We start from the raw sequence: 115343 nt of genomic DNA on the forward strand, positions 1-115343 counted from the left end.
CTCCGCCGGTGACCCTAACGACCGGTTGGTTTTAATCAGAAGGTGTTTTTGAGTGCCCTGACCAACAAATCGCAACTGGATCCGGGAATTCTGGCGTTGTGCTAACGCGACTGCCTGCAACACTAGGGCAAGATTCTGCGATTCTCCATGATTTCCCAAATACAGGACGTGTAGCTCCCCTGGTTCGCGTGACCTCGACGGTAGCAGAGCCTCAGCTGAAACACTCACGCCATTTCGAATAGTGGCAACGTTTGTCATTCCGCGCTCTCGCAATGTCTGAGCAAATCCTTGAGTAACGGTGATGAGCAGGTCTGCCGATCGCTGAAGCCAGGTCACGACCTGTGACGCAGATTCGGAAACCACTTTTCCGCCAACATTCGCTTCGGTGAGAAGATCGGGCCATGCATCGCGCATCTCGACGACGAACGGTTTTTTCAGCAGTTTGGAGATAACGCGACCAGATACTAAATTCGGCAAGGCAGGTACGGTGGCAATCACGATGTCGACGTCGGAAAATCTTCGGGCCAAAGGAATAAACTCCGCGGCGTGTATCGTGCTCTCCAGCAGACGAGCCCACCGAGAGTGCTTCGTGCGGTGGGTCACCCCAGTTCGAATAATGCGTTCTCCTGCTGGTCCCAGTTCTTCACTCGGGTGATCAGCAACTCCCTGAGTCAGAACAGCTACCTCGCACCCAAAACCTCGTAAGAACTTGATGAAGTTCTGCCACCGTCGCTGTGGTGGAGTTTGCTCAGGCCAATACGAATGCGTGACGAGGAGAATTTTCACCGGCTCGGGATTGCTAGCAGTCATCAAACACATTCCATAGAGCATCGAATAGTTGCGGCGTGCGCGGGAACCAGGCGTCGAGTCACACTATCCCTGTACCCCGGATTCCACAGCAGACGGTTCTGGCGGGTTCGCTGGGGAAGTCGATTCTGGTTGGTTGCTACCGTCGGGATTTTGTTCTGCGTCGTATTCTTCTAAGAACTCATCCATGGTGCCAGAGCGTAACGCCTCTCGCATGCGATCAGTGGCGGCCTCGTCTTGTCGCACAATCGCTGCCCCGCCTGAGGTGATATCGGCGCCAGCATTCGGAATTGTGAACATCTTAATATCGGAGGAGCGAATGTTAGACATCGACAGCCCGTAGTTCAGCATAGTTTCGGCATCAAGGCCGTCGTCTACCGACAGATACGGGCTCAGGGTCGTAATGACATCGCTGAGTGTTCCTGGATTTGTCAAAACATCGCGTGCCAAGAGTTGATCCACCAGACCTTCGAGGAACAGCTGTTGGTTTTTTACACGCTGGTAATCACCATCGTTGAACGCGTGGCGTTCCCGTACAAACCGCAACGCATCGGTGCCGGAAACTTTGATTTTGCCCTCGGGGAAGAACGAGGGGTTTCGGATACCCGATGAAAATGCCTGTTCGTTGTCGACTTCCACACCGCCAAGCGCTTCGGTGACATCACGGAATCCTTCAAAGTCGATAATGGCAATGTGATCGATGTCCGAGCCGACGAGTCCTTCCACAGTGTCAACGACCAGAGGGAACCCCCCTTCTTCATATGCACCGTTGATCTTGCCCATGCCATACCCTGGGATCTCGACCCATAAGTCGCGCATGATGGACATCACATACACTTCTTCGTGACCATCCGGTATGTGCACAAACATGATCGTGTCTGTGCGCGCGCCATCTTCGCCGGCTTCTTTATCTTCCGGTCGTTGGTCACTACCCAGCAAGAGCAAATTCAGTTCGCCATCATCCATTACCGGTCGAGTGGTATCAATACCACTATCGATGGTCTGAGTTCGCTCATTGACGTTCGAAATAAGTGTACGCGCGTACACCGAAGTACTGGCGACGACGGACACCACAATCAAAACCACAGCGACGATGACGGAGAAGATAATGCCATGAGGGCGGGTGGCGACTCGACTAACGCGCCGGGGCGCATAGATCCGAGAGGACTCAGCCATACGGCGTCCTTCCTTTCATCTCTGCTGTGGTAGTGCAACAGGTAAGCGTTAACAACAAGCCAGCAACGAGCCCGTGAAGTCTACGTGGAGTCTTCGCGATACCGTACGCTGATAACGTCATAGTGGGTAACAATCTACTCCGAGTATCGTATATCAGAAATCCGAATCTACCCATTTCCAAGTTACCGTTGCGTTGTGCGTGGCTTTCGTTGACACCTCGGACAGTAATACGAGGACCGATTCATGAACTTATCACGGCGAATAAGAGTGTCGTACCCTTCGGCTAGGCAACGACGACAATACGTGCCCTCCTGATGGTAGGCGTTTAACGAGCGATCAAAATACCCAGATTCGCCGTTGACGTTGACATAAAGAGCGTCGAAACTCGTTCCGCCTTCTTTCAGGGCCTGTTCCATAACCTTCTGTACACACTGATAAAGCGTTCGCACTTGTTTGCGGCTCAACCGGTTACATGGCCGGTTATAGTGTATTTTTGCCCGCCACAGCGCTTCATCCGCATAGATATTTCCGATACCGGAAACCAGGTTCTGATCCAGAAGCGCCCGTTTAATTGCGGTCTGCTTCTTGCTCAGCACCTGATAGATGTGGTCTACGTCAAAATGGTTATCCAAAGGGTCTCGTCCGATATGAGTCACCGTCGTCGGGATCAGCTCATCGGGCTCATCCGCGGTGGGAACAAGTCGATCAAGATAGAGACCTCCGAAGATCCGTTGATCCACGAACCGTAACTCAGTCGGTGCCTGTCCGTGACCGGATGCACTGTCCAAGCGCAATCTGATGCGCAGATGGTGAGGAGCCGGTGCGCTGTGATGACTCAACAAGATCTGCCCGCTCATCCCCAGATGGACGACTAGCGCTGTCGGAGATTTCTGCTCGGTTGGGGAATGGTGTAACGGAATCCACAGATACTTGCCTCGCCGTTGAGGTTGCTCGAGCTCCGCCTGACGCAACGAGGTCACGAAGTCAATCGGACCTTGCCGGTGCCGTCGAACTGACCTTGGATCAAGCACCTCAACGTCAAGGACCTGTTGGTTCGTGATCCAGCGCGATAGCCCCCGCCGCACCACTTCAACTTCCGGAAGTTCAGGCATTCTGGGCAATGTCTTTCTGCAGGGCGTCGTATCCGTCCCACGCAGCCAGCCGTTCGGCCTCCTTTTTGCTACCGGCTTGGCCTACACCGTATTTTTTCTCGGCAACATAGAGTTCTGCGGTGAACTCTCGTGCGTGGTCGGGACCTCGCGAGCTGAGTCGATACTCGACGGGCGCCAAACTTGCCGAGTCGGCCTCCATCTGGACCAGAGTCTTCCAGTCGCGACCGATGCCCATCACGTAGTCGTCATCAAGAAGAGGAATGACATAACGGTGAACCAAACCTCGGGCAGCCTGGTGTCCTTCTTCCAGGTAAGTTGCTCCAATCAAGGCTTCCATGGTGTCCGCAAGGATGGAGTCCTTATCTGCGCCCCCGGTGCGAGTTTCACCTTCACCGAGCAAAATGTGTTGCCCAACCCCAATGCTTCGCCCAACTCGTGCTAAGGCCACCGTGGAGACAATCGATGATCTCTTTTTGGCAAGTTGTGACTCATCCTCATCAGGGAATGCACGGTAAAGATGATCGGTCACAATAATCTGCAGGACTGCGTCGCCGAGAAATTCTAGACGTTCGTTCGTCGGCAACCCACCCTTCTCAAAGGCATAAGAACGGTGGGTTAATGCAAGACGAAGCATCTCGGAGCCTAGGTGGACTCCGAGATGCTTCGTAAGATCTTCAGTCATCAAAGACTAAATATCGGCGACTTTGCGGCCCTTGTACTCGTAGAAGAGCGGGGTACCAGCAGAGTCGGTCACAACGTTAGCCTGGTGTGGCATACGGTAGGTTACTTTGCCGTTTTCAACGGTCTTAACAAGCTCAGGCGCCTGGGCCTTCCACTGCGAACGACGCATGCGGGTGTTGGCGCGAGACTTTTTTCCCTTAGGAACAGCCATGGTTATCTCTCTTCTGGTTCTTGGGTCTGGGTCTGGTTATCTATTGTAGCGTCAGCATCAGTTTGTTCCGCTGATGATAACGCCGCGAGTGCAGCCCACCGTGGGTCAAGCTGCTCATGGTGGTGATCCTCATCGACTTCGTCAAGACGTACGCCACATTGATCGCACAGGCCCTGACAGTCAGGTTTGCATACCGGTTTGAAAGGAAAAGCAGACAACACTGCGTCAATGACTGGTAGCCCAATATCAATCGCATCATTGACGATCAGACGTTGCTCTTCCGGATCAAGTTCCGGATCTGGCACGTACTGGTACAGCTCGCTAATGCTCACGTTCAGGTCCTGCGACAAAGGGTCCAGGCAACGTGAGCACTCACCACGAAGTTCCGCGTTGACGTCCCCGGAAACCAAAATTCCTTCGTGCAAGGAATCCATCCTGAGATCCAACTCGATCACAGAGCCCGGCTCTACTCGGGCTATAGGCGTTTCCATTCCCTCGGGTGCCACGACCTGTCGTTGAACCGGTTCAGAAGATCCAGCAACACCGTTGAGGTTCTTAACGTTCAAAACCCACGCAGAGTCAGAGGGCACGAAAGCACCAGCCACAGAATTCTTTTCTAGGTTCGCCATGCTTATCGGACCTCCTATCACCGTCTCATGGGTAAATCAGGACCCTCGTTACTGAGGACATCTCTTATTGGTAGCCATCTCAGAGCGATTCTTCCCCTGAAGAACAACCACCGAGCCAAACCTACAGAATACACCGTGAAATCTCGATACCAAAATTAGGCCATAAGCTTTAGAGCGGAGGAAAGCATCTGGTACGGCTTGGGTTCACGCAATAGACGGTGTCCTATGGCTTTTGCCGCTATTATGCCTTTCTTCTCTATTTTCCGTATGGCTTCCCGTCACATTGAAGGTACAATCGCTCATGCTCACCGAGTGAAACACACACCTTGAAGAAATACCGAATGAAACGGACCGCAAAATGAACTCCACGACCCAGCGCAACGCAATCTTATCTCGGGGGATGCCAGAACGCCGGTACCTCCCGGAACTACACGGCATCAGAGGTCTCGCTCTCGCTGGTGTGGTCCTCTTTCATCTCTTTGGGGCCGGCAGGATTTCCGGGGGCATTGATATCTTCCTTGCTGTTTCGGGGTTCCTCTCCACCGGAATGCTTTTGCGAGAAGCCACCGCCAAGGTGGGCGCATCAATCTCTGGAACTACTTCGGACGCTTATTCCGACGCATTTTCGTCCCTGCCGCATTGGTCGCCTTGATCACCCTTGGTGTGGGATTGTTGGTGATGCCGGCAACCGGTCATCGCCAATTGTGGGCTGAAGCTCGAGCCTCGCTACTTTATTTCGAAAATTTCGAGCTGATCAACTCCCAGCTGGCGTACGGAGCCGCCGGGCCCGAGACCTCCCCGTTTCAGCATTTCTGGTCGTTAGCCGTCCAAGGTCAGTTCTATCTCATCTGGCCTCTCATCACGGTCATCGCAGTCTTGGTAGCGCGAGCAATCAGGAGCTCGGCCCCACTCGTTCTCGCCATTATCTCGACGCTTATCTTCCTCGCATCGTTTACCTACGCCATCTACGTTGGGAGTTACAACCAAGCCGAGGCCTACCTGATGACTGAGACCAGAGCCTGGCAACTAGCCTTCGGGGCTCTCCTGGCCTTGTTCATCAGCACGTTGCGTTTGCCCCGCATGCTTCGGCCCGTTGGGAGTTGGGTGGGTGTCGCCCTGATCGTCTCCTGTGGGTTCGTCCTTGACGGTGCGCAACTGTTTCCTGGTCCGTGGGCTCTTTGGCCACTACTCGGGCTCGTTCTCGTTCTGATCTCCGCCGGACCTGACGGAGGCAACCACGACCCTTCGTACACGGCAACTCGACTATTGTCGTCCCGTCCCTTTGGCTGGGTCGCCGACCACGCCTATGCCCTCTACCTCTGGCACTGGCCACTACTGTTCTACTACCTGCAGATACGAGATCGCGAAGCTGTTGGGATACGAGGTGCCACCCTCATTCTCCTCGCGTCCTTATTCCTGGCAATGCTCACGCACCGGTTCGTGGAACGGCCCCTACAGCATCACGGCGGAAAACCACAGTCCCACGGCCTGTTGCGTAATAAGCCCACAGTGCTTACCGGTGCTGCCAGTCTCGTCACGCTGGCCGTATTGACCACCCAACTTGCACCATCCCGCGCCGACCTAGACCAAGCCTTCGGTGACCTCGACCCAGCTGTCTACCCCGGTGCCGCGGTCGAGCTTCAAGATGAGGAACCTCCCGACGCAGACGTGTTTCCACAGCCCGAAGACGCCGCGGACTACCGAGCCGCATACCATTTCAGGAATTGCACGCAAAAAATGGGAAACAACCCAGGAACAGACGAGGTCCTTGTCTGCGACGACGAGGAAGCACCTGAGTCGCCGACTGCGACCGTGGTGCTGGCCGGAGGATCACACGCCGGACACTTGGAAGACGCCTTTAAAACCTTGGCCCGCAAGTATGACTGGGAAGTTCTCATCGTCCTAAAACCAGGCTGCGTATTCAGCGGATCTGCGAATCAACCGGGAGATATGTGCACCGCATGGAACAACAACTTCATCGGCTGGCTCAACAACAACGACGTTGACCTTGTCGTCGCCCCCGGAACCCGCCACGAGGCCGAGGAAGATCGGGAAAACATCCCTGACCGAGCTGAGGAGTGGTGGGAGCGAATCACCGCAACGGATACGGAGCTTCTTTTGATTCGGGGGACACCACGTTCTGAACACGATCTTCCATCTTGTTTGGCCGAAGGCGGAAGCCCTCATGAGTGTGGGCCCTCAGCCCTAGCACTGCACCAACCGAACCCCCTGAACAGCATCGAACTACCTGACGGCGTTCAGCACATCGACCTCACCGATGCGGTGTGCCCGGCCATTCACGATGAATCGGCATCACGGTGCGACGCTGTTGTCGGGAATATTCTTGTGACTTTCGATAGCAACCACCTCACTCGCCCGTTCTCCCAATCGCTCGCACCCGTCATCGAAGAACAAATGCAAGACACCTTCCCTCACCTGCTCCGATAAAACGCTGAGCAACGACGCTGGTGAGGTTAGAATACTCGGTGGCTTTAATAAACCACCTTGCAGTACCAGTTCCGGAGCCGTATCGGCGATCTATACGAGGGCCTGCGGATCTACGAGACCCCAGCACGGCCATGTCCGATATCAATCAGCATCTCAATGGAGGGATGAGTTGAGCGAGAGCTACCAGAGTGTCAAGAACTTTATCCGAGCTCAGATTCTCGAACCGGGACTTTCTGTGAACTCGCTGGAGAAAATCAATCCGGCACCGGACCAGATTGAAAATGAATTCATCTCATTGGGCTGGCGCTTCGAAGACATTCCGGGGGAAACCTCAAAGTTTCCCAAACGTCGCATTATGTCACCCAACGACCGCCTCAGGCTTCTGATGCGCAAATCGCTGGTGTACCGTCACCCCGAGAGTGTTAACGCCATCTGTCGCAGTAAAGATCTCACCCGACAGTATCTGGAGAATAACGGCGTTCAGGTCCCTCGCGGTCAAGCCTTCGATCATGACGAAATGCCTCGGGCCTGTGAGTTAATCCAGAGCGCACCTGGTCCCTTTGTGGTCAAACCCTCGGATGCCGCCGGCTCACATGGTGTGAGCCTTGGAGTTGAGACACTGGAGCAACTCGAAAAAGCCTGGAATGAGGCTCTAACCCACGCACGTGAAGGCTCAAAGATCCTCGTCGAAGAATTCGTTGCAGGTATGGATGTGCGCGCCTACGTGACCGGAGATACTGTGGTGGCCGCCGCGGCACGGCTTCAGCCGTTCGTGGTCGGCGACGGGAAGTCCAACCTCGTCGAGCTCATAAAGGCGTCTCGACAGCGCTTGAAGAACCACGCCTATTGGAAGAGAAACCCTGCCACGGCACGGTGGAAATTCCTCGAGGCTCGTGGCTATCGCAAGACTTCCGTCCCGGCCCGAGACGAGATTGTCATCATCAATCCGTATATCGTGCTTCGGTACGGGTCGAGCATCGTTGACATTACCGACATCATCCATCCAGGGATCAAGCAGATAGCTGTCAAAGCAGCACACAGCATTCCTGAGTTAGAGGTCGCCGGCATTGATCTCCTCGTGACAGACATCAACGACCCCACCACTGCCCGAGTACTCGAGGTCAACACCGCCCCGGGGCCCAGCATGCACAAGTTTGCGACTTACGGGAAGACTCGCGATGTCGAACTAGATGTCGTGGCCTACTTTCATTCCCAATTTCTGGACACCTTGGATCCCAAGGAACGGCGTCAATTCGAGTCAAAATTGGCACGCGACAAGCGCTATGCCTTGTTGAAGAAAAAGGTTAGGGGCGTGGTCTCGCGTCTGCGTCGCGGACGTGACTCGCATTCGAAGCGCGGTCGCTAGGCAGTGGACTTATCAACTGCTTCGGTCGCGTCTTAGCGACCGAATTGTTCGGAGAGCCCCTGGGCGACAGCATGGGGAACAAATTCGGAGATGTCTCCACCCAAACTGGCGATTTCCTTCACCAGCGTGGACGAGACATGCTGGTACCGGGCATCGGCAGGCAGGAACACAGTTTCTACCCCGGAAAGGTGGCGGTTAAAGGTCGCCATCGGAGTTTCGTATTCCACGTCCGTGGGATTACGAATGCCCTTGACCAGCGCATTCGCCCCTTGCTGGCGGCAGACCTCGGCGATCAGCCCGGTCTCCATCGGCACCACCGAGACACCGCTGAGTGATGAGACGGTTTGCTCAATCATGTCCAGACGTTGCTCGAGACTGAACAGGTACTTCTTCTGCGGGTTGGTGGATACCGCAATGACAACCTCGTCGAAGATGAAGGTTGCGCGCGCAATGATCTCGATATGGCCTTTATGGACTGGGTCAAAGGAGCCGGGGCATACTGCACGTTGCATATCTCGAACTTACTATGGATCTATGGACAACGCACAAGACCCAACAGTCATCCCGCAATCCAGCGTCACCGAATTTCCTCCCGGCCCATGGCAAGCCGTAGCTACCGGTGCCGGCTTACTCACCGACGGTGTACCGGCTCCCACGATCTTTGAGGAGATGACCACGGCCGCACGTGAGTATGAGGCGGTCAATCTGGGGCAAGGGTTCCCTGATCAAGACGGACCAGAGTTTATCCGCGCCCGTGCCGGGGAGATCATCGCCGCAGGTAGCGCCACCTACCCCGGGGCTAACCAGTACGCTGCCGGTACCGGGTTTGAGTCATTACGGCAAGCGCTAGCTAACTATTACCGTCGTAGCACCGAGGTGGAGTGGGATCCTGCCTCAAATATTCTGGTGACCACCGGGGCGACGGAAGCTCTGGCCGCTAGCATTCTGGCCTTCGTGAACCCCGGAGACGAAGTCATCACCTTTGAGCCCTCATATGACTCCTACGGCGCCATCATCGGTCTGGCGGGAGCCCGCGATGTTCCGGTTCCCCTGCACGCCCCCGATTTTCAGCCCAGCCCAGAGGCATTAGAACAGGCCATCACCGATGCGACACGGATGGTCATCCTCAATACGCCGCATAACCCGTCAGGTCGCTCAGTCGATGCCGCCACGCTGGCGCAGATCGTGGAGATCTGTGCCCGGCACAATGTGTGGTTGCTCTCCGATGAGGTCTACGAAACGCTGATGTACACCGGTGAACACCGCTCGGCTGCTATCTACGCCCACGGTGCCCAGGGATACTCCAAAATCATCACCGTGTCGTCTGCAGGAAAAATGCTCTCGTTGACCGGCTGGAAGGTCGGGTGGCTGTTGGCCGATGCACCGGTGGTCTCCGCTATTCGCGCGGTCAAACAGTTTCTGACGTATTCTTCGGGTCCGGCATACCAAATGGCCGTTGCGGAGGCCCTGGATGCTCCGGACCGACTGGATCCCTTCCTCGCATCCCAACGCGCCGAATTTGGTGCCCAACGCGACCGGTTGGTGACCGCGCTCCGCTCGGCTGGACTGGATCCGGTCGTACCGGATGCCGGCTATTTTGTGGTGGTCGATCTGGCTCCGCTGGGTGTCACCGATGCAGCCACCGCGGCTCGCGAGCTGGTCAAGGATCCGGGTATTGCTGGCATCCCGGTGTCGTCATTCTGTTCCACCGACAACGCGCTCAAGCGGTTCGGGTCTTGGATGCGGCTGGCCTTCTGCAAGTCTCCAACGGTGATGGACCAGGCGCTACAGCGGCTCGAACGCCTGCCTGATGGCCGGTGACGCGGCGATAGTCTGGTGGTCGATCGCTAGTCCCGGGGTACTTTTCGCACGTAGAACACCGCCGATTCTCCGTAGGTTCTGGTGTCGATGATCTCGGTGGCGGCCGGAAAGCGCGGGGGCTGCGAGCGCGCCGACCGTTCCAAGACCAGCAGTCCGTCGACCACCAGGGCCGGAAAGATCAGAGCCAGCACCTGATCGAGCTTCTCGCCTTCGATCGGGTACGGCGGGTCGGCTAGGGCCAGGTCAAAATCTCCGTGCGCGTTCTTCTCCCCCGCCAGCCGGGTGGCTAGCAAGGGCAAGAATTTTTCCACGGTGGCCTGACGCACCGTGATGACCTTCCGGGACCCACCCAAGGCCCGGTTGACGGCTTGGGCATTGTCTCGTGCCACGGCGACAGCCTGGCGGTGGTTGTCAACCGAGATGACCTGTTGGGCTCCCCGGGAGGCAGCTTCGGCACCCAAAGCACCTGAGCCAGCAAACAGGTCCAAGACCCGGGTGTTGTCCAACCAACCTTTGGTCTCCAACCAGGAGAACACCGCTTCTTTGGTCCGGGCGGCGCTGGGGCGGGTGTGGTCACCGGCCAGGGTTTTCAGACGCAACCCGCCGGCGGCCCCGGCGATAATTCGGTTCACAGGTGGCTCCTCCCCGGTGACGGTGGCTAGTTCTTGACCAGGTACGCCGATCCCTCGGCGTGCTCATCATCCCAGACGTCTACCGCGTGTGCCAAGGCCGGGTGGTGTTCCAGAGTGGGGTCACGCTCCAGGGTGGGGGCAATCCAGTTGTTAGCGGCCACGATCAAGTCCTCGTCACGGATCACCCGCAACACGCGCAGGCGAGAGGAGTAGCCGTGTTGGCTTGCTCCAAGGACATCGCCTTCGCCACGTTGTTCGACATCGGCCCGGGCGATCTCGAAACCGTCTTGGGTTTCGGCCAGCACCGCGAGCCGATCCAGGGAGGGATGGTGATCCGGCAATCGGGTTGCCAAAAAACACCGGGCGGCAGCGCGACCACGTCCCACCCGTCCGCGGAGTTGGTGCAGGGTGGAGAGTCCGAAGGACTCGGCATCAAGGATGGCCATGACCGTGGCGTTGGGAATGTCAACCCCGACTTCAATCACGGTAGTCGAGACCAGCACGTCAATCTCCCCGGCGACCAGCTGTTGCATCACCGCTCGCTGGGTGTCGGCGTCCTGTCGGCCGTGCACCATACCGAAGCGCACCTGCTGGCGGTCAAAGACCGAGACCTGCGGAAGCTTGTGCACCATCTCGGTCACACTGGCCGCATGTGCGGGGTCGGCCAGTTCCGTACTGGCTGGTTGCTCGGCGGGGTCCGGCGGATCGATTTTGGGGCAGACGATAAAGGCTTGATGTCCGGCAGCGACCTCTTCGGCGATAATTTCCCAGACTCTGCCAATAATCTGAGGGCCGTGGGCCATCCGTGCCACATGAGTTTCAACCGGTTGCCGGCCCGAGGGTAATCCGTGGAGCAACGTGATGTTCAGATCACCGAAGACGGTCATCGCCACCGAGCGTGGGATGGGCGTGGCGGTCATGACCAGCATGTGGGCCCCGGGGTGGTCTTCACGCAACGTCTCGCGCTGGTCTACTCCGAAGCGGTGTTGCTCATCGATGACAATCAGTCCCAGCTCAGCAAAGGAGACCTGGTCAGAAAACAGTGCGTGGGTGCCAATCACGATGCCGGCTTGGCCGGAGGCGATCTTGAGCAACGCCTGTTTTGTCTGCGCGGTCGTCATCGACCCGGTCAACAGGACAACTTCGGTAGCTGGGCCGGTGTAGGAGCTCAATTGCCCGGCGGTGGCCAGCGGGCCCAGCGTCGTCGTGATGGATTGATAGTGCTGGGTGGCCAACACCTCGGTTGGGGCCACTAGCACGGCTTGGGCTCCCGAGTCCACCACCTGGGCCATGGCCCGCAGAGCCACCAGGGTTTTCCCCGAGCCGACTTCGCCTTGGAGCAGACGCGACATGGCGGTGGTGGAGTTCAGCTCGGCGGCTAGCTGGTCGCCGGCTTCGCGCTGTCCGGCAGTGAGGCTAAACGGCAGGTGCTCATCCAATGCGGTCCGGATTCCGTGCTTACGCACCGGGTAGGCGGTTGCCGTCCGGTCGGTGCCGTATGCGGTCCGACGTTGGGCCAGCAGGGTTTGGAGGATGACCGCTTCTTGGAGCGCAAACCGGCGACGGGCGCGGTGAGCCTCGTCGATGGTCTCGGGCCGATGAATCATGGTGTACGCCTCCCCCAGGTGGGGCAGGTTGCCTTGGGTCACCAGCAACTCGGCGGGAACAGGATCTTCGATGACATCCCAATTGATGGCGTCCAACACCATCTCGATGCAGGTGCGAATCGTCCAGGTCGGTAGCTTGGCCGTGGCGGGATAGACCGGCACCGGGGCTAAATCGGCGGCGGTGAGGGTCGCGTTGGCGGTGTCCACATCCTCGTAGCCGGTCGACAGGATTGAGAATTCCGGGTTATTCAGGGTCAGCTGGTGGCGGTACAGGCTGGTTTTGCCGTGGAAGATAGCGTGCGCTCCAGCGCTGAGGCGTTTCAGCGCGTCCCAGCCATTGAAAAATGCCATCGACATCATCGAATCATCGGCTTGGTCGGTGACCACCACCTCGACAATGAAGCCTTTGCGCGAGCGCATCTGGCGTTTGGTCACCGACAGGACTTTGGCCACGACGGTGACGTGTTCCCCGACCGGCAACGAGGAAATGGGGGTCAGTTCACCACGTTCGATCCAGCGGCGCGGAAAGTAATCCAGCAGGGCCCCGGTGGTGGTAATGTTCAGTTCGGTCGCGATCCGGCCGGCGGTCTGGGGGCCCAGCAGTCGATCCAGTCCCAGGTGGAGCGGGTGGTTAATGCTGGTGGTCGTCATGGGTGTGACAGTGTTCGTCGTCGATCTCGTGCAGTGCGGTGATGGTGAGGTTTTCGGGCTCTCCCACTCTCCGGATGAGGTCCAGGGCCTGTTCCGATTCTGGGACGTGGACGTGTAGCCGCCAGCGCACGGTGCCGGCTTGGTCTTCGGACATGGTCATCGGCGACATGATCACCGAGTCGCCGATCTCATCCAGACCAAAGCGCAAGGTCGCTGCATCCAGGGGGGTTAGCTCCAGCGAGCACATCACTTCGAAGCCTTCCTCGACGTCCATGTCTTGGTGCACGTGTGGGTATTGCGGGTGGAAACCATTGAGCGAGTCTAAGATATCGGGGTCGAGGCGCTGGCCTCGCACGGAGGCGCGTAACGCGTCCAGGACCAGTAGCAGTCCCATTCCTCCGGCATCTACCACGTGAGCTTTGGTGAGTTCATGGAGCTGGTGCTCGGTCTCCACGGCCGATCGCCAGGCTGCCTCAACCACGCTGTTGACCACGACTTCCAGGGTTTTGCGAGAATGCCGGCGGTCCTCTTCGGCATAGTTCAGTTCCTGCAGACCGGTCTGTGCGGCCTGGGTGGCGGCCTCGAGGACCGAGAGCATGGTGCCTTCTTGAGGGTCTGATAACGCGGCCCACGCAGCGGTGCGGGCTCGTTGGAGGCCGGCAAGGAATAACGGTGCGCTCAGTCGGCTGGCACCGTCCAGAGGTGGGGCCATCGCATTGATAATCACCGCAATCAGCGTGCCAGAATTGCCGTGGGCATGATCCAAGGCGGCCCGTCCGGCCACGCCCAGGCAGTCACCGACGGTCATGGTGGCTTGCTGGTCGTCGCTGAGGCTTTCCACATGGGCCATCAACGCTACCCGGGAGGCGGAGATGGTGGCATACATATTGGAGCCGGTATCCCCATCGGCGACGGGAAAAATATTAATGGCGTTCAGCCGATCACTGGCGTTACCCAGGGCTGATTCAGAGAGTTTGAGCCAGCGCAATACGTCACGGATGGCATGAGACGTCGTCTGCACCTGCGTGGTGAAACTCTCTGTGCTCATGCCCTGATTCCGTTCGTGGTGACAACATCGCTCAGCGCTGGTCATCGGCCCGGTCTTTCTCCGGCGATTCCATGCGTCTTTACCCTATCGATTCATGGGCCTAATTGCTATGCGAACACTCAATATTGGCTGGAATGGTCCACTCGTGGCATACGCTGGAGATTATGTTTGGTCATGATCATCACCTGCGACATCGCGTTGCGATGTGGGGCTTGCTCGCCGGTGCGCTGAGCGTTGTTGCTACCGGGTGCAGTGCCACGGTGGCCGGTATTGAGGTGGCCGAGGATGCCACCAACCCGGAATGCGCTGAAGCCATGGTGGCGCTGCCCGATGAAGTTGCCGGCCAGGAACGTCGTCGGACTGACTCCCAATCAACTGCCGCCTGGGGAGACCCCGCCACTGTGATCTTTCGGTGTGGTGTGCCGGTCCCCGGCCCCACCACCGAACATTGTGTGGAAGCCAACGGCGTCGATTGGATTACCCAAGAAGAAGACCAAGCCTGGCGTCTGACCACCTACGGGCGGGACCCGGCCATGGAGGTAGTCTTCACCGCCGATGCGGTGGCCTCCTCCTCGGTCATGGTGGACCTGGCCGATGCGGTCTCACGCGTTGAGTCCTTCGGGCAATGCACCACCTCGGATGTGGAGACCGTGGAACCAATACCCGAGACCAGCCCGCTGGAACAGCAGTAACCAGTAGCGGCCACCAGTGCCGACGGTGTTCGTCCCCTTCCTGCCTAGCCCTGCGCCGTCAGTGACCGCGGCGTCCAAGGTTCAGGCCGTGGGTGATCAGGTGCTCGATCAGGCTGGAGTAGTTCACTCCCGAGTGTTCCCACATTTGCGGATACATCGAGATGGGAGTGAAACCGGGCATGGTGTTGATCTCGTTGATCACAAAGTGCCCGTCGTGGGTGTAGAAGAAATCCACCCGGGAGAGCCCGCGGGCATCGACGGCATCAAAACCGCGCACCGCAAGCTGACGGATCTCGCGGATAGCCTCATCGCTGAGGTCGGCCGGACACTGCAGTTGCGCGGCGGATTGGTCTTGGTATTTGGCGGAGAAATCATAAAACGGCAGGTGTTCGTCATCGCCCACCACTGAGATTTCGCCGGGATAGGAGGCAATTGATCCTTTGTCTGGCCCCAGATCCAGCACCGCGCATTCGATTTCGCGACCGTCGATGCCAACCTCGACCAGTACCTTGGTGTCAAAGGTGCGAGCCTGTTGGATTGCTGGTTCCAGCTGCTCGGGTGCGTCCACGCGGGAAATCCCCAGCGAGGAACCACCGCGGGCGGGTTTGACGAATACCGGTAGCGGGAGCCGACCCACTCGTTGTAGCACCGCCTCACGCTCGGTCTGCCATTGGCGTTCGGTGATAGTGACCCAGTCACCGACGTCCAACCCGGCATGAACGAAGGCAATCTTCATGAAGTGCTTATCCATACCCACCGCCGAAGACAACACGCCGGTACCGACATAGGGCACCCCGACAGTCTCACAGTAGCCCTGCAGGCTACCGTCCTCTCCCCCGGGTCCGTGCAACAGCGGGAAGACAATATCGACGTGTTCCAGCACCTCGCCGTCGTCGTTGCGCAAGGTAACCGGATCCCCGGCCACCAGGTGCACCGGCTGATCGGGTTCGGGCACCCGAGGCAACCGGGAGCCCAGGGCCGATTGGCCGGCAGAGGTCTCATCGCTGTCGTCGTTGACTAATGTCCCCACACTCCAGGGGGCACCGTGCTGGTGGGCGGTCCCTAGTCGATTCCAGTAGCCCTGGGAGGTGATCCCGACCGGGATGGGGCGGAACTTCTGCGGATCCATAGCATTGAGCACCCCGACTGCAGAAACGATGGAGACCGGATGTTCTGGTGAAATACCACCAAAGAGCACCAGCACGTTGAGGGGTTGTTCCCCGGTGGAATACTGTGCGGTGTCGACAGGCAGTGGTGTGCTCATAACCGCGCCTCCGGTTTCAAATCTCGTCCCAGCAGTAATGTTGAAATATCGGAAATGCTGATCTGGCCGTTGACCACAGCGTTCATCGCCTCAGAAATCGGCATTTCCACCCCGGCTGAGTGGGCCAGGGCCACCACCGCAGACACGGATTTCACCGATTCGGCGGTTTGCTCCATCCGGTCGATGACTTCTTGGGTCGACAGCCCTTGCCCGTAGAGTCGTCCGGCGGTGCGGTTGCGGGACAACGGTGAGGCACAGGTGGCCACCAGGTCACCGAGCCCGGCCAGTCCGGCCAGGGTATCGGGGTTGCCCCCTACGGCAGTGGCCAGGCGGGTGGTTTCGGTCAGTCCGCGCGTAATAATGGATGCTTTGGAGTTATCTCCCAGCCCCTGGCCATCGCAGAGCCCCACCGCCAGGGCGATAATATTTTTGACCACGCCACCAATTTCGACACCGGTGACGTCAGTATTGCGATAGGGCCGGAAGTATTTGGAATTACACAACGCCACCACCCAGTCGGCGACCGATTCTTCACGACAGGCCACCACGGTGGCGGTGGGTTCTTCATGGGCGATTTCCATAGCCAGGTTCGGGCCGGAGACCACGACAAAGCGTTCGGGTCCAAGCTGTAGTTCGGACTGACACAGTTCCCACATCGACGATTGGCTATCCCGTTCCAGGCCCTTGACCAAAGAGACGATCACGGTCTCGGACCCGATGTTCTCGGTGAGGTCAGAAAGCACACCGCGCACCTGCTGCGCCGGAACAGCTAGGACCACCAGGTCGGCGGTCCTGACTGCCTCGACGGCGTCGGTGGTGGCGGTAATGGATGCAGGAAGCACAATATCGGAGAGGTATTGGCTATTGCGGTGGGAGAGGTTGATATCGTCGGCGACTTCCTGACGACGCGCCCAGAGCCGGACGGTAACCTCTTCACCCCGCTCTTCGGCAGCATCGGCGAGAACTTTCGCAAAGGTTGTCCCCCACGAGCCTGAGCCCAAAATGGCAACCGTGACTGCCTGGGTGGACCGAAGGGGGTGCAAACGTGCGGTATCAGCCGTCATCGGTTCGCCTTTCTGAGTGCTGCGGTGCCGGTCCGTTCCTGGGGCGCGGTGCTCGCGCGTGCTTGAGCGCCTGATCCGGACCTTCATAGCGTTGCCTGGAGGGGTTCCACAGCTGGTTTGTCGGCGGGTTCTTCCCGCGAAGTGGCGCGACCAGGTCGGTCACGGCCGTCATCATCCGCCAGGTGGTGTCATGCAACACAGTGCTATTCAGTGTCGTATCGCGCAGGTCGGAGAGGTCCAGGGGTTTTCCGACGTTGATCTGGTGGATGGTGCGCGGCCACATTTTCGGCTTGGTGGCCCGTTTCGGCAACATCCTGTGCAGTCCCCATTGACCCACCGGCACCACCGGAGCACCGGTCTTCAACGCCAAACGTGCCACCCCGGTTTTGCCCTGCATCGGCCAATAATCCGGGTCCGTGGTAATCGTCCCCTCGGGATAGATGATCACCACGCCCCCTTCGCCAATGACTTCGGACGCCACCCGCAGAGATTCTTGCCCGCGACCACCGCGGTCGACCGGAATCTGTTTCAACCCATTCAGCGCAGTTTTCAGCCCAGGGATCCCAAACAGTTCTTTCTTGGCCATGAAGTGCGGTAGCTTGCCGTGGTTATACAGCATGTGCCCCAGGGCCACCGGGTCAATCTGCGAGATATGGTTGGCGACGACAATACAGCCACCATCCGGAAGGTTATCGGTCCCGGTCCATTTCTTGCCGTAGGCCATATTCACCAGCGGGCGCACGATATTGGCGGCCACGGCGAACTGTAGCCGCTCTGCAAACGGTTCACTCACGCTGAGACTCGGTCTTCCGTGCTCGACAACTCAACATCGGCGCCGAGACCATCCAACTTGGTCATGAATTTCTCATAACCGCGGTTGATGATTTCTAGCCCGGTGGCCTGCGAGGTGCCCTGGGCTGCGAGGGCGGCGAGCAGGTGAGAGAATCCGCCACGGAGATCTGGAATATCGAACTTCGCACCGTGCAACTGGGTGGGGCCCGAGATCACCGCAGAGTGTAAGAAGTTGCGTTGCCCGAAACGGCAGGGCACTGAACCCAAGCACTCTCGGTGCAACTGAATCGAGGCGCCCATCCGCACCAGCGCGTCAGTGAATCCGAAACGGTTTTCGTAGACGGTCTCGTGCACAATGGACACGCCGGAGGCTTGGGTCAGGGCCACGACCAAAGGTTGTTGCCAGTCGGTCATAAACCCTGGGTGCACATCGGTTTCCAGCACCAACGGCTTGAGATCTCCGCCGTTGCGCCAAAACCGAATGCCGGTGTCGCTGACCTCAAATTCACCTCCGATTTTGCGGTAGACGTTCAAGAACGCGGTCAAATCGCGTTGCATGGCGCCTTCGACGAAAATGTCGCCGGTGGTCACCAGGGCAGCCGAGGCCCAGGAAGCGGCCTCATTGCGGTCATAGATGGCAAAGTGGTTATAACCGCCCAGTTCCGAAACCCCTTCAATCCGGATGGTGCGGTCGGTTTGGACGGTAATAATCGCGCCCATCTTCTGTAGGACGTGAATCAGATCGTGAATCTCTGGTTCCACGGCAGCGCCCTTGAGCTCGGTGATCCCTTCAGCTTTCACCGCGGTGAGCAATACCTGCTCGGTGGCTCCGACTGAGGGGTACGGCAGTTCCAGCTTGGCGCCTTTGAGGCCTTTGGGGGCCCGGATATGAATACCCGAGGGTAATTTATCCACCACGGCGCCGAAACTCCGTAGCACGGTGAGATGAAAGTCAATGGGACGATCACCGATCTGGCACCCGCCCAGATCCGGGATAAAGGCTTCACCGACCGAGTGCATCAAGGGGCCGCAGAATAGGATCGGAATCCGGGAATCACCGGCGAACGCATCGATCTCCGAATTGGCTGCGGTGGTGGTATCAGAGGGGTTGAGGTAGACTTCGCCGGACTCTTTATTCCACTCCACGACAACACCATGGAGCTTCAACAGCCCGATCACGATCTCGACGTCCTTAATTTCCGGGACGTTGCGGATAATGGATGGTTTAGACCCCAACAGTGCAGCGACCATGGCTTTGGGCACCAGGTTCTTTGCACCGCGTACCGAAACTGTTCCTGTCAGGGGCTTGCCCCCATTGATTGTTAGTAGCTTCGACATCTACGTCTAAATCCTCCAAGATCCCACCGCTGCGGCCACCTGTCATCGTGACGGCGGGACGTCACCATGGCTTGTATGGGAAAAACTGTTATGTGGTCCGAAAACTAGTCTAAGTGATCATGACCGAAACGATGAGCGCTTCGCCGGGAGCGTGGTGGGTTTAAACCCGGGGCGACGTTTTTCAAAATCGGCGATAGCCTTTTCGTGGCGCAGAGTAATGCCAATGTCGTCCAGCCCCTCCATGAGCCTCCACCGCGTGTAGTCGTCTATGTCGAAGTGTGTCGTTAGCCCCCCGCAAGAGACCACCCGGTGTGCCAAATCCACGCTGACGGCAGTGCCCGGATGATTCTCCAGCTCTTTCCAGATCAACTCAACATCACTGTGGTTCACAACACCAGCCACCAGACCTTGTTTGCCGGCGTTGGAGCGGAAAATATCGCCGAAACGCGCCGAGAGGATCACTTTAAATCCGTAGTCCCGCAGTGCCCAGACGGCGTGCTCGCGGGAGGAACCGGTCCCGAAATCCGGTCCGGCCACCAGCACACTGCCGTGGCTGTAGGCAGGCTGGTTGAGTACGAAGTCCTCGTCCTGGCGCCACCGTTCAAACAGCGCGTCGTCGAAACCGGTCTTACTGATTCGTTTCAGATACATGGCCGGCAGGATTTGATCGGTATCGACGTTGGAGGCCTTCAGCGGCACGCCGACCCCGGTGTGGGTCACAAACTTTTCCATGAGCTGTCCTCTCTGTTCCCGCTATTCAGCCGCGGTCTCGCCGGCCGGTGTGGTAGCCATCACGGGCGGGGCCAGTCCTAAATCTGCCGGTGATGACAAGGTGCCACGCACTGCGGTGGCAGCGGCCACCACCGGAGACACCAGGTGCGTGCGTCCGCCCCGACCTTGTCTCCCCTCAAAGTTGCGATTCGAGGTTGAAGCGCAACGTTCTCCGGGGGCAAGCTGGTCAGGGTTCATCCCCAAACACATCGAGCATCCAGCAAATCGCCATTCGGCTCCGAAATCTCGGAAGATCTGGTCCAATCCTTCGGCTTCGGCTTGCAGGCGGACCTGCATCGAGCCGGGTACCACCAGCATCGTGACGTTCTCGGCTTTGCGCTGTCCCTGGATGATCTGGGCCGCTGCACGCAAATCTTCAATTCGGGCATTGGTGCAGGACCCGAGGAACACGGTGTCAACGGCGATGTCCTTCATCTTCGTGCCCGGGGTGAGGTCCATGTATTCCAAGGCCCGAACCGCCGAGTCATGCTCGACCGGGTCATCAAAGGAGTCGGGATCGGGCACCTCAGCGTTCAATGGCACGCCCTGTCCCGGATTGGTCCCCCACGTCACGAAGGGCTCGAGTTCATGGGCGTCAATGAAGACCTCCCGATCGAAGACGGCCCCCTCATCGGTGTGCAATGTCTGCCAATAGGCCATCGCCTCATCCCACTGGTGCCCCTGCGGAGCGTGTGGACGACCCTTGAGATACCTGAAAGTGGTCTCATCGGGGGCGATCATCCCGGCTCGGGCTCCGGCCTCGATGGACATGTTGCAGATGGTCATCCGGGCTTCCATGGATAGCGACCGAATGGCCGATCCGCGGTATTCCAGCACATACCCGGCTCCCCCTCCGGTGCCGATCTTGGCGATGACCGCCAGAATAATGTCTTTGGAGGACACCCCGGGCCGCAAGGTGCCTTCAACATTGATGGCCATGGTTTTAAATGGTTGCATTGACAGGGTCTGGGTGGCCATGACGTGTTCGACCTCCGAGGTGCCGATACCAAAAGCCAGCGCCCCCATCGCACCGTGGGTCGAGGTGTGGGAGTCACCACACACCACCGTCATACCCGGCTGGGTCAAGCCCAGCTGGGGTCCCACCACGTGAACAATGCCTTGGTCGTCATCCCCCAGCGAGTGCAAACGGATGCCGAAATCCTGCACATTATCACGCAGGGTACTGACCTGAAGCCGGGAGGTGGGCTCCTGGATCATGGCGTTGATATCCCGGGTGGGCACATTGTGATCTTCGGTGCCAATAGTCAGATCGGGCCGGCGCACCGCGCGGTTGGCCATGCGCAACCCTTCGAAGGCCTGTGGGGAGGTGACCTCATGAATCATGTGGAGGTCGATATAAAGCAGGTCCGGGGTCTGCACATCGCCCTGCGTTTCGCCGGGCACGACCACATGGTCCTGCCAGACCTTCTCCGCTAACGTCCGAGGCGCGTTCTCGGTCATGGTTCCCTGCTCCTTGATGCTCGAGGTGAATCGCGACTGGCGATGACCACCGATAACTTGCCCTCAGACTGGCACCACCGGCGAGAAATTCCAACCTCTCCACGTTCCCATCTCATTTATTGAGATACACACCGAGGTGCCCGTAGAATCTGTCGTGATGAGCGATAAATCTGAGATCCCCCCGTCGGGAGTTGGCGTCATCGACAAAGCGATGACGATCATGGCAGCTTTGGAATCTGGCCCGGCTGACCTGACCACGCTGGTCGCTGCCACCGGTATTCCCCGCCCGACATTGCACCGCATTGCTGCCGCGCTGATCCATCATCGCCTGCTCACCAAGGACGAGCGTTCTCGCTATGTGCTGGGCCACCGGATTGGCGAGTTAGCAGCAGCAATGGGTGGCGATGATCCTCTGGCTGTGGTTGCGCCCGACACACTGCGCTGGTTGGCCGAGATGACCGGAGAATCCACGCAGGTGTACCGGCGTCAAGGAGACTTACGGTTGTGCGTGGCCACGGCCGAGCGCCCTGTCGGGTTCCGGGACACCATTCCGATCGGTTCCCGTTTCTCCATGAAGGCCGGCTCGGCAGCTCAGGTGTTTTTAGCCTGGGAAGACCACGATGAAATGGTTTCCGGTCTGGATGGCGCTGTTTTTTCAGCGAGCACCTTGGCTCAAGTGCGCCGCCAGGGGTGGGCCCAAACCGTGGCAGAACGCGAAGACGGCCTCGGTTCGGTGTCGGCTCCGATTCGGGCGGCCAATGGCAAGGTGGTGGCTGCTGTGTCAATGTCTGGACCGGTCGATCGCATCACTCGCCATCCGGGGAAATTACACGCCACCTCGGTAGTGGCCGCCGCTCACCGAATCTCTGACCTCTACCAGAATTATTCTGCCTAGCTGGTCCGGAAATGATCCCAGCCGGGACCCTGGTCCTGTTCCGCTGCCGCCCAGCTCTCGCCGTCGACGGTGGTGGCCGGGCTCAGGGTGCCGATGACTTCGAAGCCGTCGGGAATCGGGTCGTACTCACCGATCACGGCCAGCAACCCGTAGTCTTCTCCCCCACCGTGGACCCACTGCTCGGCCGTCGCGGTCTCACCGGTCAGGGCTTGTGCCAACGGCGCCAGCTCGGTGGCTCGGTGACGCACCCATGTCGGGTCAACGCGTACCCTCGCCCGGTTGGCTTTCGCCAAACGGTGCGCATCGCGACCGATCCCGTCGGAGACATCCATCATCGCTACCACCTGCCGGGCCACGGCCGGTCCCACGGCCAGCTCCGGACGGGGCCGGAGTTGGGCCCGCACTGCCCGGGCGGCATCACGAGACAGTGCCCGTGGGAGCTCGGTGGTGGACTCCAAGACCTCCAGCCCAGCAGCTGCCCAGCCGGGGTGGCCACGATGAATCAGCCGGTAGGAACTGGCTACTGTGGGGTTAGCGCGAATGGACCGTTGTGTCACGGCCTCGGTGGCCAGCACCCCAAGGGCGGTGAGCGAGGCTGAAATTTCGGCGCCTGCGGTCAAATCTCCCCCGGCGACTTTGACTCCCGGCACCCCCAAATAATGCAGGCTGGCCATCACTCCGGTGGCAAACTGCTCCACCCATTGGACCCGAAGCCATCCGGGCAGTGCCAGGGAAATAACCAGGTGGGTGGGGATTGCTCCCATGGCGTTGAGATCAGAAAGATTCTGGGCGACCAGTTTCCAACCGGTGGAGTATCCGTTGTCCTCGACCCCACGGGGCCACGATAGTCGGAAACTGCGGTCCTGGTTCATGGTGTCAGCGCAGACCACCATCCGGGCTGGGCCCGCGCCTGGTGCCGTGTGGTGACCAAGGTGAATCACGGCCGCGTCATCGCCGGGGCCGACCTCGTCCTCGGCCCAGCTGGTAAAGAATCGAGCGTGAAGAATGTCGAGAATGCCATCTTCACCGATATCTGCTATGGTCATCGTGGCCTTTCGCGCGTCAGCCGGTCATCGGTCGAGCTGCACATGGCGAGAACGAAAAAACCTCCGGTGGTGCCACCGGAGGTTCCTCGACTGTGACCCCAGCGGGATTCGAACCCGCGTTACCGCCGTGAGAGGGCGGCGTACTAGGCCGCTATACGATGGGGCCAAAACCCGTCGAGACGGGTTCAGCTGGGGTACCAGGACTCGAACCTAGAATGACGGTACCAGAAACCGTTGTGTTGCCAATTACACCATACCCCACTATTGAGTTGTGTTGCCGGCATCTCTGCCGAACACGAGTAGTCACTCTACCCGATGATTTTCCCAGATATCAAATCCAGGGTGAGCATCTGCGTCGTGATGCTCACCACCTGAATTTAGGTGACCGGGAAGGTGGCATCCTGTTCCTCAGCGAAACGCCGGATGCGAGCCAGGGTGGCGTCTTGACCGAGAATCTCCAGCGACTCAAATAGCGGCGGTGATACCTTGCGCCCTGACACCGCACTGCGCACCGGGCCGAATGCTTGACGCGGTTTCAGCCCCAGCCCATCGATCAACGCCACGCGCAGAGCTGGTTCGATGGCCTCGGTGGTGAACTGCTCGGGGTCGATGGCCTCCAGGGCACGATAGGCGGCTTCCAGAGCGGAAGCCAGGTCTTCGGGCATGCCTTTCAGCGCCTGTTGTTCGGTTTCGATCTGGTCATCGTCCAGATAGAGGAAGGCCATCATCTCGGCAGCATCGGCCAGCAACTGGGTACGTTCTTGCACCAACGGTGCTGCCTGAGTGAGAATTTCCAGCTCGCGTTCGGTGGGGTTGTCTGCGATGAGTTGCTGGGCCTGCAGGTACGGGATCATCCGATCGCGGAAGTCCTCGGGCTCCAGCATGCGGATGTGGGTGCCGTTGATGGCAATGGCTTTCTTCTCATCGAAGCGTGCCGGATTAGCCAACACGTCGTGGATATCGAAGTGTTCGACGAACTGTTCGGGTGTGAAGATATCCTCATCGGCCGATAGCGACCAGCCCAGCAGGCCCAGGTAGTTCAGCAGACCTTCGCGGATAAAACCGCGGTCCCGGTGCAGGAACACATTGGATTCTGGGTCGCGTTTGGACAGCTTTTTATTGCCGGTTCCCATCACATAGGGTAGGTGGCCGAAAACCGGCATGTGCGTGGCGACACCGATCTCGTACAGCGCCTGATACAGCGCAATCTGGCGTGGGGTGGAAGACAACAGGTCTTCCCCGCGCAATACGTGGGTGATGCCCATCAGCGCATCATCGACCGGGTTGACCAGCGTGTATAGCGGGGAGCCGTCGGCACGTACCACGACGAAGTCCGGTACCGAACCGGCTTTGAAGCTGATCTCCCCACGGACCGCATCAGTGAAGCTGATGTCTTCATCCGGCATCTTCAACCGCAACACCGGCTCACGGCCTTCATCCCGGAAAGCCTGCTTTTGTGCTGCGGTAAGGTTCCGGTCGTAGTTGTCATAGCCCAATTGCGGGTCGCGACCGGCGGCTTGGTGACGGGCTTTGATTTCCTCAGCGTTCGAGAAGGACTCATAGACGTGCCCGGATTCCACCAGCTTGTTGATCACATCCTGGTAGATCTCGCCTCGCTGGGATTGACGGTAGGGCTCGTGCGGGCCGCCAACTTCCACGCCTTCGTCCCAGTCGATCCCCAGCCAGCGCATCGCGTCCAGCAGTTGTTGGTAGGACTCTTCGGAGTCACGCTTGGCGTCGGTGTCTTCGATGCGAAAGACCAGCGTGCCACCGGTGTGGCGGGCCCACCCCCAGTTGAACAGGGCGGTGCGGATCAAACCGACGTGTGGCGTTCCGGTCGGTGAAGGACAGAACCGCACGCGCACCGGGGTCGAAGCATCAACTGCAGGAATATCGTCAAAACTGGTCATAATCTCCACCCTACGCCACTGATGGTGTGGTTGGTGCCGAGCACGTGCGGTTCTGAACGCTTTAGCGCCGGATGAGCGTGGTCAAGGTGCCGATGCCCTCAACCTCGCACTCCACGCGGTCTCCGTCCTCGATGGTGCCGACCCCGGCCGGGGTACCGGTCAGGATCACGTCCCCGGGCAATAACGTAAACGCCCGGGAGATCTCGGCAACCAGATCAGCAACACCGAAGACCATCTGGGAGGTATTGCCTTCCTGGCGCACCTCACCGTTGACCGACGAGCGAACTTCAGCGTCTTCTACATCCAGCTCGGTTTCAATCCACGGGCCCAGTGGGCAGGAGCCGTCGAAGCCTTTAGCCCGGGCCCACTGGTTTTCAGCGCGCTGGATATCCCGTGCGGTGAGGTCATTGGCGACCGTGTAGCCGAAGACCACCTCGGGGACCTTCTCCACCGGCACCTCTTTGCAGATCCGACCAATCACTACGGCCAGTTCGGCTTCGTAGGAGACCTCTTCACTCCACGACGGCAAGGTCACCGGGTCGCCGGGACCCACCACGGTGGTGTTGGGCTTGAAAAACAGCATCGGGACGGTGGGTACCTCGTTGCCCAGTTCGTGGGCGTGGTCGAGATAGTTTCGGCCCACCCCGATGATTTTCGAGCGCGGGATGATCGGGGCCACCAGCCGGATATCGGCCACCTGGTGGGTGGTCGAGGTCGGCTGGATGCCCTGATAGAAGGGGTCGCCGTGGATTTCGGTGAACGTCGCGTCGTCAACCAGCCCGAAGGTGGGCTGGTCGTCGATGACAGCTCGAGCTATCCGCATGGATGACAAGTGTCCTCTCGATCTGATTAGGCCAGGCGGTAGAGCCAGCCATAGGGGTCGTCACTGGCACCGGTTTGCAGATCCAGCAGGGTCTGACGCAACCGGTTGGTGACCGCAAAGTCCGAGTGGGAGGAATCAATCACCCGGTCGCCGTCGCGAAGTGTACCGATCGGGGTGATCACCGCGGCGGTACCGCAGGCAAAGACCTCCGTAATGGTCCCATCAGCCACGCCACGGTCCCACTCATCCAGGGTGATACGACGTTCTTCGACGGTCATACCCTGATCTTCGGCCAGCTGCAGGATGGACTTGCGGGTCACACCTTCCAGGATGGTACCGGTCAGCTGCGGGGTGATCAGGCGGTTGTCGTCGGTCACGAACATCACGTTCATGCCGCCGAGCTCTTCAACAGCGTTGTCGTGGGTGGGGTCCAAGAACAATACCTGGTTATATCCCTGAGCATCGGCCTCGAGTTGCGGGGCCAGGGAGGCAGCGTAGTTTCCACCGCACTTGGCTTCACCGGTACCGCCGGGGCCCGAGCGGGCGTACTGGCGGGAGACCATAATCGAGACTGGCTTGAGCTCGCCACCGAAATAGTTACCGGCCGGGGAAGCGATCACGTGGAAGGAGACCGCGCGGGCTGGGCGCACCCCCAGGAAGGCTTCGGTGCCGATCATGAAGGGGCGGATATAGAGTGATTGACCGTCGCCGTCCGGGACCCAGTCCTGGTCTTGTTCGACCAGCAACTGGATGGCTTTCACGAACGCTTCTTCGTCTAATTGCGGCAACGCCAAACGGCGTGCGGACCGGTTCAACCGACGCGCATTTTCGAAGGGCCGGAACGTCCAGATGGAGCCGTCTTGGTGGCGGTAGGCCTTGATGCCTTCGAAAACTTCCTGGGCGTAGTGCAACACACCGGCCGCCGGTGAAAGCGTGATGGGGCCGAAGGGCTCGATCCGGGCCGAGGACCAGGTGCCTTTCATGTCCAAGAAGTTTCCGGCAGCCGCGGCTTCCCGTTGGGCACTCACGTCGGCTTTCCACTCAATGGTGGCCATGTGGTCGGTGAAGTAGCTACCGAAGCCGGGATCTTTCAGAATCTGGGCACGTTCGTCAGCGCTGACGGGTGCCGGATGGGGGTGAAGTTCAAATTCCATGGGGAAAATCAACGACCTTTCACTTCGTTTCTGGCAGGGCGGCGATGATGTCATCGCCGATCTGCTCGGTCGTCCGGGGACGGCGATTGGCCACATCGCGGCTGACTGCCGTGCGGATTGCCCGTGCGGCCTCGGGCTGACCGTGGTGTTCGAGCAGGATGGCTGCCGAAAGGATCGCTGCGGTCGGGTCGGCACGACCCTGGCCCGCAATATCCGGGGCGGATCCATGAACCGGTTCGAACATCGACGGTGCGGTATCGGAGAGATTCCCCGATGCCGCCAAACCGATCCCGCCGGTGATTGCGGCGGCCTGATCAGTGATGATGTCACCAAACATGTTATCAGTCACAATCACATCAAACCGGGACGGATCGGTGGTCAGAAAGATGGTCGCCGCATCGACGTGCAGATAATCGTGGGTGACCTGCGGAAATTCTTCGGCCACTTGATTCACCGTGTCCTGGTAGAGCCGACCAGCGTGAACCAACACGTTGTGTTTGTGCACGAGGGTGAGGTGTTTGCGCTCACGGTGTTCGGCGGCATAGGTAAAGGCTGCGCGCACCACTCGCTCTACCGAGAACCGGGTATTGACCGAAACCTCGGTGGCCACCTCGTGGTCGGTGCCCGCCCGCAACCGACCACCCTGTCCCAGGTAGAGCCCTTCGGTGCCTTCGCGGAAGACCACGAAGTCGATATCGCCGGGGTCAGCCAACGGGGAGCGGACTCCCGGGTAGAGCTGAGCGGGGCGGAAGTTCACCCCGTGGTCCAGGCTGAACCGCAGTCTCAGGATGATCTCGCGTTCCAGGATGCCCGAAGGAATCCGGGTGTCGCCCGGGTGGGAGCCGATGGCACCGAACAAGATGGCCTGGTGGCCACGGATAGCCTCCAGTGTCTCATCGGTTAGGGTCTCACCGGTGGCCAGATAGTGCTCGGCACCCAGCAGATACTCGGTGGTGGTCACCGGGGTCTGAGAGACCGCCTTGAGCACCTTGACCGCTTCAGCGGTAACTTCCGGGCCGATCCCGTCGCCGGGTATCACCGCAAGATCCAATGCGGGGATGGTTGTCATCACCGGCCCCCTACTGCTGATCGTCGGTGTCGTCGTGCCGCGGGAACACCCCGACCGGCTTGGGAATCTCAGTTCCGGGCGTAAGCTTTTCATCCCAGGCCGCGAAGGACCGCGGGCCGTGCCCGGAGACCAGGGTTGCTCCGGCATCGCCCTCGGCAGGCACACCCAACAGGCTCAACAGCTGAGTAGCAGAGTCCGACATGACCGGTTGGATCAGCAACGCGACCTGACGCACGACTTCCAACGTCACCCACAGGACGGTCTTCATCCGCTCGGGGTCTGCTTTGCGCAACACCCAGGGTGCCTGGTCGGCGAAATAGGTGTTGGCTTCATCGAGCACACGCCAGGTTTCGGCCAGGGCACGGTTGAACTCTTGCCGGTAGTAGTGGTCCTGGTTGATCTTTAACAGCGGCTGTGCGTGGTCCAGTAGCGCCCGGTCGGCGTCCGTGAGGTCACCGCCGGGTGCTGGAATCTGGGCGTCGCAGTTTTTGAACACCATTGACAGCGATCGTTGGGCCAGGTTACCCAGGTTATTGGCCAAGTCGGCGTTCTTGCGGGCGACCACAGCCTGGTGGGTGTAGGACCCATCAGCACCGAAGCTGAATTCGCGTAGTAGGAAGTAGCGCACCGTATCCAGCCCGTAGTGCTCGACCCAGTCGGCCGGGGCAACCACGTTGCCCAAGGACTTGGACATCTTTTCGCCGTCATTGGTCAAAAATCCGTGGATGATGACTCGCTGCGGGAGCTCAATGCCTGCCGACATCAAAAACGCCGGCCAGAACACGCAGTGGAACCGGGAGATGTCTTTACCGATCACGTGTAGATCAGCCGGCCAGTAGCCAAACATCTCATCATCGTGGGGGAAACCTGCACCGGTGAGGTAGTTGGCGAGGGCATCGACCCACACATACATCACGTGTTTCTGGTCGGTGACCAGTCCAGGGTCGGCGGCCAGGGCTTTTTCGCTGGGCTCTGGGACGTCAATGCCCCAGTCGAAGCTGGTACGCGAGATGGAGAGATCTTGCAGACCAGATTCGACAAAGCGGCGGATTTCGTTGGCACGAGAGGCCGGTGCGATGAACTCAGGGTGTGCATCGTAGTGTGCCAACAAACGGTCCTGGTAGGCCGAGAGCCGGAAGAAATAGGATTCTTCTTCAGTCCAGGTCACCTCAGTACCGGTTTCGGTGGCGATGCGGGTGCCGTCGTCGGCCAGCTCGGTTTCGTCTTCGGTAAAGAACCGTTCATCACGCACCGAGTACCACCCGGAGTACTTATCCAGGTAAATATCACCGTTGTCGCTCATCCGCTGCCAGAGCTCTCGAGCAGCCACCCGGTGATCGGTGTCGGTGGTTTGGATGAACCGGTCGTAGGACACCTTCAGCACCGTGTCGTCCATGTCCTTGAACCGGGCTGAATTGCGGGAGGCGAGTTCAGCGGCGGTGATGCCCAGCTTCTGGGCGGTTTGTTGCATTTTCTGACCGTGTTCATCGGTGCCGGTCAAAAAGCGCACATCGCGCCCATCAAGGCGGGCGAACCGTGCCATGGCATCAGCGCCAATGTACTCATAGGCGTGACCGATGTGTGGGTCGCCGTTCGGGTAGGCAATCGCGGTGGTCAAGTAGTATTTCATATCAGCGTTCTTCCAAGTTGAGTTCGCAGGAACGTTCCGCACCGATGGTGTCGCTGATGGTGATCAACGTGCCCTCCGCCAGAGCGGCATCCAGGGTGACCACGGCCAAGGCGGTGTCATTGTCACCATCGGGGCTGACGTCCATGGCAGCAATGTTGACGTGCTGATCGCCCAGGGTCTGACCAATGACACCAATCACCCCGGGTCGATCCTGATACTGCAACACCAGCAGGTGGTCAGCCAAGACCACCTCAAATTCAAAGTCATCGATGCCGACCAGTTTTTGGACCTGCTTGGGGCCGGTCAGGGTACCGGTAACCGAATACTGCTCACCGTTAGCGGCCGCTCCGCGCACCGTGACGGTATTACGGTAGGACGGGGATTCCGGGGAGGTGGTCAAACGCACCTCGACACCGCGGTTTTCGGCCATCACCGGGGCATTGACGTAGGAGACCTGAGTGGAGACCACATCGGTAAACACGCCCTTCAGGGCAGCCAATTTCAGCGAGTCCACGTTCATCTCGGCCAGTTCCCCGGCAACATGGACCTCCACGGCGGTCAGCGACTGGTTGCGCATCAGCGCGGTCAGGATCCGTCCCAGCTTTTCGGTTAGCGGAATGCCCGGGCGCACGTAGGGATCAATCGCTCCCCCGGCGACGTTAACGGCATCGGGCACCAGCTCTCCGGCCATGGCCAACCGCACCGACTTCGCCACAGCGACTCCGGCCTTTTCCTGGGCCTCAATAGTCGAAGCACCCAGGTGCGGGGTGACGGTGGCCTTCGGTGATGAGAAGAAGCCCAGGTCCTTGGCGGGTTCGTTGACGTAGACGTCGATGCCGGCTCCAGCGATAGCCCCGGATTCCAAGGCGCGGGTCAGAGCGTCCTCATCCACCAGACCGCCACGTGCCACGTTGATGACGTAGGCGGTGTCCTTCATGAGCGCGAACTGCTCGTCGGAGATCATGCCCATGGTTTCGGGAGTGCGTGGCATGTGGATGGTGACAAAGTCGGAGGCTTGGAGAACTTCCTCGAGGCTGAGGAGTTTCGCGCCGATGGACTGAGCGCGTGCGGCGGTGACGTAGGGGTCGTAGGCGACGATGTTCATGCCGAAAGCCTGCATTCGCTCGGCCACCAGCGATCCGATACGTCCTAAACCGACGATGCCCAGGGTCTTTTCATACAGTTCAGTGCCCTTGAGTTTCGAGCGCTTCCACTCCCCCGCTTTCAGGGTGGCGTTACCTTCAGCCAGGTTCCGAGCCGAAGCCAGGATATGTGCACAGGTCAGCTCGGCCGCAGAGATGATGTTCGAGGTCGGGGCATTGACCACCATCACCCCGGCGTCGGTGGCCGCTTGGGTGTCAACGTTGTCCAGCCCCACACCAGCGCGGGCAATAATTTTCAGTTTGGGGGCCGCGGCGATGGCTTCGGCATCCATGGTGGTCGCGGAGCGAATCAGGACGGCGTTGGCCTCGGGCAGGGCTTGGAGGAGTTGTTCGCGGTCCGACCCGTCGGTGTGGCGAACATCGAAGTCACCTCCCAAGACGTCCATGGTGGCCGGGGAGAGCTCTTCGGCAATCAACACGACAGGTTTTGTCACGGTTCTGGACACGCTTTCATCATCTCAAGGGGTGGTTCACTTATTGGTGCATCAGTCACCGGTGTTGATGAGCGGACCATGTGGCCCGCCAACACTGACACCTCACCTAGTCTACGACGCGAGCGAGGGCTGGGAGACTGTGCGAAGCGGGAAAGATCGGAACCCCACCGCAGGCGGTGATCATCGATCACGCACCTTGCGGTGGGGTTCAGTCTCGGGTGAGCTGTGCGAGCGCTTAGCGAGCTGCAGTGCCCTCGGTGTAGTCGGCATCAGAGTCCTTGAGCCAGGAGAACATCTTGCGCAGTTCACGACCGGTGGTTTCGATCGGGTGCTGTTCTTCCTCAGCACGCAGTTTCTGGAACTCTTCGGCGCCCTGAGCCTGATCGTCCATGAAGCGCTTGGCGAAGGAGCCGTCCTGAATATCGGCCAGCACAGCCTTCATGTTCTCCTTCACCCGGGCATCGATCACGCGCGGACCGGAAATGTAGTCACCGAATTCAGCGGTGTCAGAGATGGACCAACGCTGCTTAGAGATACCACCTTCGACCATCAAATCCACGATCAGCTTCAGCTCGTGCAGTACCTCAAAATAGGCGATCTCCGGCTGGTAACCAGCTTCAGTGAGCACCTCGAAACCGGCCTGGACCAGGTGGGATGCCCCACCGCACAGCACGGCCTGCTCACCAAAGAGGTCGGTTTCGGTTTCTTCGGTGAAGGTGGTTTCAATCACGCCAGCGCGGGTGGCACCGATACCCTTGGCGTAGGACAGGGCCAGGTCCTTGGCCGAACCGGTCTCGTCCTTCTCTACAGCCACCAGGGCAGGCACACCGCGTCCGGCCTCGAACTCGCGACGAACCACGTGGCCGGGACCCTTGGGGGCCACCATGGCCACATCAACACCGGCCGGAGGCTGAATGTAATCGAAACGGATGTTGAACCCGTGGGCGAAGAACAGTGCGTTACCCTCCGACAGGTTGGGCTCCACCGATTCAGCGTAAACGGTGGCGGCCACCTGATCGGGAACCAGCATCATGATCACGTCAGCCTCAGCGGCGGCATCGGCGACGGAGGCGACTTTCAGCCCAGCAGCTTCGGCCTTCGCACGAGACTTCGAGCCCTCGGCGAGACCAATGGTGACATCCACACCGGAGTCGCGCAGGGATTCGGCATGGGCGTGGCCCTGGGAGCCGAAACCAATCACGGCCACTTTGCGGTTTTGGATGATGCTCAAATCGGCATCGTCGTCATAAAACTTGTGAACGGACATCATTCTCCTTTTTTAGACAGGGCTCTATCGGTCATGGATTTCCCGCCACGGCCAACCGCAATGGTGCCGGAACGGACTAGTTCTCGAATCCCGAAGGGCTCCAGAACTTCCAATAAGGCGTGAAGTTTTTGTAGTGAACCGGTGGCCTCCACGGTCACCGCATCAGTGGAAACATCCACCACGGTGGCGCGGAACAGTTCTACGGCTTGGACCACCGAGGCACGGGTGGAGGCATCGGAGCGGACCTTGACCAGAATGTGGTCCCGGTGCACTGCTGCATCATCGAGCTCGACGATTTTGATGACGTTGATCAGCTTATTGAGCTGTTTGGTGACCTGCTCCAGGTGATCACCATCGGCATCGACCACCACCGTGATGCGCGAGAGCCCGTCGATTTCACAGTTGCCCACCGCCAGGGACTCAATGTTGAAGGCGCGGCGAGAGAACAGCCCGGAGACCCGCGTCAGCACGCCGGGGACGTCTTGAACGAGTACGGACAATGTGTGTCGTGCCATGGTCTAGTCCTCCTCTGACCATTCCGGTGTCAGATCACGGGCAACCTGAATATCGTCATTGGACACCCCGGCGGGCACCATCGGCCAGACCATCGAGTCCCGGGAGACGACGAAGTCCACCACGACCGGGCGGTCATTGATCTGCATCGCCTGGTTAATGATGTCTTCCAAATCCTCGGCGCGTTCACACCGCAACCCGGTAGCACCGTAGGCCTCGGCGAGCTTCACGAAGTCGGGCACCCGGACGGTGTCGGCTCCGGTATTGAGATCGGTATTGGAATACCGGCCGTCGTAGAACAAGGTCTGCCACTGGCGGACCATGCCCAGCGATGAGTTATTGACTACCGCGATCTTGATCGGGATCTGGTTGATCACGCAGGTGGCAAGTTCCTGGTTGGTCATCTGGAAGCATCCGTCACCGTCAATAGCCCACACCACCCGTTCGGGTTGGGCCACCTTGGCACCCATGGCGGCTGGGACGGCAAAGCCCATGGTGCCCAGTCCGGCGGAGTTCAACCACTGGTGGGGACGTTCGTAGGCCACGAATTGGGAGGCCCACATTTGGTGCTGGCCCACCCCGGCAACGTAGACGGCTTCCGGACCGGCAATCTGGGAGAGTTTCTCGATAACGGTCTGCGGGGCCATCAGCCCATCGTCGGTGGGTGGGTAACCCAGCGGGTAGGTGCTGCGTACCTTATTGAGCACCGTCCACCATTCGCTGAGGTCCGGTGTGCCCTCGGACTCACGCAATGCGGTGACGTCCTGGTACAGATCGGGCAGGATCTCTTTGAGATCCCCCACGATCGGAACATCGGCCGCACGGTTCTTGGAGATTTCGGCCGGGTCGATATCGGCGTGAATGACCTTGGCTTTGGGGGCGAAGCTGGAGAGTTTGCCGGTCACCCGGTCATCGAATCGGGCGCCTAGCGTAATCAGCAGGTCCGACATTTGCAGGGCGGTGACCGCGGCCACGGTGCCGTGCATGCCGGGCATGCCCAGGTTTTGCTCATGCGAGTCGGGAACCATGCCCCGGGCGTTCAAGGTGGTCACCACCGGTGCGCCGGTGAGTTCCACCAACTCCAGGAGTTCTTTTTGAGCCTCGCCGCGGGCGGCACCACCGCCGACGTAGAGCACCGGACGGGACGCGGAGTTAATGAGCTTGGCGGCCTCGCGCACCTGACGGGAGTGGCCACGGGTCACCGGACGGTAGCCCGGAATATTGGGCTTCGGTGGCCAGGCGAAGTCCAGGGTGCCTTCCTGCGCATTCTTGGTGATATCGACCAACACGGGCCCGGGACGACCGGAGGTGGCGATATAGAACGCTTCCGCCAGCACCTGCGGGATGTCTTCGCTGCGGGTCACCAGCCGGGAGTGCTTAGTGATCGGCATGGTAACCCCGACAATGTCGGCTTCCTGGAAAGCGTCGGAGCCTATCAACTGGGCTCCGACCTGTCCGGTAATGAAGACCACGGCTTCCGAGTCCATGTGGGCATCGGCGATGGCGGTGACCAGGTTGGTCGCACCGGGCCCGGAGGTGGCGATAGCAACCCCGGGTTTACCGGTCGCCAAGTAGTAGCCCTGGGCGGCGTGGCCGGCGCCTTGTTCGTGGCGGACGAGAATGTGGCGAATCTTCTCAGCGTCCAAAAGCGGGTCATAGAGGGGTAGAACTGCCCCACCGGGTAGACCAAAGACATCGGTGACGCCGAGTTCTTCCAGTGACCGGACAATGGCCTCGGCGCCGGTCATCGTGGTGGGTTCGATCCGCCGGTTCTCTCCGGGGACTCGGTCATCGTATCCACCGGCGGTGGTTCTCGTGCCGCGTGTTGGTGGATGAGGGGGCATCACCGACGGGGTGATATTCGCTCCAGAACTCATGAGCTATGCCTCATTCATTTCTTCTGTCTTCGACTCGTGATTCCGCCATTTGTGGTTTGCACAAAAGGCCATAAAAAAACCCCGATACCGGCTCTGGTGTGGGCCTTACGGGGTCAGCGCATGGTGGCGGTGCTTCGCCAGCTGAGTTTCTCGACTCAGGCCATGCGCTACATAACGACTACTAGGGTCTTCGACATGTTCTTATATTTGCAGTCGAGGAACTGAAAAGTCAAATATGTCGTGAGGTGGCCCACGGTGTGCTATCTCACACCGATTTGACCATCTCACGACCCCGTGTCGTCAGCCCGCTCTGTGCTGTTGTGTGGCGCGCTGTACTGTTGCGTTACCGGGTGCTCACCGGGCGTGAGGTGACCGCACCTGCGGAGGCGGAGGAGACCATGTCGGCAAATTTTCCGAGCACGCCTTGCTGGAATTTCGGTGGCAGGGGCTCGAAGTTCTCCCGGCGACGCTCCAGTTCGGCCTCATCGACCAGCAGATCAATACGACGATCTTTAATGCTGACCTGGATCGCGTCACCGTCTTCGATCAGCCCGATGGGTCCGCCGACAGCTGCCTCGGGAGCAATGTGTCCAATACACAATCCGGTGGTCCCGCCGGAGAAGCGACCATCGGTAATCAGCAACACGTCTTGACCCAGACCGGCGCCCTTGATGGCACCGGTAATGGCTAGCATTTCGCGCATACCGGGTCCTCCCTTGGGGCCTTCGTAACGGATGACCACCACGTCTCCGGCCTGTAACTCGCCGGCTGCCAGTGCGTCCATGGCGGCCTGTTCGCGTTCAAAGACCCGCGCGGTACCGTCAAAGACCTCCGCGTCGAATCCCGCGGATTTCACCACCGCGCCTTCCGGGGCCAACGACCCGTGCAACACGGTCAGTCCTCCGGTGGGGTGCACCGGGTTGTCCAGGGTGCGCAATACCTCGCCATCAAGTCCCTGCGGGTTGAGTTCTTCGAGGTTTTCGGCGACAGTCTTGCCGGTCACCGTCAGGGCATCGCCGTGGAGCACTCCGAGATCCAGCAACGCCTTCATGACCACCGGGACGCCACCAATGCGGTCCAGGTCGGTCATCACGTACTGACCGAAGGGCTTCATATCTGACAGGTGCGGGACCTTGTCTCCGATCCGGTTGAAGTCGTGCAGGCTCAGGTTCACCTGGGCTTCATTGGCGATGGCCAGTAGGTGTAGCACCGAGTTCGAGGAGCCTCCGAAGGCCATCATCACGGCAATAGCATTCTCGAACGCTTCCTTGGTGAGGATGTCACGAGTGCGGATCCCTTGTTTCAGGAGGTTGATCACAGCCTCACCGGCCCGGCGAGCATCAGCATCGCGACGACGATCGGCCGAAGGCGGGGCGGCCGAGCCCGGAATCGACAGACCAAGGGCCTCCCCGACCGAGGCCATAGAGTTGGCAGTATACATCCCGCCACAGGCACCTTCGCCAGGACAAATCGCGCGTTCGATGGTGTCCACGTCCTCGCGCGAGATCAACCCGCGAGCGCATGCCCCTACGGCTTCGAACGCATCGATAAGGGTCACCTGCCGAGTCTTGCCATCCGACAAGGTTGCATAGCCGGGCATGATCGACCCGGCATAGACGAATACCGAGGCCAGATCCAGACGGGCGGCGGCCATCATCATCCCGGGTAGCGACTTATCACACCCGGCTAGCAACACCGAACCGTCCAAGCGCTCAGCCATCATCACCGTCTCGACCGAGTCGGCGATCACGTCGCGAGACACCAGTGAGTAATGCATACCGTCATGGCCCATAGAAATACCATCGGAGACCGAAATGGTGCCGAATTGCAGCGGGTACCCGCCGGCTGCATGGACACCCGACTTCGCGGCATCAGCCAGACGGTCCAGGGAGAGGTTGCAGGGGGTGACTTCATTCCACGACGACGCAATACCGATCAGCGGTTTGGAGAAGTCCTCATCCCCCATGCCCACGGCACGGAGCATGCCACGGGCTGGGGCCCTTTCCATCCCATCGGTCACGTCCCGTGAGCGGGGCTTGAGATCTGGCTCAGATGAATTGTCCGTAGTGCGAGGTGTCATGACGACAGTCTACGACTGCTCGCCCCTGTTATCTGCAACACGACGAACACATTGCACTGACTGAATCGTCGAGTAAATCAATCGCTGGTGATTTCATCATGACGCAGCGTCATCCCAGAGACTAGACTGGTCCATTATGATGGCACACCTCAAGCAGGGCTCTTCCTCGTCTGCGGCGCTGAAGCAGCGCCTGCGTTTGCTCTTTGAAGCCACAATTTTTAACTACGGCGATTACAACCTGATTTATGCCCACCCGGTCGCGACCGGACCGGCCTTCGTGATCGGCTATCGTCGCCAGCCTTTAGAGATGGTATTGCTGCCGATCGTCACCGAAGAGGTCGAAGCCTTTGGGGTGCACACCGAGGCCGACCGAGAAGACATCCTGACCATTGACCTGTCGAATGTAGCCATGGTGTCTGATTCGGGTGCTGGGTACGGAGTCACCACTGTGACCGGCCATCGCGCACATTTTGATGTGGTGGGAGACCCCGAGGTTCCTCTCGGTGCCGGGCACAGCGTGGCTCTCGAGCAGTTCGATGATTCGGAGGACTTTCACGAGTTCATGACCGAACTGATGGACCAGCTCGATGAGCTCTACAAGCGCAAGCAAGATCAGTAGGCTGAACAAGAGGTCGTGATCGTCACACCGCTCAGATTTAACAATCGATAAACTCCTCTGCTAGAGTAGTTCCTCGTGCGAAACGCGCATCTAGTTCTGCGCCTCTAGCTCAACTGGTAGAGCACTTGACTCTTAATCAATAGGTTGTGGGTTCGAGTCCCACGGGGCGCACTCTAAGTCGGCACCTCGTTTGGCCACACGTCAAACAGGTGCCGTTGTCATATCCGGCGGACACGGCAAATCCACCGTCTACCCACAGCTTTAAAGCCACCAGGCCCGCCTCCACGCTGGGTTGTTTGTGCCTATTGACTGCCAGCTTCCGTGTGGCTCTGAGTCTCCGTCATGGTCTGGGCGCTGGTGCCCACCGACTTACTCCTCCTGCATCACGCCCGCGACAGGACCACGATCTGATCCATCCGGTGCAATCGTTACCTCCCACCCTCTCGCTCTCTCGTCCCAGAGCAGGGTACCTCATGAGGCATCGACCACCATGTCCCGACGTGGCGCAACACCCTGGGTGGGAGCCACCTGTCGTACCGGCCCTCTCGCGACGGGCCGCCTGTTGAGCGTGGCCTGGTACGTGTAACACTGCGTCAAGGACACGAAATATATGACAGGGGAAACCGTCGCGCCAGAGATGAACGGACGAATGTGTCAGTGCTTTGACCTCGACTAGGTCCCAGCCTTCCCTATCTGAAGAATGGTTAATCGTTCCTCTATCAACCAACGTCAATGGGAAAACGGGAAGTGATCTGATGACAGTCCGGCTTAGCGCTTTCGATTTGGTACCGCTCTCTGAAGGGTATACCCCTGCCGAAGGTATTGATCATGCTCGAGCCTTTGCTCGTGGCATTGAAGAAGCCGGCTATCACCGCTTGTGGTACGGGGAGCACCACCTGAACCCAGGGATGTTGGGCTACTCCCCTGCCCTGACCATCGCCTTGTTGGCCAGTGAAACCGGAACCTTGCGGTTTGGTTCCGGAACGGTTCTGACCGGTCACCGCACTCCTTTCTCGGTGGCAGAAGAATTCAGCCTGCTTGAAGCGGCCTTTCCGGGACGAATTGACCTCGGCTTGGGACGTGCCGGGTTGAAGGGCCCTAAAAAGAAGCGCACCGAGGCCGAAGCTGCCAAACAAGAGAAGAAAGATGAGGCTAAGCAGCAGTCAGACGACTACGAGACCGACAACGGCGTGTTTATCCCCGCTTCCCCCGATTTGTCTCACCTCTTTGGCTCACCGCGTGCTACCGCTCAGCAGGCCCTATTGCATCAGCCCGGCGCGGAGCCTCGCTTCTATGATGAGTACCTCGATCAATTACTGGATTTGTTCCATGACCGCGCCGTAGTACATGGCGAACCGATCTCGAATGCCACCGCGGATGTGGGTTCTCCGGAGATTTGGATTTTGGGTACCAACGCCGGTGACTCCTCGCAACTGGCCGCAGAAAAGGGACTACGGTTTGGTGCGAATTATCACGTAGCCCCCACCCATACTCTGGAAGCTCTGGCGGACTACCGCGAGCGCTTCCAACCCAGCGAAGACCTCGATGCCCCATACACCATCGTCTCCGCTGAAGTTTTGGTGGCCGATACCACCTCCGAGGCTGACACCTTGGCAGCTGGTTACGACCAGTGGGTCTACAGCATCCGTAGCGGTCAAGGCGCTATCACATATCCTTCACCCGATACCGCTGCACAAAACCAGCTCACCGCCGAACAGCAACCCCTGGTCCGCGACCGGACGACGACCCGCTACGTGGGGGACCCGCACCAGGTGGTCGAGAAACTCAAGGCGCTACAGGCCGCTACACAAGCCGACGAATTGCTGATCTCGACCATTACCCACGACCCGGAAGCCCGCCTGCGTAGCTTCCAGCTGTTGGCTGAGGCCTGGCAATAGCTTCCCCGTTGCCCTCCGGCTACCCCTGACCACCCATCCCAGCCCATCAACTACCCAACCACCACCGAGAATTTATTGTCACGAGATCCGATTTCAAGCCCTGGCTGATCGGACAGCAACCCTCTCTCTGGAGATCGACCACAATCTCTTACACAGTGGGGTGCTCCAGGTGAAGACAAGGCCCATTCGGCAAGTGTGTTTAAGGAGAATCATGTCACGTGCCACACCCGAAACCTCCCACTTCGTCATCGGAGTTGCGCTGGATCGAGGGGGTTTCCACCCCGCAGCCATCCGGAGCCAGCAGGCTCTTGCCGATAACTTCTCCATCACAGCGTGGGAAGACCTCGTGCGTCAGGCTGAGAACCTGGGGGCCGGATTCGTGACCCTCGAGGATGCGTTCAATGACGCCACCCGCCCGGGATTCGATACGTCGTTGCTGGCCTCGTGGTTGGCGCCCCGCACCGAGAAGATCGGCCTGATCCCGACGCTGACCACCACCCATACCGAGCCCTTCCACGTCTCGAAAAATCTTGCCACGCTTGACTATGTCAGTCACGGTCGCGCTGGCTGGCAGGTTGCAGTCTCAGCCACCGAAGCCGAAACGCTGCTAGTGGGACGAGGACGCGCCTACGACGATGAGGCCTCGCTTTATGCTGAAGCCCGCGACGTCATCGAGGTCGTGCGCGGTCTGTGGGATTCGTGGGAAGACGACGCCGAGATTCGCGATGTAGCCACCGGACGATTCATCGACCGCGACAAGCTCCACTACGTGGACTTCGAAGGAGACTTCTTCTCCATCAAAGGCCCCTCTATCGTTCCCCGGCCACCGCAAGGCCAGCCACTGGTCACCATTGCAGGTACCAGCGAAGAGGTGCTGAACACTGCAGTGCGCGCTGCCGACGTGATCTTCACCGGCACCTCGGCCCCGGAGAAGTTGACCTCACTCCACGAAAGGATTACAACGCTGTCCGACCAGCACGGTCGTGACAAGAACGCGCCGCCGAAGGTCGTGGCCGATGTGTACTTTGCGGTTGATCCAGACGAGTCAGAGGCGCTCGCACGCTGGCAACGCCTCAACGAGGTCCAGACCCTTAATCCTTCTCAGGCCGATGAGGTCGTCATCGGTACTCCAGAGCACCTCAGTGAACGCCTCGACCAGGTCAAGGCCGCCGGGGTTGATGGCGTCCGGCTTTGGCCTGCCCAGAACCAGCACGACCTTGCTGTGATCGAGCAGCACCTGAAATCTGTCGTGGAGACACTCCAAGATCACCCAGCCGATAACAATGCCGCTCCATTGCGGGCCCGGTTCGGACTTGGTCGTCCCGCAAACCGGTACGCCTCAGCTTCCTCGTCCGCTTCCGCTCACTAACCTCCCCCAGGAGACACTCATGACGAATCAGCAGAATCACTCTTCCCCTCGCCAGATCATCCTTGGGGCACACTTCCCCGGGGTGAATCATCACACCGTGTGGTCCGATCCGGAGTCTGGAAGCCACATTGAGTTCGAGTCTTTTGAGAAGTTCGCCGCCGAAGCCGAGCGTGGTCGCCTGGACTTCATTTTCTTGGCCGAAGGGCTCCGACTGCGCGAAAACCGGGGTCTGATCCACGACCTGGATGTCGTTGGTCGCCCCGACACGTTGCCGATCTTGGCAGCCTTGGCCTCGGTGACCGACCACATTGGACTGGTCGGGACTATTAACGCCACCTTCAATGAGCCCTATGAGGTGGCTCGGCAATTTTCAACCTTGGACTATGTCTCCAACGGGCGAGCTGGTTGGAATATTGTCACCACCTCCGATTCCTTCCACGGCGCCAACTTCCGTCGTGGCGGTTACCTCGACCGGGCGGACCGCTATGTGCGGGCTTCTCAGGCTCTGGATGTTGCCAATCGTTTCTGGGCAAGCTGGAAAGATGTCGAGTCCGAGCGGGAACGTGTGAACGTCACCAACGATCAGTTCGATATTCACGGCGAGTTCCCGCTCCCCCGTTCCCCTCAGGGGCGTCCGTTGATCTTCCAGGCCGGAAAATCCGCTCAGGGTCAAGACTTCGCGGCCGGTAACGCCGATGCTATTTTCACTTTGCACACTGATAACGAAGACAGCCGACAGTTCTACCATGAACTCTCCGAGCGGGTGCGACAGGCCGGCCGTGATCCCGAATCTGTCAAGATCCTGCCGGGTACTTCCGTTGTTGTGGCAGATACCGATGAAGAAGCAGAAGAACTGGCTGCGACGATTCGGGCTCAGCAGGTCAGCGGTCAGACCGCCATCCTGTTGCTGGAACAGATTTGGAACCGAGAGCTTTCAGAGTTCGATCCCGAGGGCCCACTTCCTGATGTGGACCCGGTGGTCGGTGAAACCACCATCAGTAAGGGTCGCAGTGAGGTCAGGCATGACGACCGGTTCGCGGCCGTGCAGAAGCTGCGGGACATCGCTGAGGCGCGCAATCTGAACCTGCGCGAAACAGTGATTGCCACCCAGTCGCGGCAGACCTTCGTCGGAAGCCCTGAAACCGTGGCGTCCGAAATGATTGAGACTGTGGAAACCCATGTCAGCGACGGATTCATTCTGGCACCACATCTGAGCCCGACCGGACTCGTGCCTTTCATCGACCGCGTTGTTCCGTTACTCCAAGAGCGGGGTGCTCTACGCACCGAATACCCCGAGGGCGCAACGTTACGTGAATTGCTCGGTCTGCCCACAACGTGGGATCCGGCCACGACCGGCCGGGCAACTTTCCGGCAGGGGGTGAACGTCTCATGAAGCATCGTCACGCACGGTCCTCACGCCATGGCGTCCGCTCGCTAGCCCTTGTTGCAACGGCCCTATTTGCCTTCACTGGTTGCAGCAGTGGAACTGGCCTGGAATTTTCCCCCGCCGCGGAGGTGGACGAGGAGAACGTTTTACACTTTGCACTCGGAACAGATGCGGGTTGCGTTGATCCCCAACAAGTGACGCTGAACGACGCCGTCTTTTCGCTCCGTCATTTGGTGGATTCGCTCACCGACCAAGATCCTGAAACCGGTGAAATCGTCCCCTGGCTAGCTACTGACTGGGATGTTAACGACGATACGACCGAGTTCAGATTCACGCTACGGTCCGACGCGACCTTCTCTAATGGGGAACCAGTCAATGCTGAAGCCGTCAAGGCAAATTTTGAACGAATCCTCGAGTTGGGCGCACGTGGTGGACTGACAAGGAGTTACCTGGACTACTACGAGGACACCGAGATCATCAGCGACCACGAATTTGTGGTGAAGTTCTCCGAACCGAACGCCCAATTTATGCAAGCCACATCCACCCACAACCTGGGTCTAATAGCTCCAGAATCACTAGAGAAATCGGATGACGAGCGGTGCGAAGGCGTCATCGGATCTGGACCCTTTCTCTTGGATTCGTACGTACCAAACGAGGGCATAAACCTCGTGGCCCGCCAAGACTATGACTGGGGGTCCTCAATCTATGACAACCGCTCGGCTCCAAAAGTGTCCGCTGCTAGTTTCTCCATCGTTCCGGAGTCCGGGGTGAGGGCCGGTCTGCTCCAATCAGGACAGGTCGACGCTATCAGCAGTGTAGCTCCACAGGATATTCCGGCACTGGAACAGACCACTGCCACTCTCCACACGGTTGTCAATCCTGGGGTGCCGATGACCATTCGCATGAACCACGACAACCCCTTGATACAGGAACATGCTGTGCGTAAAGCGATTTCTCTGGCAATCAACCGCAAACAGTTAGCCGAAGTGGTCTATCCTGATGACGCTCCTGTTGCCACCAGTATCCTCGCTTCAACTACCCCGGGGCACGCAGACTTCTCTGAAGAATTGCGATACGACCCAGATGAAGCCATTGAGTTGCTTACTGACGCTGGATTCAGCCCTGATGAAGACGGTGTTATGGCCCGGGATGGCGAGCGTCTCGAGTTCGATTTCACCTGGGCCATGGTGTTCGCACCTAACTCAGCGGCAGTCGAATTGCTACAACAGCAACTTGCGGAAGTCGGTATTGCCACCGAGCTACATGAAGACGCAATTGCTCAGTGGAATGCGAGAGTGATCGAAGGAAATTACGATATCGACTGGTTCAATACAACCCGCGCTGATGGTGACCACCTACGGACCATATTCGACTCTAGGCTAGGCAATATTTCTAACCTGCCTGAAAACTATCACACTGATGAAGCCTTGGCGCTTCAGTCCACCACGCTAGATCCCGACGTACGCGAAGAAGCGCTTTATCAAGCGCAAAAAGCACTCGTCGAAGATTACACCGCCGTTCCAATTATTGATGTGACCAATGTGGTTGGTACCTCCGACGAAGTATCAGGAACGCGGTTCGATGCCGCAGCAAGAGTCCGTCTCAACGACATCACTCTAAATCGAGGTGAGGAATGATGGCCCGATATATCGGTATTCGAGTCCTCATGGCCCTGGCTGTGTTATGGGCCGCATATACCGTTAGTTTTATCATTCTCTATATCGTTCCCGGCGATCCTGTACTGGCCATGGCCGCCGGGGGAATGGATAGTGGTGGCGTAGATGAAGAACTTCTCCAAGAGATGCGCGAAGCTTATGGGTTCAATGACCCGTTGATCGTCCAGTACTTCAATAATCTTGGTGCAGCCATAACGGGTGATTTTGGGAACTCCATTCAGACCGGGCGTCCCGTTAGCACAGCGATCGCTGAAGTTATACCGGCCACTGCACAGTTGGCAGGCGTCGCTTTGTTGCTTGCTGTGGTATTGGGGGCAGCTATTGCCTTGCTGGCCACCTACACCAGAATCACATGGTTGAAGAACCTCTTGCTGTCGTTGCCTCCTCTGGCCATCTCACTGCCCACCTTCTTCATTGGTTTGCTACTCATCCAGGTTTTCAGCTTCCAGTTGGGTTGGCTACCTGCGTTGGGTGGCTCCGACTTCGCAGGGATTGTCCTTCCTGCGGTGACCTTGTCGCTTCCCATCGGAGCGCTGATCTGCCAGGTCTTTGCATCCAGCCTGGAAAGAAGCTCGGCAGAGTCCTACGTCAATACAGCGCGGGCAAAGGGGCTCAACCGGTTTACCGTGCACCTGCGCCATGTGGCCCGAACCTCGCTGGTCCCGGCCCTATCGATGGTGGGACTGGTCGCCGGCGGTTTACTAGCCGGGTCAGTCATCGTTGAAACGGTGTTCTCACGTCCCGGTGTCGGACAGCTGACGGTTCAAGCTGTTTCCACTCAGGATCTTCCGGTGGTTCAAGGCATTGTCGTCTTAGCAGCTGTCGTCTTTGTCACCGTGAATCTGCTGGTGGACCTGGTGTTGCCAGCGATCGATCCTCGAGTACGACTTGGCCGTCGTTTCGCCTAAGAGAACGGGAAACTCATCATGACTCAAACACTCTCTGCTCGACTGCCCCGATCGTCCGCAGAACCTACCATCGCACAACGATCTCAACACAACCGACCACCACAATTCTCGCCAAAATCCATCACGTCTCGAATCGGGCTGATCCTGGCCGGTGTGTTCTTGGCCCTCGTGGTGATCGCTGCCTTTTTCCCCGGGGTCCTGGCTCCCGGTGATCCTTACCAAGGTGATACCAATAACGTGCTACAGTCGCCCAGCCTGGCCCATTGGTTCGGTACCGATCAACTCGGCCGAGATTTGTTTACCCGCGTAGTCCACGGTACTTCACTGTCACTGCAGACCGCCCTGATGGCCGTTGTCATCGCCTTCGTGAGCGGAAGCTTCTTCGGAGTGCTCTCTGGATTCCTGGCAGGTAAAGTCGACCAGGTCATCATGCGCGTTGTGGATGTCCTTTTGGCGATTCCTTCGTTGCTCCTCTCACTCGCGTTGATTTCCGCACTCGGTTTCGGCTCGTTGAATGTTGCCATTGCTGTCGCTGTGGGGTCCGTGGCAACCTTTGCTCGCATCGCACGGTCCGAGAGCCTCAAAGTCTCGGGTGCAGACTATGTTGATGCGGCCCGTTCCGTGGGCTCCAGTCGATTCAGCATCCTGGTGCGGCACGTGTTGCCCAATGCTTCCGGACCTATCATCGCGCTGGCCGTATTGGAATTTGGCAACGCCATCCTGGCGGTCTCCGCCTTGAGCTTCCTGGGCTTCGGTGCTCCCAAGCCGGCACCTGAATGGGGAGCCCTGGTCTCTGAGGGCCGCAACTATCTCTACAGTGCTAGCTGGTTGACGCTACTACCGGGCCTGGTGGTAGCTGCTACTGTGCTCTCCGTCCACGTCATTGCCCGCCGGATTTCCGCGCGAAAGGGGGTTTGATTCCCATGACCGTTCTGCTTGAAAATGCCTCGTCGAGCGCCCCGAAGCCAACGACACCGTTGCTTCAGTTGGAAGGACTGAAAGTCGATTATCGATCCGGGTCCTCCACCACACCGGCCCTACACGGCATCGATTTTGCTGTCTACCCCGGACAGAGAATCTCCGTGGTAGGCGAGTCCGGGTCCGGCAAGTCCACCTTGGCTCTGTCCCTGCTCGGGTTGCTCCCGCCGGAAGCCTCCATTCGTGACGGCAAACTCTCCTGGGGCGATACCCCCGTCGCGCTGAGCTCTGATCGAGCCTGGCAACGACTCCGTGGTCAAAAGATCGGATTGATCCCTCAGGATCCCGGTGTCAGCCTCAACCCGGTCTACACCATTGGCCATCAACTCATTGAGGCCATTCGCGCCCACCAGAAGGTGCCGAAGGCTCTTGCCCGTCAACGCGCTCTGGAGTTGCTCGACCAGGTAGGGCTCGATGCGGTAGAGACCCGTTTTGACCAGTACCCACATCAACTCTCGGGTGGTATGCGTCAACGCGTCCTCATTGCTATTGCCTTGGCTCCCGAGCCGGATCTGCTCATCGCGGATGAGCCCACCTCCGCTCTGGATGCCACGGTGCAGCGCAAGATCTTGGACCTGCTGGATTCCATCATCAGTGAGCGAGACATCGCCTTGGTGCTCATCACCCACGATTTGGCAGTCGCTGCGCAACGCACCGAGACCACCGTGGTGATGCACCACGGAAACGTGGTGGAAATCGGAGACACCGGAACCATCCTCAATACCCCCACGCACAGCTACACCCAGCGTCTGGTGGCTGCGGCTGATTCATTACACCGCTCGACACATATCCGTCCGCCACTGGACGTCGAAACCGAAGTCCTGGTCCAGGTCCGCGGACTGAAACGCCATTTCGCCCAGCCAAAGGCCACGTCACGGCGCCGTGACGCCTCAACATTGCGCACCAACGCCGTTGACGGCATTGATTTCGTGATCCGGCGCGGTGAGACACTGGCACTCGTGGGTGAATCGGGGTCCGGTAAATCTACCACCGCACGATTGGTACTCGGTTTGGATACTCCGACCGAGGGAACCGTGACCTTCGACGGTGAGCCCGTCCATAACCTGTCGGGACGTCGTTGGCGACAGTTGCGTCGCCGGGCGCAGTTGATCTACCAGAATCCGTTTGCGTCATTGAACCCTCGCTGGAGCCTGGAGCAGATCATCACCGAGCCCCTGCGCGCTTTCAAAGTCGGCAACCGCGCCGAGCGTCGTGCCACGGCCGAGACACTGCTCGACCAAGTCGGGTTACCCGCCACGTTTGGGTCCAGATTGCCCAGGGAGCTGTCTGGCGGTCAGCGTCAACGCGTCGCGATTGCACGGGCCTTGGCCTTATCCCCCGACTTTGTGGTCTGCGATGAGCCGGTCTCAGCCCTGGATGTTTCGGTCCAGGAACAGGTGTTGGACCTGATGTTGGATCTGCAAGCCGAACACGAATTGACCTATTTGTTCATCACCCATGACCTGGCTGTCGTACGCCGACTAGCACACCGCGTCGCGGTGATGAACCAGGGCAAAATTGTCGAGACCGGCACCACCCAAGAGGTGTTTGCTAACCCGCAAGAAGAATACACCGCCTCGTTGCTCAAGGCTGTTGAACCTCTTGGGGCAGGACACTAGCAACGCCAGCGACACCCAATACCGCAATAGCTGAAAGACCTCCGGCCACCACGATGCGGATCTCAGATTCCGTTAGTCACCGGAGGTCTTCTGCTGTCGGTTCCTCGCCCTGTGTCCCGTACCCGTCAGCCCACCGCACACGAGTGCCGTCATCATCAGCGCCGTCGTTAGCACGTACCAGCGACCTGCAGGGCTCTCGGAGGCTCCTGTCTTGAGATTCTCGCCGTACACCGTGCGGGGCTGAGGAGTGCACGGACGAGTCCGCTGGTAGCCGCCGTCCGCTCCAGGTGGCCGGACTGCTTGGCCCCAAAGTCACGAAGGCCCGACTCACGACCGCTGAATCGCGTTATCGTAGGGGAACGGGAAAATCGGGAAACGGGAATCAGCAGACCGAGTCGGTCGGTTTCGGATTATCCATCCCGAACAGCGCGCGGGCTTTCAACCCGGCCCAGGTACCCGCCAACGCGGCCACGGCCCACAGCCAACCCGACACGGATCCCGAGGCAATGCCACCTAAGTAGGCGCCGATATTGCACCCTTCGGCAAGACGGGCGCCGATCCCCATCAGGATGCCGCCAAGAACAGCGATGCCTGCTTGCCTCCAGTTGATATTGCGGGCAAACGCCCAGGTCCCGGCCGCCGTAGCAGCAAGGGCTGCCCCGATCATGATGCCAAAGTTTGTCAGTGAGTTCTTGTGGGAAAGCACTGAACCCTCCAGCATGGCGGCCCAGTTTTCTTGTTGCCAGAATTCCCACGTTTCGGGCTGGAAACCAATGAACTGTAGAACCTTGGCGCCCCACAGAGCGAAGGCATTGGTAATGCCCCAAATTCCGCCAGAGACCCACATCACGGCCCCGCCGAGCACCGCGAGCACCAGTGCTCCAACCCACATCGGCCATGAGCCTCGTAGTATTCGAGCAGCACCACGTGCTGTCGGAGGGTTTCCGGTTGGAGGTGGGTTGCGACGGCCCTGGACAACGCGCGTGATCGCCACAATAACAAGTAGCACCGCAATGGTGATCGCCCAGCCTCCCACATAGCCGACATGGTCTGAGAGCAATACCGGTTCCATACCGGGAAGGTCAGAGACCAACGGGTAGAAAAATGGGGCGGTATAGATGATGGAACCAGCGATAAAGCCAATCAGCGTGGGGATCACCATCGATTGTCCGGAGCCCACGGCAAAAAGTGTTCCCGAGGCGCAACCACCGCCCAATTGCATCCCCATGCCGAAAATAAAGGCACCTAGGAGAAGCCCTACCCCGATCGTCCCGGCATAGGGCGTCGGTTCGTTGCCGAAGGCTCCCCACCCGGTGGTAAAGAGCAACATAAAGATTGTTGCAGTTGTCCCGAGTAAGAGAGCGTGATTTCGAAGTCCTTTACCATTGCCGACAGCTACCAGCTGTCGCCAGGCGGAGGTAAAACCGAACCGGGAGTGAAATAGCGCTACGCCGAGTCCGAGGCCAATGAGAAAGAGCACGCCGAAGTAGAGCCCCTGCTCTATGCCGGCGTTGAGGGAGTTGACATTGTAGATCAGGGCCAACAACCCGATGGCCAATAGAATGAAGATGCTGATCTTGTTACGTTGTACCGGACCAACCGGATCAGGCTTCGGAGGTTCTACTCGAGTCGGCGCCGGTTCGAAGACTGAGAATTCTGTTTTTGTCTTGCTAGTTGTCATTGCTCAACAGACCCTTCGGAACAGACGTCACCAGCAAACGCTGGGCAGAGACATTAGTTGGACCAGGCTAACGCCGATCACGTTGTTAACATCAGCTGTCTGTCATAAAGGGTCATCACCCGGTCACGAACATTAACACGGAACTTTCTCCCCAGAACCGCTGGCGCGCCCGTGTTTCGCGAAGTGTGCCCAGCAACGGCTCGGGCCCGTCGCAAGCTTGCGAGGGGCCCGAGCTGTTACTGGTGAGCTTGGTCTGTGCTCTGTGGGATCCAACTAGCTGCGCAGAGCGCGCTCAAGATCGATCAGCAGGTCCTCGATGTTTTCGATGCCCACGGACAGCCGCACCACATCAGCGGGCGGAGCTTGTTCGCTGCCCTTGGTGGAACCGTGTGTCATGGTGGCAGGATGAGAGATGAGCGACTCGACGCCACCGAGGCTGACCGATAACAGGAACGTTTCGGTGGATTCGGCCACCTGACGCGCTTTGGCCTCTCCCCCGTTTAATCGGAAGCTCACAATCCCCCCGGAATCACTCATTTGTCGACGAGCGATGTCGTAAGTGGGGTGGGAAGACAATCCGGGGTAGAAAACCTGGTCGACCTCGGACCGATCCTGGAGCCATTCCGCGATGATTCGTGCATTTTCACAGTGTTGTTGCATCCGCACGCCCAGAGTTTTCAACCCACGAGAGGTGAGGAAACAGTCCTGGGGGCCTGCCACAGCACCGGCAGCGAATTGCTGGAAGCCGATGACCTCGGCTAGTGGTTTGTCTTCCCAGCTCGTCTGGCCAACCACAATGGCGCCACCCAAAACGTCTGAATGGCCGCCAATGTATTTGGTGGTTGAGTGAATCACCAGATCCGCACCGAGAGTGATCGGCTGTTGTAGTGCCGGTGATGCGAAAGTGTTATCCACTACGAGCAGTCCGCCATATTGATGCGTTGCTTCTGCCCAGGCAGAGATATCAACCACGGTCAGCAACGGGTTGGAGGGCGTTTCCAACCAGACCACGTCAGGACGGTATGTTTCCACCGCCTGAGCGAGCTTGTCTTGCTCGCTGGGACTCACGAAGACGGTATTAACTCCCCACCGAGCGTAGAGCTGGGTGAGCAGTCGGTGTGTACCACCGTAGGTTTCGGCCGTGCTGACAACGGTTGCACCAGGTTTCAGCACCGCCCGCAACAGAGCATCTTCAGCAGCCATGCCCGAGGCAAAACTAAACGCTGCAGCACCGGCCTCGAGCTTGGCCAGCTGTTCTTCGAGACCGGTCCGTGTGGGATTACCGCCGCGGGAATATTCAAAGCCAGCGCGTAGTGTTTCCACACCGGGTTGCACAAACGTCGAGGTTTGATAGATCGGTGGAATCACCGCTCCGGTCAGTGGATCCGGGTCTTGACCAGCATGGATGGCTCGGGTTCGGAACCCCGGGGTGGGATTTTCGTTTTTCTTGCTCGGGATGTTGTGGTGAAGATCAAGAGTTGTCATGACAGTGCCGCCTTTGCTGATTCTTCTGCCTTAGTGGTGTTTGCATCTGCCCAGACCTGTTCGGACGCGGGCTGATTTGCTTGAACAAGCTGGTCCAGCCCTTGTTTGACGTCGTGCCACAAATCGTCGACATCTTCGCGTCCAACTGCCAGTCGCACGGTGGTCTCGTTGATCTGTCCAGCGATGCGAAGCTCCTCCGAAAGGCGACAGTGGGTCGTGGTCAGCGGGTGGGTGATCAAGGAGCGAGAGTCGCCAAGATTGACCGCCAGGGTAAACAGCTGCAGTGAATTGAAAAACCGCTCAACACCGGCAGAATCGGTATTCAATTCGAAAGAGAATACCGCTCCCGTCCCCCGCGTGAAGTCTCGTTCCGCAATGTCTTTATTCGGGTGAGATTCCAGCGAGGGGTGGCTCACCGAACGCACACCGGGGTGCTGTTCCAGTCGACGAGCGAGTTCCGTAGCGGTCTGGCTGTGGCGGGGCAACCGCAGGTCGAGCGTTTCAATACCCTCCAAAGCCTGCTGGGCGTTCAACGCCGATAGCACCGGTCCCACGTCGTTGAGCAACTGTGCTCGAAGCAGATGCAGCACAGAGCCTGCCTCCCCGTATTTCTCCACCAAGGACTGAGGACCAAAACGAGGGCGTGGTGTGGTCAGCTGTGGCCATAGCTCTGGACGTTGTGAGGGATGGAAATTGTCCGTGACAATGACCGCTCCTCCGAGAGAGGAACCGTTTCCGACCAAGTATTTGGTCACCGAGTGCACCACGAGGTCAGCACCCAGACGAGCAGGTTGGAGCAAATACGGTGTCGCCAGGGTATTGTCGACAATCAGTGCCACCCCGTGCCGGTGAGCAACTTCTGCCAAGGCCGGGATATCCGGCAGGTCTGCGTGTGGGTTGGCAATGGATTCGACCACAAAGACCCGCGTGCGTTCGGTGATCGCTTCCTCCCACTGCTGGGGATCGTGCGGATTGACCCAGGTGGTGGTGATCCCGGCTTCCGCCAGGCTGTCGTTGAGCAAGTCAGCGGTGCCACCATAGATACGGTTTGAAGCCACCACGTGGCCGGCCGGAGCCTCCGGATGGGGTTGACCGTCTGGGCTTTGCGAGGACCGTCCTGCCAGGGCCAGCACACTCAGCGTGATGGCGGCCTGGCCCGACGCGGTGGCGACCGCCCCGACTCCGTCTTCCAGGCTGGCAAGTCGCCGTTCCAGCAATCCAACCGTGGGATTTCCAGTTCTGGAATAGGTCAGTCCAGGTTGACGTTGGGCGAAGACTTCACGGGCTTGGGCGAAAGAATCGAATCCGAAGGCAGCTGAAACATAGACTGGTTCGCGTACAGGACGAATGGATTCATCCGGGATACGGCCCGCGTGAATTTGTTGGGTACTAAACCCGGATTGACATGGGCCCTCAGAGTCTTCGGCAGAAAAGTGACTGGTAGTAGACATAACGTCCCCCTTGATACTAGGGCGTGTCTGCCAGTGCTGGGCACGCCGTGCTTGCCTCCAGCGGTGTGCTGAAGACCGGATCATCATCTGAGGCACCCCGTCACAGCGGAAAGGGTTGCCGACCGGCCAGTCAGAGCTTGTTGAACCGGTTCTCGTGATCCTTTGTCAAAGTATTCTACTTGTTTTCGAGGAGTGGTTGGTCTAACGAATTTGGTCTCAACCTCCGCTACCGCCACCCACTCTGAAAGACACTTTAAAAATCGCCCTGATAGTGGTCAAAGCACCGGGTGGAGGACCCGTCATATTCTGTCGTCAAACCTTCATTACCGTGAATATCTCACATTATGACGACGCTGGCCGCGCCGGGTTCTTTCCCCACGCGGCCAGCGTCGCGGTGTGTCTTCCGTGCCGTCGTTATTCGACGATCAGGTGACGCTTAGTGCACCCGGCGGTTGCGCACCGGGACGAAAATGGTTCCTCACACAATCGAGCCCACAGCCAGGCCGGCAATGGCCAAGATGTTTCCGGTACCGGTAGTCGCCACGTCTGAGGACGAACCAGAGCCAGTTGCACCAGACTGCTCATCCAAGCGGCGCTTGTTCGGTGCAGCACCCTCCGTTGCGGTTCCGGATCCACCGCTTTTGTCCTCGTCCACGGCGTTCTCAGGCGCACGGTACGTGATGGTTCCCGTGGTCTCATCAAGCGAGATCTCCCAGTCGTCTGGGACGGTAAATGACTCGTCGATTGCAAATCGAGTCCCCTCTGGCAGTTGCGGCTCGACGGTTTGTGGGGCCGCAACCGTTCCACCCGGTGCAGCGGTGACCGCCTCATATCCCGGACCATACTGCTCGCTCGCAGACGTGACGGTAATCGTCACCGGCACGGTATACTCCCGCGGTTCGGCGTTCTGTGGGGTGGGTGCGACGGCAATGGAACCATCCTGTTGCAGTGCGGCCCACTGTGGCCACTCTCCGTCGACATCGACGGTGGTGCCGTCGGGCAACGGGTTGCCATCGTTTCCGCGTGGCACCGCAACGGTCGCTTCCTCGTTCATCGCTACGGTGATGGGCTCGTAGACAGGGACTTGAGCCACGATAACCTTAACCTGAAGTTCATCAGGGTGACCATCACCAAAGGTGCGCTGAATCGGAACGGTATAGGAGCCCGGCTCGACCGTGCTGTCTGCCGTTGCGGTCACCTCACCATTCTCCGGATTAACCGTCACAGGAAGTCCTTCGGGGCATCCGGCGTGTACTTCACGGCGCTATTCGGGGCCGGTTTATCACCGATATCATTGGTCTTTGCATCATCTCCGCCGGCTTTGACCGTCACCGGCTCCCAGTTATGCATCGGTGCTTCGCACTGATAGGGAACTTCTCCGAGGGATCCTGGGAGTAGTCGGGGGCTCACCACCCGTTCCAATCCGCAGGCGGGAATTCTGCCTCAACGTCTCCGACGAGGTCGCATCACGTTCATCAACCCAGTCATCTAAGATCGCGGTCAGAGTCTCGCCCGCGCGTGGCGCGCGGGTCATCATGTAGCCGGTATCGAGGTAGGGATTCTGGAAACGTTCCCGAACCGTGGCTGGGCTCGTGGTGTCCGTGTGTGACGTGCTGGGAACGCCAGGGGCTGAGATCCTGTGAATTCTTCGACGGGGATTCCCCGGCCAGGGTGATGCACCACGAGTCCGGATTGTGTCGCACCATCGGGTCGTGTCTGGGGCCAGTGCAACTCCTGGCTCGGTGTGGGCGCACTCGAGAATTGGTGAGCCACGTCGGCGGTGCCCACCCCATTGTGGTGTGCATCCTGCACGGGGGTGTTAGCCAGGGGCGGGATCGGGATTGCGGTCACCACGGGCACACCGGCACCCAGAAGCCCACAGGTCAACACGCTGGTACCGAGAATGATCGATGGACGCGTTTTCCGGTGCGCTGAGCAAACCCGGTGGCGCCTTTCCTGCAGGGTAGCAGGCATGTTGGTCTCGTTTCTGCGGTCACACTGATCTCAACCGCTGGAAAGATCGTCACGTGTCCGGACACCAGGTGTGATGGCAAGCAACGTCTCCACTCCAGCAATCAGGCTCTTACCATCGAGTAGAAATCTTCCGAAAAGCCCCTAGTCCAGTGAGCGTTCGGCGTGCTGCGCGGCACGCCAGCGGAAGAATACTGCTAGCAATCCGCCAGAAATATTGTGCCAAACACTGAATACGGCGGCCGGTAGCGCCGCGGTGGGGTTGAAGTGGGACGCGGCGAGCGTTGCGGCCAGTCCAGAGTTCTGCATCCCGACCTCGACCGAGGTCGTGCGGGCCACACGCGAGGGGTAGCCAAATAACCGCGCGGCGCCATAGCCCAGCAGGTAACCAATCCCGTTGTGCACGATGACCGCCAGTAGCACCAAACAGCCAGCGGTGACGATGGCATCAGCAGAACCGGACACCACAGCAATCACCACGTAGGCAATGCCGAGCACACTCACCCACGGTAAAAGTGGCAGAATCTTGTCGATCCACTGACGCAACAGCCACCGCACGAGCAGACCGGCCACAATCGGGATCAGCACCATCTGCACGATAGACCACGCCATGCTCCCGGCATCCACGGGCAAGAGTGCTCCGGCCAGCCACTGGGTCAACAGCGGGGTAATAATCGGGGCCAGCAGGGTCGAAACCGAGGTGATCGTCACCGACAGCGCCACATCCCCCTTGGCCAAATAGGTAATCACGTTCGAGGAGGTCCCGCCGGGGGCACAACCGACCAGAATCACCCCGACCGCCAACTCCGCAGGGAGCTGGAAAATCCACACCAGTCCCACCGCAAGCACCGGCATGATCACGTATTGAGCCATAGTGCCCAACAGCACCGGCAGGGGACGTTTAACCACCAGCGCAAAGTCCGGCAGGGTTAACGTCAGTCCCATGGCGAACATGATGATCCCCAAGGCAATATTGGTGAACTCTCCCAGCCCGGCGGTCTGGTCGGGGAAGAAGAACCCCACGAGAAAAGCCACAATAATAATGGCTGGGAAAACCGTCACGGCCAGCCGGGCTGACCGGTCTTCTTTGACCTGTGCGGTGTGGGTGAGTTCTTGAGTGCTGGGGTCTTGTTCAGCCACAGTACCTGCCTTCGAGTCACGAGGTGTCTCCGGTCCGACACCACGCAGCGGGCGGTGCAGATCGGTCTATCTGTCGGTTCAGTAGAATCCCTGGTCTGGTGTCGTGTCAAAACCGATGACCACCGGTGACCACATAGTGAGCACCGGTAGTGCGAGCTCAGGTTCAGATGGGGTGAGTTGTAGGCTGGAGTCACGGTGGCCAATCGTGTAGAGGAGATGAACACAGATGACGCTCAACAGCAGAAAAGCCCTGATCATCGGCGCTCTCATCGGGCTCGTGGCGTCCTCGGTCGTCGAGGGCATCCGGTGGCTGACCGGCCAACGGATCATCGAGGATCTGCTGGGTACGCTGGTGACCATCGCACTGTTTACCCTGGCCGGAGCGGTCCTGGGTTTGTGGCTGTATCAGGTCCGTCGCCGTTCCGCCGAAACTGACTCCTCAGGCACGGGCTCGTCGAGCTCCTCGAGCTCGCACCGTTCTCAGCGGTGATCTAACCGTCAGCAGAGCCACGGTGTGCCAGTCGGCGCACCAGCTTCTCGCCCTCAACAATCAACAGCACCGTCGATCCGATCGCCGTGCACATCAGCCATTCGGTGACCGACAAGGCGGTCAGACCAATCAGATCCGCGATCGGCTCCCAACTGGATGCCAACCACTGCAACCCCAGAGCAGCCAGCGCTGAAATGAGCAGGAGCGGGTTCGAGAAGGGGTTGAGCCGGAACACCGATTGACGTTCTGCCCGGGCGGAGAACACCTGGAAGAAGTTAAACATCACCATGGTGATCAATGCCAGGGTACGACAGTGGTCGAGCTCGAGACCAGCTTCGTGGGCCATCCGGTAAACCAGCAAGGTGCCCACACCCATCCAGGTACCGGTGATCACCGTGCGCAACCACATGGTGCGGTTCAGTACGCCCTCAGAACGTGGTCGGGGAGACTGGTCCAGTTCGTCTCCTTCACCTTTTTCGAAGGCCAGGGCAATGTCCTGAATACCGTTGGTCACCACGTTCATGAACAGCAACATCACCGGCAAGAAGATCAGTGGTAACTCGGTGAAGGTGTTGACGGCGACCGCGATCAACGCGGCAAGACCGTTGGAGAGCAGGAAGAAGGTGGCTTTACGAATCGAGGAGAACGTAATGCGCCCCTGGCGCACCGCCTCGACGATGGTCACGAAGTTGTCGTCGGTGAGTACGACATCGGAGGCTTCCCGGGCCACGTCGGTGCCGGACTCGCCCATCGCCACACCGATCGAGGCGGCTTTCAGCGCCGGCGCGTCATTGACGCCGTCACCGGTAATGGCCACGATTTTGTCCTGTTCTTGCAGAACTTTGACGACGCGCAGTTTGTCCTGCGGTGACATGCGGGCAGCGACGGTGATCTGTGGCAGTCGCTCCACCAGTTCAGGATCAGACAGTTCCGCCAGCTCGGTGCCGGTGATGACCGACTCCGCTTCGGAGTGGCGGGAGCTGGTGGTCTGTGTCGGGGCCAAACCCAACCGGTCGGCGATCGCCGCGGCGGTGGTGGGGTGATCACCGGTAATCATCATCACGTGCACGCCAGCCTCACGGCACTGGGCAATAGCGTCTTCCACGCCCCCACGCGGTGGGTCCATCATCGCTTGCAGACCACTGAGTTCCATTCCGGTGGGTCTCGGAGCCTGAGAGTTTTCGAACTCTTCCACCAGCTCGTCGAGTTCGTCGTCGGCAATCTGGCGGTGAGCGGTGGCAATCACGCGCAGCCCGCGGTGAGCCATCTCCGAGACGGCTTTCCGGGCTTTATGGGCGGTCTCCTCGTCCACGGTGCAGAAATCCAAAATCGTTTCAGGAGCACCCTTGGCATGCAAGACCGCGGTACCATCCGGATCAGTGCGGATGGTTTGCGAGTAGGCCAGCTCGGGCTCATAGGGCATGGAGGCCATCGGCGTTTGACCCCGCTCCTGGCTCGTGACCTGTTCCGATTCGAGCCCAGACACCGCCATGGCCACATCCACCGCGTCACCGATCAGATCAAGCAGAGAACCTTCGCTGTCGGTTCCTTCACTATCGGCATCCGCACCGTCGCGGTCGCCCTCGGCTGCCGGAACGGCGTCGTTGGTGAGCGCCCCGGTGCGCAAGCACTGCGTCTGCGCTGCGGTGTAATCTTCCAGCTCTTCACGGTTCTCCCCGCTGATGGTCACGGTTCCCGCATCTGGAGTCCACAGTTGTTCGACGGTCATACGGTTGACCGTCAGCGTCCCGGTTTTATCGGATCCGATCACGGTGGTGGATCCCAAGGTTTCGACACTGTGGAGTTGGCGAACGACCGCACGGTGTTTGGCCATACGAGACACACCGACGCCCATGGCTACTGAGAGCACAATGGGTAGCGCTTCGGGCATCGCGGAGACCACCAAGGCGACAGTGATCAGGAAGGTATCGCCGATCGTGGTGCCCATGATCAGGCTAGAAATGAAGGTCAGGATCGCCACGCCCAGAATCACGTAGGCGATGTTGCGTTCCAGCTGGTCGGTGAGAATCTGCAACGGTGTTTTGGCCGATTCTGTGCTGACCAGTTCGGCAATGTGTCCCAGCTCGGTATCGGTACCGGTGGCGACCACCACACCGCGGGCCCGGCCTGAAATGACCAGGGTGCCCGAGTAGCCCATATTGATGCGGTCGCCCAGGGAGATATCGGCCTCAAGGACCTCGTCGTGTTTGCTCACCGCCATCGCTTCTCCAGTGAGCATGGATTCATCAACTTGGAGGCCGTTAGACTCCAGAATTCTCACATCGGCGGCAATCTGGTCCCCCGATTCCAGATACAGCACATCACCGGGAACGACATCACTGGCCGGAATCTGCGACTGTTCGCCTGCTCGAATCACCGTCGCGGTCGGGGCCGATAGTTCTTGCAGGGCTTTGACATCACGTTCTGCTTTGCGGGCCTGCCAGAAACCGATACTGGCGTTGAGCAACAACACCAAAACGATCACCAGGACATCGAACCATTCCTGCAGTACAGCGGTCACCACCGCGGCGACGGCCAAAAAGAGCACCATCGGTGAGCGGAACTGTTTGGCCAAGGTGACATACCACGCGTCGCTGTCGGAGGTGGGCAACCCGTTGGGGCCACATTTCTCTAAGCGTCGTTGGTGCTCCTGGGAGCTGAGTCCCTCAGCGGTGGTTTCCACCGCCTGAAAGGTCTGGTCAACACTGAGCTCATGCCATTGCTGGGCGTTGGGAGGTGAGAATAATGACGATGTCTTCTGGACGGTCGTGGTGGCCAACGCAGTCTCCTCATCCTGGCCTGTACTGCTCAGTCTCTCCGTGTCTTATTCTAGGCAATCAACCTGCTCAGAGGGGTTGAGACGTTGCTAACGCCTCCGAACACAACGCCAGCTATTTCACGCCGGCGTCTTTGAGAATTTTGCGTACGCGGAACGCTAGCACCAAGGAAATAATCCCCGAGATGATGGCAAACAGGCCGAGTACCCACACCAGACTGATGATGGTGGCCCCAGGCTGGACGAGCAAAAGTACGCCGAGCACCAGACCAGCAATCATCATCAGCACGCCCAACAGGGTGCTCCAGCCACCGGTGTACCGAGAGGCGATGACGAAGATTCCGCGCAACAACACGGCGGCGACGATAATCCAGGACGCCACCAACAACAGCACGCTTCCGGAAATCAGCGGGAAAACGATGAACAGCAACCCCAGCAGCAACGAGATGATGCCGGTGGCCACGATCCAGCCCCAGCCAGGCTCATCGGCCTTACGCTCACGATGGGCATCAACGAATTCCGCCACACTGTAGACCACCAGTCCAACCCCGATAAAGACCGCTGCCAGTGTGCCGAGCGCGGGGGCGAGAATTGCTGGCGCCAGCACCATCAGCACACCGATGATCAACGCAAAAATCCCGCGGAAAAGTATGGTCCCGAAACTCAGTTTCCGCACGAAGCTGCGCACCTGGTCCTGTGCGACGAATTCGGGAGGGGTCTCGGAGGGTTGAGAGGCGTCGTGAGGGGTGGACATAACCGGCTCCTTAAAGTGGTTGTGATCAGCGGCGATTATGAGCAATTGCTGAAATCGGTCCTGAGGTGTGTTTAGTTCTATCCTCGCCGTCACCCTCCAGTTTTTGCTAGTCGATGTCTTCGTGTTTCACTGTTACTGAAGTTGTGCCACAGTAGGGGTATGACTGATGCACAAACCGCTCGACTCGTCCAGGGCGATGTTGCCCCCGATTTCACCTTGCCAGATGCCCGCGGCCAGCAGGTCAGCCTCAGCGATTATTCCGGTGACAAAGTAATCGTCTATTTCTATCCTCGGGCGATGACTCCTGGGTGCACCACCGAGGCGTGCGATTTCCGAGATAACCTCAACCGCTTCGCACAGGATGGCTACCAGGTGGTGGGTATTTCGCCGGACCCGGTCGACAAGCTCGAAAAATTCACGGAGAAAGAAGATTTGAATTTCCCGGTGCTCTCCGATGCCGATCACGCCGTCGCCGAAACCTACGGAGCCTGGGGCGAGAAAAAGAATTACGGAAAAGTCACCGAAGGCTTGATTCGTTCGACCATTGTTGTTGGTCCCGATGGCACCGTCGAACTGGCTCAATATAATGTTCGCGCCACAGGGCACGTGTCGAAATTGCGTCGCGACCTCGGATTGGACTAACCAAACGAGACCCACCAGACGGTCCAGACTAGCCAGGGGCCGACAAATGCGGTAAACGGAAGTCGTTTCAGCTACACTGGTCTACGGTCTTCGCCGACCGTTGCGGGCGTGGCGGAATTGGTAGACGCGCTGGATTTAGGTTCCAGTGTCTTTGACGTGGGGGTTCAAGTCCCCCCGCCCGCACTGTTGAGATTGAGTGAGCAGTTATCTACCGAGTCATCGCGTGATGGGGGCTAGCTATGGAACTCTCACGCCGCTCGTTGCTGAGTGCGGTTGCTGCCGGTGGGCTCGGTCTGGTCGGCGCCCGGCACCTTTCCCCGGCCGTGGCTTCCACCCCGAAACCACCCCGTTTGGCCCAGCCATCCTCCGGCACGCTCCGGTTAGGCATTCCCAGTCGGCCGATGTCCACCGATCCTTCGGTGGTCAGTGACCACGATTCGTTGCGGCTCACCCGACAGGTCTACGACACACTGGTGGCTATCACCCCGGACACCGGTGAACCCACCGCCCGACTGGCACTGGAATGGGACCGTTCTGCCGACCATTTGCGTTACGATTTCACGTTGCGTGACGACGTAGAGTTCCACGACGGAACACCGCTGACTGCCGAGATCGTGGCCCAAAATTTTCAGCGCTGGGCCACCCTTCCCGAGCGGTTAGACGAGGCGGGAATATCTACGCGCCCCCGACTGGCCTTCGCCATAGTCTTTGGCGGCTATACCGGTGAGACCGAGTGTCTGTATGACTCCAGTGAGGCCGTCGATGATACCCATTTCCGACTTCAGCTTCACCAACCGATCTCAGGTTTGGTCTCGGCGCTGACGGACCCGTCTTTTGCCATCACCTGCCCTGAGGACTGGCCGGCGTTCGATCAGGAACTATCCCGCCTGAATGCTGACCCCGAGGCGACCGAGATCATCTGGCCGATGGTTCCCCTATCGGGCACCGGTAGCTTTACCTGGCCCGAGAACATCGACTCGGACGCAACCAGCGTGACGTTGACCCGCACCGAGACGGCCGTTTCCAATCCAGATATTCCCACCGAAGAACAGGTCACCGAAGTCCACGCGGTGGTGGTCACCAGTGTGCACCAGCGACTCTACGGCCTCGAGTCCGACCAGCTCGATGCATTCGATGGGGTAGCCCCGGCGGTCTTACGCCCGTTGGTGCAAAACGGTTTCCAAGTCATTCAGCGCGACCCGATGTCCACCGTGTATGTGGGCTTCAACCAGCAGCACCCGGTGGTGTCCTCGTTGCAAGTGCGCCAGGCGGTCGCCCACGCGATTGACAGCCAAGACCTGGTCAACGAAACCATGCTGTCCGGGTCGATGGTGGCCGATCATTTCCTCCCGCCAGCGATCATGCAGGCCCCAGAAGACATCCAGTCCTATCCTTTCGACGTAGCCAGAGCCCAAGAGTTGCTGGACTCATCGGCCTATCAAGGCCAGGAACTGGAGTTCTGGTATCCGATCGAGGTCGGTCGTCCATATCTACCCAATCCCGAGGCGGTCTACGCCAAAATCTCGGAGGATCTGGCAACCATTGGCCTGGTGCTCAAACCGGTGCCCGTCCCCTGGGAGGACTACTACCTGCAACAGGTCCTGTCCGCCAATTCCAACCGGGCCTTCCACCTACTCGGTGCCCACGCGGTCACCCGCGACCCGTTACGCATGCTGGCTCGACTGTTCGGACCCCCGAACCCCGAATTCGGGTGGGAAAACCCGATGGTAGCCCAGACACTGCGCACCGCCCGCAGCGAATTGGATTCTTCCGCCCGTGACCGACAGCTCGCCCGTATTTCTCGCGCCGCCGCTCTGGATCTGCCGGCTTTTCCGCTGGCCTTTCCGATTTCCTCGCTGGCTTCGGGGTCTCGGGTGCAGTACTACCCGATTTCGCCGGTGCTCGATGAACATTTTGACCACCTGCGGCTCAGCCAGTAACCCATCTCTGTGACGCGGTGAGACTGAGCTGATCCGGCTGATCGGTAGTAGAGTGAACCTGTTAGATGATCCGCGGCCGCGCGCCGGTCAGATAGTCGATCCGAAAATCAGGAGATAGACGTGCCGCACGAAAGCGACTCCCCCGTTTATGATGTTGTTCTGATCGGGGGCGGGATTATGTCCGCCACGCTCGGAACTTTCCTCAAGGTTCTCGAGCCGAACTGGTCAGTTGCCCTGTACGAAAACCTCAATCAGGCCGGTCAGGAGTCTTCTGACCCCTGGAACAACGCCGGTACCGGTCATGCCGCACTGTGCGAACTGAACTACTCGCCACAGCAAGCTGACGGATCCGTAGACATCACCAAGGCCGTCAACATCAACGAGCAGTACCACGTCTCCGAACAGTTCTGGTCCTACCTGGTGCGTAACGGCACCCTGACCGACCCGCAGAGCTTTATTCACCGTCTGCCACACATGAGCTTCGTGTGGGGTGATGATCATGCGAACTATCTGAAGACCCGCTACGAGGCGATGAAGGCTCACCCACTGTTTTCCAACATCGAATACAGCGAGGATCCCGAGACCATCGGCTCCTGGGCTCCGTTGCTCACCGAGGGACGCATTGGTTCCCAACGACTGGCTGCCTCCCGCGTGGAGACCGGTACCGATGTGGACTTCGGGGCGCTCTCTCGCCAGCTGGTTTCTCAGCTCGACGATTACGTTGATATCCGCTTCGGCCACCAGGTCAAGTCTCTAACACGTGGCTCGGATGGTCGCTGGGAGGTATCGGTCAAGGACAAGATCGGCGACCGGGAATTCACTGCCCGGTCACGCTTCGTCTTCATTGGTGCCGGCGGTGGCGCCCTGCCGTTGCTACAGTCCTCCGGTATCCCTGAGGCCAAAGGCTTCGGCGGTTTCCCGATTTCCGGGAAGTTCCTGCGGTGCCATAACCAGCAGGTCATCTCCCAGCACAACGCCAAAGTCTACGGTCAGGCCCAGGTCGGTGCTCCTCCGATGTCGGTCCCGCACCTCGATACCCGTTTTGTCGACGGGCGCCGTTCGCTGATGTTTGGCCCCTACGCTGGGTTCTCCACCAACTTCCTGAAGACCGGCTCCTTATTGGATCTTCCGCTGTCGGTGCGTGGACACAATATTCTGCCGATGCTCAACGTGGCCAAGGACAACCTGGATCTGGTCAAGTATTTGGTCTCGGAGTTGACCACCTCCACGTCCAAGAAATTCGCATCCCTGGAGGACTTCTATCCGGCCGGTGACCAGCAGGACTGGGAGATGATCACCGCCGGTCAGCGTGTCCAGGTGATGAAAAAGGACGCCAAGAAAGGCGGCGTGCTGCAGTTCGGTACCGAACTGGTCACCTCCGAGGATGGCACCATTTCGGCCCTGCTGGGTGCTTCCCCGGGTGCTTCCACCGCGGCACCGATCATGCTCAACCTGCTGAATAAGTGCTTCCCGGCCCGGGCTGAGCAATGGCGTCCGACCTTGGAAGAAATCATCCCGTCCTTCGGCCAGAAGCTGGCCGATAATCCGGACCTGTACGAAGAAATTGTCGCCGAGAATGCTAAGACACTGAAACTGGCCTAAGCCAGGCCCCCAGTCATGGGGTTTACACCCCGGTGGTGTTTTGAACCAACTCGAGGTTGGAAACGCCCTGGGGTGTTTTTGTGACCCGGATACGGGTCGGAATTTGGTGTTTCATCGATTCCACGTGAGATACCAACCCGATGGTGCGACCATCATCGCCCAATCCGTTGAGGACCTCCATGACTTGCTCTAAGGTTTCGGAGTCCAGAGATCCAAACCCTTCATCAATGAACAACGTGTCCATCGTGATCCCGCCGGCCTCGGCTTGAACTGTGTCGGCCAACCCCAGCGCGAGAGCCAAGGAGGCCATGAAGCTTTCGCCACCGGACAGTGTCGCTGGGGCGCGGTAGGTGTCATTGAGGTGGTCGCGGACCTGAAGATCGAGCCCGGATTTCCCGCGGGATTGGCCAGCATCATCGTGTTCCAGGCTGTAGCGGCCCTGTGTCATCCGCTCCAAGCGTTCTGAAGCTGCCGCAGCGACTTTCTCCAAGCGCCCGGTCAGCACATAACTACCCAGTGACATCTTGTAGGAGTTCTCCCCCTGACCCCGCACCACCTTGAGCAGATCGTCAAGTTGCTGGTGCTTCTCTGCGACCTCGGCGGTTTGACTGGAGCGTTGGTGTAGCTCGGTGGTTTCAGCGGTGACCTGTTGGTGGGCGTGTTCGACGGTCCCGCGACGCGAATCGGCGGCCTGCCGGTTGCGAATGGTCTCCTCCAGTTGCTGCCGGTGGGCGCTCAACACTTGTTGACTCGGTAGCGGGTGTTCCTCCGGGTCGTTGTGGTGCTGGGCGAGTAAGTCCAGGCCATGGACGACGTGCTCATGCTCTGCCAACTCGGCTAATCGTGCCGACTCAGCGTCCCAGTCGGTCACTTGTTGTTCGGCTTCGGTCACCGAGCGATCCTCCATCACCGCTGCCGTGATGGCCTCCACGGAGCTGGCATCGATGGTCAGTCGGTGAGTCTTCACGTGTTCTTGAGCTTGTTTCAGCGCAAGGTCTCGGCTGGTGATGGCCTGATCTCGTCGTGCCACCGCGACACCAAGTTGGTCGAGGCGCTGGCTGATGGCGGCGACGAGTCGATGCGCTTGCTCGGTGTGGTCCTGTAGCTCACTCACCGAGGCATAGGAACCCAGCGCCTTGTGCAGTTGCTCCTGGAGCTTCTCCTGTCGTTCTCGTTGCGCTTCGAGGGTTGTCGCGGTTGCGGTTCGTTGTGCTTCCAGATCGGGAAGCATGGTGGTGATCTTCTCGATGGCCTGTTCGGCACGCTGTTGGTCCTGAACCAGCTGACGATAGCGTTGTACGTCCTTTCGGAGCTGCACCACGTGTTCCTTCGCCTCATCTCTGGTTTGGCTGGCTTCCTCGGGGGTCACACCTGAACTTGCTGCCAGCAACCTTTCGTGCTCGTCGCGAGCCGCCTGAAGCACCTTGTCCTGTTGCACGCGGGCTGTGTGCAGCTCGTCAGCACGCTGACGGGCTTGTTCCACGCGGTGTTGCGAAATCTCTTCGAGCCCCTGCCCCTGGGCGGGGGCCGGGTGCTCGATGGAACCGCAGACCGCACAGGGCTGTCCCTGAACCAGTTCTTCGGCCAACAGCTCGGCTGCAGCATCCAGGCGTGCCTGCACCAGCCGCTGATAGGTATCCACCGCCCGCTGTGCTTGATCTACCGCATCGTGATGCTTATGTTGCTCTTCGCTAAGTGTTTTCTTCGCGGTCTGCCTCGCTCGAGCGGCTGTTAGTGCTGTTTCGGTCTGCTGGTGGCGTTGTTCTGCGGCTTCCAATCGTTCCTCAGTGCCGTGTAATTCCTCCAGGTTTCCGGCCAGTTCCCTCAGTTGACCCGCCATCTCTTCGCGCTTGTTTTTGCGAACCTGAAGGGTCTCGTCGAGCTCCTCGAGCTCGCGCTCACCTCCGGTAATGCTGTCTGCCAGTTCCCTGATCTCACGTGCTTGCTGGTGTCGGTCCGAGAGCCGGTCTACCGCCCGGTCGGCTTGTCGCTGCACGTCATTCCATCCCTGCCTCAATGCCTGCAGGCCGGCATCCGACTCGCCGAGGTCATCCAGATGGTCTGCAAACTGTGCCACACCGAGCTCTGCCGCGCGCGCCCAGGTCTGGATCAGCGGATGATCTTGCCCAGCGGTGAAGGTCTCAGCGAGCGCCTTCGCTTGATCCTGAACCACCTGAGCGGTTCTGCAGACCGCTTGGACGGCACGCCACACCGGTTCGGCCACGCGATGAGCAGCCAGTTGCTGTGTGACAAGACTGATCTGCTCCCGCTGGTGCTCGTGTTGGTTGCGTCGCTGGTGATACGAGGTGGCTTGGTCCAAGCAGGTGAGATCACGGGTGATCGTCTCGACTCGCTGTCGAAGGGTGTTTTCTGTTGTAGAGAGTTCTTGTTGCCGGTGGTGGGCTGAGGCCACTAAACCCGCCATCGTCTCGGTCGCCCGTGTCGCCAGCGTCTCATCGTCCAATTCTTCAGCGCTTTCCGGAGCCTGGTTCTCAGCCCACCAAGCCTCCTGCGTCAAAGCCGAGATGGTAGTGATCACATCGTGACGCAACGATGTGATCCGATCGGTTTCAGACCCGAGGTGGTGCTCGAGTGCGTCGCGTTCGTCTTTGAGAGCGTCTTCCACTTGCTCGAACCGGGCAGTGTCGAACAGTTTGCGTAAGAGCGCCTGGCGTTCGCTCGAACTGGCGTGCAAAAACGCCGCAAATTCTCCCTGTGGGAGCAGGATCACGCGCATGAACTGCTCGGCGGTGAGCCCCAGCACCGCATTCATCAGCTGACCGGCTTCATCGGCTCGGGTGGTCACCTCACGCCAGGCGCCGTGCAACAGTTCTGACACACTGACAGTGGAGTTTTCTTTCACCACACCGTTCTTGGCCCGTTTCGAAGGGCGCTGATAACTCGGCGAGCGCGTGATAAGAAACCGCCGCTCAGCCACCGAGACGTCTAAGACCACTTCCGGCCGGGTGGAGGATCCGGCCAGGGTCGAGTGCAGTGAGTCGGTTTTCCGTTCGCCGGGTACGGTACCGTACAGCGCGAAGGTTAAGGTGGCTAGGATGGTGGATTTTCCCGACCCGGTGGGGCCATCCAGCAAAAACAATCCGGCCTGGTTGAGCCGGTCGAATTCGATCACCTCGCGCTGGGCAAAGGGACCGATGGCTTGAATTTCGAGGCGGTGGATTCTCATCGGAGATTAGCGTCCCTTCCCTCACGGCCTACCTGTTCCAAGGCTTGGCTGATCCAGTGTTTTTCTGCCTGGGAGGCTGGGCGACCCCGGACATGGTCGATAAAGTCGGTCACCACGTCCAGGTCGGTGGTGGCCGATGCCAACCGTTTGGCGTAGGTCAATTGCCGGGTCGGCGGGTTCCCGGAGGGGGCTAGTATGAAGTTCAACAGGTCCGGGAACCGTTGTTTCAGTCGCTGATAGGCCCGTGGCGGTCGTTGCTCATCGGTAACGGTGATTTGGCACCAGGCGTCTTCGGCCCAGGTGTGCTCGGGGTTGTCCAGCAGGTCGTCAATTTCACCGGTGAGCCGGGCCAGCTTCTTCCCGGCGCTGAGGTCAACGGGTTGAATATCGGTGACGCGGTTCTGCCCAGTGGTGATCACCCACGCTCCTTTGGTGTGATCCGCCTCGGAAAAGGAGTAGGCCACCGGGGAACCGCTATAGCGCACCGCGGGGGAGATCGTCTGTCGCCCGTGGAGGTGCCCGAGCGCAGCGTAGTCGAAGCCGTCGAAGATACTGGCCGGAACCTGGCCGAGGGTGCCCACAGTGGTTTCGTCATGATGGGCACCGATGTCGCGCTCAGAATCAGATCCGGTACCACCGGCGGCAAACAGGTGCGCCATCACCACGTGGGCGGCCTGATCGCGCCCGAGGTGCTGTTGGCTTTCTTGGGCCTGGCGGATGTCGTTGACGGCGGCCTGGATGACGGCGGTGTGCTGGGGTTCGACGCCCCAGTGCCCGGCGGAGGTCCCGGGGTCCAGATAGGGAATCCCCCAGATCGCCACGGTGCCACCGTCGGGATCCTCGAGCACCACCGGGTGGGTGATATCAGCAATTTGGGTGCGAAAGTGAACCCCGGAGGCCCGCATGAGCTCGCGGCCAAAGCCTAACCGAATGGAGGAATCGTGGTTGCCGGAGGTCAACACCAGTTCCGCTCCGGTCTCCCGTAGTGTGGCGAGGCCGGCATCCAGCGTGCGGACCGCATCGGCGGCCGGCAGGGCACGGTCATAGATATCACCTGAGACGACCACCGCCGCAATTCCGTGCTGAACCACAATCTCGGCCAGTTGCTCCAGAGCACGCTGTTGGACCGGTAACATGCCGGTGCCGTGAAAACTCCGACCAATGTGCCAGTCCGAGGTATGAAGAATTCGCATGAGCCCAGCCTATGGTGCATGTCTGGACAAGATAAACTTTCCGATGTGTGTGCTTTATCCTCCACTGACCCCGGCCCCGATCCACACATGCCTGATCACGGTGCGGTGACCGCAGCGGACAGGATCCGGGCGACGTTGCATTCCGGAGCTGTCGGGGATGCATTGGGGTACCGATGTAGCTGGGAACAGGGCACCAAGAGCTCATCGTCTCCGCTGGCGATCTCCGATGACACACAGATGAGCCTGTACGTCATGGACGGGCTATTGGAGGTCATGGAGTGGGCCGCTGAGGGATCGGCCGCCGACCCGCCCGCCACCGTCTGGCTGGCCATGTTGCGCTGGTACCGAAGCCAGCGCGGAGATTTTCCCGAAGACACTCCCCGACCACTGTTGCGCTGGATTGATGCAGACGATCAGCCATTGGGCCACGAACGGCACCCAGACCCGGTATGTTTATCCGGACTGGAACATACCCAGATGCGGTTGATCAACCGTGTGGCGAATCCGGACGCGGTGACCGCCACCGCGGTGTCCCGGGCCAGCGGGTATGCGATGTTGCCAGATATTGATCACCGTCTGCGGATCTCCTTGGTTCGCCAAAGCGTAGTACTCACCCACGGGTCCACGACAGCCTGGGTATCGGCTGCGGTCTTCGCCCTGATACTGACCGAGCTACTGGCGGGATCCGATCTTGACCGTGCGGTGCACCAAGCACTGAAGTACCTGCGACAAGAGAACTCCGTGGAGGAACAACTGAGCGCGGTGTTAGCACAGATCGGTCGCTACACCGAACAGCCCACGTTGAACCCAGGTCGCGATGCTGACCATCCCCAGCGTGTTCCCGCCGATCGTGTGCTCGCCTGCGCACTCGGGATGGTGGCAACCAATCCGTCGGGTTCGCTCGGCGTGCTGGCTGATCAGCTCTTCGACTGTCTCGGACAGGCGCCGCACGAGGATCTGTCCACCCTGGGGAGCATCGCCGGGCAACTACTCGGCGCCCGTGACGGGCACTTACCCCACCACCGCCGCAGCGATCTGGAATCGGCGCTCGCGGCCGATCAGGTTGCAGTCCTCGACGAGATGGCGACCCGCTGGTTGAAATTCACCGAACCACTCCCGGAAACGACAGGTTAGTGTCAAGCCCCTCTCGGGCCGGTCATCGCTCGAGGCGGGCACGACCGCTAGCTGGTGTGGGCCGGCCAGACGTAGTCCAGCATCTGGAGAAATTCGGGCTCGGTGACAATAGTGATCGACTGACCGGTCTCATTGCGGTGTAGCACCTCACGCATTTTCTTATGGGTACGAGCCGGGTGCCGGGAACGCGCCTGCAGGTCATGGGAGCGGAAGCCGTCGCCGACCACCAGCATGGTGGTCGACCCGTTGACGCGGCTAGCAGTGTGGGCCCCGTAGGTGGCCGCTCGGTTCTTGGCCTCCTGACGCGAGATCCCCAGATTCCCGGTGAAGACCACGTGTTGGTCGAAAAGCGGGTGATGCGGATCGGCGGCTGTATTGGGTTCGGGATTATCGCCCTCATCGGGCCAGTGCAACAGGTCCGGCATCTCATCAGCAGCGGTGATGACCCGGGAATCAAAGACCGACCCCATCCGCTGGGCGTGCCGGGTGGCCCGAGACAGCGGCTCGCCGGGCTGTTTAGCCGTCAGCTGGCGCAGTCCGACCCCGGCGCGTTCCATCAGGTCCGCGACGCTGTCGGCCTGTAGCCGACGGGCACAATCGATCACGATCGCAGCGCAGGCTTCGGCATCATCCAAGGCGTGGTGGTGGACGGTGAGATCGAAACCGGCTTCGGCCGAGGCCGAGGGTAAGGCATGGGAGGCCAGCTGGTAAACCTTCCGCGACAGCATCAGCGTGCATCCGTAGGTGATGGCCGGCACCGGTCTCAAGGAGACTTCCATGCCGGACTCGATGACTCCCAGATCAAATCCGGCGTTGTGGGCGAACACCGTATCGGTGCCGATGAACTCCATCAGCCCCTCCATGGCATCACCGAACCGCGGGGCATGGGCCACATCCTGGGTGGTGAGCTGGTGAATGCGGGTGTTGCGCGGATCGAACCGGTCATAGCCTTCCGGTGGCCGCAATAGTTGGTAGTTGCGGGCCACCACCTTCCCGTGGCGAACCCGCACCATCCCGATGGAGCAGGCTGAGCCCCGAAAACCGTTGGCCGTTTCGAAGTCGATGGCGGTGAAGTCGATCATGATTGGCTCAGCACCCGCAGGATATGGGGTAGCAAGGCCTCGAAAGCCCGGCCTCGGTGAGAGATCGCGTTTTTCTCCTCAGGGGAGAGTTCCGCGGCGGTGCACTGATAACCGTCCGGGATAAAAATTGGGTCGTAGCCGAATCCGCCGCGCCCCGTAGCATTGGTGGCCAGCTGGCCCTGCATGACGCCGTGTGCAACGTGGGTTTGTCCGGCCGGGGTGGCCAGTGAGGCCACGCACCGAAAGTGCGCGCCACGGTGCTCGGCCGGAATATCGCAGAGCTGAGCCAGCAAGAGATTCAGGTTGGCGGTGTCATCCCCGTGGGTTCCTGACCAACGGGCCGAAAAAATGCCGGGAGCACCGTTGAGCACGTCCACGCATAACCCGGAGTCATCAGCGATAGCAACCAGTCCGGTGGCCTGGGCGATCTCACGAGCCTTTTTCAGCGAGTTCTCGGCGAAGGTGACCCCATCTTCCACCACGTCTGGGGCGCCGGCGGTGGTAGCATCAATAATCTGGGTTTCGACATCGAGGTCCAGCTCTGGGTGCGTGCTCAGCCCAGTGGCGATCAGCTGACGCAGTTCAGTGAGCTTCCCGAGATTATGAGAGGCCAACACGAGCACCGGATCACGGTTCGATCGCGCAGCTGTGGATGCGGAGGTGGCGCTCACTGGACTCCGGCCTCCTGCAGTGCCTGGCGCTGGATTTCTGCCAGCTCGGTGGTTCCGGCTACCGCCAGGTCCAGTAGCGTGTTCAGCTCGTCCCGGTTGAACGGCTGGTTTTCGGCGGTCCCTTGGATTTCCACGAAGTCACCGGATCCGGTGACCACCACGTTCATGTCGGTATCGGCCCGGGAGTCTTCCGGGTAGGGCAAATCCAACATGGCGACCCCGTCGACCACGCCAACCGAGATGGCGGAGATGGAATCTGTCAGCGGATTGTGTGCTGCGGGGATTAGTCCCTGGGATTTGCCCCAGGACACCGCTTGGGCCAGGGCCACATAGGCGCCGGTAATCGAGGCGGTACGGGTGCCACCATCGGCCTGCAACACATCACAGTCCAGTACGATGGTGTTCTCGCCCAGCACCTTCCGGTCGATGATGGCCCGCAGGCTCCGACCAATAAGTCGCGAGATTTCGTGGGTTCGGCCCCCTATCTTGCCTTTGACCGATTCGCGAGTGGAGCGCTGACTGGTGGCGCGCGGTAACATCGCGTACTCGGCGGTGACCCAGCCGGTGCCCTGGCCTTTCAGCCACGTCGGGACACCTTCGGTCAGCGAGGCGTTACACAACACGACGGTTTCACCGCACCGAATCAGCGCCGAGCCTTCGGCTTGGGTGGACCATCCGGTCTCAATGGTGATCGGGCGCAGTTGATCAACGCGACGACCATCGGCTCGCTGCTGAGTGCTCACAGCAACATCACGTCCTTTTCTTGCCTTATTTGGCCTTATTCGGGCCCCGCGCAGGGGGCTGTCTGTGTTCACGTCGGTCTCAGACGGTGTAGGTCACTCCCGAGACCGCCACCGCTAAGGGCCCGGCAAAGCTACGACGGGCTTCTTCGGCGACAGTCAGCGGATCGTTCCACACCGGCAGGTGGGTGAGCAATAGCCGGGACACGTCAGCGCGATGGGCCATCTCGCCCGCGCGCTGACCGGTCAGGTGCACCCCCTCAATCCCGTCATCACGACCTTCTTGAAAGGCTGCCTCGCACAGGAAAATATCGGCGTGATCGGCTGCTTCCACCAGCTCATCACAGGTGTCGGTATCGCCGGAATAGGTCAGCGCCGACCGCACGGTGTCGCCGCCAATGTGCTCTTCGGCCTCAATGCGAATGGCGTAGGCCTCATCAATCGGGTGACGCACCGGATAGGGGGTGATCGTCATCGGTCCCAGCTTCACCGGGACCCGACTCTGCCAGTGCTGAAAATCAAATTCTTCGTGCATCCCCGGGTCCAGGTCGAGCCCGTAGGCGATAGCCATCCGATCAGCAGTGGCAGCCGGCCCCCAGACGGGAACCCGTCCGGCCCGCCAGCCGGAGGGATCCCACCGGATCGCCACATGCATGCCACATAAGTCCATGCAGTGGTCCGGATGCAGATGCGAGAGACAAATCGCGTCCACCTCGTCCAACGAGATGTAGCGTTGCAAGGCACCTAAGGCGCCGTTGCCCAGATCCAGCAGGATGCGATATTTCTTCGGGTTGCCCTGTTCGTCGACACCTTGGGCCGAGACCAGGTAGCACGATGCTGGAGACCCGGGTCCCGGAAACGAACCGGACGACCCGATAATGGTCAACTTCATGAATAGTGCTCCTGCGCGGTCGTGGTGCTCGCCGAGGCAACCTGCTGGCGATTGTCTTCCTGACTACCATAACCCCGGACCCCGGTCGACACAGAGTCGGTGCCATCACGACCGAGAGATCTACCCCACGTTCACTACCGGGTCTGGCCAGTTCCGAACCCGAACAGTCGGGCGCCTGCTAGGCCCGTTCAGGCCCGCAGGTGCTCCGCCACCGCCTGGTCGATCACCCGCAACGTTCCGGTGGGATACTCTTCGGCCACGGTTCTGATTTCCTGCACCGAGGAGACCTCAGGACCTAAGAATCTCCTGGCCAGACGCTGAAACTGCTCCGGGTTGCCGGTGGCCATAAATCGGTATTTCTCTCGCTGACTACCAGGAACCCCGTCGGGACGAAGGGTCGGCGCTGAGTCAGTGGCACCGGCTGGATTTTCCAGCTGATATTCCACCAGCGCACGGTAGACGCTTTGGGCCGTGGCCTCCGAGGACGTAACCAAACTCACATCAGCTCCCATCACGTAGGAGATCACACCGGTGAGCAACGGGTAGTGGGTGCACCCCAGCACCAGCGTGTCAACACCTGCGGTCTTCAGCGGCGCTAAGTATCGCTCGGCCACCGAAATGAGCCGTTCCCCGGTGGTGATACCGGCCTCCACAAAGTGAACAAATTCCGGGGCGGCCACGGAGGTGATCTCCAATTGCGGAGCAGCGGCGAACATATCGTGATAGGCCCCGGAACTGATCGTGGCCTCAGTACCGATGACCCCAACGCGCCCGTTACGGGTGGTAGCCACCGCCCGGCGCACGGCCGGTTGAATCACTTCCACCACCGGGATGCCGTACCCGGCGGTGTATCGCTCGCGGGCATCACGTAGCACCGCCGAGGAGGCCGAATTGCAGGCGATCACCAGCAGTTTCACCCCGGCATCTACCAGCTCGTCCATGATCGCCAAGGCCAGCTGACGCACCTGGGCAATCGGGCGTGGACCATAGGGTGAGTGAGCGGTATCGCCGACGTAGACAATGTTCTCATCGGGCAACTGATCGATGACGGAGCGGGCCACGGTCAGCCCGCCGACCCCGGAGTCGAAGATTCCAATCGGAGCCTGGGGTTGGGGTTCAGGGTGGGTACTCATCCGCGTTCTCCGTGCATTAGGGCCACCATCAGCGTGTCAAGCAGCCACGAACTAAAGTTGTACAGCAAAGCCATGTAGGACTCCACCGATTCGGCCCGATCCAATGAATTCACCCCAGCAATCTTACGAGCATCGTCTTCGGTGGTGATTTCTAAGCGCTTCGCTAGCACTAAGCGGACCTGATTCAACGCACGAGCAAAGGCCTGCGCGGTGGGCGTATCCAGCACGAGGTGCCGGGGCTGTAGCGCGGCCCAGGCGAGCTGTAAGTCCTGAATCTTGTCGGCCCGAATGGCGTCCTCGGCCAAATCGCGGAACTCTTGAGAACCCGATTGCGCATCGTCGCCACTACGTCCCGGCGGGAGCAGGGCCGCCACGGCCGGGTCGGATCGATCCGGAAGCGGCTCCAGCCCGGAGGATTGCCCGACCAAATCCCAAAACGTGGCGTCAATGTCCTGGCTTAACTCGCCGGTAGATGCAGTGTCGGCGGGGCCCTGCTGTGTGGATTCGTCGGGTTGCTCGGATTGTTCGGGTTGCTCGGAGTCTTCCGGCCGGTTCAGCACCGAGTCCCGGGTTTCCGCACCCTCGGGCAGGGCTCCACCCAAGAGTTGAATGACATCGGCAAACAGCGAGCGCAATAAGCGGCGTTCTTCAGCTTCTAGGTGCGCGGTATATCCGCGAATCCCCGATTTAAAGGCACGTGCCATACGTGGCAGACATCTCCTGTGGTCTCGTGATGTGGCCCAGCTGTGTGGCCTACTGATGTGGCTCGTAGGTCGCCCACAGCCCAAAACCGTGCATGGCCTGAACGTGCCGTTCTGCTTCTTCTTTTGTCCCGTTGGCTACCACGGCTTTGCCTTCTTGGTGGACCTGGAGCATCAGTGAGTGTGCTTGAGCCTGGGAGTACCCGAAATAGGTCCGAAACACGTAGGCGACATAGCTCATCAAATTCACCGGGTCATTCCAGACAATCACTTTCCAGGGGCTGGCAGGTTGCTGAGAGCTCTCGGTGAGTATATCGCTGCGGGTGTCCTCATCGGGTACCGCCGTGGCATGCACCACTGGAGAAGAGAACGACAACTGTAGTCTGGCCATGAGTTCAGTCTAAAACACAACGAGAGTTGGTTCAGATCGTGCCACCGTGGAGGCTTGTCTGAGCTACCCCGATGCCGTGCGTGCAGTGGCGCGCTGCAGCGACGCTGATGTTCTCACCGCTGGGGTCTTGGCATCCCGGTCAGACAGAGTAGTGTTGTTTAAGTGAGTATTCTCGATCACTCAGAGACCAATCGCGGGTTTTGGCCGTCCTCGTTATTCACCGACCACTACGAGCTGACCATGCTCGATACGGCGATGGCCTCCGGTGCCGCACATCGACCCAGCATTTTCGAGCTCTTTGCACGACGTTTGCCCGAGGGACGACGTTACGGTGTGGTGGCCGGAACCGGCCGATTCTTAGAAGGCCTGAAGCACTTTCGTTTCACGGACGCCGAGCTTGGTTTTCTCTCCGACCACCGGGTCGTTACCGATCAAACCCTAGCGTGGCTGGCCGATTTCACGTTTTCGGGCACCATTTACGGTTATCCCGAAGGCGAAGTGTATTTCCCGCACTCCCCCATCTTGCAGGTTGAGGCCACCTTCGCCGAGGCTTGCCTGCTGGAAACCTACGCCCTGTCTATTTTGAACTACGATTCCGCCGTGGCCTCGGCGGCCTCGCGAATGGTGCGGGCTGCCGGGGGGCGCCCCTGTATTGAAATGGGGTCCCGGCGTACCCACGAGGAATCTGCTGTGGCCGCCGCTCGGGCTGCCTATGTGGCTGGATTCGGTTCCACCTCGAACCTGGAAGCCGGTGCCCGCTACGGTATTCCGACCGGAGGCACCGCGGCACACTCGTTGACCTTGCTACACGACACCGAGCGCGAGGCCTTCCAGGCTCAGGTCGACACGCTCGGTCCGGACACCACCTTGTTGGTGGATACCTACGATATTGCGCAAGGAGTCCGCACCGCCGTGGAGGTGGCCGGTCCCGGATTAGGCAAGGTCCGGATTGACTCCGGTGATCTGATTGAGCAGGCCCACTCGGTGCGCGAATTGCTCGATGAGCTGGGCAATACCGACACCGGAATCATGGTCACCTCGGATCTGGACGAATACGCCATTGCCGGATTGCGCTCGGCTCCGGTGAGTGCTTATGGGGTGGGCACCAAACTGGTCACCGGCTCCGGGGCACCCACCGCCTCCATGGTTTATAAGCTCACTGCCCGGGCTGCCGACGATGGATCGTGGCATAATGTGGCTAAAGCCTCCCAGGGGAAGAAATCGGTGGGTGGCCGGAAATATGCGGCCCGCCAGCTAACTCCTAGCGGAGTGGCCACCGCTGAGTTGCTCAGCGTGGATGAACCTATCACATCCGATCAGACCCATCGAGATCTGGTCGTCAAGCTCGTTGATCACGGCGAGATTGACGAACGCTATATCGGTCAAGCCGGTGTGCAGCGGGCTGTCGCCCGGCACCGTAAGTCCCTGGCTGAACTCCCCCGGACGGCCTTCCGTTTACAAGCCGGAGACCCAGTCATTCCGTCACTATTCCAGGAGATTGACTTCCCCCGGGACAGATAGGATATGCTAGCTCAGCATCGTCACAACGCACCTCTCGATCCAAAGGAACATAAGACCATGCGTGCATTGGTGATCGTGGACGTCCAGAAAGACTTCTGCGAGGGCGGTACATTAGCCGTCGAAGGTGGTAATGCCACCGCAACCAAGATTTCAGAATTCCTGGAGAAAGCTCATTCACAATACGATGCCGTCGTCGCCACCCGCGACTGGCACGTGGAACCGGGCCCACATTTCGCCCAGAACAACGACGAGGAACCCAACTTCAGTGACACCTGGCCGGTTCACTGTGTGGCCGGAACCGAAGGTGCTGAACTCAGCGACTACCTCGACACCGACCATATCCAGGCCGAGTTCCTCAAGGGCCGTTACGACGACGGCTACTCCGCGTTTGAGGGGCTGTTGGGCCAGCCCGATGAAGTTCGGTCGGACGCTCCCACCGGTAACGCCGGCCCCTATGGCGCCACCGCCGCAGCAGCCAGCGCCGTGGAAGATGGTGCACCGGATCTCAATGCGTGGCTGGCCGAACGCGATATTGAAACCGTGCACATCGTCGGCATTGCCACCGACCACTGCGTGCTAGCCACGGCCCTGGACGCCGTCGATGCCGGCTACGATGTCAAGGTTTTGGCAGATTTGTGCGCCGGTGTTGATCCGGCGGAGTCCGAAGACGCTCTCTCGGAAATGGAAGATGCCGGATGCCACGTCGGTCGGTGCCGGGCCATTCTGGCTCACTAAAGCCGGTACCGAGGCCAGCCTGAATGCTGGCACCAGCTTGCGATAAACCTCTCGTCAGCCACCGAGCCCACTGATCCCGGGACGGTGGATGCCGGGAGGTTTATTTCTTGCCCACAAACCATTTTTGCAAGGTATTAATGCGGGTTTGTAATTGTTCTCGGGAGGCCTGGGCCACCGCAGGGCCTCCGGAGATCTCTCGCAACCGGTTATGGATCACCCCGTGTGGAGTACCACTGCGGGCAGCCCAGGCAGACACCATCGAGGAGAGCTTTTTCCGGAGTTCTTTCATCTGTCGGTGGTCAACCACCGCTGGATCCTGGGAGGATGTCGTGGACTTGGCGGGCCGGTTTTTCAGGTGATTGGCCTGGTGCTGTTTGAGCAGGATTGAGACTTGTTCGGCATCGAGCAGACCTGGGATGCCGAGGAAATCGAGTTCTTCGGCAGATCCCACGGCTGCTCCCGCACCAAATTCGCCTCCATCGAACAGGACCTTGTCAAAAGCAGCGTCGGATTCCAAGGCACGGAAGGTGCCTTCGGTCAGACGTGACGAGGCCGACTCCTGTCGGTTCGCTTCCTTCAGTTCTCGTTCTTCGGCGGCCTCCTCAAGATTCTCCACTTCCACGGCGCCGGTGACTTGAAGGGCGTGGTCACGTTCTGTTTCCAGCTCATTGGCCAATGCCATCAGCTTCGGCACCGAAGGCAAAAACACCGAGGCGGTCTCACCGCGCTTACGTGAGCGCACGAAACGTCCCACCGCCTGAGCGAAAAACATCGGCGTGGACGTGGAGGTGGCATACACCCCCACACACAGTCGCGGCACATCCACCCCCTCGGACACCATGCGCACAGCCACCATCCAGCGCTGATCGGAGGTCGCGAAGCTCTCGATCTTCTCCGAGGCCGTCGGGTCATCGGAGAGAACCGTGGTCACCGGTTCGCCACACACCGCCTGAAGTTGGGCTGCATAGGCCCGGGCGTCCTCATGGTCGGTGGCAATAACCAGTCCTCCGGCGTCGGGCACGTTGCGACGAACTTCGCTGAGACGACGATCGGCGGCTTTGAGCACCGAGGGGATCCACTGTCCCTCGGGGTTCAGTGCGGTGCGCCATGCCGATTGAGTCATGTCCTTCGTGGCAGCTTCACCCAGCTGGGCTTCCATCACTTCGCCGGTTGATGTTTGCCAGCGCATCTGCCCGGAATAGGCCATGAAAATCACGGGACGCACCACATGGTCTTTCAGCGCTGGCCCGTACCCGTAGGTGTAATCAGCCTGCGACCGCAGCACTCCATCCCCCTGATCGGCGTAGCGCACGAAGGGAATCTGGGCGTCATCGGAACGGAAAGGAGTACCGGTCAGTGACAGTCTGCGCGTGGCGGGTTCGAACGCCTCTTTGATGCTGTCGCCCCAACTGAGTGCGTCACCGCCGTGGTGGACCTCATCGAGAATGACCAGCGTGCGGGCTGCTTCGGTGCGGTTACGGTGCAAAACCGGTTTTTGGGCCACCTGAGCGTAGGTCAGGGCCACACCCATATATTCTCTTCCGTGATGCCCATCGGAATTCTTGAAGTTCGGGTCAATGGCCAACCCGATACGAGCCGCAGAATCGGCCCACTGCTTCTTCAAGTGTTCGGTCGGTGCCACCACCGTCATCCGGGAGATCACCCCGGATTCTTTCAACATTTTGGCCACGCGCAACGCGAAAGTGGTTTTGCCCGCACCCGGAGTAGCCACGGTGAGAAAGTCTTTGTGCGGGGCCGAGAAATACTGTTCTAGCGCCTCTTGCTGCCACTGGCGCAGTTTCGAGGCGGTGCCCCATGCAGCGCGTTTCGGCAGAGCAGGGGGGAGATCTTCTCCAATCTGGAATAACGCATCAGGTTGCTCACTCACTGATTGGCTCCTCCCCGGCCTGTATGTCCCCTACGGTTGTGTCTGCTGTGTTCGTGCTGTGTCATCTCACCGGTGGCTAGACCAGCAACCCGGCCGGCACCACGACAAAAGCTACCCGAAGACACAGCGTGCTCGGGTAGCTTTGACGGTCCGGTTCTGTCGGAGTTTATTTCTTGCCGCGCCCGAATCCGAAGAATCCGCGGCCACCGCGGCCCTGACCGGACTCAGCATCCCCGGACTCCATACCTTCCCAGATTTCCAGGCAAGACGGGCACATCGGGAACCGCTCTGGATCCCGTGAGGGGACCCAGACCTTGCCGCACAATGCGACCACCGGGGTGCCGTTGATCATGGCATCGGCAAGCTTATCTTTCGGCACGAAGTGTTTAAAACGTTCGTGGTCCCCGGGTTCGGTCGCTTGGCGCTGTTCTTCGCGTTCCAACACACCCGTTGACCCACCGCTAAGATCCTGCTCGGGATCCACGGAAGAGTTCAGCACGGATATCGTCTCAAAAGTCATGCCTCTATTCTAACCCTCATCACGCCCACGGGTCGCGTTCCGAGGATCCGCTCATGGCCTCGACCGGTATCTAGCCAGCTCGGTCTAGAACAAGGCCATTGCCAATTTCTTCCGAGATTCTCCCACGCGCGGGTCGTGATCGCCGACGATCTGATACAACTCGACCAGGTGTGCCCGGGCCGTCTCCCGGTCGTCACCAAAGTGGGAGGCAATAAATTTCACCAGACGGGTGAAGGCGTCCTCGACGTGACCTCCCAGCAGATCCAGATCGGCCACATCGATCTGGGCCTGGACGGCATCGGGATTCTCGGCTGCTGCGGTGCGGACCTGTTGGGCATCCATTGACTCGGTGCGTTGCAACAATTCGACGCGGGCCACCCCGGCTTTGGCGTGCTCGTCCCGGGGGTTTTGTTCCAAGACCCGCTGATAGGCCGCGATTGCACCGTGATAATCGCCGGCGGCAACAGCATCTTCGGCCTCTTGCAAATGCGGTGGCAGGTGTCCTTCAGCGTCGGCTTCGGCTGCCACCAGTGGAGGAACTGAGCCCGACAGACCGTTTTGGACTGCTACCGCGTTCAATTCATCCAACAGAGCCTTCATCTGCTCAGCAGGGGCCGGAGCATTGAGTAGCGGCATCGCTTGCCCACCCAGAATGGCCAATACCATCGGAGCTTGGGCACCACCGAAGGCCTGCAAAATTTCGGGGTGCGTGTCGACGTTGACACGACCGGCGGCAATGCGTCCGGCGCGCGCATCGATTTCTGGAACCAGAGCCTGGTCAATCTGTGCCGAAACCTCATCGGTGGCCGAACGAGCCAGGTGAATGATGACCGGAACCTGATTGGTATGCTCCAACAATTGTTGCAGACCCTGCTGATCCATATCGGTCAGCACCCAGCTGGCCTCCGATCCACCATCCGCTCCCCCAGCGGGCGAACCGGGGCTCTGTTGCTGTAGTTGCGTCAGATCAACGGCTCCGCGCGATTGGGCGGGGGTGGCACCGGTGGATTCGGTCATCTGCAGGAACTCCTGTCGTCGGGGATTATTGCCCGTGGACACCCTGGGGCCACGAGACTCGATCACGTTCTGGGCTCAGTCTACTCACTGCTGGTTTCTGACAGCGATGAGGAATACCCCACGAGCTGAATTTCACCCTCAGCCGGAATCAGCAGTGCCAGCTGTTCGCGGTACTTGAGTCGTACCTCGGTACTGTAGGTCCCCGCAGCGTCTTCCTCCGCTGTGGCTTCCTCGCCCTCGTCGGTGGCTGCTTCCTCGTCAGCGTTGTCAGAGTCGTCCAGCCCGGCAGCTACCTTGCCCACATTCACGGTGCCACCCTCTTCGGGAGTAAATGTCGTGGTCGACGAGCCCGCCCCCATCACCAACACCGAACCATCACTGAGTTTCAGTGCGGTCATCGACTCGTTATACAGGCTCCGCGTGTGAGAGACCTCAGTATTATTCTCCGACTGGGCGTCAACCTCTTGGCTTTGCAACTCATGAATTGCTTCGGTGTAGGCGTTATCGGCGACCCTGTCGGCTGCATCAGCCTCAGGGTCATCGAGATAGGCCACCACATCGGTCAAGGCATCCTTGGGTGAGGCCACCGCACCGGCGTCCTCATCCTCGGCTAATTCGGTCACGTCGGTATCGGTCAGGTCACCGGCCGGAATCTCCACACCGTCCAAGACCGGGGTATTCGCCACCAGCTGGTATTGTTCTCGGGCCGAGGGTTGAGTCAACGTCAATAATTGCGGGTATTGCGAGTCCTCATCGCTTTGCCCAGGCTCTGCGCCGGTGAGCACCATCATGGTGCGCGGGAACTGCTCCTCGGGTTCCATCCAGGCCCGTTGTATTGAGTCCTCCGAAATCGGAACAGGCGAGGAAACCTCTTCATCAATACCTCGGTTGCGATAAATTTCAGAGCGCATGGTGCGAGCTTGGGCCTGCACTCGGTGACCGAGATCCTCGACGTTTTCGGAGGCGTCACCTTTTTCGACCGCAGAATTGATCCGTCCCAGGATGGTCTCGAGCTGATCCGGGAAGACCACCGGAACCACGGCGTCCTCGGGCACCGCGGAGGCATCCTCATCAATCTGTGACTCCACCGGAGCATTATCGGGTTCCTCGGTGTTTTCTGCCTGTGCGGTGAGCACCGAGGTGGTTGCCAGGATCATGCTGGTGATCACCAGCACAGCACTCACTCGGCCCAGGGTCGAGATCGATCCGGACCCTGATTCACCCGCAGCTGGCACCTGCGCCTGCTCACGAGCCGGGGCACGGCCAGCAGCACGGCGTCCCGAAGGCTTTTTCTTCGCCTTGGACCGGAAACTCACCAGCGCCCAAATCAACAAGATCAGCCCGATCAGCACCAGTACTACGCCGATCACCATCAGCGGAGTGACCCACGGCGATTCGGTCTCATCCGTCGCCCAGGTGACCGATAGCTCGGTGGGAGCAGGGGTGGTGCCATCGGTAGCAACTAACAGGGCCCAATCGCCTTCTTCCGGGGCGGCCCAGCGCTGAGTGACTTCACCCTCCACGGTCTGGGTAGCCATCCACAGATCAGAATTGACCGGATTGGGAACCTCAGATTCCCCCTCCACGGTTTCAACAGTCACCACCGGGTCGTCGCCGGAGTCGTCGATACCGGTGATCTCGGTGTGAGCAGCATCGCCAACCCAGGCGTCAATATCCCGGCGCTGCCCCAGCATTAAGGTGAACTCGCCCTCACCGGTGAGCGTATATTCCGCCGTCTGATCGTCCTCCACCTCAATACCGGGGGTAATGATTGTCAGCGGCGCTTCCGAGTCGGAGGCCTCGACGCTGGCGGTTCTTTCCTCTGGGGGGGACCAGACGGTCTGCAACCCAACGGATACCACCATCGAGGCGATTCCGAGCACCAGAGACAAAATACCGAAAAAAACTTTCACCTTGATCTCTTCCAGATCTCTGAACGGTCACGACAGTTCCACTTAGTTTAGCGTGGATCCATCCCTAGCGAACGCACCTGCTTACCCAACACGTCGGCATCGGACACCGGTAAGGTACTGTGCACAGCCGTTGCCGTAGCGTACCGTATGAACCGTGAATCCCGAAGAGTCCGCCTCATCCTCCCAGCGCCCCGGGCTGCTCGGCCGCCTGAAATCCGGCGTTCGATCCGTGCGCGATCGATTGCCGTCACGGCCACCCCGACCACGATTTACGGTGGATGATCCTCCCGCTACATCGCAACCGGAGTCAGGCTCTACTCCCACCGAGACCGAGACCGAGACCGAGGCCTTACCCACCTATAGCGCCCGTCCCATCCAGACCGGTTTCATGGTGACCATCGGGGTCGGCATCGCCTTAGCGCTGTACTGGGTCCTGTCCAATAACTGGCAACTGGTGGTGTGGATTCTGGCCGCATTGTTCATCACCCTGGGCCTGGACCCGGTGGTGCGCAAGATCGTCCACTGGGGCGCACCCCGCTCGGTGGGTGTGTTGATCGCGGTGGTGTTACTTTTGGCGGTCTTTGCCCTGCTGATGTGGATTCTGATCCCCACCGTGGTCACCCAAACTGCTGATTTCATCCAGCAGATCCCTCAGCTGGTCACCGACTTCTTAGAATCGGACATCTTCCAACGATTGGATGACCAATTTGATCTGAGGAGTACCGCGTTCACCGAACTGAATCGTTTTGTCAGTAACACCGATAATGTCACTCGACTCGCCGGTGGCCTCTTCGGGGTCGGTACCGCGATCATCAACACGGGTTTCTCGGTGCTGATTGTGATCGTTCTCACGCTGTATTTTTTGGTTTCCCTGCCCTCGATTAAGTTCTGGGCCCACCGCTTGGTCCCCTACAGCCGGCGTCGTCGTACCGAGGAACTATCGGAAAAAATCACCCGGTCCGTCGGCAATTACGTGATCGGTCAAACGGTTGTGGCCACCTTGAACGGTATTGTCGCCTTCACCGCGGTGAGCATTGCCGGGCTTCCCTTTTCGGCCTTGTTGGCCACCTTCGCCGGGTTCATGGCGTTCATCCCTCTGGTCGGGGCGGTGATCGGTGGCACCGTGATTACTCTGCTGGCGTTGCTGACCGGCTGGCAATCAGCTTTGATCTTCGCCATCATCTACTTCATCTATCTACAGGTCGAGGCCTACCTGGTCTCACCGAGAGTGATGCGACGGGCGGTTTCCATCCCGTCCTCGGTTGCGGTGATTGCCGTGATCGCCGGAGGCTCATTGCTGGGCGTGCTGGGCGCGCTGATGGCCATTCCGATTGCCGCAGCGATCATGACGCTGATCAAAGAGGTGCTCATCCCTCGGCAAGATGCGCACTAAAGTCCGAGATCCTGGCGACGATTTGTCCAACACGCTCGGTGCCAGTGCCGACGGTATTCCCCGGCCTGTTCATCGCCCATAATCCAATCCGCCCGCCAGGCCACCACGTGGGCTTGACCGGTCGGAATCCGGCGGAGACATCCCGGGCAGGTATAAGTCTTCACGGCCCGCCACGACGGAATCTCGCGCACATGCCAGTCCCCGCTGGCACTGTGTTCCAGCCGATAATTGGGGTCCAGCCCTTTCATTCCCCACTCTGGGCGATGCCCGTGTTGCTTGGTACGCTTGACACCCCGGCCAGACTTGTGGCGCTGAGACTGGCGCGGGCGGTTTCTGCGGGGCACGATGCCCATTGTGTCATATTCACCCGTGCGCGCCCAGCGCCGCCCGCTCTGCCGACTCGTGCAGGTGGTGGCCCCGCGGTACACTGGCCTGCGTGCGCTTAGTAATTGCCGAATGCTCCGTGATCTACCAGGGTCGGCTCCGTGCCTATCTGCCCCGGGCTAAACGTGTGCTGATGCTCAAAGCCGACGGTTCCGTCCTCGTCCATTCTGACGGGGGAAGCTATAAACCGCTCAATTGGATGTCTCCCCCAGCAACACTCCGCCCGACCCCGGTCAACAACACGCAACGAGAAGAAGGCATCCAACAGATCTGGACGGTGCAGTCAACTAAGTCCGACGACCGGCTCCTGATCCACCTCTACGAGGTCCTCGATGAGCACACCTACGAATTAGGCCACGACCCGGGCTTGGAAAAAGACGGGGTCGAGGCCGATTTGCAACGCCTGCTGGCCGAACAGATCGACACCTTAGGCCCGGGACACACACTGGTCCGGCGCGAGTATATGACAGCCATTGGACCGATCGATATTGTCGCGAAATCCCCCCACGGAACCACCGTGGCCGTGGAGCTGAAACGCCGGGGAGATATAGACGGTGTGGAACAACTTACCCGGTATGTGGAGCTACTCAACCGTGACCCACTCTTGGCCCCGGTCGAAGGCGTCTTTGCTGCCCAACTGATCAAACCGCAGGCTCGGGTGCTGGCCGAAGACCGTGGCTTCCGCTGTGTCACTCTCGACTACGACGCAATGCGAGGCGTCGACGATGCCGAATCCCGCCTTTTCTAACGCCACCTCTCAGCACGAATCAGCTCGGCACGGAGTGGCTGACGGCCATATTCACGGCTTTGCGGGCGTGGATTTTGCGACCTCTCCGCTCGAGCGCGTTCTGGACTGCATCCAACACCTGAACGACCGCGGAACCCGGCATATCATCGCAACATTACCCACCATGGCCCCGCAGGCACTGCTCCGCCGGGTAGTCCAGCTCTCCCCCCTGGTTGACCGTCAACAGCTAGCCGGTCTTCATCTCGAAGGACCTTTTCTCAGCCCTGCAGCAGCCGGAGCGCATCCGTCGGCGTTGCTATTGACCGGTGACCAGCCCGAGGCCCGCGAACTGCTGAATCAGCTCGAGGTGATTCAGCAGCGTGCTCACCGGCCGGTGACCGTCATGACAATTGCTCCCGAGCTTCCCGGCGCCCAAGAAGTGATCGACCGTCTGCTGGCCATGGGAATTTCGCCGAGTCTTGGGCACACGGCCTGTTCGGAGCGGGAGTTTGTGACCGCTTGTGAGCGGATCACAGACAAGCTGCACGCACCGGTGCGTATCACGCACCTGTTCAACGCGATGCCGAGGTTCCACCATCGCGACCCCGGTCTTCTGCCGGCTATCTATCGGCTCGCGACCGGCGGGGAGGCCATCGTGGAACTCATCGCCGATACCCATCACGTTCATCCGCGCGCCGTGCAATGGTGCTTTGAACTGTTTGCTGATGCCATCACATTGGTTTCAGATGCCTCAGCGGCAACCTTTCCCGCTGGTGGTCACACCCTCGCGGAAACAACGGGCTATCATATGGGGCCGATTATGCTTTCCCGCGATCCCCACCGCAATCTTGCGACCGTCGCCGGGCGCAACACGTTGGCCTCGGGAGCCTGCGATGTTCCCGAACAGCTTCAACGCCTCAGACGGGCCGGAGGGATTCCGGACGCAGAGCTGACCGCTGCCGCGTGTCGGCTCTAAAGCGTGCCCAACGCCGGCCACAGGCTCGGGACGGACAAGGTATGTTTAGAAATACCTGCGACGCTGGACGCGCTCGGGGGCCTCACGCCAGTGACCGATTCCAACAGCTGGCCCGGATTCGTGCCAGGTCGTCAGCTCAGCGCAGTGATCAGCCGAGAGCGCCAGCGTTATCCGGGCTCCAGAGTCTAGGTCCAGTAGTTCCAGGCGAACATCTGAACCGGTGCGGTGGTCACTGGTGTCACGGTGTAGTTCCAAGACGTGGCGAGCCACCGAAAAATAAAATACGGTAGGGGCGAGATGGACCACACCGCCAGTACTTCCACGCTGGACTCATGGTACGAGACCACCACGCCTCGGGCCGTCGCCAGCTTCTCGCCCCCAACGGCAGTGAGCGCCTTGGCCGGGAAGGTACCGGGTGTTTTCAGCAGGGTTCGTCGCCGCCAGGCGATGATCCCTAATAACACCAGGCTGATTGCTATCACCAGGGCGAAAACCCAGGCCAGCACCAGCCCGATCGTCCCTACGCTATCGGCCAAGGCACCTCACTGAGCTGAATGTTCTTCTGCGTTGTGGAGTTAGGCACTCGGTTGTGACTCGTGCAGGCGCGCCTGCGTGGCAGCCAAGGTGACGCGATTTTCGTGAACAGAGAAGAACCCCCCGGATGCCTCTGCCACCACTGCAGACCCGTCGGCGGTCTCCACAACGACTTCACCATCACCCAGCACCGCCAGCATCGGGGTGTGGCCGGGAAGGATCCCGACCTCACCGTCAATGGTGCGAGCCGAGACAGACCGTGCCTGCCCCGACCACACCTGGTGGTCCTCAGCGACGATTTCGACGTTGAGAATATTCTCGTCAGCCATGGATTAGTTTTCCTTCTGAATCTTGGCCCACTCACGTTCCACATCGTCCAAGCCACCGACGTTATAGAAGGCCTGTTCAGCGATGTGGTCCAGGTCGCCATCGCAGATCGCCTTGAAGCCTTCGATGGTGTCCTTGATGGCCACGGTGGAACCGTCAACACCGGTGAACTGCTTCGCCGTGTAGGTGTTCTGCGACAGGAACTGCTCGATCTTCCGCGCACGCATCACGGTGACGCGATCTTCTTCAGACAACTCGTCGATACCTAGAATCGCGATGATGTCCTGCAGTTCCTTGTTCTTCTGCAGAATCTGCTTCACGCGGTTGGCAACCTCGTAGTGATCCTGACCGACATACTGCGGGTCCAGAATACGTGAGGTCGAGGCCAGCGGGTCCACCGCCGGGTACAGACCACGGGAGGCCAGATCACGAGTCAAGTTGGTGGTCGCATCCAGGTGGGCGAACACGTTAGCGGGAGCCGGGTCGGTGTAGTCGTCTGCGGGAACGTAGACCGCCTGCATCGAGGTAATGGAGTGACCGCGGGTGGAGGTAATCCGCTCCTGCAGCACACCCATTTCATCTGCCAGGTTCGGCTGGTAACCCACCGCAGAGGGCATACGACCCAGCAACGTGGAGACCTCGGAACCAGCCTGGGAGAAACGGAAGATGTTGTCGATGAACAACAGCACGTCCTGCTTCTGCACATCGCGGAAGTACTCTGCCATCGTCAGACCGGTCAAGGCCACGCGCAGACGGGTTCCCGGTGGCTCATCCATCTGGCCGAAGACCAGAGCGGTATCTTTGAGCACGTCGGCCTCGTCCATTTCAACCCAGAGATCGTTACCCTCACGTGTACGCTCACCCACACCGGCGAACACCGAGGTACCACCGAAGTTGCGCGCCACACGGGTAATCATTTCCTGGATCAGCACGGTCTTACCCACACCGGCACCGCCGAACAGGCCAATCTTTCCACCCTTGATATAGGGGGTCAGCAGGTCAATGACCTTAATGCCGGTTTCCAGCATTTCGGTCGAACCCTCAAGGTCTGCAATCGGCGGAGCTTGGCGGTGGATCGGCCAGCGCTCGGTTACCTGAAGTTCGGAGGCCGGCACATCCAGCGACTCGCCGAGCACGTTGAAGATATGTCCTTTGACGACGTCGCCAACCGGAACCGAGATCGCAGCTCCGGTGTCCTTCACCTCGGCGCCACGAACCAGACCGTCCGTGGACTGCATCGAAATAGCGCGCACCAGGTTCTCACCTAGGTGCTGGGCAACTTCGAAGGTCACAGTTTGGGTCTTGCCGTCAATCGTAATCTCGGCGGTGAGGGCGTTGTAGATCTCCGGCATAGCGTCAGCTGGGAATTCAGCATCGATCACCGGACCGGTTACTCGAGCAACGCGCCCCACCGCGCCGGCCTGCTGGCCTGTTGCAGTGTCATTAATGGTGGCAGTCATTTCTCTCACTTCACTGGTGGATGGAGTTTAGGTTTTTCGGGTTCGAACTTAGCCCAGAGCGTCTGCACCGGCGATCAGCTCGGTGAGTTCCTGAGTAATGGAAGCCTGGCGTGCATTGTTCATTTCCAACGTGTACTCGCGGATCAAATCCGTGGCGTTGTCACCAGCCGACTTCATAGCCCGCTGACGCGACGCCAGCTCGGAAGCCGAAGCCTGGAGCATGGCCGAAAAAATGCGAGACTCGATGTACTTGGGCAACAACGCGTCCAACACCTGCTCAGGATCGGGCTCGTACTCGTACAGTGGCAACAGCTCAGTTTCTTCGGTGACCTCTTCTTCCACAACTTCCAGCGGCAACAACCGCACGACCGTCGGGACCTGGGAGACCAGCGACCTGAACTCGGTGAACACGACGTGGATCTCGTCAACACCACCTTGATCGGTATCGGTCAGGAAGGCATCAACGAGAGTTTCGCCCACCTCTTTGGCGGTGGAAAATTCTGGGTTGTCGGTGTTACCGGTCCAGAGCTTTTTGTATTCGCGACGACGGAAATCGAAGTAGGCCTGAGCCTTTCGGCCGATCAGGTAAAGATCGGCTTCTTTGTTCTCGGACTTCAACCGCTCTAGCAGTTCCTCGGCGTGCCGTAGTACGTTGGCCGAATAAGCACCGGCCATACCGCGGTCAGCGGCCATGATCAGTACTGCCGACCGGGTGGGATTTTCCACCTCGGAGGTCAGCACGTGATCGATGTCCTGCTGAGAGCTCACCGCAGATACCGCACGAGTAATGGCATTAGCGTACGGAGTCGAAGCAGCCACGCGCTCACGCGCTTTACCAATACGCGAGGTAGCGATCAGCTCCATCGCGTTGAAGATTTTGCGCATGGAACCTGTCGAGGCGATCTTTTGGCGATACACCCGAATGTCAGATGCTGACATGCTTGTCCTTTCTGGCTAACTAGCAGGAGGGTCTGGATCAGACCAGGTGACTAGCTAGCTGTTCAGCGCTTCTGCTTGACGATCTTTTCCTGCGAGATGCTCTCATCGGCCATGGCCTCGTGTTCCTCGTGACCCGGCTGCACCTGGGAGTCGTTGCCCTGAGCGAGGAAGTTCTTTTTGAAGCTCTCCACCTCGGTCTTCAGCGTATCGACAATCTCGTCGGACAGCTTGCCGGTTTCGGCGATCTGTGCGGGAACTGAGGTCTGGCGACGCATGTGATCGATGAACTCACGCTCAAAGCGCGACACGTCCTCGACCGGCACCTCGTCCAAGTGGCCCTGCGAGCCGGCCCAGATCGAAACAACCTGGTCCTCCACCGGGTAGGGAGTGTACTGCGGCTGCTTGAGCAACTCCATCAGGCGGGCGCCACGGGCCAGCTGGCGACGGGTTGCCGGGTCCAGGTCGGAAGCGAACATCGAAAAAGCTTCCATGTCGCGATACTGAGCCAAGTCCAGTTTCAAGGTGCCCGAGACCTTCTTCAGTGCCTTGGTCTGAGCGGAACCACCCACGCGCGACACCGAGATGCCCACATCAACAGCTGGACGCTGGTTAGCGTTGAACAGATCAGACTGCAAGAAGATCTGGCCGTCGGTAATGGAGATGACGTTGGTCGGAATGAACGCGGAAACGTCGTTCGCTTTAGTTTCCACAATCGGCAGGCCGGTCATGGACCCGCCACCAAGTTCATCGGAGACCTTGGCACAACGTTCCAGCAACCGGGAGTGCAAGTAGAACACGTCACCGGGGTACGCTTCACGTCCCGGAGGACGACGCAACAGCAACGAGACCGCACGGTAAGCATCGGCCTGCTTGGTGAGGTCATCAAAGATAATCAGCACGTGCTTGCCGTTGTACATCCAGTGCTGACCAATAGCGGAACCGGCGTATGGGGCCAGGTACTTAATACCTGCCGGGTCGGATGCCGGGGAGGCCACGATCGTGGTGTATTCCAGTGCGCCGTGCTCTTCAAGGGTCTGGCGAACCGAGGCAATGGTGGAGGCCTTCTGGCCCACGGCTACGTAGATGCAACGGACCTGTTTGGTGGGGTCACCAGACTCCCAGTTGGCCTTCTGGTTCAGGATGGTGTCCACGGCAATCGCGGTCTTACCGGTCTGACGGTCGCCAATGATCAGCTGACGCTGGCCACGGCCAATCGGGATCATCGCGTCAATAGCTTTCATACCGGTCTGAAGGGGCTCTTCCACCGATTTACGCTCGGTCACACCGGGAGCCTGAGCTTCCAGCGGACGAGTGGTCTCCGCGGTGATCTCACCGAGGTTATCGATCGCGTTACCCAGCGGGTCCACCACACGACCGAGGAAGTTGTCGCCGACGGGAACCGAGAGCACCTCGCCGGTCCGACGTACTTCCATACCTTCTTCAATGCCCTGGAATTCACCCAGCACCACCGCACCGATTTCGCGGGGGTCCAGGTTCTGGGCCAGGCCCATCACACCGTTTTCAAAACGTAGTAGCTCGTTGGCCATCGCGGAGGGCAAGCCCTCCACGCGGGCAATTCCGTCAGCAGCTGAAATGACGTAGCCGACTTCAACACGCTCGGTGTCGGAAGGTTCATACGACTCAGCGAACTCGCTGAGGGCATTGCGGACGTCATCAGCGTTGATGGTCAAGTCGGCCATCTGCAGTCCCTGCTCTCTTCATCTCTGGTTGCTCTGCTAGCGGCAACCTCAGGTTGTCAATCTTGTCGAGTGCCGGTCTCAGCCGGCCATTTTTGTCTTGAGATCGTTCAGTCGCGCCGAGATCGAGGAGTCCACGACCTCGTCGCCAACCTGAACACGAATACCACCGACCAGCTGTGGATCAACCTCAACGTTGAGAGTCAGCTCGCGGCCAAAGGCTGCGGACAGACCCCGCGCGAGACGATCCTGCTGAGACTGCTGTAGTGGTTTTGCCACCGTGACATCGGCGATCCATCGACGTTGCCGGGTTGCCACTACGTTAGCGAAGTGACGAACCACCGCAGCTGGCTTGGCACCGCGAGGAGCTTCTACCGCTTGGCGGACCAAGGCTTTGGTCTCTTCCCGGGCGTTGACACCCACCAGTTTCACGGCAAGATCGCCACGTGCACTGGCTGGTGCCTGCTGATCCGACAAAGCCCACTGCACCTCGTGGGATTCTTGAATCAGCTGGTCGAAACCCAACAGCTGTTCGGTGAGCTGTTGCAGTCCGGCAAGGCCCTCGCCTTCGGCGGAGGTAGCCGAGGCTTGTGCCGCTGCGGTCTCGATTGCATCGCCGAGTTCGCGTTCTTTCGACCAGCGCTGTCCGACCAGCAATCGCAGCACACCTAACGCGTTCGCGCCGACGTGATCGCTGAAGATACGCTCCACGAGGCCCTGTCGTTTGGTGGATTCTGCGGTAGGGTCAGCCAGGCTACGCCGCAGCGCTCCCTGCTGATCAATCACCCGAAGCGCGGCAAACAGCTCGCGGGCGGTGTCCAGTCCGTTGCTGGTGAGAAAACTCTCTAGCTCGGGACTGATATTGGCCAATGAATCACTCGATGCTAGAGACATCACTCAGTTGCACCTGCACTCGTGGTCGATCCTTGGGCAGCTTCGTTGTTCTCCAGGTCCTCCAGGAACCTGTCGACAACCCGCTGCGAGCGTGCATCATCGTCCAGGGCCTCGCCGACAATCTTGGAGGCCAGGCTGGTTGCCAGAGTACCGACCTCGGCGCGCAACGACGTCACAGCCTGTTGACGCTCGGCAGCAATCTGTACTGATGCTTGTTCGTTAATCCGTGCTGCCTCTTCGCTGGCACGGGTGCGGGATTCCGAAACAATCTGTGCTGCTTCTTCACGGGCGTCTTCCCGGATCTGATGTGCTTCGGCCCGAGCATCCTGGAGCTGCTGCTGATAGTCAGCCATCATGGCGTTGGCTTCAGCTTGAGCTTTCTCGGCCCGTTCCAGACCGCCTTCAATTTCATCAACTCGCTTAGTGTAGGAGGACTCCAGCGCCGGAGCGATGAACTTGACGACGACGAACATCAGCACCAAGAAGCCGGCTGAGGTGACGATGACTTCCCACCAGTTGGGAATTAGCGGGTTTGCACCTTCAGCCGCCGCGATGATCACATTCATACCGTTCATGTGAAAACCATCCTTTGGTGTACGTTCTTGACATTAGTGACCGGTTGACTCGCGACCGGTCGGGATGGTTTGACGGCTACGCGCCGATCACGAAGGCGAAGACCAGTGCCAGAATCGCAAGGGCTTCAGCCAGAGCGAAGCCCAGCAGCGCGATCGGCTGCAGGATACGCTGAGATTCGGGCTGGCGGGCAACGCCGTTGATGTAAGCGGCGAAGATCAGACCCACACCAATGGCGGAGCCGATAGCGGCCAGACCGTAGCCAATCATGTTCAATGAACCATGCAGTTCCATTGTGTTCCTTTCAAGATGCCTTTGTCGGCAGGTTGTGAGGGTTCCCGGCAGGCTCCGATGATTGACCGGTACCAGGAAGTTTTTGAAAGGTGTTTCTCTCACCTGATCGCCCGGATGGACGATAAACCTATGGGGTTATTTTCCTTTCGGCACGCCGTACACTGTGCATACGGTATACCGCAAGCTAGTGTTCGTTCGCGTCGATGGCACCTTGGACGTAAATCGCGGTCAGCAAGGTAAAGACGAATGCCTGCAAGACCATCATCAGCAATTCTAGGAAGTACAGAGCCACCGAACCGACGATGACCAGCACGCCGGTAGCCTGCAGGGCGAGGTTTCCAGTTTCGGTGATGAGATATTCAGCACCGGAACCGGCCAGCATCACAATCATGTGACCCGACAGCATCACGGCCATCAGACGTAGCGAGTGAGTCAGCGGACGGACAATGAAGTTGGAGATGATCTCCAGCGGGACCAGGGCCGGAAGAATCCAGCCGGGAACTCCGGCCGGGACGACAGCCAGCTTGAAGTATGGGAGGCCGTGGCGACGCACACCGGTCGCAATCCAGGTGACGTAGACGATCAACGCCAAGGCATAGGCAGCACCCGCGTGAGAGAAGCTGGGTAACTGCAGGAAGGGGATCGCTCCAAAGAGGTTATTGAAGAGAACAAAGAAGAAGATCGCAAAAAGGAACGGCACCCAGGACTTAAAGTGCTTCTCGCCAATAATGTCGCGCGCGATACCGTTGCGAACGAAGGAATAACCGGATTCGGCCAGGAACTGTGCCTTGCCCGGAACAATGGTGGGCTTGCGCATGGCCAGACCGAAGAAGGCCCAGATCAGCACAATCGAGAGGAGAATCATCAGCATCTGCTTGCCGAAGCCGGTCCCGTATTCGGCCATCCACGGAATAATTTCCGGGAGGTGCGTATCCTCAATCGTGGGAGGCACAAATTCACTTCCGACAGTGGAAGTAGCAAGCACGAGTGGAAGCACGCGAATCCTCTCCTCATAGATCACCACAAGCCAAGGTGTGATGAAGACGGTGTGGTGACGCTGACACAGTCATCGCAACGGCTACCCCGTTGCAGTCCGTAGAACAGCCTATCAAATGAGAGTGGGGTTACGGACACCTGGTCGGGGAATCAACCCAGATTTTTCCCGACTTAGCAACCCCCGCTCAACGGTTCGGCCTTGGTCATCACTTCCGGGACCACGGTCGAGTGTTCTACTTCTCCCCCATGGTCTCGCCCAAAAGGACTGGAGGCACCTCGGCGCCGGGCGGTGCTGACGTGGCATCACTCATGCGATGGCCCTCACCCACTGCATGTGGTTCATCTCATACCTGATGGTGCGCGGCAGGCAGGCCACCGAGCGCCATGATGTCAGCAGAAACCGGTGGGCCAGACCCAGTGAGCCGAGCTCGTCAAAGCTGGCGCGTCAGTCGTGGTAGATCTGCTCTCGGGTGCGCGTAAAGACCAGCACTTCGGTAATTTGCCAGACCAGGATGGCGCCCAGGGCCGTCAAGGCCGCGGGCGTGGCCACCAACCAATCGGGAGTCGGCACCACGCTGAGCAGGATCGCGCAGACAATGATCTTGACGACGAAGGCACCCATGGCCAGAGGAATGGCCAGATCGCGATGATTTTGCCACACCACCGCAATCACCACGACGCTCACGGCAGACAGCACCCAGACAATCAGCCCGGCCAGGATGGCCGACCACCACCCGTAGATGCCATCCAGACCGCCAAACAGCACCCCGGCTCCGAGGACAGCGAGCAACGTGACCCAGCTGGCATGAAAGAAGATTCCCCACCAACCGTGGCGATTGACCAAGCGGTTACGTCGACGGACGGTGGTCTGTTGCATCGTGGTGTTGCTCCCGTTGGTGTTGGGCTCGGTGGGCTTGTCGTATTTGATTCAACCGACGATAGTAGGCGCGGCGCAAGATCCAGGGCCGAAATGTCAACCACATCGTGACCGCCAGGGCCAGGCTAGTAATCAGCATAACGATCCAGGGCTCGAAAAAGGTCAGAGACACCGTGCCGTAGGCGACCACGAAGGTCCACAAATACAGCAACAGCACGGCTTGGCGATGGGTGTAACCACCATCGACCAGCTTGTGGTGGATATGGCCGCGGTCTGCGGAGAAAGGACTACTGCGTCGGGCGGTGCGACGTACCACGGCCATGAGCAGATCGAGCAACGGTAGCACCAGTACGGCCAGTGGCAACATGATAGGCATGTAGGCAGGTACGTTGCGGAACCGAAAGCCTTCCAGCGCTCCCACATCGGCGGTGACGGCCACCGCGGCGGCAGCCATCAGCAATCCGATGAGTTGGGCGCCGACCTCTCCCATGAAGATGCGGGCGGGATTGAAATTAAAGGGAAGGAACCCAACACAGGCACCTAACAAGACGGCCATCAACAAGGTGGCGAGGTTGGAATAGTCATAGGCGTTGATCGTGCGAGTCAGTACGTAGCTATAGATGAAAAAAACGGAGCCACCAATCAGCGCGACCCCGGCCGCCAAGCCGTCGAGACCATCGACGAAGTTGAAGGCGTTAACGGTCAGGACCACCGCGAAGACAGTGAGGGCGATTTGCAGGCCTTCGCTCTCGACGTGAATCCAGCCCACCGGCATGGCCTCAACTTTGATGCTGTTCAGTCCCAGGGACAGCCCGGCCAGGATTTGACCGAGCAGTTTCAGCGACCAGTGCAGGTCCCACAGGTCGTCAGCGACACCAAACATCACAATCACAAGAATCGCCAGTAACACACCGCGCACGGGGGCCGGATCGGCGAAGATGGCATCGAGGAAAGGGATAGTTCCAGCTACACCTAGCGTAATGATCACCGCCACAGCCATGGCGACACCGCCGAGTTTCGGAATGGGATCGCGGTGCATATCACGTTTCCGCGCGGGAGTGTACGCCCGGACTTTAATGCCGATCAGCCGGACGAGTGGGGTCAACACGAAGCTGAGCGCCGCCGTGACGAGAAGTAGCAGTAAATAGACCTTCATGGATTCTCAGCGCATTAGCCTTGCGTTGTATCGTCAGGGGCATCAGGTGCGCTCTCACCCACATCGAGGAGGTCCTCCACCACCTCACGCAACGTGTCAATGCTAATGGCGCCAGCCCGGATCAGGCGCAGGGGGCTCATGGTGCAGTCCACAATGGTCGAGGGCGCTTGGGTTTGGCGATCTCCCCCATCGAGGTAGACCGCAACGGATTCCCCGAGCGCTTCTTGGGCCATAATCGCTGAGGTGGCGGCGGGCTGGCCATGGCGATTAGCTGATGACACGGCCATCGGGCCGGTTTGTTCTAAAATATCGCGAGCTAGCTCGTCGTCCGGAACGCGCAGTCCCACGGTACCGTGGGTTTCGCCCAGATCCCAGGTTAGCGAGGGTTGAGCGTTCAGTATCAGGGTGAGTGCTCCGGGCCAGAAAGCATCGGCCAGCGCACGAGCCTGGTTCGGAATGTCATCAGCCAATGCATCCAATACGCGGGGATGTGCCATGAGCACCGGGGGCGGGGTGGCCCGCGATCGTCCCTTGGCAGCGAGCAGGACCGCGACCGCTTGAGCCGAGAATGCGTCAGCTCCAATGCCGTAGACGGTATCGGTCGGTAGCACGATGCATTGGCGGTCTCTGATGGCCTCCACCGCATCGGCAATGCCTGCTGAGCGTTGTGCCGGATCTTGGGCGTCGTATCGAGTACTCACGTTGCTATTCTCGCATTATTTCTGTCGCCCCCGGTCGCTGCACGGGTGAGTCTTGGAATCGACCCGGTGGGCTTTGAGGAATCGGGGGCGGTCGTTGTAGTCGGACAGGGTTGTTACCGTCTGCCACATCCCTTGCTCGGAGGCCAACTGCCGGAGGCGGTCTGCGTGTGATGCGTCGTGTTCCATCACCAACCAACCGCCGGGGGCCAGAAACTGAGCTGCTGTTGTGGCCACGGCCAGCGGAATGGCAGTGCCATCGGCGTTGCCCCCGTAGAGGGCGATCGGTGGATCGGCTGCGGCTTCGGGCTGGACGACCGCGTGGGCTTCGGGCACATATGGCGGGTTAGCTACCACCAGATCGACGTGGCCGATCCATTCGCGAAGCCCGGGGTGCGCGATGAGCAGGGCGTTGACATCCGTGGCATCAGCGCACACGGTGGTGATGTTCGTGGCGTGGGTGTTGGTCTGCAAATACCGAACAGCCACCGGGTCCTTTTCCACGGCGATCACCTGCAGCTTGTGCGTCGAATGCTCCCTGTGCTGCGGAGTCTGTTGGTTCCAGTGATGTTCCAGGGCCACCGCGATCGCGCCCGATCCGCTACACAAATCCAGCACGGTTAAATCCCCGTCGCGTGTGGTCAGCAGTTGCTGGGCCAGCTCCACCAGCGCCTCGGTTTCCGGACGCGGGATAAATACACCCGGCCCCACCCGCAGGCTGACTCCGTAAAAGCTCTGAGCCCCGGTGAGGTGTTGCAGGGGCACACGCTGGATCCTGCGATCGACCAAGCTCGTGAGTCGTTGGTACTGCTCGCCGGTGATCCGATCTCCCAGCAAGCTGGCCTTGGCTACGTCTGAGAGTTCAAGCCCTAAGACGTGCGCGAGCAACAAGCGTGCTTCGGCTACCGCTTGGTCGATACCAGCTTGAGCTAAGCACGCCTGTGTGTGGTGCAGGGTCTCACGCAACGTAAAGCCGTCATGCTGCTGGTCCGACATGTACCAGGATCCTAGCCTTCGTGCTCGCCCAGCGCTTCAAGTCGCTCGGCCTCATCCATATCGATGCAGGACTGCACGACGGGCCCCAGATCACCTTCGAGGACCTTGTCGAGGTTATTGGCTTTATAACCGGTCCGGTGATCGGCGATGCGGTTCTCGGGGAAGTTGTAGGTCCGAATCCGCTCCGAGCGGTCCATAGTTCGCACCTGGGAAGCCCGGGTCTCGGCTTCTGCCGCAGCCAGTTCTTCTTGCTGGTAGGCCAGCAGCCGGGAGCGCAACACGCGCATGGCAGCTTCACGGTTTTGGATTTGAGACTTCTCGTTTTGCATCGAGACCACGATGCCGGTGGGCAGGTGGGTGATACGTACGGCCGAATCTGTGGTATTCACAGACTGACCACCCGGACCGGAGGAACGATACACATCGATCTTCAGATCGTTCTGGTTGATCTCAATCTCTTCGGGCTCATCAACCTCGGGGAACACCAGCACACCGGCAGCGGAGGTGTGAATCCGGCCCTGGGATTCGGTGACCGGCACACGTTGCACACGGTGGACTCCGCCTTCAAACTTCAGGTGTGCAAAGACGCCTTCGGCTGGATCGTTGGAGTTACCGCGTACCCCCAGGTGAACGTCTTTATACCCGCCGAGATCCGATTCGGTCGCGGAGATGATCTCGGTTTTCCACCCCTTATGTTCGGCGTACTTGATGTACATACGGGTCAGGTCAGCCGCAAACAGTGCGGCTTCTTCACCGCCTTCACCGCCTTTAATCTCCAAAATCACGTCACGGGCGTCATCGGGGTCACGCGGGATCAGCAGTCGGCGCAGACGTTCGGCCGCGGTATCGACCTGCTCTTGTAAGATCGGGACCTCAGCGGCAAAGTCTTCGTCCTCCGCTGCCAGTTCTTGAGCATCGCAGAGATCGTCTTGCAACGTCGACCAGGTGCGATAAGCGCCCACAATTCCGTTAAGTTCGGCATATCGCCGGCCCAGCTTCCGGGATTTCCCAGGGTCGGAGTGCACATCCGGGTCTGCCAGGGCCTCGGTGACCTCTTGGTGTTCTTCCAGCAGGTGCTGCACGGATTCAAACATGATGAACTTTCTGTTGAACAGATGACTGTGGACGGGCAGGGACACACTCAAGCCACCGCCGACAGCACACAACCGAAAAGGTCAGTCGGTTCACTGCGCTGTGCGGGCGGTGGCTTGAAAAAATCGCTAAGAGTCGGACTTGCCGCCCAGAGTAGTCTTAGAGACCAACATGAGGAACTCTGCGTTGGACCCTGTTTCTTTGATCTTATTGGTGAGCAACTCGAGCGCCTGCTGGGTTTCCAAACCAGACAGCACGCGGCGTAGCTTCCACATAATCTTGATCTCTTCCGGCGAGAGGAGGTTCTCTTCGCGGCGAGTACCCGAAGCACTGACATCCACAGCCGGGAAGATCCGGCGCTCAGACAGCTCGCGCGAGAGACGCAGTTCCATATTGCCGGTGCCCTTGAATTCTTCGAAGATCACTTCGTCCATCCGCGAGCCGGTTTCTACCAGGGCAGTGGCCAAAATGGTCAGCGAACCACCGTTTTCAATATTGCGGGCAGCCCCGAAGAACTTCTTCGGCGGGTAAAGCGCAGCTGAGTCCACACCACCGGACAGGATGCGTCCGGATGCCGGGGTGGCCAGGTTGTAGGCGCGACCCAGACGAGTCATCGAGTCCAACAGCACCACCACGTCTTTGCCCAGCTCCACCATGCGCTTGGCCCGTTCGATCGCTAATTCAGCGACGGTGGTGTGGTCGTCGGCAGGACGATCGAAGGTCGAGGCGATGACTTCGCCATCAATCGAGCGTTCCATGTCGGTAACTTCTTCGGGACGTTCATCCACCAGCACCATCATCAGCTTCACATCGGGATTGTTTTCCTTAATGGCGTTGGCAATCGATTGCAGCATCACAGTCTTGCCGGCCTTGGGCGGAGACACAATCAAACCGCGCTGGCCCTTACCGATCGGAGCTACCAGGTCTACGATACGCGGGCCGATCTTCTTCGGATCGGTCTCCAGCCGCAACCGCTCGTTCGGGTACAGCGGAACGAGCTTGTTGAACTCAACGCGCTCCGGGTTCTCCACGGCGGGCTGACCATTCACGTAGTCGATCCTGACCAGTGCATTGAACTTCTGACGGTTCTTGTGCTTACCCCGTCCGCCACGACCACCGCCGTGGTGCTGCTGGTCGTTATCCTGGCCGGGCTGGCGAATCGCACCGCGTACAGCGTCACCTTTGCGCAAGCCGTATTTCTTCACAAACGACAGCGAGACATAGATGTCCTTCGGGCCCGGCAAATATCCCGAGGTCCTGACGAAGGCGTAGTTGTCGAGAACGTCCAAGATACCGGCAATGGGAAGCAAGACCTCATCGTCACGCACGTCTTGCTGCTCATCGCGGTTTTGCTGGCGACGATCATTGTTGTTCTTGCGCTTATTGCGGTTATTGCGGTCCCGGTTCCGAGAACGACGTTGGCGATTGTTCTGAGAATCATCACCGTTGTTGTCATCCTGGTCCGAGCTCTGGTCCCGGTCCTCACGCTGGTGACGCTGGCCCTTCTTCCGGTCCCGGTCTTCGCCGTCGTCCTCGGAGGAATCGCGGTCGTCGCCGTCTTTGCGGTCCTGACGCTTCTCGTCGTCATCGCGATTGTTCCCGCGACGGTGTGTGCGCTCGCGCCGGCCTGACTGGTCAGACTCGTCGGACTGCTCCGACGCATCGGACTGATCTGTCGAGGGCTCCTCGGAAGAGGTGTCACCGTGGGTAGGGTCACCCGCTGTTGCGTTAGCGCGCCGGGACCGTGAGCGTCTCGGCCGGCGTTGTGAGTCTTTGTTCTCCGCGTGCTCCGAGTCCTCATGCTGTGCGGGCCCCTCGGCGCCCTCGGACGAGCCCTTCTCCGGTGATTCCTGCGTCTGGTCGCCGGACTGTTCGGTCTGGTCGTCCTTGGAACGTGGCTGAGTGCTCGGAGCAGCCACTCCCCCACGTTGGTGCTCAGAGATCGCTTCGACCAGAGCGGCCTTGCGCATCCGGGAGCCGCCCGTGATGCCTAATTGGGAAGCGAGAGCCTGGAGTTGGGCCAATTTCAGAGAAGCTAAACCGTTAGCGTTCCCAGCAGTGTTGGAGTCTTGCTGGGATTGGGTATCGATGGTTTCGGTCACGAAGGTAATCCTTCTCCCTCGTCAGGCGGGAACTGTGTGTTCGTCCGCATCTTTTTTGCGTTGGTCTATGAGCCTTTAGCGCCTCAATATGCTCGGTGCCCAGACATCTTCAATTCTGGATTACACCGACAGCCAGGACTCTTGTCTAGCGACCGCGTCGTAGCCATTCTGTGCACGTGCTCCGCACGCAGGACAGTCGCCACGGCGAATGCCATCGCAGTGGTATTGCACAGTGACCATGACATGACTCGTTCGGCCGTTTTCATGCACTGAACAAAGAGCCCTCGGTTGAGGAGAAATCCGCGAACCGTATTGTGTCATGGGCTACGCAATCCGTCGACACAGACTGTCGTGTCACGGCAACCCATCACGGGCGGACTATCTCCAGTTTAGCACCTTCGAGATTTACTGCCAGAATGTGGAGATCCCAGTGTCGACGCTGGGGCGCTACCGTCTCTTCCAGCGCCGCGTAAGCTCGTCGGGCTTCCTCCGGGCAGGCAGTCAACACCATCACGGTCGGACCGGCACCAGATACGACCGCAGCGAAGCCGTGGGCGCGCATCACACGGACCACGTTAAGGGTATGTGGCATTGCCGCGAATCGATATTCCTGGTGCAGGTAATCGCGTGTGGCGACATAGAGCAGACTGGGGTCGGTCGTGATCGCTGGAGCTAACAGCGCGGCGCTGGCAGCATTTGCAGCCGCTTCAGCGTGAGGCACGGCCTCAGGAAGAAGTTCGCGAGCCGTGGCAGTGGCCACCGGTTTGTCCGGAATGGCCACCACGGGAGTCAATTCTGGGGCCGGTTCGAACCGAGCAGTATGGAACTGGGCATGGGTTGACCAGGACAGGGTCAGCCCACCAAACAGGGCCGGAGCCACGTTGTCAGGGTGGCCTTCTAGCTCCGCGGCCCACTGCAACAGCTCGTCGTGGGTACGCTGGGCGTGTCGGGGCAGAAGCCCCTGCGCCCCGAGAACAGCCGCCACGTGAGCGGCTGCTGACGAGCCGAGCCCACGAGAATGCGGGATGCGATTGATCGCCCGGACCTTCAACCCGGGTACTGTCCAGCCGATCGAGGCCAGCAACTCACGGATGGTAGAGATTATCAAGTGCCGGGAATCGGTGGGCAAGTAGTCCTGGCCATAGCCGGTGATCTCCACGCAGTACCCGGCCTCAGTCGAGATGATCTCAACTTCGTCGAACAGTTGTACCGCCAGACCGGCGGCATCGAAACCGGGGCCGAGATTCGCCGAGGTGGCAGGGACCGAAACCCTAACGGTGATACCGGCCGGTACCCGGTCCGGGGGGCGTTGCGTAGCAGGAGTTGCGCTACCCATGGGACTAGTCACCTTCCACCCGCATCGTGGCCAAGACAGCGTCAACAACGTCGAGTTCTTCAACGGCACTGACCGTCTGCGACAGATCGGATTCCCGGGCCTGGTGAGTGATGAACCGCAGTAAGGCACGCTGTTTGCCCACGGCGGCAGCCTCCTCATCTGGGGACTGGTTCATGGATTTAATGGACAACCCACGCTCGGCAAAGACGCCAGCGACTTGAGACAGCACACCGGGAACATCCGCGGTCCGCAGTACCACCATGTAGCGGGTGATGGAATCGCCCACGCCGAGTGCTTTCAGACGCCCCGTGGTGGTGTGTGGTCGGCCGGGTCCACCGCGCAGAATGCGACGGGCAATAGAGACCGTATCGCCCATCACGGCCGAGGCAGTGGGGGCTCCCCCGGCACCGGGTCCGTAGAACATCAGCTCGCCAGCGTTCTCTGCTTCCACGAATACTGCGTTGTAGGCCCCGCGCACCGTGGCCAGCGGGTGCACACGTGGCAGCAAGGTGGGGTGAACCCGCAAGACCACACCGGGTTCTTGGTCATCGGCGGTCTGCACCAGTTCGATAATCGCCAACATCTTGATCACATAACCGGCTTCCGCGGCCATCTGGTGATCGCGGTCAGTAATGTTGGTCATTCCCTGGCAGTAGACCTGTTCCAGGGTGAACGGGGTACTAAAAGCCAGGTGAGCCAGGACCGCGGCTTTAGCTGCGGCGTCGGCGCCACCCACGTCTGCGGTGGGGTCTGCTTCGGCATAACCGAGCCGTTGCGCCTCGGCCAAGGCGTCGTAGAAGTTCGCACCGGTACTATCCATCTGGTCCATGATGTAGTTCGTGGTGCCGTTGACGATTCCCATGATGCGGGTGATACGGTCGCCAGATAACGAGTCACGCACCGGACGCAAAATGGGGATGGCCCCAGCCACTGAGGCTTCAAAAGACAGCTGTACTCCGGCATCGGCGGCTGCTTGATAGAGCTCGTGCCCGTGGGTAGCCAATAATGCTTTGTTACCGGTGACTACCGAGGCACCGGAGTCGAATGCCGTGAGGATAAGGTCGCGAGCCGGGGCGATGCCACCCATGAGTTCAATGACGATGTCGGCATCACGTACCAGGGACTTGGCATCGGTGGTGTAGCACTCGGCTGGTAGCTGGTAGTCGCGTTCGGCTTCGGGGTTGCGCACCGCCACGCCGGTCAACCGTAGCGACACACCTACCCGTTCGGTCATCAGCTCAGAGTCTTCTACCAAAATGCGGGCTACCTGTGACCCGACGGTGCCGCCACCTAACAAAGCGACTTTGAGTTCTTGTACAGCGGGCTTGCCGGTCATATTCCTCCGAGCTCGTTCGTAGTTGTCGACAATTTGTGTTGTCTTGGGCTGGGACCCAAGACAACGTCATGGGGCTTAGACTTCGCGGGCGAAGAGGTCCTGGTCAGTTTCTCGACGAATAATCAGACGGGCCGATCCTCCGGAGATGGCCACCACCGCAGGGCGCAGTAATGCGTTGTAGTTGGAACTCATCACGTGACAGTACGCGCCGGTAGCCGGCACGAGTACCAGGTCCTGATCGTCGAGGTCCTCAGGCTGGTAGGTGTCTCGCACTACAATATCGCCCGATTCGCAGTGTTTGCCAACTATTCGGGTCAGTACCGGATCGGCCTGGGAGACCCGGGAGGCCAGGGTGGCCGAGTAGTCGGCGTCATACAGCACCGGACGCGGGTTATCGGACATGCCGCCGTCAACAGCGACGTAACGACGTGGCACGGGCTGGTCGGCCCCGGTGGGGTCATCAACCCACACGGTTTTGGTGGTACCCACCCGGTAGAGGGTGGAGCCGGCCGGGCCGGAGATCGCACGACCGGGTTCGATCGAGATCCGAGGACAGTCAATGGTGAGTGACTGGAGCGTAGCGCGGATCCCTTCAGCCAGTGAGTCGGCGATATCTTCAGGGGCTCGGGGACGATCAGCTTCGGTGTAGGCAATGCCGTAGCCACCTCCGAGGTCCAGCTCGGCGGTGGTGATCCCGTGCTGGGTTTGCAGGGCTGCAATAAAGTTCAGCATCCTGTCGGCAGCGGCGGTAAAACCATCGGCTTCAAAAATTTGTGATCCGATGTGTGAGTGCAACCCCAAGTACCTCAAGTGGGGATGTTCCGCCACGGCCAGCACCGCTTGTTCGGCCACGGAGCGTTTTTCTCCCGGAGCCGGAATCATACTCAGACCAAATTTTTGGTCCTCGTGAGCGGTGGCGATATAGCTGTGGGTTGAGGCATGAACCCCGGTGGTCAAACGCAACATGACCGGTGCGCTCACACCGGCTGATTCGGCGAGCGCGGCCAAGCGGCGTATCTCGGATAAGGAATCCACCACGATCCGCCCCACCCCGGTTTGCAAGGCCCGGGTGAGTTCCTGATCGGATTTGTTATTGCCGTGCAGGCCGATCTTGGCCGGATCAAACCCGGCCCGTAGCGCGATCGCAAGCTCACCGCCAGAGGCCACATCCATGTTTAAACCTTCCTCGGCCACCCAGCGGGCGACCTGGACGGTGAGCAAAGACTTGGAGGCGTAGTAGACAGCTACCCCGCCACACAAGGAGTCGAAGGCGTGATTAAATCCTTCAACGAAACCTCGGGCCCTAGCGCGAAAATCATCCTCATCAACCACCAACAACGGAGTACCGTACGTGGCGGCCAGCTCGGAGACCGGCACGGTGCCGATGGTGACCTCCCCGGAAACCTGACGGGTGGTACCGTTCGAATACATCACGGGATTGAGATACGACGTGTCGCTGGGGTAACTCAACCAAGACGGTGCCAACGGTGATTCAGTCATCGGGGTTCTCTTTCGCGCGGTGATCGGTGGTTACATTTTCTCTGGAGCCGACACGCCCAGCAGGTCCAGGCCGTTGGCCAAGACCTGACTGGTGGCATCATTGAGCCACAACCGGGCAATATTGACCAGTTGTGCTGCCGGGACGGACCCGTCTTCATCTGGGGCCGGCACGATCCGGCACGCCCCATACCAGGAGTGATAGGCACCGGCAAGATTCTCCAGGTACCGTGCCACCCGGTGAGGCTGGCGTAACGCCGCGGCGTGTCCAACGACCGCGGGGAACTCACCGAGCTGAGCCAACAGTGCGGTTTCGGTCGGGTCGGTCAGGGTACCGGCATCAAAGGGTAGCGCATCACGAGTGATGCCGTGAGCTTCAGCGGTCCGGGCCGCCGAACGAGACCGGGCGTGTGCGTATTGGACGTAGAAGACCGGGTTGTCGTTGGTGCGCGAACGCAACAGGTCTGGATCAATAGTGATCGGCGAATCGGCTGGATACCGTGCCAGGTCGTAGCGCAATGCATCACGTCCCAGCCACTCCACCAGGTCCTTGAGTTCGATGATGTTGCCGGCGCGTTTGGACAGCTTCGCCCCGTTGACCGAGATCAGCTGGCCAATCAAGATTTCAATATGGTGCCGTGGGTTGTCTCCAGCGCAAGCGGCAATGGCCTTCAGTCGCGAGACATAACCGTGGTGGTCGGCCCCGAGCAAATAGATTTTCTGTTCGAATCCGCGCTCTTTCTTCGACAGATAATAGGCGGCATCGGCTGCAAAGTAGGTGGGCTCTCCATTGGCGCGAATCAGCACGCGGTCTTTATCGTCGCCGAAGTCGGTGGTGCGTAACCAGACCGCGCCCTGGTGGTCATCAACTTCGTTCTGATCCCGCAGGTGCTGGACTGCCGAGTCGATGGCGCCAGCATCGTGCAGGGACTGTTCGGAGAACCAGACGTCGAAGTGGACCCCGAAGGACTCTAGGGTGTCTTGAATGTCCTGTAACTGCAACCGATAGGCCCGGCGACGTAGCTCCGGTAACACCTCGTCGTGGTCTTGTTCTGCCAACTCGGGTGCCTCGGCCACAATGTGGCGGGCAATGTCGGTGACATATGCACCGGGGTAACCACCGTCAGGCACCGGCTGGTCGTGGATCCGGGCATAGACCGAGTCCGCGAACGTATTCATCTGGTTACCGGCGTCGTTGATGTAATACTCGTTGGTCACCTCAGCGCCGCTGGCCCGCAACAGTCGCGAGATGGCATCCCCTAACGCCGCCCAGCGGGTGTGACCGATATGCAACGGACCGGTGGGGTTAGCCGAGACAAACTCGAGGTTAATGACCTGGCCTGCCAAGGAGTCGTTACGACCAAACTCAGCACCGGCTTGGACAATACTGTGCGCCAGCTGTCCGGCCGCGGCTGCCTCCACCACAATGTTCAGAAACCCAGGACCGGCGACCTCTACAGCGGAAATTCCCGACTCCTCCTGCAAGCGTGTGCGCAGGATTTCGGCCAGCTCCCGGGGAGCCATCCCGGCCTTTTTTCCTAATTGCATCGCCAGGTTCGATGCCCAGTCTCCGTGTTCACGGTGACGGGGGCGCTCAACTTTCACCGGCTGCGGAATCAGCTGCGGATCAAGATCGATCTCACCGGCCGCAATGGCTTGGTGCAATACGGACGAAAGGGTTGCTGAGAGTTCTTCTGGGGTCACCCCTCATAGTGTAGTGGTTTCGAGATCTGAGTCAGAATAGGGTACAGTATTCACGTCCGATGATCACTGGCGATGGCCCCTATCATCTGGCCCCGCCTCCGTAGCTCAGGGGATAGAGCGTCTGCCTCCGGAGCAGAAGGTCGTAGGTTCGAATCCTATCGGGGGTACCACCGCCTACATCCCGATATCTGGAATCGGGGATGTAGGCATTTTTTTATGCCCGCCTTTCTGCCCACCCGCGATCGTCGAAAGTGAGATCACCAACTACGATGACGCCGTTCACTTCTTCGTCCTCCACGGGCTATGTCCTGTTGCCTCCAGCGCGCATCACCTATCCGGAACATCTTCCGGTGAGCTCCCAGCGACAACAGATCATGAACGCGGTGGCCGGTCACCAGGTGGTGATCGTCGCCGGCGAAACCGGGTCCGGTAAGACCACCCAGCTGCCAAAGATGTGCCTGGAGCTGGGGCTGGACCAGCACGGGATGATTGGGCACACCCAGCCACGTCGTATTGCCGCCCGGTCAGTGGCCGAACGCATCGCCGAGGAGCTGAATGAAACCGTTGGTGAACACGTGGGCTACCAGGTGCGATTCACCTCTGAGGTGTCAGCTGAGACATCAGTCAAGGTCATGACCGACGGCATTTTGCTGGCCGAAATTCAGCATGATCCGCTCTTGCGCCGCTACTCAATGCTGATCATCGACGAAGCTCACGAACGATCGCTCAATATTGATTTCTTACTGGGCTACCTCAAGAAGATCCTGCCTCAACGCCAGGATCTCAAGGTGATCATCACCTCAGCGACCATCGATGTGGAGTCCTTTGCCGAACATTTCTCCACGCCCACCGGTGCAGCGGCCCCCATTATTGAAGTCTCGGGCAGAACCTATCCGGTAGAGATCCGCTACCGGCCACTGACCGATCCACGCATCGCCGATGATCCCGACGATGACGCCGATGATGCCGAGGACGCCCGGGACCCGTTGGACGCGGTGGCCGATGCGGTGCTCGAGCTGGGTACCGACCACGGTGGGGATACCCTGGTGTTCTTTCCCGGAGAACGTGAGATCCGTGACGCCAAGGAAGTGATCCAGGCTGCCATTTCCTCGCATCCAAGGCTCAAACACGCGGACATTCTTCCCCTCTACGGGCGGTTGTCCTTAGCTGAACAGCAACGCGTCTTCCGGCGCAGTTCCACCTCGGCTCCGCGGATTGTCTTGGCGACCAACGTGGCCGAAACCTCGCTGACGGTCCCGGGCATCACGGCCGTCATCGATACCGGTACTGCCCGCATCTCACGGTACTCCCAGCGCACGAAGGTGCAACGGCTGCCGGTCGAGCGCATTTCCCAGGCGTCCGCGAACCAGCGGGCCGGACGTGCCGGGCGCACCAGCCCCGGGGTGGCCATCCGCTTGTACTCCGAGGAAGATTTCAACCAGCGCCCTGAATTTACCGACCCGGAGATTCTGCGAACCTCGCTGGCCTCGGTGATCCTGGACATGTTAGCCGCCGGCGTAGCCACAACCCCCACCGATCTGGAAGAGTTCCCCTTCCTGCAACCGCCCGAGCACCGCCAAATTACCGACGGTATTCAGCAATTGCTGGAGCTCGGTGCCCTGAACTCCGGGGCACCGGTGGAGGTCACCGACCGCTCCGGCACGAAGCGCACCCGCACCTTTACCCGTGGCACCATCACGCCCCTAGGCCGTCGCCTAGCGCAATTACCCATTGACCCGCGTCTGGGGCGGATGATTCTGGCAGCCGACCAGCATAAGGTAGCCCGCGAAGTCATGGTGCTGGCTGCCGGGATGACCATCCAAGACCCCCGCGAGCGCCCAGCCGATCAACGAGATGCCGCCGATCAGGCCCACGCGCGCTTCACCGATGAGAATTCCGATTTTTCGGCGATGCTAAATCTGTGGGTGTATTTACGCTCCCAACAAAAACAGCTCTCGGGCAATCAGTTCCGGAAGATGTGTCGCCGAGAATTCATCAACTACCTACGCGTACGTGAATGGCAGGATCTGGTTCAGCAGTTGCGGCAAATGGCGCACCGGGTGGGCTTGAAAGTCTCGGCCGGACCGGTCGATCCGGTCGGCACCCATGAGGCAGTCCACCAGGCGGTGCTGACCGGGTTACTCAGTCAGATCGGCACCTATCAGCAACGCACGAAAGAATATCTTGGTGCTCGTAACACCAAATTTCGGATCTTCCCCGGGTCCGGACTGTTCACAAAGCGCCACGACTATGTCATGGCTGCCGAACTGGTGGAAACCTCCCGGCTCTGGGCACGCCAGGTGGCCAAAGTCGAGCCCGAGTGGATCGAAGAGATTGCTGGACCGTTGGCAAAATCCAGCGTCTCGGACCCCTATTGGTCCACCCGTCAGGGCTCGGCGATGGCCCGGGAAAGGGTCACCGTCTATGGTGTGCCGGTGGCCGTCGATCGTCCGATCAAGTACTACCGGGTCAACCGTGAACTGGCTCGTGAGATGTTTATCCGCCACGCGCTGGTGGACGGTGACTGGCACACCCGGCACCGGTTCTTTGCGCGCAACCGGGAGCGGATGGCCGAGGTCGACCAGTTGCAGACCCGACATCGTCGCCACGATCTGAAAGTCTCCGATGAGGACCTCTTCGCCTTCTACGACGCCCGAATCCCAGCCTCGGTGGTCTCCGTCCGGCACTTTGACCGCTGGTGGAAAAAAGCACGTCGCACAGATGAATACCAGCTCGATATCGCGGTCGAGGACCTGATCCGCGTCGAGCCCGAGCAACTGGACCCCGCACAATACCCCTCGGTATTGATTCACCCCACCGAGCACGGTGAACTCGAGCTCCCACTGGACTACACTTTTGCCCCGATGACGCTGGCGCAGACCCGTCGCGAGAACAACTCCGCCGGCACGCCACCGCCAACTGACGGCGTGACGGTGACCATAGCGGTCGAAATCTTGCACCGGATGAACCCCGACCGTTTCGCTTGGCTGATTCCAGGGCTACGCGAAGAGCTGATTACGGCACTGATCAAAAACGTGCCGAAGGCCTTACGCAAGCAGTTGGTTCCCGCCCCAGATACCGCACGTCGGGCGCTGGCCATACTCAACCGCGACTACGACCCGCTCACCGATGACTTCTACGATGCCCTCTCGGCGGTCTTACTGGATGTCAAGCACGTCAAGGTGCCCCGGGACCAGTGGCGCCCCGAGGCCCTGCCCGAACATTTGCGGATGACGTTCTCCGTGGTGGATCACCGTGGCGCGGTCATGGGGGTCGGTGAAGACCTCGGGCAGTTGCAACGAGACCTGGCCGGCGAAAACCGCACCGCCCTGGCCGAATCACTGACCCGCGCGGCTCAGGCTCAAGGCGTGGACCTCGCTCAGACCACTCAGCACCCCACCCCTGGCCCCGGGAAGGACACCACCCGACGGCAGCCAGCATCCAACAGCGGCAAGCAACCACCTCGACGGGACCAGGACCGGACCGTGACCGAGTCCTTCACGCCACGGCAAGGGTTGACCCGCTGGGATATCCCCGAGCTCCCCGAACAGGTGCAAACCCCGGTGGCCACCGGGTCCGGTCACCAGCTGGTGACCGGTTACCCGGCGCTATCGCCCGCTACCACTGGGGTGGGGGCTGATTTGGTGATCATGCGAACGCTGGGCGAGGCACAATCCGTGCACCGTCACGGCGTCGTAGCGTTGCTCCGGGCTGGGCTACCCGATACCCAACGCTATATTGCCGACCACCTCAGCAACGAGGAGAAGCTAACCTTCACCAGTGCCCCGCATTCGGATCTGCAAGAGATTGTCTCCGACAGTCTCACCGCGTCCATCGATGCGCTGGTTCCAGCCTCGCACAGCCAACTCCCCCGCTCAGCCCAGCAGTTTGAGCAATTGCACGAGCAGGTTCGCGCCGAGGTGATAGACCAAAACTTTCGGGTCACCGCGGTAGTCTCCGAGGCGCTGCACGCAGCTCGCCACGTACGCCGTGACGCCAAGACACTTAAGTCCTTGACCATGGCGCCGGTGCTGACCGATATCCGCGCGCAACTAGATGAGTTACTGGGCGAGCATTTCGTGGCGAAAACCGGGTGGCGCCAGCTACGGCACCTACCCCGCTATATCCAGGCCATCACTGTCCGGATTGAGAAATTGCAGAATTCAGCCCACGGTCTCCAGGCCGACGCAGCGTCGATGCAAGTCATTCACGATCTCGAGCAGGCCTACCAGCGCCGGGTGGATGACTATGCACAGGCCGGGTTCATTCCCGCTGAGCTCAGTCAGGTGTTTTGGCTCCTCCAAGAGCTACGGGTGAGCTTTTTTGCCCAGCAATTGGGCACGGCCGTGTCGGTGTCGGAAAAGAAGGTCCGTGCTGCACTACAGGCCGTGCCCTCACCTTGAGGTCTGTGCCACACCCGGCATGGTGCCGGCTGTGGTCGACCCCGCTTATGCTTCGGGGACGAATTCCTGGTGGCCGGCCCCCACGAGGGCGGCACGTAGTTTCTCGGCGGCCTGGTCCATCTCGGCGGGCTCAGGGTTGTTGTCAACCTTATCGAGGTCGAAGTCCTCCAACGAGCTGGAGGGCCAGACGTGCAGGTGCAGGTGCGGGATCTCATAGCCGGCAATCATCAATCCGGCCCGTACCGCATTGAAGGTCTTGGGCATCACGGCGCCGATATTTTGGGCCACGGTGATCAAGTGCTGGAGCAGATCCGGATCAGCGTCGGTCCAGACATCCACTTCTTCTCGTGGCACCACGAGGGTGTGCCCGGGTGCCATAGGGCCGATGGATAAAAAGCCCACACAGCGTTCGTCTTTCCACACGAACCTGCCGGGGATTTCACCATTGATGACGCGGGTAAAAACGGTGGACATTGTCCTGACTCCTGTCTCGTGCTATCTCAACTGGGCACTGGGTCCTCAGCGCCAGACGGGCTCGAACTCTCTCACGTCCAGTCTCGTCGTTTCGGCCACGGTGTTCAAGATCACCCAGCCAGGATCAGTACGGATGCTCACCGGTGGCAACCGGGCGATCCCCGGCGTTAATCCAGGCCGAAAACGACCCGGGGTAGAGGGCAACGTCCATGCCGGCAATATATAGAGCCAGCACTTCCGCGCTCGCAGTGACACCCGAGCCACAATAAACACCCACTGCATGTTCCGGTGCGACGCCGCGGGAGGCGAAATGCTCACGGAGTTTCTGGGCAGGCAAAAAGCGCCCGGTCTCATCGGTCAGCTCAGATACGGGGGCTGAGACGGCTCCGGGGATGTGGCCGGCCACCGGATCGATGGGCTCTTCTTCACCGGTGTACCGACGGTAATCGCGGGCATCGAGCAACACCCCGTTGTCATCAGCTGCTAGTGCTTCGACTTCCTCGGTGCCAACAACCGGCATTTTGCCCCAGCTGATGTGGGCCTTACCGATCGCTGGTAGCGCTTCTCCGGCCTGCAGCGGCAGACCGGCCTCACGCCAAGCATGGAGGCCTCCATCGAGCACATAAACACGTTCCATACCCGCATAGCGGAGCAACCACCAGGCGCGGGGAGCAGAGGTCGAGGCCACATCGTCGTAGACCACCACAGTGTCGCCGTCATTGATGCCCAGCATACGCACTGCGTCCGTGAAGCGGGAAGCATCCGGTAGCGGGTGACGTCCCTCTGAGGGGGCGCCGTGCCCGGAGAGTTGCCCGGACATCGAGACGAACACAGCGCCGGGAATGTGCCCTTGTCGGTAGCGTTCATGGCCTTCACCGGGTTCGGTTGCCGACCAGCGCACATCGAGAATCACCAGGTGCCCGGCCTGCGGGGCTTGGTCGGTAGCAACAAATCCTTCCGGTTGTGTTCCGGGGTCCTCTTGAACGTGTTGCTCGTCGTCGTGGCGTAACCAGTACGACAGCACCTGATCTGCGATCAGCGCGGCGGGGCGCTGTTCGGTGGCAGTATGGCCTAAAGATGTCATCGAGTCCACGCGTGTTCGCCTTCGGCTAGGAGATTCAGCTCAATGCCGTAGCGTTCAGCAAAGGCCTGAACCTGTTTGTCGTAAATGGTGTGGCCGTTGTCTGACAACAGTCCGTCATGGATCGGCACCGCTTGGCGGGGCCGAACGCTAATCATGAAGTCTAAGGTATCTTCCAACGACGCCCAGGGCGCGTTAATCGGTAGGCACAGCGTATCGATCTCGACCCCGGCGGGAACAATGAAGCTATCACCGGGGTGATATACCGACCCGTTGAGCACGTAGCCGATGTTGTCGATTTGGGGGATCTGGGGGTGAATGATCTCGTGCTGGCCACCCACGGCTTGCACGTGAAAGCCAGGTAAATCTAGCTCGTCTCCGGCAGCGATCACTTTAAGTCGGTGTTCGGAAATATCGCGCTTTTCGGTTGCAACGCGGTGTGAGAGTCGTTCTATCACCGTTTCGGGCGCGTAGAGCCGGACCGAATAATGCCCGGCCAGCAACTGTACGACGAGCTCATCATCAACATGATCGGGATGTTCGTGGGTGATGAAAATGGTCTCCGCTCCAGCAGCTGCGGTGATCACATCGGTGAAACCACCGGGGTCAATCACGGTGCGGTGATCGGTGCTATCCAGGCGAACACACGAGTGCCCAAACTTTGTGAGTTTCATGTCGGACTGGCGACTTTGAGCTGAAATGTCCACGCTCCTACACTAACTGTTACAGCCGTGTTTGTGCAGATGCCTGTCGAGGCACGACCCGCTGTCATTTCCCGGAATCATTCCTACTCACGGCCAATATTCACCGCCACCCTAAACCCGAGGTTGCATCGCCATGACAAATCAGCCGAAAACGCGTAATACCTGGCAGAAACAAGCCATCCAGGAGTTCCTCTCAGCAACCGACGATTTTGTTTCGGCTCAAGACATTCACCAGGGTTTATTGCGTCAAGATCAAAAAGTCTCGCTGGCGACCGTCTACCGAGTCCTCCAGGCCCAGGTTGAAGCCGGAACCGTCGATCTGCTCACCAGTGATGACGGAGAGTCCTTCTACCGTCACTGCACTAGCCCTCAACACCACCATCACGTCGTGTGCACCCGGTGCAAAGCCACCGAAGAGTTTGAGGCTCCCGAATTGGAACAAGTTGCCGACGAGACCGCACGTCGGTTCGGATATCTCCCCCAGGATCACACCTTGGAAATATTCGGGTTGTGCCCGAACTGTCAGCGCGATCAGCTCGCGGGCCGAGAAAACCTCACTAACGAATCAGTACCCGAAACTTAGCGTTAGGAGTGGTCATTCTCGTCTGCTCTTTCTTGCCCGTGGCTGTCATTATCGGTATGAGGCAACGCCACGATCCCCTGGGAACTCAGCTCTTCGGTGAGATTGGCTGTATCATGCAGGGCACCCAATCCGTAGGCCGTTTCCAGGTTCTCGCGCGTGAGTACCTCGCTGGGAATGCCACAAGCCAGCACCTTTCCTTTGAGTAGCACCACATAATCGGCCACAGCGGCCTCATCGAGATCGTGCGTCGTCATCACCACGGAATGACCGTGTTTGGTCTCTTCGTGAATCACCTGGTCGATGACTTTCATCGAGCGGACGTCCAGTCCGGTCATCGGCTCATCGAGCACGAGAATCTCATGACCTTGGGCAATCCCCTGGGCCACATACACGCGCTGACGCTGACCGCCGGACAGTTCTTCCAGATGCTTTTTCTTCAGGTGAGTGATCTCCATGACCTCCATGGCCCGGTCCACGGCAACCCGGTCCTTCGCGGTGCTCAGACCAAACCAGCCGGTCTGGGGGTAGCGCCCCATGGACACCACGTCCTTGACCGTAATTGGGGTACCGGTCGGAAAGACCACCGACTGCATCACAAAGGAGACGTGTGGTCGCATTTTCTCAGGTGAGCGGCCCAGCACCGTTAGTTCACCGGCAGCCACCGGCAAAACACCGGCGATCGCCTGCAACAAGGTGGATTTACCAGACCCGTTTGGTCCTATCACCGCGGTAATGGCTCCGGCGGGTATGTGAAAACTCGACCGGTCCACGGCGACATACTGACCATAGGCCAGTTTGATGTCCCGGGCCTGGACAAGGAGTCGTTGGTCCGGCGCGGTCGAAGCGTGCGTTGTCGATGGTGAAATCATGCGTTCGGACCTTTGACGTGGGCCATGGTCGGTTGGGTGCTCGTCTGATTGGCCACCGGGTGTTGAGCTGCCAACAAAGCCGGCTCCGCCTCGGGAGCATCGGGGTCCTCGGGGCCGTACTCCGAACGCAACGCCCGGGAGCGGATCCGGCGAACGATATCTCGAATTGCTAGGACCACAAAGAACAATACGATGGGAACCATTGCCATCGTGGCAGAGGCAGCGGTGTCCGCGTGGTAGCTAATAATGAGTCCGGTAGCCACCGAGGTAACCCCAATGAGCACCGAGACCAGCATCATTTGGGGCACGCTACGGGTCAGCAACGCCGCAGTGGCTGCCGGTCCGACGAGGAGACCGAATACCAGCACCGTTCCCACCGCTTGGAAACTGCCGATCACAGCTCCGGCAATCATGATCAACAACAACCAGTGCGTCAGCTGTGGTCGCATTCCCAAGGACTTGGCTTTCAGCGGAGAGAAGCTCAACGCTAACAAGGGTCGATAAAGCATGAGGGACATCAGCACGACGACCACCAAGAATACTGACTGAGCGATAATGTCTTGGCGACTGACGCCCAAGGCATCACCAAACAGAATGGTGGTCAACGAGCCGGCGAAAGACTCGAGCGTAGAAATCATCACCACACCGAGGCCCAACATGCCGACAAATAACAACCCGATGGAGGTGTCCTCTTTCAAGCTGGTG

The 115343-nt window shown here is 59.5% G+C and carries 99 protein-coding genes, 5 tRNA genes and 2 riboswitches (2 of these 106 running past the window's edge); of the genes, 29 read left to right on the forward strand and 75 right to left on the reverse strand.

Annotated elements, in window-relative coordinates:
- From DYI20_RS00520 to DYI20_RS00545, 6 genes are all read right to left on the reverse strand, one after another.
- A protein-coding gene (locus tag DYI20_RS00520; RefSeq protein ID WP_158278428.1) for a glycosyltransferase crosses the window boundary here: on the reverse strand, nucleotides 1–810 show its start. The gene continues 2169 nt to the left of window position 1, outside the view; 810 of the gene's 2979 nt are visible here — the first part of the coding sequence; it begins with the start codon at nucleotides 808–810; its stop codon lies off the left edge, out of view.
- Between the two features lie 63 nt (nucleotides 811–873).
- The gene (locus tag DYI20_RS00525; RefSeq protein ID WP_110099466.1) at nucleotides 874–1983 is read right to left on the reverse strand and encodes an LCP family protein; all 1110 of its coding nucleotides are present in this window, start codon (nucleotides 1981–1983) and stop codon (nucleotides 874–876) included.
- Between the two features lie 182 nt (nucleotides 1984–2165).
- Complete coding sequence (gene mutM / locus DYI20_RS00530) at nucleotides 2166–3095, reverse strand: bifunctional DNA-formamidopyrimidine glycosylase/DNA-(apurinic or apyrimidinic site) lyase (RefSeq protein ID WP_110100341.1); 930 nt, start codon at nucleotides 3093–3095, stop codon at nucleotides 2166–2168.
- Nucleotides 3088–3777: a ribonuclease III gene (rnc, locus tag DYI20_RS00535; RefSeq protein ID WP_110099464.1), complete on the reverse strand. Its 690-nt coding sequence runs from the start codon at nucleotides 3775–3777 to the stop codon at nucleotides 3088–3090. Before rnc ends, mutM begins: the two co-directional genes overlap by 8 nt.
- A gap of 6 nt (nucleotides 3778–3783) precedes the next feature.
- Nucleotides 3784–3987, reverse strand: a complete 204-nt coding sequence (rpmF, locus tag DYI20_RS00540) for a 50S ribosomal protein L32 (protein ID WP_110099463.1) — start codon at nucleotides 3985–3987, stop codon at nucleotides 3784–3786.
- Nucleotides 3988–3989: 2 nt separating this feature from the next.
- Nucleotides 3990–4616 (reverse strand): YceD family protein, encoded by a 627-nt coding sequence (locus DYI20_RS00545; RefSeq protein ID WP_110100339.1) that lies wholly within the window; start codon nucleotides 4614–4616, stop codon nucleotides 3990–3992.
- A 358-nt stretch (nucleotides 4617–4974) separates the two neighbouring features.
- On the opposite strand from DYI20_RS00545, the gene DYI20_RS00550 reads away from it, so the two are divergent.
- The 3 genes from DYI20_RS00550 (at nucleotide 4975) to DYI20_RS00560 (ending at nucleotide 8430) form a co-directional block, all read left to right on the forward strand.
- Nucleotides 4975–5268 (forward strand): hypothetical protein, encoded by a 294-nt coding sequence (locus tag DYI20_RS00550; RefSeq protein WP_110099461.1) that lies wholly within the window; start codon nucleotides 4975–4977, stop codon nucleotides 5266–5268.
- Nucleotides 5238–7064, forward strand: a complete 1827-nt coding sequence (locus tag DYI20_RS00555) for an acyltransferase family protein (protein ID WP_233242806.1) — start codon at nucleotides 5238–5240, stop codon at nucleotides 7062–7064. Before DYI20_RS00550 ends, DYI20_RS00555 begins: the two co-directional genes overlap by 31 nt.
- Nucleotides 7065–7233: 169 nt before the next feature.
- Nucleotides 7234–8430 carry a hypothetical protein gene (locus DYI20_RS00560; protein ID WP_110100337.1) on the forward strand — a complete coding sequence of 399 codons (1197 nt, stop codon included), beginning with the start codon at nucleotides 7234–7236 and terminating at the stop codon, nucleotides 8428–8430.
- Between the two features lie 32 nt (nucleotides 8431–8462).
- Here DYI20_RS00560 and coaD read toward each other — a convergent pair whose 3' ends face one another.
- Nucleotides 8463–8942: a pantetheine-phosphate adenylyltransferase gene (gene coaD, locus DYI20_RS00565; protein ID WP_110100336.1), complete on the reverse strand. Its 480-nt coding sequence runs from the start codon at nucleotides 8940–8942 to the stop codon at nucleotides 8463–8465.
- 22 nt (nucleotides 8943–8964) lie between these two features.
- Between coaD and DYI20_RS00570 the strand changes: the two genes are divergently transcribed.
- Nucleotides 8965–10251 carry an aminotransferase class I/II-fold pyridoxal phosphate-dependent enzyme gene (locus DYI20_RS00570; protein WP_110100335.1) on the forward strand — a complete coding sequence of 429 codons (1287 nt, stop codon included), beginning with the start codon at nucleotides 8965–8967 and terminating at the stop codon, nucleotides 10249–10251.
- A gap of 26 nt (nucleotides 10252–10277) precedes the next feature.
- On the opposite strand, the gene DYI20_RS00575 is transcribed toward DYI20_RS00570, so the two are convergent.
- Genes DYI20_RS00575 through DYI20_RS00585 form a run of 3 tightly spaced genes read right to left on the reverse strand, consistent with a single transcriptional unit; the run spans nucleotide 10278 to nucleotide 14189 of the window.
- Nucleotides 10278–10883, reverse strand: a complete 606-nt coding sequence (locus DYI20_RS00575) for an RsmD family RNA methyltransferase (RefSeq protein ID WP_110100334.1) — start codon at nucleotides 10881–10883, stop codon at nucleotides 10278–10280.
- 26 nt (nucleotides 10884–10909) lie between these two features.
- Nucleotides 10910–13141, reverse strand: a complete 2232-nt coding sequence (locus DYI20_RS00580) for an ATP-dependent DNA helicase RecG (protein WP_208392077.1) — start codon at nucleotides 13139–13141, stop codon at nucleotides 10910–10912.
- On the reverse strand, nucleotides 13122–14189 hold the full coding sequence (locus tag DYI20_RS00585; protein ID WP_110099455.1) for a DAK2 domain-containing protein: 1068 nt from the start codon (nucleotides 14187–14189) through the stop codon (nucleotides 13122–13124). Before DYI20_RS00585 ends, DYI20_RS00580 begins: the two co-directional genes overlap by 20 nt.
- A gap of 164 nt (nucleotides 14190–14353) precedes the next feature.
- On the opposite strand from DYI20_RS00585, the gene DYI20_RS00590 reads away from it, so the two are divergent.
- Complete coding sequence (locus DYI20_RS00590; protein ID WP_233242773.1) at nucleotides 14354–14881, forward strand: DUF3515 domain-containing protein; 528 nt, start codon at nucleotides 14354–14356, stop codon at nucleotides 14879–14881.
- Nucleotides 14882–14939: 58 nt separating this feature from the next.
- On the opposite strand, the gene DYI20_RS00595 is transcribed toward DYI20_RS00590, so the two are convergent.
- The 6 genes from DYI20_RS00595 to leuC form a co-directional block, all read right to left on the reverse strand.
- Nucleotides 14940–16145, reverse strand: coding sequence for a D-alanine--D-alanine ligase family protein (locus DYI20_RS00595; protein WP_110100333.1), 1206 nt, complete (start codon nucleotides 16143–16145; stop codon nucleotides 14940–14942).
- Nucleotides 16142–17209: an NAD(P)H-dependent glycerol-3-phosphate dehydrogenase gene (locus tag DYI20_RS00600; RefSeq protein ID WP_110100332.1), complete on the reverse strand. Its 1068-nt coding sequence runs from the start codon at nucleotides 17207–17209 to the stop codon at nucleotides 16142–16144. The genes DYI20_RS00595 and DYI20_RS00600 overlap by 4 nt, the downstream gene beginning before the upstream one ends.
- Complete coding sequence (locus tag DYI20_RS00605) at nucleotides 17199–18002, reverse strand: lysophospholipid acyltransferase family protein (RefSeq protein WP_233242774.1); 804 nt, start codon at nucleotides 18000–18002, stop codon at nucleotides 17199–17201. The genes DYI20_RS00600 and DYI20_RS00605 overlap by 11 nt, the downstream gene beginning before the upstream one ends.
- Nucleotides 17999–19339 (reverse strand): UDP-N-acetylglucosamine 1-carboxyvinyltransferase, encoded by a 1341-nt coding sequence (murA, locus tag DYI20_RS00610; protein ID WP_110100331.1) that lies wholly within the window; start codon nucleotides 19337–19339, stop codon nucleotides 17999–18001. Before murA ends, DYI20_RS00605 begins: the two co-directional genes overlap by 4 nt.
- A gap of 117 nt (nucleotides 19340–19456) precedes the next feature.
- On the reverse strand, nucleotides 19457–20071 hold the full coding sequence (leuD, locus tag DYI20_RS00615) for a 3-isopropylmalate dehydratase small subunit (RefSeq protein WP_110100330.1): 615 nt from the start codon (nucleotides 20069–20071) through the stop codon (nucleotides 19457–19459).
- A 21-nt stretch (nucleotides 20072–20092) separates the two neighbouring features.
- Nucleotides 20093–21571 carry a 3-isopropylmalate dehydratase large subunit gene (leuC, locus tag DYI20_RS00620; RefSeq protein ID WP_110100329.1) on the reverse strand — a complete coding sequence of 493 codons (1479 nt, stop codon included), beginning with the start codon at nucleotides 21569–21571 and terminating at the stop codon, nucleotides 20093–20095.
- A gap of 157 nt (nucleotides 21572–21728) precedes the next feature.
- Between leuC and DYI20_RS00625 the strand changes: the two genes are divergently transcribed.
- A complete protein-coding gene (locus tag DYI20_RS00625; protein ID WP_110100328.1) occupies nucleotides 21729–22466 on the forward strand; it encodes an IclR family transcriptional regulator in 738 nt (245 codons plus the stop codon).
- On the opposite strand, the gene DYI20_RS00630 is transcribed toward DYI20_RS00625, so the two are convergent.
- The 13 genes from DYI20_RS00630 to ilvD all read right to left on the reverse strand — a co-directional run bounded on the left by DYI20_RS00630 (nucleotide 22463) and on the right by ilvD (nucleotide 37432).
- Complete coding sequence (locus DYI20_RS00630; protein ID WP_110100327.1) at nucleotides 22463–23512, reverse strand: thiamine-phosphate kinase; 1050 nt, start codon at nucleotides 23510–23512, stop codon at nucleotides 22463–22465. The two genes, DYI20_RS00625 and DYI20_RS00630, sit on opposite strands and share 4 nt — an antisense overlap.
- A 93-nt stretch (nucleotides 23513–23605) precedes the next feature.
- Nucleotides 23606–23678 (reverse strand) — tRNA-Glu (locus tag DYI20_RS00635).
- 23 nt (nucleotides 23679–23701) lie between these two features.
- A tRNA-Gln gene (locus DYI20_RS00640) sits at nucleotides 23702–23773 on the reverse strand.
- A 116-nt stretch (nucleotides 23774–23889) separates the two neighbouring features.
- On the reverse strand, nucleotides 23890–25422 hold the full coding sequence (gene gltX, locus DYI20_RS00645; RefSeq protein ID WP_110100326.1) for a glutamate--tRNA ligase: 1533 nt from the start codon (nucleotides 25420–25422) through the stop codon (nucleotides 23890–23892).
- A gap of 61 nt (nucleotides 25423–25483) precedes the next feature.
- Entirely contained in the window at nucleotides 25484–26245 is a 762-nt protein-coding gene (locus DYI20_RS00650) for a fumarylacetoacetate hydrolase family protein (protein ID WP_110100325.1), read from the reverse strand.
- Between the two features lie 26 nt (nucleotides 26246–26271).
- Complete coding sequence (locus DYI20_RS00655) at nucleotides 26272–27399, reverse strand: branched-chain amino acid aminotransferase (protein WP_110099728.1); 1128 nt, start codon at nucleotides 27397–27399, stop codon at nucleotides 26272–26274.
- A gap of 19 nt (nucleotides 27400–27418) precedes the next feature.
- Nucleotides 27419–28468 carry a 3-isopropylmalate dehydrogenase gene (locus DYI20_RS00660; protein WP_122548681.1) on the reverse strand — a complete coding sequence of 350 codons (1050 nt, stop codon included), beginning with the start codon at nucleotides 28466–28468 and terminating at the stop codon, nucleotides 27419–27421.
- A 10-nt stretch (nucleotides 28469–28478) separates the two neighbouring features.
- Entirely contained in the window at nucleotides 28479–30098 is a 1620-nt protein-coding gene (gene metG / locus DYI20_RS00665) for a methionine--tRNA ligase (protein ID WP_122548682.1), read from the reverse strand.
- Nucleotide 30099: 1 nt separating this feature from the next.
- Nucleotides 30100–31695 (reverse strand): phosphoglycerate dehydrogenase, encoded by a 1596-nt coding sequence (gene serA, locus DYI20_RS00670; protein ID WP_122548683.1) that lies wholly within the window; start codon nucleotides 31693–31695, stop codon nucleotides 30100–30102.
- A gap of 235 nt (nucleotides 31696–31930) precedes the next feature.
- Nucleotides 31931–32962 (reverse strand): ketol-acid reductoisomerase, encoded by a 1032-nt coding sequence (gene ilvC, locus DYI20_RS00675; RefSeq protein ID WP_110099731.1) that lies wholly within the window; start codon nucleotides 32960–32962, stop codon nucleotides 31931–31933.
- Nucleotides 32962–33477: an acetolactate synthase small subunit gene (ilvN, locus tag DYI20_RS00680; RefSeq protein ID WP_110099732.1), complete on the reverse strand. Its 516-nt coding sequence runs from the start codon at nucleotides 33475–33477 to the stop codon at nucleotides 32962–32964. The genes ilvC and ilvN overlap by 1 nt, the downstream gene beginning before the upstream one ends.
- A 3-nt stretch (nucleotides 33478–33480) precedes the next feature.
- Nucleotides 33481–35352 (reverse strand): acetolactate synthase large subunit, encoded by a 1872-nt coding sequence (locus tag DYI20_RS00685; RefSeq protein ID WP_122548684.1) that lies wholly within the window; start codon nucleotides 35350–35352, stop codon nucleotides 33481–33483.
- Nucleotides 35353–35695: 343 nt separating this feature from the next.
- Nucleotides 35696–37432, reverse strand: coding sequence for a dihydroxy-acid dehydratase (ilvD, locus tag DYI20_RS00690; protein ID WP_110110037.1), 1737 nt, complete (start codon nucleotides 37430–37432; stop codon nucleotides 35696–35698).
- A gap of 136 nt (nucleotides 37433–37568) precedes the next feature.
- On the opposite strand from ilvD, the gene DYI20_RS00695 reads away from it, so the two are divergent.
- The 9 genes from DYI20_RS00695 to DYI20_RS00735 all read left to right on the forward strand — a co-directional run bounded on the left by DYI20_RS00695 (nucleotide 37569) and on the right by DYI20_RS00735 (nucleotide 47886).
- On the forward strand, nucleotides 37569–38051 hold the full coding sequence (locus DYI20_RS00695) for a hypothetical protein (RefSeq protein ID WP_233242775.1): 483 nt from the start codon (nucleotides 37569–37571) through the stop codon (nucleotides 38049–38051).
- 98 nt (nucleotides 38052–38149) lie between these two features.
- A tRNA-Lys gene (locus DYI20_RS00700) sits at nucleotides 38150–38222 on the forward strand.
- Nucleotides 38223–38806: 584 nt separating this feature from the next.
- The gene (locus tag DYI20_RS00705) at nucleotides 38807–39949 is read left to right on the forward strand and encodes an LLM class flavin-dependent oxidoreductase (RefSeq protein WP_110100319.1); all 1143 of its coding nucleotides are present in this window, start codon (nucleotides 38807–38809) and stop codon (nucleotides 39947–39949) included.
- 76 nt (nucleotides 39950–40025) lie between these two features.
- A riboswitch (SAM riboswitch) is annotated at nucleotides 40026–40151 on the forward strand.
- A gap of 9 nt (nucleotides 40152–40160) precedes the next feature.
- Nucleotides 40161–41318 (forward strand): LLM class flavin-dependent oxidoreductase, encoded by a 1158-nt coding sequence (locus tag DYI20_RS00710; RefSeq protein ID WP_110110036.1) that lies wholly within the window; start codon nucleotides 40161–40163, stop codon nucleotides 41316–41318.
- 19 nt (nucleotides 41319–41337) lie between these two features.
- Nucleotides 41338–42711 (forward strand): NtaA/DmoA family FMN-dependent monooxygenase, encoded by a 1374-nt coding sequence (locus tag DYI20_RS00715; protein ID WP_110122604.1) that lies wholly within the window; start codon nucleotides 41338–41340, stop codon nucleotides 42709–42711.
- A gap of 122 nt (nucleotides 42712–42833) precedes the next feature.
- On the forward strand, nucleotides 42834–44342 hold the full coding sequence (locus DYI20_RS00720; protein ID WP_183145566.1) for an ABC transporter substrate-binding protein: 1509 nt from the start codon (nucleotides 42834–42836) through the stop codon (nucleotides 44340–44342).
- Nucleotides 44339–45289, forward strand: a complete 951-nt coding sequence (locus tag DYI20_RS00725; protein ID WP_243857352.1) for an ABC transporter permease — start codon at nucleotides 44339–44341, stop codon at nucleotides 45287–45289. Before DYI20_RS00720 ends, DYI20_RS00725 begins: the two co-directional genes overlap by 4 nt.
- 18 nt (nucleotides 45290–45307) lie before the next feature.
- Entirely contained in the window at nucleotides 45308–46207 is a 900-nt protein-coding gene (locus tag DYI20_RS00730) for an ABC transporter permease (protein ID WP_122548687.1), read from the forward strand.
- A 5-nt stretch (nucleotides 46208–46212) separates the two neighbouring features.
- Nucleotides 46213–47886 (forward strand): dipeptide ABC transporter ATP-binding protein, encoded by a 1674-nt coding sequence (locus tag DYI20_RS00735; protein ID WP_122548688.1) that lies wholly within the window; start codon nucleotides 46213–46215, stop codon nucleotides 47884–47886.
- Nucleotides 47887–48268: 382 nt separating this feature from the next.
- On the opposite strand, the gene DYI20_RS00740 is transcribed toward DYI20_RS00735, so the two are convergent.
- The 6 genes from DYI20_RS00740 to DYI20_RS00760 form a co-directional block, all read right to left on the reverse strand.
- Nucleotides 48269–49567 (reverse strand): YeeE/YedE family protein, encoded by a 1299-nt coding sequence (locus DYI20_RS00740; protein ID WP_110100313.1) that lies wholly within the window; start codon nucleotides 49565–49567, stop codon nucleotides 48269–48271.
- 273 nt (nucleotides 49568–49840) lie between these two features.
- Nucleotides 49841–51052, reverse strand: a complete 1212-nt coding sequence (locus tag DYI20_RS00745; RefSeq protein ID WP_110100312.1) for a cystathionine gamma-synthase — start codon at nucleotides 51050–51052, stop codon at nucleotides 49841–49843.
- Entirely contained in the window at nucleotides 51049–52503 is a 1455-nt protein-coding gene (locus DYI20_RS00750) for an O-acetylhomoserine aminocarboxypropyltransferase/cysteine synthase family protein (protein WP_110100311.1), read from the reverse strand. Before DYI20_RS00750 ends, DYI20_RS00745 begins: the two co-directional genes overlap by 4 nt.
- A 42-nt stretch (nucleotides 52504–52545) precedes the next feature.
- Nucleotides 52546–52663: riboswitch (SAM riboswitch) on the reverse strand.
- Nucleotides 52664–52981: 318 nt separating this feature from the next.
- Entirely contained in the window at nucleotides 52982–53728 is a 747-nt protein-coding gene (locus tag DYI20_RS00755; RefSeq protein WP_122548689.1) for a Rib/alpha-like domain-containing protein, read from the reverse strand.
- A complete protein-coding gene (locus DYI20_RS12735) occupies nucleotides 53725–53853 on the reverse strand; it encodes a hypothetical protein (protein WP_255410735.1) in 129 nt (42 codons plus the stop codon). Before DYI20_RS12735 ends, DYI20_RS00755 begins: the two co-directional genes overlap by 4 nt.
- Before the next feature lie 765 nt (nucleotides 53854–54618).
- Nucleotides 54619–55614, reverse strand: a complete 996-nt coding sequence (locus DYI20_RS00760) for a bile acid:sodium symporter family protein (RefSeq protein WP_110100309.1) — start codon at nucleotides 55612–55614, stop codon at nucleotides 54619–54621.
- 226 nt (nucleotides 55615–55840) lie between these two features.
- Here DYI20_RS00760 and DYI20_RS00765 point away from each other — a divergent pair, with 226 nt between their 5' ends.
- Nucleotides 55841–56104 carry a hypothetical protein gene (locus tag DYI20_RS00765; RefSeq protein ID WP_110099748.1) on the forward strand — a complete coding sequence of 88 codons (264 nt, stop codon included), beginning with the start codon at nucleotides 55841–55843 and terminating at the stop codon, nucleotides 56102–56104.
- Nucleotide 56105: 1 nt separating this feature from the next.
- Here the strand turns inward: DYI20_RS00765 and DYI20_RS00770 are convergent, their stop codons facing one another.
- Both DYI20_RS00770 and DYI20_RS00775 read right to left on the reverse strand, forming a co-directional pair.
- Nucleotides 56106–58883 (reverse strand): cation-translocating P-type ATPase, encoded by a 2778-nt coding sequence (locus DYI20_RS00770; protein WP_110100308.1) that lies wholly within the window; start codon nucleotides 58881–58883, stop codon nucleotides 56106–56108.
- 112 nt (nucleotides 58884–58995) lie between these two features.
- The gene (locus tag DYI20_RS00775; RefSeq protein ID WP_110100307.1) at nucleotides 58996–59634 is read right to left on the reverse strand and encodes an HdeD family acid-resistance protein; all 639 of its coding nucleotides are present in this window, start codon (nucleotides 59632–59634) and stop codon (nucleotides 58996–58998) included.
- A 159-nt stretch (nucleotides 59635–59793) separates the two neighbouring features.
- Here DYI20_RS00775 and bcp point away from each other — a divergent pair, with 159 nt between their 5' ends.
- From bcp to DYI20_RS00795, 4 genes are all read left to right on the forward strand, one after another.
- Nucleotides 59794–60276, forward strand: coding sequence for a thioredoxin-dependent thiol peroxidase (gene bcp, locus DYI20_RS00780; RefSeq protein WP_110100306.1), 483 nt, complete (start codon nucleotides 59794–59796; stop codon nucleotides 60274–60276).
- A gap of 102 nt (nucleotides 60277–60378) precedes the next feature.
- Nucleotides 60379–60459 (forward strand) — tRNA-Leu (locus DYI20_RS00785).
- A 56-nt stretch (nucleotides 60460–60515) separates the two neighbouring features.
- Nucleotides 60516–62216, forward strand: coding sequence for an ABC transporter substrate-binding protein (locus DYI20_RS00790; protein ID WP_122548690.1), 1701 nt, complete (start codon nucleotides 60516–60518; stop codon nucleotides 62214–62216).
- 120 nt (nucleotides 62217–62336) lie between these two features.
- Complete coding sequence (locus DYI20_RS00795) at nucleotides 62337–63818, forward strand: malate:quinone oxidoreductase (protein WP_110100304.1); 1482 nt, start codon at nucleotides 62337–62339, stop codon at nucleotides 63816–63818.
- A gap of 22 nt (nucleotides 63819–63840) precedes the next feature.
- On the opposite strand, the gene DYI20_RS00800 is transcribed toward DYI20_RS00795, so the two are convergent.
- Nucleotides 63841–67005: an AAA family ATPase gene (locus DYI20_RS00800; protein WP_122548691.1), complete on the reverse strand. Its 3165-nt coding sequence runs from the start codon at nucleotides 67003–67005 to the stop codon at nucleotides 63841–63843.
- A complete protein-coding gene (locus DYI20_RS00805; RefSeq protein ID WP_110100302.1) occupies nucleotides 67002–68198 on the reverse strand; it encodes an exonuclease SbcCD subunit D in 1197 nt (398 codons plus the stop codon). Before DYI20_RS00805 ends, DYI20_RS00800 begins: the two co-directional genes overlap by 4 nt.
- Nucleotides 68199–68216: 18 nt before the next feature.
- On the opposite strand from DYI20_RS00805, the gene DYI20_RS00810 reads away from it, so the two are divergent.
- The gene (locus DYI20_RS00810) at nucleotides 68217–69332 is read left to right on the forward strand and encodes an ADP-ribosylglycohydrolase family protein (protein WP_158524696.1); all 1116 of its coding nucleotides are present in this window, start codon (nucleotides 68217–68219) and stop codon (nucleotides 69330–69332) included.
- Between the two features lie 47 nt (nucleotides 69333–69379).
- Here DYI20_RS00810 and DYI20_RS00815 read toward each other — a convergent pair whose 3' ends face one another.
- The 7 genes from DYI20_RS00815 to clpS form a co-directional block, all read right to left on the reverse strand.
- Nucleotides 69380–70414, reverse strand: a complete 1035-nt coding sequence (locus DYI20_RS00815) for a 3'-5' exonuclease (RefSeq protein ID WP_110100301.1) — start codon at nucleotides 70412–70414, stop codon at nucleotides 69380–69382.
- Complete coding sequence (rdgB, locus tag DYI20_RS00820) at nucleotides 70411–71085, reverse strand: RdgB/HAM1 family non-canonical purine NTP pyrophosphatase (RefSeq protein ID WP_110100300.1); 675 nt, start codon at nucleotides 71083–71085, stop codon at nucleotides 70411–70413. Before rdgB ends, DYI20_RS00815 begins: the two co-directional genes overlap by 4 nt.
- The gene (rph, locus tag DYI20_RS00825; RefSeq protein WP_110100299.1) at nucleotides 71082–71828 is read right to left on the reverse strand and encodes a ribonuclease PH; all 747 of its coding nucleotides are present in this window, start codon (nucleotides 71826–71828) and stop codon (nucleotides 71082–71084) included. The genes rdgB and rph overlap by 4 nt, the downstream gene beginning before the upstream one ends.
- A gap of 79 nt (nucleotides 71829–71907) precedes the next feature.
- Nucleotides 71908–72717 carry an MBL fold metallo-hydrolase gene (locus DYI20_RS00830; RefSeq protein ID WP_110099760.1) on the reverse strand — a complete coding sequence of 270 codons (810 nt, stop codon included), beginning with the start codon at nucleotides 72715–72717 and terminating at the stop codon, nucleotides 71908–71910.
- A gap of 188 nt (nucleotides 72718–72905) precedes the next feature.
- Nucleotides 72906–73850: a glutamate racemase gene (murI, locus tag DYI20_RS00835; RefSeq protein ID WP_110100298.1), complete on the reverse strand. Its 945-nt coding sequence runs from the start codon at nucleotides 73848–73850 to the stop codon at nucleotides 72906–72908.
- Nucleotides 73847–74554, reverse strand: a complete 708-nt coding sequence (locus DYI20_RS00840) for a DUF2017 family protein (RefSeq protein WP_110100297.1) — start codon at nucleotides 74552–74554, stop codon at nucleotides 73847–73849. Before DYI20_RS00840 ends, murI begins: the two co-directional genes overlap by 4 nt.
- Nucleotides 74555–74603: 49 nt before the next feature.
- Nucleotides 74604–74942, reverse strand: coding sequence for an ATP-dependent Clp protease adapter ClpS (gene clpS / locus DYI20_RS00845; RefSeq protein ID WP_110099763.1), 339 nt, complete (start codon nucleotides 74940–74942; stop codon nucleotides 74604–74606).
- Between the two features lie 240 nt (nucleotides 74943–75182).
- Between clpS and DYI20_RS00850 the strand changes: the two genes are divergently transcribed.
- Together DYI20_RS00850 and DYI20_RS00855 are read left to right on the forward strand one after the other, a co-directional pair.
- The gene (locus DYI20_RS00850) at nucleotides 75183–76463 is read left to right on the forward strand and encodes a nicotinate phosphoribosyltransferase (protein WP_110100406.1); all 1281 of its coding nucleotides are present in this window, start codon (nucleotides 75183–75185) and stop codon (nucleotides 76461–76463) included.
- Nucleotides 76464–76520: 57 nt separating this feature from the next.
- Nucleotides 76521–77198, forward strand: coding sequence for an isochorismatase family protein (locus tag DYI20_RS00855; RefSeq protein WP_110100296.1), 678 nt, complete (start codon nucleotides 76521–76523; stop codon nucleotides 77196–77198).
- 100 nt (nucleotides 77199–77298) lie between these two features.
- Here the strand turns inward: DYI20_RS00855 and DYI20_RS00860 are convergent, their stop codons facing one another.
- From DYI20_RS00860 to DYI20_RS00875, 4 genes are all read right to left on the reverse strand, one after another.
- Nucleotides 77299–79086, reverse strand: coding sequence for a DEAD/DEAH box helicase (locus tag DYI20_RS00860; protein WP_110098678.1), 1788 nt, complete (start codon nucleotides 79084–79086; stop codon nucleotides 77299–77301).
- A 166-nt stretch (nucleotides 79087–79252) separates the two neighbouring features.
- Complete coding sequence (locus DYI20_RS00865; protein WP_110098677.1) at nucleotides 79253–79606, reverse strand: DUF3039 domain-containing protein; 354 nt, start codon at nucleotides 79604–79606, stop codon at nucleotides 79253–79255.
- An 84-nt stretch (nucleotides 79607–79690) separates the two neighbouring features.
- Nucleotides 79691–80623, reverse strand: coding sequence for a co-chaperone YbbN (locus DYI20_RS00870; protein WP_110100295.1), 933 nt, complete (start codon nucleotides 80621–80623; stop codon nucleotides 79691–79693).
- Between the two features lie 80 nt (nucleotides 80624–80703).
- Complete coding sequence (locus DYI20_RS00875; protein ID WP_110100294.1) at nucleotides 80704–82536, reverse strand: hypothetical protein; 1833 nt, start codon at nucleotides 82534–82536, stop codon at nucleotides 80704–80706.
- Nucleotides 82537–82810: 274 nt separating this feature from the next.
- Between DYI20_RS00875 and DYI20_RS00880 the strand changes: the two genes are divergently transcribed.
- A complete protein-coding gene (locus tag DYI20_RS00880; RefSeq protein ID WP_244924636.1) occupies nucleotides 82811–83929 on the forward strand; it encodes an AI-2E family transporter in 1119 nt (372 codons plus the stop codon).
- On the opposite strand, the gene DYI20_RS00885 is transcribed toward DYI20_RS00880, so the two are convergent.
- Entirely contained in the window at nucleotides 83926–84273 is a 348-nt protein-coding gene (locus DYI20_RS00885) for an Rv1322 family protein (protein ID WP_110100405.1), read from the reverse strand. The genes DYI20_RS00880 and DYI20_RS00885 overlap by 4 nt on opposite strands.
- 92 nt (nucleotides 84274–84365) lie before the next feature.
- Between DYI20_RS00885 and nucS the strand changes: the two genes are divergently transcribed.
- Together nucS and DYI20_RS00895 are read left to right on the forward strand one after the other, a co-directional pair.
- The gene (gene nucS, locus DYI20_RS00890) at nucleotides 84366–85061 is read left to right on the forward strand and encodes an endonuclease NucS (protein WP_122548692.1); all 696 of its coding nucleotides are present in this window, start codon (nucleotides 84366–84368) and stop codon (nucleotides 85059–85061) included.
- Nucleotides 85039–86016, forward strand: a complete 978-nt coding sequence (locus DYI20_RS00895; protein WP_110100292.1) for a hypothetical protein — start codon at nucleotides 85039–85041, stop codon at nucleotides 86014–86016. The genes nucS and DYI20_RS00895 overlap by 23 nt, the downstream gene beginning before the upstream one ends.
- 185 nt (nucleotides 86017–86201) lie before the next feature.
- On the opposite strand, the gene DYI20_RS00900 is transcribed toward DYI20_RS00895, so the two are convergent.
- The 19 genes from DYI20_RS00900 to argS form a co-directional block, all read right to left on the reverse strand.
- Nucleotides 86202–86552: a hypothetical protein gene (locus DYI20_RS00900; protein WP_110100291.1), complete on the reverse strand. Its 351-nt coding sequence runs from the start codon at nucleotides 86550–86552 to the stop codon at nucleotides 86202–86204.
- Nucleotides 86553–86591: 39 nt separating this feature from the next.
- Nucleotides 86592–86879 carry a F0F1 ATP synthase subunit epsilon gene (locus DYI20_RS00905; RefSeq protein WP_110098671.1) on the reverse strand — a complete coding sequence of 96 codons (288 nt, stop codon included), beginning with the start codon at nucleotides 86877–86879 and terminating at the stop codon, nucleotides 86592–86594.
- Between the two features lie 3 nt (nucleotides 86880–86882).
- On the reverse strand, nucleotides 86883–88337 hold the full coding sequence (atpD, locus tag DYI20_RS00910; RefSeq protein WP_110100290.1) for a F0F1 ATP synthase subunit beta: 1455 nt from the start codon (nucleotides 88335–88337) through the stop codon (nucleotides 86883–86885).
- Between the two features lie 48 nt (nucleotides 88338–88385).
- Entirely contained in the window at nucleotides 88386–89276 is an 891-nt protein-coding gene (locus tag DYI20_RS00915) for a F0F1 ATP synthase subunit gamma (RefSeq protein WP_110098669.1), read from the reverse strand.
- Between the two features lie 62 nt (nucleotides 89277–89338).
- The gene (gene atpA, locus DYI20_RS00920; RefSeq protein ID WP_110100289.1) at nucleotides 89339–90976 is read right to left on the reverse strand and encodes a F0F1 ATP synthase subunit alpha; all 1638 of its coding nucleotides are present in this window, start codon (nucleotides 90974–90976) and stop codon (nucleotides 89339–89341) included.
- A 78-nt stretch (nucleotides 90977–91054) separates the two neighbouring features.
- Nucleotides 91055–91867 carry a F0F1 ATP synthase subunit delta gene (locus tag DYI20_RS00925; RefSeq protein WP_110098667.1) on the reverse strand — a complete coding sequence of 271 codons (813 nt, stop codon included), beginning with the start codon at nucleotides 91865–91867 and terminating at the stop codon, nucleotides 91055–91057.
- A complete protein-coding gene (locus DYI20_RS00930; protein WP_110098666.1) occupies nucleotides 91867–92442 on the reverse strand; it encodes a F0F1 ATP synthase subunit B in 576 nt (191 codons plus the stop codon). The genes DYI20_RS00925 and DYI20_RS00930 overlap by 1 nt, the downstream gene beginning before the upstream one ends.
- A gap of 76 nt (nucleotides 92443–92518) precedes the next feature.
- Complete coding sequence (locus tag DYI20_RS00935) at nucleotides 92519–92734, reverse strand: ATP synthase subunit C-like protein (RefSeq protein WP_110098665.1); 216 nt, start codon at nucleotides 92732–92734, stop codon at nucleotides 92519–92521.
- 184 nt (nucleotides 92735–92918) lie between these two features.
- A complete protein-coding gene (atpB, locus tag DYI20_RS00940; RefSeq protein WP_110098664.1) occupies nucleotides 92919–93731 on the reverse strand; it encodes a F0F1 ATP synthase subunit A in 813 nt (270 codons plus the stop codon).
- A 444-nt stretch (nucleotides 93732–94175) separates the two neighbouring features.
- Nucleotides 94176–94607, reverse strand: coding sequence for a hypothetical protein (locus DYI20_RS00945; RefSeq protein WP_110098663.1), 432 nt, complete (start codon nucleotides 94605–94607; stop codon nucleotides 94176–94178).
- Nucleotides 94579–95763: an MraY family glycosyltransferase gene (locus DYI20_RS00950; protein ID WP_110098662.1), complete on the reverse strand. Its 1185-nt coding sequence runs from the start codon at nucleotides 95761–95763 to the stop codon at nucleotides 94579–94581. Before DYI20_RS00950 ends, DYI20_RS00945 begins: the two co-directional genes overlap by 29 nt.
- Before the next feature lie 14 nt (nucleotides 95764–95777).
- Complete coding sequence (locus DYI20_RS00955; protein WP_110098661.1) at nucleotides 95778–96464, reverse strand: L-threonylcarbamoyladenylate synthase; 687 nt, start codon at nucleotides 96462–96464, stop codon at nucleotides 95778–95780.
- A gap of 15 nt (nucleotides 96465–96479) precedes the next feature.
- On the reverse strand, nucleotides 96480–97457 hold the full coding sequence (prmC, locus tag DYI20_RS00960; RefSeq protein WP_110098660.1) for a peptide chain release factor N(5)-glutamine methyltransferase: 978 nt from the start codon (nucleotides 97455–97457) through the stop codon (nucleotides 96480–96482).
- Nucleotides 97458–97468: 11 nt separating this feature from the next.
- Nucleotides 97469–98551 (reverse strand): peptide chain release factor 1, encoded by a 1083-nt coding sequence (gene prfA, locus DYI20_RS00965; RefSeq protein WP_110098659.1) that lies wholly within the window; start codon nucleotides 98549–98551, stop codon nucleotides 97469–97471.
- Nucleotides 98552–98677: 126 nt separating this feature from the next.
- Entirely contained in the window at nucleotides 98678–100651 is a 1974-nt protein-coding gene (gene rho / locus DYI20_RS00970; protein WP_110100288.1) for a transcription termination factor Rho, read from the reverse strand.
- A gap of 367 nt (nucleotides 100652–101018) precedes the next feature.
- Complete coding sequence (gene thrB, locus DYI20_RS00975; RefSeq protein ID WP_110098657.1) at nucleotides 101019–101987, reverse strand: homoserine kinase; 969 nt, start codon at nucleotides 101985–101987, stop codon at nucleotides 101019–101021.
- Nucleotides 101988–101991: 4 nt separating this feature from the next.
- A complete protein-coding gene (locus DYI20_RS00980; RefSeq protein WP_110098656.1) occupies nucleotides 101992–103323 on the reverse strand; it encodes a homoserine dehydrogenase in 1332 nt (443 codons plus the stop codon).
- Nucleotides 103324–103398: 75 nt separating this feature from the next.
- Nucleotides 103399–104823, reverse strand: coding sequence for a diaminopimelate decarboxylase (gene lysA, locus DYI20_RS00985; RefSeq protein WP_110100287.1), 1425 nt, complete (start codon nucleotides 104821–104823; stop codon nucleotides 103399–103401).
- A 30-nt stretch (nucleotides 104824–104853) separates the two neighbouring features.
- Entirely contained in the window at nucleotides 104854–106524 is a 1671-nt protein-coding gene (gene argS / locus DYI20_RS00990) for an arginine--tRNA ligase (RefSeq protein ID WP_110100286.1), read from the reverse strand.
- A 94-nt stretch (nucleotides 106525–106618) separates the two neighbouring features.
- Here argS and DYI20_RS00995 point away from each other — a divergent pair.
- A tRNA-Arg gene (locus DYI20_RS00995) sits at nucleotides 106619–106694 on the forward strand.
- Nucleotides 106695–106793: 99 nt separating this feature from the next.
- Nucleotides 106794–110927, forward strand: a complete 4134-nt coding sequence (hrpA, locus tag DYI20_RS01000; RefSeq protein ID WP_110100285.1) for an ATP-dependent RNA helicase HrpA — start codon at nucleotides 106794–106796, stop codon at nucleotides 110925–110927.
- A 45-nt stretch (nucleotides 110928–110972) separates the two neighbouring features.
- Here hrpA and DYI20_RS01005 read toward each other — a convergent pair whose 3' ends face one another.
- The 3 genes from DYI20_RS01005 to DYI20_RS01015 all read right to left on the reverse strand — a co-directional run bounded on the left by DYI20_RS01005 (nucleotide 110973) and on the right by DYI20_RS01015 (nucleotide 113156).
- On the reverse strand, nucleotides 110973–111401 hold the full coding sequence (locus tag DYI20_RS01005) for an HIT family protein (protein ID WP_110100284.1): 429 nt from the start codon (nucleotides 111399–111401) through the stop codon (nucleotides 110973–110975).
- A 124-nt stretch (nucleotides 111402–111525) separates the two neighbouring features.
- A complete protein-coding gene (locus DYI20_RS01010) occupies nucleotides 111526–112485 on the reverse strand; it encodes a sulfurtransferase (protein ID WP_110098693.1) in 960 nt (319 codons plus the stop codon).
- On the reverse strand, nucleotides 112482–113156 hold the full coding sequence (locus tag DYI20_RS01015) for an MBL fold metallo-hydrolase (RefSeq protein ID WP_110100283.1): 675 nt from the start codon (nucleotides 113154–113156) through the stop codon (nucleotides 112482–112484). Before DYI20_RS01015 ends, DYI20_RS01010 begins: the two co-directional genes overlap by 4 nt.
- A gap of 163 nt (nucleotides 113157–113319) precedes the next feature.
- On the opposite strand from DYI20_RS01015, the gene DYI20_RS01020 reads away from it, so the two are divergent.
- Entirely contained in the window at nucleotides 113320–113769 is a 450-nt protein-coding gene (locus DYI20_RS01020; protein WP_110100282.1) for a Fur family transcriptional regulator, read from the forward strand.
- Nucleotides 113770–113771: 2 nt separating this feature from the next.
- On the opposite strand, the gene DYI20_RS01025 is transcribed toward DYI20_RS01020, so the two are convergent.
- Both DYI20_RS01025 and DYI20_RS01030 read right to left on the reverse strand, forming a co-directional pair.
- Entirely contained in the window at nucleotides 113772–114638 is an 867-nt protein-coding gene (locus tag DYI20_RS01025) for a metal ABC transporter ATP-binding protein (RefSeq protein WP_110100281.1), read from the reverse strand.
- A protein-coding gene (locus tag DYI20_RS01030) for a metal ABC transporter permease (protein ID WP_110100404.1) crosses the window boundary here: on the reverse strand, nucleotides 114635–115343 show its 3' portion. It continues 254 nt past the right edge of the window; the window shows 709 of its 963 coding nt (coding positions 255–963); its start codon lies beyond the right edge, outside the window; its stop codon occupies nucleotides 114635–114637. Before DYI20_RS01030 ends, DYI20_RS01025 begins: the two co-directional genes overlap by 4 nt.

It is taken from the genome of Auritidibacter ignavus (genome assembly GCF_003703835.1).
In the GTDB taxonomy this organism is placed as follows: Bacteria; Actinomycetota; Actinomycetes; order Actinomycetales; family Micrococcaceae; genus Auritidibacter; species Auritidibacter ignavus.

What these genes read in the sequence shown, in the direction of transcription:
- DYI20_RS00650 (WP_110100325.1), bottom strand. Translation starts at nt 26,245, where the DNA reads ATGCGGATAGCTCGAGCTGTCATCGACGACCAGCCCACCTTCGGGCTG.
- DYI20_RS00715 (WP_110122604.1), top strand. Translation starts at nt 41,338, where the DNA reads ATGACGAATCAGCAGAATCACTCTTCCCCTCGCCAGATCATCCTTGGG.
- prfA (WP_110098659.1), bottom strand. Translation starts at nt 98,551, where the DNA reads ATGTTTGAATCCGTGCAGCACCTGCTGGAAGAACACCAAGAGGTCACC.
- DYI20_RS00945 (WP_110098663.1), bottom strand. Translation starts at nt 94,607, where the DNA reads ATGCAACAGACCACCGTCCGTCGACGTAACCGCTTGGTCAATCGCCAC.
- DYI20_RS00600 (WP_110100332.1), bottom strand. Translation starts at nt 17,209, where the DNA reads ATGACGGCTGATACCGCACGTTTGCACCCCCTTCGGTCCACCCAGGCA.
- murA (WP_110100331.1), bottom strand. Translation starts at nt 19,339, where the DNA reads ATGTCGAAGCTACTAACAATCAATGGGGGCAAGCCCCTGACAGGAACA.
- DYI20_RS00595 (WP_110100333.1), bottom strand. Translation starts at nt 16,145, where the DNA reads ATGAGCACACCACTGCCTGTCGACACCGCACAGTATTCCACCGGGGAA.
- DYI20_RS00590 (WP_233242773.1), top strand. Translation starts at nt 14,354, where the DNA reads ATGTTTGGTCATGATCATCACCTGCGACATCGCGTTGCGATGTGGGGC.
- thrB (WP_110098657.1), bottom strand. Translation starts at nt 101,987, where the DNA reads ATGGGTAGCGCAACTCCTGCTACGCAACGCCCCCCGGACCGGGTACCG.
- DYI20_RS00735 (WP_122548688.1), top strand. Translation starts at nt 46,213, where the DNA reads ATGACCGTTCTGCTTGAAAATGCCTCGTCGAGCGCCCCGAAGCCAACG.
- DYI20_RS12735 (WP_255410735.1), bottom strand. Translation starts at nt 53,853, where the DNA reads ATGCATAACTGGGAGCCGGTGACGGTCAAAGCCGGCGGAGATGATGCA.
- DYI20_RS00980 (WP_110098656.1), bottom strand. Translation starts at nt 103,323, where the DNA reads ATGACCGGCAAGCCCGCTGTACAAGAACTCAAAGTCGCTTTGTTAGGT.
- bcp (WP_110100306.1), top strand. Translation starts at nt 59,794, where the DNA reads ATGACTGATGCACAAACCGCTCGACTCGTCCAGGGCGATGTTGCCCCC.
- DYI20_RS00725 (WP_243857352.1), top strand. Translation starts at nt 44,339, where the DNA reads ATGATGGCCCGATATATCGGTATTCGAGTCCTCATGGCCCTGGCTGTG.
- DYI20_RS01015 (WP_110100283.1), bottom strand. Translation starts at nt 113,156, where the DNA reads ATGAAACTCACAAAGTTTGGGCACTCGTGTGTTCGCCTGGATAGCACC.
- DYI20_RS00840 (WP_110100297.1), bottom strand. Translation starts at nt 74,554, where the DNA reads ATGGCACGTGCCTTTAAATCGGGGATTCGCGGATATACCGCGCACCTA.
- hrpA (WP_110100285.1), top strand. Translation starts at nt 106,794, where the DNA reads ATGACGCCGTTCACTTCTTCGTCCTCCACGGGCTATGTCCTGTTGCCT.
- DYI20_RS00765 (WP_110099748.1), top strand. Translation starts at nt 55,841, where the DNA reads ATGACGCTCAACAGCAGAAAAGCCCTGATCATCGGCGCTCTCATCGGG.
- rpmF (WP_110099463.1), bottom strand. Translation starts at nt 3,987, where the DNA reads ATGGCTGTTCCTAAGGGAAAAAAGTCTCGCGCCAACACCCGCATGCGT.
- leuD (WP_110100330.1), bottom strand. Translation starts at nt 20,071, where the DNA reads ATGGAAAAGTTTGTGACCCACACCGGGGTCGGCGTGCCGCTGAAGGCC.
- DYI20_RS00745 (WP_110100312.1), bottom strand. Translation starts at nt 51,052, where the DNA reads ATGACAACTCTTGATCTTCACCACAACATCCCGAGCAAGAAAAACGAA.
- atpD (WP_110100290.1), bottom strand. Translation starts at nt 88,337, where the DNA reads ATGACTGCCACCATTAATGACACTGCAACAGGCCAGCAGGCCGGCGCG.
- DYI20_RS00705 (WP_110100319.1), top strand. Translation starts at nt 38,807, where the DNA reads ATGACAGTCCGGCTTAGCGCTTTCGATTTGGTACCGCTCTCTGAAGGG.
- DYI20_RS01005 (WP_110100284.1), bottom strand. Translation starts at nt 111,401, where the DNA reads ATGTCCACCGTTTTTACCCGCGTCATCAATGGTGAAATCCCCGGCAGG.
- DYI20_RS00950 (WP_110098662.1), bottom strand. Translation starts at nt 95,763, where the DNA reads ATGAAGGTCTATTTACTGCTACTTCTCGTCACGGCGGCGCTCAGCTTC.
- rnc (WP_110099464.1), bottom strand. Translation starts at nt 3,777, where the DNA reads ATGACTGAAGATCTTACGAAGCATCTCGGAGTCCACCTAGGCTCCGAG.
- DYI20_RS00810 (WP_158524696.1), top strand. Translation starts at nt 68,217, where the DNA reads ATGTCTGGACAAGATAAACTTTCCGATGTGTGTGCTTTATCCTCCACT.
- DYI20_RS00625 (WP_110100328.1), top strand. Translation starts at nt 21,729, where the DNA reads ATGAGCGATAAATCTGAGATCCCCCCGTCGGGAGTTGGCGTCATCGAC.
- DYI20_RS00550 (WP_110099461.1), top strand. Translation starts at nt 4,975, where the DNA reads ATGAACTCCACGACCCAGCGCAACGCAATCTTATCTCGGGGGATGCCA.
- DYI20_RS01010 (WP_110098693.1), bottom strand. Translation starts at nt 112,485, where the DNA reads ATGACATCTTTAGGCCATACTGCCACCGAACAGCGCCCCGCCGCGCTG.
- DYI20_RS00930 (WP_110098666.1), bottom strand. Translation starts at nt 92,442, where the DNA reads ATGAACGGTATGAATGTGATCATCGCGGCGGCTGAAGGTGCAAACCCG.
- DYI20_RS00660 (WP_122548681.1), bottom strand. Translation starts at nt 28,468, where the DNA reads ATGACAACCATCCCCGCATTGGATCTTGCGGTGATACCCGGCGACGGG.
- DYI20_RS00545 (WP_110100339.1), bottom strand. Translation starts at nt 4,616, where the DNA reads ATGGCGAACCTAGAAAAGAATTCTGTGGCTGGTGCTTTCGTGCCCTCT.
- DYI20_RS00775 (WP_110100307.1), bottom strand. Translation starts at nt 59,634, where the DNA reads ATGTCCACCCCTCACGACGCCTCTCAACCCTCCGAGACCCCTCCCGAA.
- DYI20_RS00905 (WP_110098671.1), bottom strand. Translation starts at nt 86,879, where the DNA reads ATGGCTGACGAGAATATTCTCAACGTCGAAATCGTCGCTGAGGACCAC.
- DYI20_RS00740 (WP_110100313.1), bottom strand. Translation starts at nt 49,567, where the DNA reads ATGACAACTAGCAAGACAAAAACAGAATTCTCAGTCTTCGAACCGGCG.
- DYI20_RS00865 (WP_110098677.1), bottom strand. Translation starts at nt 79,606, where the DNA reads ATGACTTTTGAGACGATATCCGTGCTGAACTCTTCCGTGGATCCCGAG.
- mutM (WP_110100341.1), bottom strand. Translation starts at nt 3,095, where the DNA reads ATGCCTGAACTTCCGGAAGTTGAAGTGGTGCGGCGGGGGCTATCGCGC.
- leuC (WP_110100329.1), bottom strand. Translation starts at nt 21,571, where the DNA reads ATGACCGAGAACGCGCCTCGGACGTTAGCGGAGAAGGTCTGGCAGGAC.
- metG (WP_122548682.1), bottom strand. Translation starts at nt 30,098, where the DNA reads ATGAAATACTACTTGACCACCGCGATTGCCTACCCGAACGGCGACCCA.
- ilvN (WP_110099732.1), bottom strand. Translation starts at nt 33,477, where the DNA reads ATGGCACGACACACATTGTCCGTACTCGTTCAAGACGTCCCCGGCGTG.
- DYI20_RS00855 (WP_110100296.1), top strand. Translation starts at nt 76,521, where the DNA reads ATGCGTGCATTGGTGATCGTGGACGTCCAGAAAGACTTCTGCGAGGGC.
- atpA (WP_110100289.1), bottom strand. Translation starts at nt 90,976, where the DNA reads ATGGCCGACTTGACCATCAACGCTGATGACGTCCGCAATGCCCTCAGC.
- DYI20_RS01020 (WP_110100282.1), top strand. Translation starts at nt 113,320, where the DNA reads ATGACAAATCAGCCGAAAACGCGTAATACCTGGCAGAAACAAGCCATC.
- DYI20_RS00830 (WP_110099760.1), bottom strand. Translation starts at nt 72,717, where the DNA reads ATGAAGTTGACCATTATCGGGTCGTCCGGTTCGTTTCCGGGACCCGGG.
- DYI20_RS00870 (WP_110100295.1), bottom strand. Translation starts at nt 80,623, where the DNA reads ATGACCGAATCCACCGGTGCCACCCCCGCCCAATCGCGCGGAGCCGTT.
- DYI20_RS00895 (WP_110100292.1), top strand. Translation starts at nt 85,039, where the DNA reads ATGCCGAATCCCGCCTTTTCTAACGCCACCTCTCAGCACGAATCAGCT.
- clpS (WP_110099763.1), bottom strand. Translation starts at nt 74,942, where the DNA reads ATGGCCAGACTACAGTTGTCGTTCTCTTCTCCAGTGGTGCATGCCACG.
- DYI20_RS00695 (WP_233242775.1), top strand. Translation starts at nt 37,569, where the DNA reads ATGATGGCACACCTCAAGCAGGGCTCTTCCTCGTCTGCGGCGCTGAAG.
- DYI20_RS00750 (WP_110100311.1), bottom strand. Translation starts at nt 52,503, where the DNA reads ATGTCTACTACCAGTCACTTTTCTGCCGAAGACTCTGAGGGCCCATGT.
- DYI20_RS00850 (WP_110100406.1), top strand. Translation starts at nt 75,183, where the DNA reads ATGCTCGATACGGCGATGGCCTCCGGTGCCGCACATCGACCCAGCATT.
- DYI20_RS00525 (WP_110099466.1), bottom strand. Translation starts at nt 1,983, where the DNA reads ATGGCTGAGTCCTCTCGGATCTATGCGCCCCGGCGCGTTAGTCGAGTC.
- DYI20_RS00815 (WP_110100301.1), bottom strand. Translation starts at nt 70,414, where the DNA reads ATGATCGACTTCACCGCCATCGACTTCGAAACGGCCAACGGTTTTCGG.
- DYI20_RS00805 (WP_110100302.1), bottom strand. Translation starts at nt 68,198, where the DNA reads ATGCGAATTCTTCATACCTCGGACTGGCACATTGGTCGGAGTTTTCAC.
- prmC (WP_110098660.1), bottom strand. Translation starts at nt 97,457, where the DNA reads ATGTCGGACCAGCAGCATGACGGCTTTACGTTGCGTGAGACCCTGCAC.
- DYI20_RS01025 (WP_110100281.1), bottom strand. Translation starts at nt 114,638, where the DNA reads ATGATTTCACCATCGACAACGCACGCTTCGACCGCGCCGGACCAACGA.
- DYI20_RS00570 (WP_110100335.1), top strand. Translation starts at nt 8,965, where the DNA reads ATGGACAACGCACAAGACCCAACAGTCATCCCGCAATCCAGCGTCACC.
- ilvD (WP_110110037.1), bottom strand. Translation starts at nt 37,432, where the DNA reads ATGACACCTCGCACTACGGACAATTCATCTGAGCCAGATCTCAAGCCC.
- DYI20_RS00655 (WP_110099728.1), bottom strand. Translation starts at nt 27,399, where the DNA reads ATGGAATTTGAACTTCACCCCCATCCGGCACCCGTCAGCGCTGACGAA.
- DYI20_RS00585 (WP_110099455.1), bottom strand. Translation starts at nt 14,189, where the DNA reads ATGAGCACAGAGAGTTTCACCACGCAGGTGCAGACGACGTCTCATGCC.
- ilvC (WP_110099731.1), bottom strand. Translation starts at nt 32,962, where the DNA reads ATGTCCGTTCACAAGTTTTATGACGACGATGCCGATTTGAGCATCATC.
- murI (WP_110100298.1), bottom strand. Translation starts at nt 73,850, where the DNA reads ATGAGTACCCACCCTGAACCCCAACCCCAGGCTCCGATTGGAATCTTC.
- DYI20_RS00710 (WP_110110036.1), top strand. Translation starts at nt 40,161, where the DNA reads ATGTCACGTGCCACACCCGAAACCTCCCACTTCGTCATCGGAGTTGCG.
- gltX (WP_110100326.1), bottom strand. Translation starts at nt 25,422, where the DNA reads ATGACCAGTTTTGACGATATTCCTGCAGTTGATGCTTCGACCCCGGTG.
- DYI20_RS00730 (WP_122548687.1), top strand. Translation starts at nt 45,308, where the DNA reads ATGACTCAAACACTCTCTGCTCGACTGCCCCGATCGTCCGCAGAACCT.
- DYI20_RS00580 (WP_208392077.1), bottom strand. Translation starts at nt 13,141, where the DNA reads ATGACGACCACCAGCATTAACCACCCGCTCCACCTGGGACTGGATCGA.
- DYI20_RS00630 (WP_110100327.1), bottom strand. Translation starts at nt 23,512, where the DNA reads ATGACCATAGCAGATATCGGTGAAGATGGCATTCTCGACATTCTTCAC.
- DYI20_RS00925 (WP_110098667.1), bottom strand. Translation starts at nt 91,867, where the DNA reads ATGTCTCTAGCATCGAGTGATTCATTGGCCAATATCAGTCCCGAGCTA.
- DYI20_RS00915 (WP_110098669.1), bottom strand. Translation starts at nt 89,276, where the DNA reads ATGTCAGCATCTGACATTCGGGTGTATCGCCAAAAGATCGCCTCGACA.
- DYI20_RS00685 (WP_122548684.1), bottom strand. Translation starts at nt 35,352, where the DNA reads ATGAGTTCTGGAGCGAATATCACCCCGTCGGTGATGCCCCCTCATCCA.
- DYI20_RS00935 (WP_110098665.1), bottom strand. Translation starts at nt 92,734, where the DNA reads ATGGAACTGCATGGTTCATTGAACATGATTGGCTACGGTCTGGCCGCT.
- lysA (WP_110100287.1), bottom strand. Translation starts at nt 104,823, where the DNA reads ATGACTGAATCACCGTTGGCACCGTCTTGGTTGAGTTACCCCAGCGAC.
- DYI20_RS00790 (WP_122548690.1), top strand. Translation starts at nt 60,516, where the DNA reads ATGGAACTCTCACGCCGCTCGTTGCTGAGTGCGGTTGCTGCCGGTGGG.
- DYI20_RS00800 (WP_122548691.1), bottom strand. Translation starts at nt 67,005, where the DNA reads ATGAGAATCCACCGCCTCGAAATTCAAGCCATCGGTCCCTTTGCCCAG.
- coaD (WP_110100336.1), bottom strand. Translation starts at nt 8,942, where the DNA reads ATGCAACGTGCAGTATGCCCCGGCTCCTTTGACCCAGTCCATAAAGGC.